General features: G+C 61.6%; 104 protein-coding genes (2 of these 104 running past the window's edge). 51 read left to right on the top strand and 53 right to left on the bottom strand.

All coding sequences use genetic code 11. From position 1 onward, the window contains the following. On the bottom strand, window positions 1–481 hold the beginning of the coding sequence (coaBC, locus tag MLC59_RS00740) for a bifunctional phosphopantothenoylcysteine decarboxylase/phosphopantothenate--cysteine ligase CoaBC (RefSeq protein WP_248230094.1). Its footprint begins 728 nt before the window's first position; only the first 481 of its 1,209 coding nucleotides appear in the window; its start codon is at window positions 479–481; its stop codon lies off the left edge, out of view. Window positions 482–656: 175 nt separating this feature from the next. On the opposite strand from coaBC, the gene radC reads away from it, so the two are divergent. The 3 genes from radC to rpmG all read left to right on the top strand — a co-directional run bounded on the left by radC (window position 657) and on the right by rpmG (window position 1,986). Then, window positions 657–1,340 carry a RadC family protein gene (gene radC / locus MLC59_RS00735; RefSeq protein ID WP_248230093.1) on the top strand — a complete coding sequence of 228 codons (684 nt, stop codon included), beginning with the start codon at window positions 657–659 and terminating at the stop codon, window positions 1,338–1,340. A gap of 242 nt (window positions 1,341–1,582) precedes the next feature. After that, complete coding sequence (rpmB, locus tag MLC59_RS00730) at window positions 1,583–1,819, top strand: 50S ribosomal protein L28 (RefSeq protein WP_091853210.1); 237 nt, start codon at window positions 1,583–1,585, stop codon at window positions 1,817–1,819. Between the two features lie 11 nt (window positions 1,820–1,830). Beyond that, window positions 1,831–1,986 carry a 50S ribosomal protein L33 gene (rpmG, locus tag MLC59_RS00725; RefSeq protein ID WP_091853212.1) on the top strand — a complete coding sequence of 52 codons (156 nt, stop codon included), beginning with the start codon at window positions 1,831–1,833 and terminating at the stop codon, window positions 1,984–1,986. 77 nt (window positions 1,987–2,063) lie between these two features. On the opposite strand, the gene MLC59_RS00720 is transcribed toward rpmG, so the two are convergent. The 3 genes from MLC59_RS00720 to MLC59_RS00710 all read right to left on the bottom strand — a co-directional run bounded on the left by MLC59_RS00720 (window position 2,064) and on the right by MLC59_RS00710 (window position 4,440). Further along, entirely contained in the window at window positions 2,064–2,924 is an 861-nt protein-coding gene (locus MLC59_RS00720; protein ID WP_248230091.1) for an endonuclease/exonuclease/phosphatase family protein, read from the bottom strand. 65 nt (window positions 2,925–2,989) lie between these two features. Then, window positions 2,990–3,628, bottom strand: coding sequence for a thiol:disulfide interchange protein DsbA/DsbL (locus MLC59_RS00715; RefSeq protein WP_248230090.1), 639 nt, complete (start codon window positions 3,626–3,628; stop codon window positions 2,990–2,992). A gap of 206 nt (window positions 3,629–3,834) precedes the next feature. After that, the gene (locus MLC59_RS00710) at window positions 3,835–4,440 is read right to left on the bottom strand and encodes a c-type cytochrome (RefSeq protein ID WP_248230089.1); all 606 of its coding nucleotides are present in this window, start codon (window positions 4,438–4,440) and stop codon (window positions 3,835–3,837) included. Between the two features lie 236 nt (window positions 4,441–4,676). Here MLC59_RS00710 and yihA point away from each other — a divergent pair, with 236 nt between their 5' ends. From yihA to coaD, 3 genes are all read left to right on the top strand, one after another. Next, window positions 4,677–5,309, top strand: a complete 633-nt coding sequence (yihA, locus tag MLC59_RS00705) for a ribosome biogenesis GTP-binding protein YihA/YsxC (protein ID WP_248230088.1) — start codon at window positions 4,677–4,679, stop codon at window positions 5,307–5,309. Between the two features lie 155 nt (window positions 5,310–5,464). Continuing rightward, on the top strand, window positions 5,465–6,910 hold the full coding sequence (locus MLC59_RS00700) for a coniferyl aldehyde dehydrogenase (RefSeq protein WP_248230087.1): 1,446 nt from the start codon (window positions 5,465–5,467) through the stop codon (window positions 6,908–6,910). Between the two features lie 72 nt (window positions 6,911–6,982). After that, window positions 6,983–7,462: a pantetheine-phosphate adenylyltransferase gene (gene coaD / locus MLC59_RS00695; RefSeq protein WP_248230085.1), complete on the top strand. Its 480-nt coding sequence runs from the start codon at window positions 6,983–6,985 to the stop codon at window positions 7,460–7,462. A gap of 79 nt (window positions 7,463–7,541) precedes the next feature. Here the strand turns inward: coaD and MLC59_RS00690 are convergent, their stop codons facing one another. From MLC59_RS00690 to MLC59_RS00675, 4 genes are all read right to left on the bottom strand, one after another. Continuing rightward, window positions 7,542–8,855, bottom strand: coding sequence for a DUF945 family protein (locus MLC59_RS00690; RefSeq protein WP_248230083.1), 1,314 nt, complete (start codon window positions 8,853–8,855; stop codon window positions 7,542–7,544). A 138-nt stretch (window positions 8,856–8,993) separates the two neighbouring features. Continuing rightward, entirely contained in the window at window positions 8,994–11,123 is a 2,130-nt protein-coding gene (gene ppk1, locus MLC59_RS00685) for a polyphosphate kinase 1 (RefSeq protein WP_248230195.1), read from the bottom strand. A gap of 7 nt (window positions 11,124–11,130) precedes the next feature. After that, the gene (hemB, locus tag MLC59_RS00680) at window positions 11,131–12,141 is read right to left on the bottom strand and encodes a porphobilinogen synthase (RefSeq protein WP_248230082.1); all 1,011 of its coding nucleotides are present in this window, start codon (window positions 12,139–12,141) and stop codon (window positions 11,131–11,133) included. 230 nt (window positions 12,142–12,371) lie between these two features. Beyond that, window positions 12,372–12,593: a hypothetical protein gene (locus tag MLC59_RS00675; protein ID WP_248230080.1), complete on the bottom strand. Its 222-nt coding sequence runs from the start codon at window positions 12,591–12,593 to the stop codon at window positions 12,372–12,374. A 281-nt stretch (window positions 12,594–12,874) separates the two neighbouring features. Between MLC59_RS00675 and MLC59_RS00670 the strand changes: the two genes are divergently transcribed. The 3 genes from MLC59_RS00670 to panP all read left to right on the top strand — a co-directional run bounded on the left by MLC59_RS00670 (window position 12,875) and on the right by panP (window position 16,794). Beyond that, complete coding sequence (locus MLC59_RS00670; RefSeq protein ID WP_248230079.1) at window positions 12,875–14,581, top strand: isovaleryl-CoA dehydrogenase; 1,707 nt, start codon at window positions 12,875–12,877, stop codon at window positions 14,579–14,581. Further along, window positions 14,574–14,915: a DUF503 domain-containing protein gene (locus tag MLC59_RS00665; protein ID WP_248230078.1), complete on the top strand. Its 342-nt coding sequence runs from the start codon at window positions 14,574–14,576 to the stop codon at window positions 14,913–14,915. Before MLC59_RS00670 ends, MLC59_RS00665 begins: the two co-directional genes overlap by 8 nt. Window positions 14,916–15,123: 208 nt before the next feature. Next, complete coding sequence (gene panP, locus MLC59_RS00660) at window positions 15,124–16,794, top strand: pyridoxal-dependent aspartate 1-decarboxylase PanP (RefSeq protein WP_248230077.1); 1,671 nt, start codon at window positions 15,124–15,126, stop codon at window positions 16,792–16,794. Between the two features lie 234 nt (window positions 16,795–17,028). Here the strand turns inward: panP and MLC59_RS00655 are convergent, their stop codons facing one another. Together MLC59_RS00655 and MLC59_RS00650 are read right to left on the bottom strand one after the other, a co-directional pair. Continuing rightward, window positions 17,029–17,295 carry a hypothetical protein gene (locus tag MLC59_RS00655; RefSeq protein WP_248230076.1) on the bottom strand — a complete coding sequence of 89 codons (267 nt, stop codon included), beginning with the start codon at window positions 17,293–17,295 and terminating at the stop codon, window positions 17,029–17,031. Between the two features lie 115 nt (window positions 17,296–17,410). After that, entirely contained in the window at window positions 17,411–18,973 is a 1,563-nt protein-coding gene (locus MLC59_RS00650; protein WP_248230075.1) for an inorganic phosphate transporter, read from the bottom strand. A 200-nt stretch (window positions 18,974–19,173) separates the two neighbouring features. On the opposite strand from MLC59_RS00650, the gene MLC59_RS00645 reads away from it, so the two are divergent. The 3 genes from MLC59_RS00645 to MLC59_RS00635 all read left to right on the top strand — a co-directional run bounded on the left by MLC59_RS00645 (window position 19,174) and on the right by MLC59_RS00635 (window position 22,343). Next, complete coding sequence (locus MLC59_RS00645) at window positions 19,174–19,635, top strand: flavodoxin domain-containing protein (protein WP_248230074.1); 462 nt, start codon at window positions 19,174–19,176, stop codon at window positions 19,633–19,635. Window positions 19,636–19,800: 165 nt separating this feature from the next. After that, on the top strand, window positions 19,801–20,805 hold the full coding sequence (locus MLC59_RS00640) for a 7TMR-DISM family protein (RefSeq protein WP_345799737.1): 1,005 nt from the start codon (window positions 19,801–19,803) through the stop codon (window positions 20,803–20,805). Beyond that, on the top strand, window positions 20,736–22,343 hold the full coding sequence (locus MLC59_RS00635; RefSeq protein ID WP_345799736.1) for an EAL domain-containing protein: 1,608 nt from the start codon (window positions 20,736–20,738) through the stop codon (window positions 22,341–22,343). Before MLC59_RS00640 ends, MLC59_RS00635 begins: the two co-directional genes overlap by 70 nt. 59 nt (window positions 22,344–22,402) lie before the next feature. Here the strand turns inward: MLC59_RS00635 and MLC59_RS00630 are convergent, their stop codons facing one another. From MLC59_RS00630 to MLC59_RS00620, 3 genes are all read right to left on the bottom strand, one after another. Continuing rightward, window positions 22,403–23,272, bottom strand: coding sequence for an acyl-CoA thioesterase (locus MLC59_RS00630; protein ID WP_248230073.1), 870 nt, complete (start codon window positions 23,270–23,272; stop codon window positions 22,403–22,405). Between the two features lie 191 nt (window positions 23,273–23,463). Then, window positions 23,464–24,633: an FAD-dependent oxidoreductase gene (locus tag MLC59_RS00625; protein ID WP_248230192.1), complete on the bottom strand. Its 1,170-nt coding sequence runs from the start codon at window positions 24,631–24,633 to the stop codon at window positions 23,464–23,466. Window positions 24,634–24,658: 25 nt separating this feature from the next. Further along, the gene (locus MLC59_RS00620) at window positions 24,659–24,826 is read right to left on the bottom strand and encodes a rubredoxin (RefSeq protein WP_248230072.1); all 168 of its coding nucleotides are present in this window, start codon (window positions 24,824–24,826) and stop codon (window positions 24,659–24,661) included. A gap of 231 nt (window positions 24,827–25,057) precedes the next feature. On the opposite strand from MLC59_RS00620, the gene MLC59_RS00615 reads away from it, so the two are divergent. From MLC59_RS00615 to phoR, 5 genes are all read left to right on the top strand, one after another. Beyond that, the gene (locus MLC59_RS00615) at window positions 25,058–25,615 is read left to right on the top strand and encodes a hypoxanthine-guanine phosphoribosyltransferase (RefSeq protein ID WP_248230071.1); all 558 of its coding nucleotides are present in this window, start codon (window positions 25,058–25,060) and stop codon (window positions 25,613–25,615) included. After that, window positions 25,596–26,171, top strand: a complete 576-nt coding sequence (locus MLC59_RS00610) for a chorismate--pyruvate lyase family protein (protein WP_427901681.1) — start codon at window positions 25,596–25,598, stop codon at window positions 26,169–26,171. Before MLC59_RS00615 ends, MLC59_RS00610 begins: the two co-directional genes overlap by 20 nt. A 73-nt stretch (window positions 26,172–26,244) precedes the next feature. Continuing rightward, on the top strand, window positions 26,245–27,132 hold the full coding sequence (gene ubiA, locus MLC59_RS00605) for a 4-hydroxybenzoate octaprenyltransferase (RefSeq protein WP_248230068.1): 888 nt from the start codon (window positions 26,245–26,247) through the stop codon (window positions 27,130–27,132). 139 nt (window positions 27,133–27,271) lie between these two features. Beyond that, complete coding sequence (phoB, locus tag MLC59_RS00600; protein WP_248230067.1) at window positions 27,272–27,961, top strand: phosphate regulon transcriptional regulator PhoB; 690 nt, start codon at window positions 27,272–27,274, stop codon at window positions 27,959–27,961. A 37-nt stretch (window positions 27,962–27,998) separates the two neighbouring features. Then, the gene (phoR, locus tag MLC59_RS00595; RefSeq protein ID WP_248230065.1) at window positions 27,999–29,339 is read left to right on the top strand and encodes a phosphate regulon sensor histidine kinase PhoR; all 1,341 of its coding nucleotides are present in this window, start codon (window positions 27,999–28,001) and stop codon (window positions 29,337–29,339) included. On the opposite strand, the gene MLC59_RS00590 is transcribed toward phoR, so the two are convergent. Then, window positions 29,310–30,134: a response regulator gene (locus tag MLC59_RS00590; protein WP_248230064.1), complete on the bottom strand. Its 825-nt coding sequence runs from the start codon at window positions 30,132–30,134 to the stop codon at window positions 29,310–29,312. The genes phoR and MLC59_RS00590 overlap by 30 nt on opposite strands. A 143-nt stretch (window positions 30,135–30,277) precedes the next feature. Between MLC59_RS00590 and MLC59_RS00585 the strand changes: the two genes are divergently transcribed. From MLC59_RS00585 to MLC59_RS00575, 3 genes are read left to right on the top strand one after another with little or no spacing between them, the layout of a single operon-like run. Continuing rightward, complete coding sequence (locus MLC59_RS00585; protein WP_248230191.1) at window positions 30,278–31,537, top strand: lytic murein transglycosylase; 1,260 nt, start codon at window positions 30,278–30,280, stop codon at window positions 31,535–31,537. Window positions 31,538–31,572: 35 nt separating this feature from the next. Next, window positions 31,573–32,607, top strand: coding sequence for a metal-dependent hydrolase (locus MLC59_RS00580; RefSeq protein WP_248230063.1), 1,035 nt, complete (start codon window positions 31,573–31,575; stop codon window positions 32,605–32,607). Window position 32,608: 1 nt separating this feature from the next. Beyond that, window positions 32,609–33,301: a pseudouridine synthase gene (locus MLC59_RS00575; protein WP_248230062.1), complete on the top strand. Its 693-nt coding sequence runs from the start codon at window positions 32,609–32,611 to the stop codon at window positions 33,299–33,301. A 33-nt stretch (window positions 33,302–33,334) separates the two neighbouring features. Here the strand turns inward: MLC59_RS00575 and MLC59_RS00570 are convergent, their stop codons facing one another. Continuing rightward, the gene (locus MLC59_RS00570) at window positions 33,335–33,817 is read right to left on the bottom strand and encodes an asparaginase domain-containing protein (protein ID WP_248230060.1); all 483 of its coding nucleotides are present in this window, start codon (window positions 33,815–33,817) and stop codon (window positions 33,335–33,337) included. 241 nt (window positions 33,818–34,058) lie between these two features. Between MLC59_RS00570 and MLC59_RS00565 the strand changes: the two genes are divergently transcribed. From MLC59_RS00565 to MLC59_RS00550, 4 genes are all read left to right on the top strand, one after another. Then, window positions 34,059–36,473, top strand: a complete 2,415-nt coding sequence (locus MLC59_RS00565; protein ID WP_248230059.1) for a phosphoketolase family protein — start codon at window positions 34,059–34,061, stop codon at window positions 36,471–36,473. A gap of 199 nt (window positions 36,474–36,672) precedes the next feature. Next, window positions 36,673–37,668, top strand: a complete 996-nt coding sequence (locus MLC59_RS00560; protein WP_248230056.1) for an LLM class flavin-dependent oxidoreductase — start codon at window positions 36,673–36,675, stop codon at window positions 37,666–37,668. Window positions 37,669–37,832: 164 nt separating this feature from the next. Beyond that, the gene (locus MLC59_RS00555) at window positions 37,833–38,633 is read left to right on the top strand and encodes a dienelactone hydrolase family protein (protein ID WP_248230055.1); all 801 of its coding nucleotides are present in this window, start codon (window positions 37,833–37,835) and stop codon (window positions 38,631–38,633) included. Window positions 38,634–38,923: 290 nt separating this feature from the next. After that, a complete protein-coding gene (locus tag MLC59_RS00550; protein ID WP_091853271.1) occupies window positions 38,924–39,130 on the top strand; it encodes a cold-shock protein in 207 nt (68 codons plus the stop codon). Between the two features lie 133 nt (window positions 39,131–39,263). On the opposite strand, the gene crcB is transcribed toward MLC59_RS00550, so the two are convergent. The 4 genes from crcB to cysZ form a co-directional block, all read right to left on the bottom strand. After that, window positions 39,264–39,647 (bottom strand): fluoride efflux transporter CrcB, encoded by a 384-nt coding sequence (gene crcB / locus MLC59_RS00545; protein WP_248230054.1) that lies wholly within the window; start codon window positions 39,645–39,647, stop codon window positions 39,264–39,266. Further along, window positions 39,644–42,088 carry an acyl-CoA dehydrogenase gene (locus MLC59_RS00540; RefSeq protein ID WP_248230190.1) on the bottom strand — a complete coding sequence of 815 codons (2,445 nt, stop codon included), beginning with the start codon at window positions 42,086–42,088 and terminating at the stop codon, window positions 39,644–39,646. Before MLC59_RS00540 ends, crcB begins: the two co-directional genes overlap by 4 nt. A 247-nt stretch (window positions 42,089–42,335) precedes the next feature. Further along, a complete protein-coding gene (rapA, locus tag MLC59_RS00535; RefSeq protein WP_282450788.1) occupies window positions 42,336–45,185 on the bottom strand; it encodes an RNA polymerase-associated protein RapA in 2,850 nt (949 codons plus the stop codon). A gap of 34 nt (window positions 45,186–45,219) precedes the next feature. Further along, window positions 45,220–45,978, bottom strand: a complete 759-nt coding sequence (gene cysZ / locus MLC59_RS00530) for a sulfate transporter CysZ (protein ID WP_248230053.1) — start codon at window positions 45,976–45,978, stop codon at window positions 45,220–45,222. A 79-nt stretch (window positions 45,979–46,057) separates the two neighbouring features. Between cysZ and MLC59_RS00525 the strand changes: the two genes are divergently transcribed. Then, a complete protein-coding gene (locus tag MLC59_RS00525; protein ID WP_248230052.1) occupies window positions 46,058–46,444 on the top strand; it encodes a VanZ family protein in 387 nt (128 codons plus the stop codon). A gap of 554 nt (window positions 46,445–46,998) precedes the next feature. Here MLC59_RS00525 and MLC59_RS00520 read toward each other — a convergent pair. Continuing rightward, window positions 46,999–47,670 carry a 50S ribosomal protein L11 methyltransferase gene (locus MLC59_RS00520; protein ID WP_248230051.1) on the bottom strand — a complete coding sequence of 224 codons (672 nt, stop codon included), beginning with the start codon at window positions 47,668–47,670 and terminating at the stop codon, window positions 46,999–47,001. Between the two features lie 130 nt (window positions 47,671–47,800). Here MLC59_RS00520 and mnmH point away from each other — a divergent pair, with 130 nt between their 5' ends. The 6 genes from mnmH (at window position 47,801) to MLC59_RS00490 (ending at window position 54,044) form a co-directional block, all read left to right on the top strand. After that, window positions 47,801–48,901 carry a tRNA 2-selenouridine(34) synthase MnmH gene (gene mnmH, locus MLC59_RS00515; protein ID WP_248230050.1) on the top strand — a complete coding sequence of 367 codons (1,101 nt, stop codon included), beginning with the start codon at window positions 47,801–47,803 and terminating at the stop codon, window positions 48,899–48,901. A gap of 93 nt (window positions 48,902–48,994) precedes the next feature. Further along, window positions 48,995–49,843: a mechanosensitive ion channel family protein gene (locus MLC59_RS00510; protein ID WP_248230049.1), complete on the top strand. Its 849-nt coding sequence runs from the start codon at window positions 48,995–48,997 to the stop codon at window positions 49,841–49,843. A gap of 184 nt (window positions 49,844–50,027) precedes the next feature. After that, on the top strand, window positions 50,028–50,591 hold the full coding sequence (locus MLC59_RS00505; RefSeq protein ID WP_248230048.1) for an aminoacyl-tRNA deacylase: 564 nt from the start codon (window positions 50,028–50,030) through the stop codon (window positions 50,589–50,591). A 114-nt stretch (window positions 50,592–50,705) separates the two neighbouring features. After that, window positions 50,706–52,007, top strand: coding sequence for an FAD-dependent monooxygenase (locus MLC59_RS00500; protein WP_248230046.1), 1,302 nt, complete (start codon window positions 50,706–50,708; stop codon window positions 52,005–52,007). 72 nt (window positions 52,008–52,079) lie between these two features. Further along, the gene (locus MLC59_RS00495; protein WP_248230044.1) at window positions 52,080–52,445 is read left to right on the top strand and encodes a histidine triad nucleotide-binding protein; all 366 of its coding nucleotides are present in this window, start codon (window positions 52,080–52,082) and stop codon (window positions 52,443–52,445) included. 144 nt (window positions 52,446–52,589) lie between these two features. Beyond that, complete coding sequence (locus MLC59_RS00490; protein ID WP_248230043.1) at window positions 52,590–54,044, top strand: DUF4013 domain-containing protein; 1,455 nt, start codon at window positions 52,590–52,592, stop codon at window positions 54,042–54,044. Window positions 54,045–54,151: 107 nt separating this feature from the next. Here MLC59_RS00490 and MLC59_RS00485 read toward each other — a convergent pair whose 3' ends face one another. The 3 genes from MLC59_RS00485 to MLC59_RS00475 form a co-directional block, all read right to left on the bottom strand. Beyond that, the gene (locus tag MLC59_RS00485) at window positions 54,152–55,291 is read right to left on the bottom strand and encodes an acyl-CoA dehydrogenase family protein (RefSeq protein ID WP_248230042.1); all 1,140 of its coding nucleotides are present in this window, start codon (window positions 55,289–55,291) and stop codon (window positions 54,152–54,154) included. A 14-nt stretch (window positions 55,292–55,305) separates the two neighbouring features. After that, on the bottom strand, window positions 55,306–56,484 hold the full coding sequence (locus MLC59_RS00480; RefSeq protein WP_248230041.1) for an acyl-CoA dehydrogenase family protein: 1,179 nt from the start codon (window positions 56,482–56,484) through the stop codon (window positions 55,306–55,308). 286 nt (window positions 56,485–56,770) lie between these two features. Beyond that, a complete protein-coding gene (locus tag MLC59_RS00475) occupies window positions 56,771–58,216 on the bottom strand; it encodes a rhomboid family intramembrane serine protease (protein WP_248230040.1) in 1,446 nt (481 codons plus the stop codon). A 295-nt stretch (window positions 58,217–58,511) separates the two neighbouring features. Between MLC59_RS00475 and MLC59_RS00470 the strand changes: the two genes are divergently transcribed. Further along, complete coding sequence (locus MLC59_RS00470; RefSeq protein ID WP_248230039.1) at window positions 58,512–58,718, top strand: hypothetical protein; 207 nt, start codon at window positions 58,512–58,514, stop codon at window positions 58,716–58,718. A 79-nt stretch (window positions 58,719–58,797) separates the two neighbouring features. On the opposite strand, the gene MLC59_RS00465 is transcribed toward MLC59_RS00470, so the two are convergent. The 4 genes from MLC59_RS00465 to MLC59_RS00450 all read right to left on the bottom strand — a co-directional run bounded on the left by MLC59_RS00465 (window position 58,798) and on the right by MLC59_RS00450 (window position 62,322). After that, on the bottom strand, window positions 58,798–59,199 hold the full coding sequence (locus MLC59_RS00465; protein ID WP_248230038.1) for an MAPEG family protein: 402 nt from the start codon (window positions 59,197–59,199) through the stop codon (window positions 58,798–58,800). A 3-nt stretch (window positions 59,200–59,202) separates the two neighbouring features. Beyond that, on the bottom strand, window positions 59,203–59,445 hold the full coding sequence (locus tag MLC59_RS00460) for a GlsB/YeaQ/YmgE family stress response membrane protein (RefSeq protein WP_248230037.1): 243 nt from the start codon (window positions 59,443–59,445) through the stop codon (window positions 59,203–59,205). Window positions 59,446–59,608: 163 nt separating this feature from the next. Then, a complete protein-coding gene (locus MLC59_RS00455; protein ID WP_248230036.1) occupies window positions 59,609–60,205 on the bottom strand; it encodes a class GN sortase in 597 nt (198 codons plus the stop codon). Between the two features lie 2 nt (window positions 60,206–60,207). Further along, window positions 60,208–62,322, bottom strand: a complete 2,115-nt coding sequence (locus MLC59_RS00450; protein ID WP_248230035.1) for a marine proteobacterial sortase target protein — start codon at window positions 62,320–62,322, stop codon at window positions 60,208–60,210. Window positions 62,323–62,529: 207 nt separating this feature from the next. On the opposite strand from MLC59_RS00450, the gene pdsR reads away from it, so the two are divergent. Next, window positions 62,530–63,231 (top strand): proteobacterial dedicated sortase system response regulator, encoded by a 702-nt coding sequence (gene pdsR, locus MLC59_RS00445; protein ID WP_248230034.1) that lies wholly within the window; start codon window positions 62,530–62,532, stop codon window positions 63,229–63,231. A 3-nt stretch (window positions 63,232–63,234) separates the two neighbouring features. Further along, on the top strand, window positions 63,235–65,226 hold the full coding sequence (locus MLC59_RS00440) for an ATP-binding protein (protein ID WP_248230032.1): 1,992 nt from the start codon (window positions 63,235–63,237) through the stop codon (window positions 65,224–65,226). A gap of 20 nt (window positions 65,227–65,246) precedes the next feature. Here MLC59_RS00440 and MLC59_RS00435 read toward each other — a convergent pair whose 3' ends face one another. Beyond that, on the bottom strand, window positions 65,247–66,023 hold the full coding sequence (locus MLC59_RS00435; RefSeq protein WP_248230030.1) for an ATP-binding protein: 777 nt from the start codon (window positions 66,021–66,023) through the stop codon (window positions 65,247–65,249). Continuing rightward, entirely contained in the window at window positions 66,016–66,753 is a 738-nt protein-coding gene (locus MLC59_RS00430) for a spermidine synthase (RefSeq protein ID WP_248230028.1), read from the bottom strand. The genes MLC59_RS00435 and MLC59_RS00430 overlap by 8 nt, the downstream gene beginning before the upstream one ends. A 130-nt stretch (window positions 66,754–66,883) precedes the next feature. Here MLC59_RS00430 and trxC point away from each other — a divergent pair, with 130 nt between their 5' ends. After that, a complete protein-coding gene (gene trxC / locus MLC59_RS00425; protein WP_248230026.1) occupies window positions 66,884–67,318 on the top strand; it encodes a thioredoxin TrxC in 435 nt (144 codons plus the stop codon). Between the two features lie 37 nt (window positions 67,319–67,355). Here trxC and MLC59_RS00420 read toward each other — a convergent pair whose 3' ends face one another. Then, window positions 67,356–69,089 (bottom strand): methyl-accepting chemotaxis protein, encoded by a 1,734-nt coding sequence (locus MLC59_RS00420; RefSeq protein ID WP_248230025.1) that lies wholly within the window; start codon window positions 69,087–69,089, stop codon window positions 67,356–67,358. A gap of 172 nt (window positions 69,090–69,261) precedes the next feature. Further along, window positions 69,262–69,702 carry a lactoylglutathione lyase gene (gene gloA / locus MLC59_RS00415; protein ID WP_248230023.1) on the bottom strand — a complete coding sequence of 147 codons (441 nt, stop codon included), beginning with the start codon at window positions 69,700–69,702 and terminating at the stop codon, window positions 69,262–69,264. A gap of 261 nt (window positions 69,703–69,963) precedes the next feature. Between gloA and wrbA the strand changes: the two genes are divergently transcribed. Beyond that, a complete protein-coding gene (gene wrbA / locus MLC59_RS00410) occupies window positions 69,964–70,563 on the top strand; it encodes an NAD(P)H:quinone oxidoreductase (RefSeq protein ID WP_248230022.1) in 600 nt (199 codons plus the stop codon). A gap of 48 nt (window positions 70,564–70,611) precedes the next feature. Here wrbA and MLC59_RS00405 read toward each other — a convergent pair whose 3' ends face one another. Beyond that, window positions 70,612–71,214 carry a methyltransferase family protein gene (locus MLC59_RS00405; RefSeq protein ID WP_248230020.1) on the bottom strand — a complete coding sequence of 201 codons (603 nt, stop codon included), beginning with the start codon at window positions 71,212–71,214 and terminating at the stop codon, window positions 70,612–70,614. A gap of 108 nt (window positions 71,215–71,322) precedes the next feature. After that, window positions 71,323–72,642, bottom strand: coding sequence for a glycerophosphodiester phosphodiesterase family protein (locus MLC59_RS00400; RefSeq protein ID WP_248230018.1), 1,320 nt, complete (start codon window positions 72,640–72,642; stop codon window positions 71,323–71,325). Between the two features lie 245 nt (window positions 72,643–72,887). Here MLC59_RS00400 and MLC59_RS00395 point away from each other — a divergent pair, with 245 nt between their 5' ends. Continuing rightward, window positions 72,888–73,301 (top strand): MliC family protein, encoded by a 414-nt coding sequence (locus tag MLC59_RS00395; protein WP_248230017.1) that lies wholly within the window; start codon window positions 72,888–72,890, stop codon window positions 73,299–73,301. A 16-nt stretch (window positions 73,302–73,317) separates the two neighbouring features. Here MLC59_RS00395 and MLC59_RS00390 read toward each other — a convergent pair whose 3' ends face one another. The 6 genes from MLC59_RS00390 to MLC59_RS00365 form a co-directional block, all read right to left on the bottom strand. Next, window positions 73,318–73,569, bottom strand: coding sequence for a thiamine-binding protein (locus tag MLC59_RS00390; protein WP_091853023.1), 252 nt, complete (start codon window positions 73,567–73,569; stop codon window positions 73,318–73,320). 55 nt (window positions 73,570–73,624) lie between these two features. After that, window positions 73,625–75,070 carry a sucrose phosphorylase gene (gtfA, locus tag MLC59_RS00385; RefSeq protein WP_248230016.1) on the bottom strand — a complete coding sequence of 482 codons (1,446 nt, stop codon included), beginning with the start codon at window positions 75,068–75,070 and terminating at the stop codon, window positions 73,625–73,627. A gap of 34 nt (window positions 75,071–75,104) precedes the next feature. Next, entirely contained in the window at window positions 75,105–77,387 is a 2,283-nt protein-coding gene (gene ggpS / locus MLC59_RS00380) for a glucosylglycerol-phosphate synthase (protein WP_248230015.1), read from the bottom strand. Window positions 77,388–77,555: 168 nt separating this feature from the next. Continuing rightward, on the bottom strand, window positions 77,556–78,437 hold the full coding sequence (locus tag MLC59_RS00375) for a DUF1853 family protein (protein ID WP_248230014.1): 882 nt from the start codon (window positions 78,435–78,437) through the stop codon (window positions 77,556–77,558). Between the two features lie 18 nt (window positions 78,438–78,455). Beyond that, complete coding sequence (locus MLC59_RS00370; protein WP_248230013.1) at window positions 78,456–81,731, bottom strand: efflux RND transporter permease subunit; 3,276 nt, start codon at window positions 81,729–81,731, stop codon at window positions 78,456–78,458. After that, entirely contained in the window at window positions 81,728–82,762 is a 1,035-nt protein-coding gene (locus MLC59_RS00365; protein ID WP_248230012.1) for an efflux RND transporter periplasmic adaptor subunit, read from the bottom strand. The genes MLC59_RS00370 and MLC59_RS00365 overlap by 4 nt, the downstream gene beginning before the upstream one ends. A 140-nt stretch (window positions 82,763–82,902) precedes the next feature. On the opposite strand from MLC59_RS00365, the gene MLC59_RS00360 reads away from it, so the two are divergent. Together MLC59_RS00360 and MLC59_RS00355 are read left to right on the top strand one after the other, a co-directional pair. Next, window positions 82,903–84,201: a sensor histidine kinase gene (locus tag MLC59_RS00360; RefSeq protein WP_248230010.1), complete on the top strand. Its 1,299-nt coding sequence runs from the start codon at window positions 82,903–82,905 to the stop codon at window positions 84,199–84,201. Continuing rightward, window positions 84,194–84,724 (top strand): response regulator transcription factor, encoded by a 531-nt coding sequence (locus MLC59_RS00355; RefSeq protein ID WP_248230009.1) that lies wholly within the window; start codon window positions 84,194–84,196, stop codon window positions 84,722–84,724. Before MLC59_RS00360 ends, MLC59_RS00355 begins: the two co-directional genes overlap by 8 nt. A gap of 59 nt (window positions 84,725–84,783) precedes the next feature. Here the strand turns inward: MLC59_RS00355 and MLC59_RS00350 are convergent, their stop codons facing one another. Further along, entirely contained in the window at window positions 84,784–85,839 is a 1,056-nt protein-coding gene (locus MLC59_RS00350; protein WP_248230008.1) for an NAD(P)-dependent alcohol dehydrogenase, read from the bottom strand. Window positions 85,840–86,018: 179 nt separating this feature from the next. Here MLC59_RS00350 and MLC59_RS00345 point away from each other — a divergent pair, with 179 nt between their 5' ends. Beyond that, window positions 86,019–88,121 carry a putative bifunctional diguanylate cyclase/phosphodiesterase gene (locus MLC59_RS00345; protein ID WP_248230007.1) on the top strand — a complete coding sequence of 701 codons (2,103 nt, stop codon included), beginning with the start codon at window positions 86,019–86,021 and terminating at the stop codon, window positions 88,119–88,121. Here the strand turns inward: MLC59_RS00345 and MLC59_RS00340 are convergent. Further along, window positions 88,086–88,745, bottom strand: coding sequence for an energy-coupling factor ABC transporter permease (locus MLC59_RS00340; RefSeq protein WP_248230006.1), 660 nt, complete (start codon window positions 88,743–88,745; stop codon window positions 88,086–88,088). The genes MLC59_RS00345 and MLC59_RS00340 overlap by 36 nt on opposite strands. Window positions 88,746–88,932: 187 nt before the next feature. Here MLC59_RS00340 and gdhA point away from each other — a divergent pair, with 187 nt between their 5' ends. Next, a complete protein-coding gene (gene gdhA, locus MLC59_RS00335) occupies window positions 88,933–90,282 on the top strand; it encodes an NADP-specific glutamate dehydrogenase (protein WP_248230005.1) in 1,350 nt (449 codons plus the stop codon). A gap of 2 nt (window positions 90,283–90,284) precedes the next feature. Further along, window positions 90,285–92,891, top strand: a complete 2,607-nt coding sequence (locus MLC59_RS00330) for a PEP/pyruvate-binding domain-containing protein (protein WP_248230003.1) — start codon at window positions 90,285–90,287, stop codon at window positions 92,889–92,891. On the opposite strand, the gene MLC59_RS00325 is transcribed toward MLC59_RS00330, so the two are convergent. From MLC59_RS00325 to MLC59_RS00290, 8 genes are all read right to left on the bottom strand, one after another. Next, window positions 92,832–94,595: a SulP family inorganic anion transporter gene (locus MLC59_RS00325; protein ID WP_248230002.1), complete on the bottom strand. Its 1,764-nt coding sequence runs from the start codon at window positions 94,593–94,595 to the stop codon at window positions 92,832–92,834. The genes MLC59_RS00330 and MLC59_RS00325 overlap by 60 nt on opposite strands. An 11-nt stretch (window positions 94,596–94,606) precedes the next feature. Continuing rightward, entirely contained in the window at window positions 94,607–95,473 is an 867-nt protein-coding gene (locus MLC59_RS00320; RefSeq protein WP_248230001.1) for an MBL fold metallo-hydrolase, read from the bottom strand. A gap of 76 nt (window positions 95,474–95,549) precedes the next feature. Next, window positions 95,550–97,064, bottom strand: coding sequence for a sensor domain-containing diguanylate cyclase (locus tag MLC59_RS00315; RefSeq protein WP_248230000.1), 1,515 nt, complete (start codon window positions 97,062–97,064; stop codon window positions 95,550–95,552). A gap of 139 nt (window positions 97,065–97,203) precedes the next feature. After that, a complete protein-coding gene (gene phoU / locus MLC59_RS00310; RefSeq protein ID WP_248229999.1) occupies window positions 97,204–97,926 on the bottom strand; it encodes a phosphate signaling complex protein PhoU in 723 nt (240 codons plus the stop codon). Window positions 97,927–97,958: 32 nt separating this feature from the next. Next, window positions 97,959–98,858, bottom strand: a complete 900-nt coding sequence (gene pstB, locus MLC59_RS00305) for a phosphate ABC transporter ATP-binding protein PstB (protein ID WP_248229998.1) — start codon at window positions 98,856–98,858, stop codon at window positions 97,959–97,961. Window positions 98,859–98,866: 8 nt separating this feature from the next. Then, complete coding sequence (gene pstA / locus MLC59_RS00300; protein WP_248229996.1) at window positions 98,867–100,144, bottom strand: phosphate ABC transporter permease PstA; 1,278 nt, start codon at window positions 100,142–100,144, stop codon at window positions 98,867–98,869. Continuing rightward, window positions 100,137–101,525 (bottom strand): phosphate ABC transporter permease subunit PstC, encoded by a 1,389-nt coding sequence (pstC, locus tag MLC59_RS00295; protein ID WP_248229994.1) that lies wholly within the window; start codon window positions 101,523–101,525, stop codon window positions 100,137–100,139. The genes pstA and pstC overlap by 8 nt, the downstream gene beginning before the upstream one ends. 150 nt (window positions 101,526–101,675) lie before the next feature. After that, complete coding sequence (locus tag MLC59_RS00290; RefSeq protein ID WP_248229992.1) at window positions 101,676–102,734, bottom strand: substrate-binding domain-containing protein; 1,059 nt, start codon at window positions 102,732–102,734, stop codon at window positions 101,676–101,678. Between the two features lie 189 nt (window positions 102,735–102,923). Between MLC59_RS00290 and MLC59_RS00285 the strand changes: the two genes are divergently transcribed. The 6 genes from MLC59_RS00285 (at window position 102,924) to MLC59_RS00260 (ending at window position 107,844) form a co-directional block, all read left to right on the top strand. After that, window positions 102,924–103,322, top strand: coding sequence for an acyl-CoA thioesterase (locus MLC59_RS00285; RefSeq protein ID WP_248229991.1), 399 nt, complete (start codon window positions 102,924–102,926; stop codon window positions 103,320–103,322). A gap of 183 nt (window positions 103,323–103,505) precedes the next feature. Continuing rightward, on the top strand, window positions 103,506–104,453 hold the full coding sequence (gene phnD, locus MLC59_RS00280) for a phosphate/phosphite/phosphonate ABC transporter substrate-binding protein (RefSeq protein WP_248229988.1): 948 nt from the start codon (window positions 103,506–103,508) through the stop codon (window positions 104,451–104,453). Between the two features lie 16 nt (window positions 104,454–104,469). Next, window positions 104,470–105,285 carry a phosphonate ABC transporter ATP-binding protein gene (phnC, locus tag MLC59_RS00275; protein ID WP_248229986.1) on the top strand — a complete coding sequence of 272 codons (816 nt, stop codon included), beginning with the start codon at window positions 104,470–104,472 and terminating at the stop codon, window positions 105,283–105,285. Then, window positions 105,286–106,092 (top strand): phosphonate ABC transporter, permease protein PhnE, encoded by an 807-nt coding sequence (gene phnE / locus MLC59_RS00270; RefSeq protein WP_248229985.1) that lies wholly within the window; start codon window positions 105,286–105,288, stop codon window positions 106,090–106,092. It begins immediately after the preceding gene. Then, the gene (gene phnE / locus MLC59_RS00265; protein WP_248229984.1) at window positions 106,089–106,895 is read left to right on the top strand and encodes a phosphonate ABC transporter, permease protein PhnE; all 807 of its coding nucleotides are present in this window, start codon (window positions 106,089–106,091) and stop codon (window positions 106,893–106,895) included. The genes phnE (MLC59_RS00270) and phnE (MLC59_RS00265) overlap by 4 nt, the downstream gene beginning before the upstream one ends. Window positions 106,896–106,899: 4 nt before the next feature. Next, entirely contained in the window at window positions 106,900–107,844 is a 945-nt protein-coding gene (locus MLC59_RS00260) for an HAD-IIA family hydrolase (protein WP_248229983.1), read from the top strand. Between the two features lie 6 nt (window positions 107,845–107,850). Here the strand turns inward: MLC59_RS00260 and MLC59_RS00255 are convergent, their stop codons facing one another. From MLC59_RS00255 to MLC59_RS00240, 4 genes are all read right to left on the bottom strand, one after another. Next, window positions 107,851–108,522 (bottom strand): SDR family oxidoreductase, encoded by a 672-nt coding sequence (locus MLC59_RS00255; RefSeq protein WP_248229980.1) that lies wholly within the window; start codon window positions 108,520–108,522, stop codon window positions 107,851–107,853. 81 nt (window positions 108,523–108,603) lie between these two features. Continuing rightward, complete coding sequence (gene arsJ / locus MLC59_RS00250; RefSeq protein WP_248229978.1) at window positions 108,604–109,809, bottom strand: organoarsenical effux MFS transporter ArsJ; 1,206 nt, start codon at window positions 109,807–109,809, stop codon at window positions 108,604–108,606. A 1-nt stretch (window position 109,810) separates the two neighbouring features. Continuing rightward, the gene (locus MLC59_RS00245; protein ID WP_248229977.1) at window positions 109,811–110,815 is read right to left on the bottom strand and encodes an ArsJ-associated glyceraldehyde-3-phosphate dehydrogenase; all 1,005 of its coding nucleotides are present in this window, start codon (window positions 110,813–110,815) and stop codon (window positions 109,811–109,813) included. Window positions 110,816–110,863: 48 nt separating this feature from the next. Beyond that, window positions 110,864–111,628, bottom strand: coding sequence for a metalloregulator ArsR/SmtB family transcription factor (locus MLC59_RS00240; protein WP_248229976.1), 765 nt, complete (start codon window positions 111,626–111,628; stop codon window positions 110,864–110,866). A gap of 83 nt (window positions 111,629–111,711) precedes the next feature. Here MLC59_RS00240 and arsH point away from each other — a divergent pair, with 83 nt between their 5' ends. From arsH to corA, 3 genes are all read left to right on the top strand, one after another. After that, complete coding sequence (gene arsH / locus MLC59_RS00235) at window positions 111,712–112,431, top strand: arsenical resistance protein ArsH (RefSeq protein ID WP_427901680.1); 720 nt, start codon at window positions 111,712–111,714, stop codon at window positions 112,429–112,431. Window positions 112,432–112,441: 10 nt separating this feature from the next. Then, window positions 112,442–113,512, top strand: a complete 1,071-nt coding sequence (gene arsB, locus MLC59_RS00230; RefSeq protein ID WP_282450786.1) for an ACR3 family arsenite efflux transporter — start codon at window positions 112,442–112,444, stop codon at window positions 113,510–113,512. A gap of 76 nt (window positions 113,513–113,588) precedes the next feature. Further along, window positions 113,589–114,090, top strand: the 5' portion of a protein-coding gene (gene corA / locus MLC59_RS00225) for a magnesium/cobalt transporter CorA (RefSeq protein ID WP_248229975.1). Its footprint extends 452 nt past the window's final position; only the first 502 of its 954 coding nucleotides appear in the window; it begins with the start codon at window positions 113,589–113,591; its stop codon lies off the right edge, out of view.

The raw sequence follows: 114,090 nt of genomic DNA, 5'->3' as shown, positions 1-114,090 counted from the left end.
CGGTGTCACCACAGGCCTGGCTGCCCTGGTCAGGGCCCCAGAGGGTAATCTGTGGGTCTTCTTCGAGCAGGCGGACATTGCGCTGTGAACGATGGTTGCCCCACATGGCCTGGTTCATCGCCGGAGCCAGGGCTATGGGGGCCTCTGTGGCACAGCACACAGTAGCCAGCAGGTCATCGGCCAGGCCGTGGGCCAGCCGTGCCATGAAATCCGCCGACGCCGGTGCCACCACCACCAGGTCTGCCCACTTGGCCAGCTCGATATGCCCCATGCCGGCCTCTGCTTCAGGGTCCAGCAGGGAGCTACGCACCGGCTCACCACTGAGGGCCTGGAAGGTCATCGGGGCAACGAAGGCCTCGGCACCCCGTGTCATGACCACCCGTACCGGGTAGTCGGCTTTCCTGAGCAACCGCACCAGCTCTGCACTTTTATAGGCAGCAATACCGCCGGTGATACCCAGCAGGATGTTCGGTCTGGCCATGGTGTCTCCGTTTTACCCGTGTCCGTTCAAAGGGCTATAAGATAGCATTGCCGACACTTCCCCGACAGTGGGTCGGTCATGCTAAGATTCCTGTCGCTGTCGTCGCGGACGGTCCGACCGGGTCAGTCCTCGCCGCGGCACCCATGAACGCAAGGAGCACCCACAAGGATCCGGGATGGATACATCAGCACACCCACACTGGCCCCGGGACGAGCGCCCCCGGGAGCGATTGCTCGCCCACGGCGCTGAGAGCCTGTCTGATACCGAGTTGCTTGCCATATTCCTGCGCACCGGAACAGCCGGCATGCCAGTGATGGCCATGGCCAGGCACCTGCTGGATGAGTTTGGCAGTCTGCGGGGCCTGATGACGGCTTCCCACAACGGCTTTTGCCGGGTTCGCGGGCTCGGTACAGCCAAGTACGCCCAGGTGCAGGCTGCCATGGAAATGGCCCGCCGGGTCATGGACGAGCCCGTTCGTCAGGGTGACCCGCTGACATCTCCTGAAGACACCCGGCGCTACCTGGCAGCCAGGCTGGGTACCCAGCCCCATGAGGTGTTTGCCGGCCTATTCCTGGACAACCGGCATCGGGTGATCCGTTACCGGGAACTGTTCCGGGGTACCATTGACGGTGCGGCGGTCTACCCCCGGGAGGTCGTACGCCAGGCGCTGGACTATAATGCGGCGGCGGTTATCTTTGCCCACAACCACCCATCAGGGATTGCCGAACCCAGCCAGGCAGACATTTCCCTGACCCGCCGCCTCAAGGATGCCCTTGGGCTGGTGGACATTCGGGTCCTGGATCATATGGTTGTCGGGCATGGCGAGACGATCTCCCTCGCTGAACGCGGCCTGATGTAGTTTACCGCTGGTCCAGGCCGTCGGCCTGGACGCTGCACAATTTCCCAACAATTTTTTGCGTTAGGTGCCCCGTTCTGGTATAAAAGCGTCCCTTTCTGGCGGCGTCTGGCGAGCACCGTGCGCACTGCAGACACGTAAAGCAACCAGAGACCCGATGTCAGGAACCTCTGCGAAGGATCAGCTTCAGAGGCTCCCTTAAAACGAATTCGTATTCAGGACCCAAGCTCAGGTCGGAGGCAAACATGTCCAGAGTCTGTCAGGTAACCGGTAAGCGGCCGGTAACCGGTAATAACGTTTCTCACGCTATGAACCACAACAAGCGTCGTTTTCTGCCCAACCTGCAGAGCCATCGCTTCTGGGTCGAGTCCGAGAAACGCTTCGTGAAGCTGCGCGTATCCACCAAGGGTATGCGCATCATCGACAAAAAAGGCATTGACGCTGTGCTGGCCGATCTTCGTGCCCGCGGCGAGAAAGTATAAGGAGCCGCATCATGCGCGAGAAAATCAAGCTGGTTTCATCAGCAGGTACTGGTCACTACTACACGACCAAGAAGAACAAGCGTAACACTCCGGAAAAGATCGAGATCAAGAAGTACGATCCGGTTGTCCGCAAGCACGTTGCGTACAAGGAAGCGAAGATCAAATAAGATCGCCGCTTACAAAAAAACCCGGCCATGGCCGGGTTTTTTTGTGCCTGCTTTTATCCGACGCCCAGCCTTTCCAGTCAGAACGTTTCCAGGTAACCCTTCGGCAGGGCGATATCCATGGCAATGGGCAGGTGATCGGACAGCGGGTAGCTCACCACTTCCGAGTTGCGGATCTCCAGGCTGGGGCTGACCAGGATATGGTCCAGCGCCCGCTCCGGGCGCCAGCTGGGAAAGCTGTGCGCGGTTGCCGGCAGCGGCACCAGGTCAGCGTCCCTGAGCGGCGTATTGGTCAGCAACTCTTCGGCATGGTTGTTGAGATCCCCCATCAGCACCACGTGGCGATAGTTCGCTATCAGTTCATGGATATAGGCCAGCTGCCGGACCTGCCCCGCCTTGCTCAGGGACAGGTGCATGATCACCAGCACCAGGGGGTCGTCTGCGTCACCGTAACGGGCAATAATGGCGCCGCGCCCCGGCAGCAGACCCGGTAGCCGGTGCTCGGTGACATCGAGGGGGCGGAATCGGCTCAGCAGCCCATTGCTGTGCTGGGCCACGGGTCCAAGGTTGCGATTGAGCTGCTGATGCCAGTAGGGAATGCCTGCAGCCTCAGCCAGGTATTGCACCTGGTTGATGTAGCCACTGCGCAGACTGCCGCCATCACACTCCTGCAGGGCGACTACATCATAGTTGCGCAACAAGGTCGCAATACGATCCAGGTTTTCAATCCGCCCCCGGTGTGGCAGCACGTGCTGCCAGCTCCGGGTCAGGTAGTGGTGGTAGGAGGCGGTATTGATACCCACCTGGATATTGAAGGTCAGCAGGCGGATATGATGATGCGGCTCGAAATCCGGCACATGGTCGACCCCCGAACAGGACCCCCTTGACGGCGCAGCCCTGCCGGTACGATCGGCAAACCCCTGTTTCAGCCTTCGATACATCTCAACCTTCTGCACATGCGGATGGCAGGCTCCGGACAAAGCGCCCGGGGCCGGTCGCTGCCTTCTTACTCAGCGCTTTCACCACGCTCCATCTCAACAAGGTAGTCAACGACGGCGAGGGCTTCCTCATAGCCGCCGGCCATGCTCGGCGAGGTACGATACTTACCGGCCACCAGCATGGTAGGCGTACCCTGGACCTGGGCTCCGCGCAGAACGGACATGGCCCGCTGGGTCTGCGCCTTCACGCCGAAGCCATTGAAGGCCTTGAGAAAGGCTTCACGGTCAACCCCCTGCTCAGCGACAAAGTCGGCCAGGTCGGAGGCGCTGGCCAGGTTCTGGCGCTCGGCGGCCAGCGCCTGGTAGAACGCATCATGGGTCTGCTCGCGGGCATCCAGGGCCTCACTGGCATAGAACGCCTTGGCATGCTCTGCCGCGGCACGGTTCATGGGAGCCGGCAGGTAAACGAAGTTGATGTCCTCTGCCATGTCTTCTTTCCAGGCCTGCACGTAGGGCTCAAACTCCATGCAATAACCACAGCCGTACCAGAAAACCTCGGCCACCTCGATGCCCTCGCCAGAGGACGCACTCACCTCACTGGAAAGGCGCTGGTAATGCGTGCCCTCTTCCCACTGCCCCTCGGCGGAGGCGGAGAACGCGAGGGTGGCGACAATAGCGCCGGTGATCAGTTGTCTGAGAATTCCCATGGATATACCTCTGGATTCAGTCTGGTTTTATGTCGGTCGTTACCCGGAAAAGACAGGGCCACCGGAAAAAGGTTCACCCGGGATTATGTCCCAGGCCAGCCTGCCGTATCCAGTCATACCGGGGTTACCACCCTGACAGGAAGCCAGAAAAAGCAAAAGCCCGCACATGGCGGGCTTTTATCAGGGCTTTGCCGATACGGCTGCAATCAGTGCAGGCCGGAAATATAGCTGGCAACGGCCTCGATTTCTTCATCGGTCAGGCGGGAGGCAATGTCCACCATGATCTGGGACTTGTAACCGCCACGGGACGCGTCACGGTAATCGTTGAGGGTCTTGGCCACGTACTCAGCGCTCTGCCCGCCAAGATGAGGGTAACCGGCAGGCTCATTACCCTTGCCTTGAGGGTTATGGCATGCGGCGCAGGCCGGTACACCGGAGGCAAGGTTGCCACCACGGTACAGGGCCTCACCCTGATCAGCCAGCTCTGGATTCGCCTGCCCCAGGGGCATTTCTTGCTGGTTGAAGTAGGCGGCCAGGTCTCTCAGGTCCTCATCGGACTTGCCGTCCAGCTGCCCGGTCATCTCCGGGATCTCACGGTCGCCATCACGAATAGCAACCAACTGGTTGTAGAAATAGGTTTCGCCGAGACCGGCCAGCTTGGGGTATACCCCCATTACCGGAGCGGTACCTGCCTGTCCATGACAGGCCGCGCACGCAGCGGCCTGGGTCTCACCAGCTTCAGGATCTCCCGCGCCATGGGCCGTCATAGAGAGGCCCACGCCGAGAACCACACCTGCGATCAGTTTCTTCATGCTCGCTCCGCTTATTCTCTCATCTGAAACGTTATTCTTTGTGACGCTGGCAGCACTGGAAAGGCACGATTATCGGGCCGTTGGCAGTAGTAACCTGCGCACTGTCCGGAAATTGGTGTAGCATTATACATTAAGGAGCCAATGAATAAATGCCATGGGCCTGTCTCAGGTCAACCCGCTAGCCATCGGCTCTCGCCCGGACCACCAAACCGACACCTCGCACTCAGGAATACTCCGTGACATCCGAAGCTCCGAAACCAATTTCCTTCAACAGCGCCCGCTTCCTGGTCAGTGCAGCACAGCTGCAGGACTGCCCGCCGGATGCGGGGCGAGAGGTTGCCTTTGCAGGCCGGTCAAATGCCGGCAAGTCCAGCGCCATCAACTGTATCACCACCAATGGTAAGCTGGCCCGCACCAGCAAGACACCGGGGCGCACCCGGCTGATCAACTTTTTTTCACTGAACCGGGAAAACTGCCGGCTGGTGGACCTGCCCGGCTATGGCTACGCCAGGGTTTCCCGGGACATGAAGGACGACTGGCAACAACACCTGAGCCACTACCTCACAGAACGCCGCAGCCTCGCCGGGCTGGTACTCGTCATGGACATTCGCCACCCGTTGACCGACTTTGACCAGATGATGGTGGAATGGTGCGAACATAACAAGCTGCCGCTGATGATTCTTGCCACCAAGGCTGACAAACTGAAGTTCGGCCAGGCAAAGACCGCCATGCTGGGTATTCGCAAGGCCCTGAAAGACAGTCAGTGCCTGGAACACCTGGTCATGTTTTCAGCCACCAGCAAGACCGGTCTGGAAGAATGCCGCAAGGGGCTGTCAGACTGGCTGGAATCCGGCCAGGCAGAAGGCTGACGCCGAGCATTAAAAAACCCGACCGGTCATCCCGGTCGGGAATCGTCAGGGTTTGCGACGTACTGAGACCTGAGTCTCACCGGCGAGTCCGTTGGCACCGGTATTGACTGTGATCAAACTTTCACCAGGAAGTTCCCTTAACCGAGGAAATCCACATGACCGCCACCGTTGTTCCGCTGAACGAAAGCAAGCAGCAGATCCAGCTGACCGCCCGCGTAATGGCAGAGCAAAAACAGGCTTTCACCCGCAACCCGTTGCCAACCGCCAGCGAGCGCCTGGATAACCTGCAGCGTCTGAAGAAAGCCTTGCTAGCCCACCAGGAGCAGTTCTGCGAAGCGATCGACAGGGATTTCAACGGTCGCTCCCGGGACGAAACCCTGATCGCCGAGGTGATCCCGTCTGTGGAAGGCATCAACTACGCGATGAAAAACCTCAAGGGCTGGATGCAGCCGGAGCGGCGCAGCGTATCCATGCTGTTCCAGCCGGCCAGTAACAAGGTGTACTACCAGCCCAAGGGCGTGGTCGGCATCATCGTTCCCTGGAACTACCCTCTGTACCTGGCGATCGGGCCACTGGTGGCCGCACTGGCGGCGGGTAACCGGGCAATGATCAAGATGTCAGAGTTCACCCCCCATACCTCTGCCCTGCTGGCGAACCTGGTCGAAGCCACCTTTCCCCGGGACCTGGTAGCAGTGATCAATGGCGAAGCCGATGTGGCCGCCGACTTCTCTGCCCGCCCCTTTGACCACCTGCTGTTCACCGGATCCACCACGGTGGGACGCCTGGTCATGAAAGCCGCCTCGGAAAACCTCACCCCTGTGACGCTGGAGCTGGGCGGAAAGTCACCGGCCATCGTTTCCTCGGATGTGCCCGTGGAAGATGCCGCAGAGCGCATCGCATTCGGCAAGGCGCTGAACGCGGGCCAGACCTGCGTGGCACCGGATTACGTGCTGTGTCCATCGGACCGCATCAACGCCTTTGTGGACGCATTCCAGGATGCCATGGCGCGGATGTACCCTACACTGAGGGACAACTCCGATTACACAGCCATCATCAATGACCGTCAGTACCAGCGCCTGCAGGAGTACCTGGCCGACGCCCGCAGCAAGGGCGCCCAGGTTATCGAGGTCAACCCGGCGGGGGAGCATTTCGAGGAGGGCTGCCGCAAGATGCCCGTCACCCTGCTGCTCAACCCCACGGAAGACATGAAAGTCACGCAGGACGAAATCTTCGGCCCGCTGTTGCCGGTGGTGGCGAGCAAGGGACTGGAAGATGCAATGACCTTCATCAACAGCCGCCCGCGACCGCTCGCACTCTACTACTTTGGCTACGGCCGGGACGAACAGAAACGCCTGCTGGCAGGCACCCACTCCGGCGGTGTCTGCATCAACGATGCGCTGATGCATGTGGCCCAGGATGACCTGCCCTTCGGCGGCATTGGCGATTCCGGCATGGGGCACTACCATGGCAAGGAAGGTTTTCTCACCTTCTCCCACGCAAGGGCCGTTTTCAGCAAGCAGAAGATCAACAGCGGCAAGCTCGTCTACCCACCGTACGGCGGAGCCTTGCACAAACTGGTCTATCGCTTCTTTATTCGATAGTGTATTGCGTCGACTTCCTTGACGCGCTAGACCACAAAGACCAGCCCCAGATACCAGTAAGGAGTAATGCGAATGACAACGGTTATATACCCGGGCACCTTCGACCCCATCACCAATGGCCATATCGACCTGGTGGAACGGGCCAGGCGCCTGTTTGATGAGGTGGTAATTGCCGTTGCCTACAGCTCCAAGAAGAACCCCCTGTTCAGCCTGGAAGAGCGGGTCAAACTGGCGGAGCAGTCTACCGCCCACCTGGACAGCATCCGGGTCGTGGGCTTTGACAACCTGCTGGCCGACTTTGTCCGACAGCAGAACGCCACCGTATTGTTGCGGGGGCTGCGGGCGGTATCCGACTTCGAGTATGAATTCCAGCTGGCAGACATGAACCGTCACCTGGCGCCGGAAGTGGAGAGCGTATTTCTCACGCCATCGAACCACCTGTCCTATATCTCGTCATCGCTGATCCGGGAAATCGCCTCCCTCGGTGGGGACGTGTCAGAGTTTGTGACACCCGTGGTACAGGATGCCCTGAAAGCCAAGTTCGCCCGCTAAGCACGGGCAATACCCTGTGCCAATCCTGAAAAAGCCGGGCCCTGAGGACCCGGCTTTTTTGGTATTACAGCAGGCCCGGTTACATCTGTGGCGACAAACCGCCGCCCATGCCGGGAACTGGCAAGGGCATCTCGTTGCCGTTCAGGTTGATCATCATGTTCTCGAGGGTAGCGTCCATCACGTAGAAATCACCCTCCTCTACCAACACGCCCTGGATCAGCAGCGGCATCAGCTCCTCCCCCAGCTCCGGGTATCGATCAGCCAGGGCCTTTGGCAGCTTCACTGACATCTCGCCCTCAATGGTCTGGGCGATCATCATCAACGGAACCGGCTCGCCACCTTCCTGCTCGGGATGGGAGATCAACAGGCGACCAGTCACCGGACCTTCCGCGGAGCCCAGGTCCAGGTCGGCAGCGGCAGTCAGGCCATCAGCCATCATTGACTCAACGCTGCCGGTTAGCGCCATGGTGGCCTGCATCTGCTGCTCAAAGGCCTGCTGGGGATCGTTGCCCGCGTCAGCATTGGTTGCCTGGAGCTGACTGACTGCTTCGAGCAGGTCATTCCAGGCCGCCACACTGACACCATCAAGATTGAATTCAAGGCTATGGGGCCCCTGGCTTTCATCGCCGTAACCCACGCTATCCAGGGTCAGGGTGGTACTTACCCCAAACTGTTCACCCGCGCTGTCCGCACTGGAATCACTTACCATTTTCAGGCTTTCCAGGATCAGTTCCGGCTCGTCCCGACTGACCACTGACACCTTGTCGAGGGTTACCGTAGCATCGCCGGTCCACAGCTTGCCGGTCAGCAGGCTGGCATGCTGGTCCAGGTTGAGGTTTTCCATGGATAACCGCACATCCGGCGCACGCAGTACCAGGCCGGGCAATTGCATCTTCGTGTCCAGGGTTTCGCCGTCATCACTGACGTCCAGGGTGGCATAGCTCGCAGAAACATTGAGGGATTCACCGCTGCTGTCATCCGTGTAGTCGATCGCCGGGACATTCAGCTCCACCAGCGAAGATCCCCAGGCGCTGGTGGTCACGGTAACGGTGGGCTTCTGGTCAGGAAAAACCGCTTCCATGCCAGCGTCATCGGCGAAGTCAAAGTCGAAATCGATCGTGCTGCTGGTGACGCCGTGGGTGATATCGCCAGTCCAGCCCACGGGATAGCGCTCGCCGGTATCCGGGTCAACGGCGAACAGCTGTCCGCGGGCCTCGGAGCCCAGGTAGCCCCGCTCGTAGGCCTCGGTTTCCATGACGAAATAGGGCTGGGCGGCGTTGAATTGCTCAGTGGCAGACTGCCAGTGCTGTTCCGTCAGCTTTCCCACGGCCCATGGGGCTGCAACCGCTGCCACCACGACCACGCCGCCGGCGATGATCCATACTTTTTTCATGTCCTTGCTCCAACTCAGGGAGCCGGTAACACGCGTGATTGCGATTGGCACCGACATCCCTGTCAACTGATCCTGTCCGTCTTTCCCGGCAATGATTCGAGCACCCGGCGAAAGCAGACGCTTGAGCGCCGGCGAGGATTACTTGGCCGTCAACCGTTCCAGCAGGACCAGTTGGGATGCGAAGCGCTCTTCATCCGGTGCCGGCTGATTTTGCAGGTAACGGCCATCAGGCTGCAAGACCCAGCTCTGACAGTTGTCACGTAAACAGGCATCCAGGTCGTCCTTCAGTCGCGCGACAAGGTCCCTGTCCTCCACCGGGAAGGCGACTTCAACCCGGTTCACGAGGTTGCGCACCATGCCATCGGCACTGGAGCAGTAGACTTCCGGCTTGCCGTTGTTGCCGAACCAGTAAACCCGGGTGTGCTCCAGGAAGCGTCCGATAATGGAGCGAACCTGGATGTTCTCTGACAGGCCTGGCACACCGGGGCGCAGGCAGCAGATACCGCGAATGACCAGGTCGATCTTCACACCGGCCTGGGAGGCCCGGTACAGGGCCAGCATGACGCCGGGGTCGGTCAGGGCATTGAACTTGAAGATAATATGTCCCTTGTCACCGTACTCGGCCTCCCGGTCGATCAGTTCAATGATGCGACGGTGCAGGGTAAAGGGGGCATGGAAGAGTTTCTTGATCTTCAGGGCCTTACCCATGCCGGTGAGCTGCTGGAACAGCTTGTTGACGTCATCGCCAAGGGCGTCGTCAGCCGACAGGAAGCTGTAATCGGTGTACAGGCGGGCATTACCGGCGTGGTAGTTACCGGTACCCAGATGCACATAGCGCTTCAGGCGACCTTCTTCCCGGCGCACGATCAGGATCATCTTGGCGTGGGTCTTGTACCCCACCACGCCGTAAACCACCACAACCCCCGCTTCCTGCAGGCGGCTGGCCAGCTCCAGGTTCTCGGCCTCGTCAAAGCGGGCCCTCAGCTCGATGACCGCGGTGACTTCCTTGCCCCGGCGGGCGGCGTCCATCAGAGCCTCGACAATCTCGGAATCCGCGCCGGTGCGGTACAGGGTCTGGCGGATCGCCAGCACCTGGGGGTCCTTGGCGGCCTGGCGCAGGAAGTCGATCACCGGCGTGAAGCTTTCATAGGGGTGCAGCATCAGGATCGGCTGCTTGCGAATGGCGTCGAAGATCACTTCCTTGTTGCGAATCTGCTTCGGCAACGCCGGCGAGAAGCCCGGGTAGGTCAGGTCTGGCCGGTTCACCAGGCCACTCACCGCCATCAGCCGGGTCAGGTTCACCGGGCCGTGCACCTTGTAGAGGTCCCGCTCGGTGAGGCCAAACTGGTGCAACAGGAACTGCACCAGTTCCTCCGGGCAGTTGTCTGCCACTTCCAGACGCACGCCGTCGCCAAAGCGCCGGCTGAGCAGCTCGCCCCGCAAGGCCGAGGCCAGGTCTTCCAGGTCATCTTCCAGCTCGAGGTCCGCATTCCGGGTCAGCCGGAACTGGTAGCAGCCCTTGACCTCCATGCCCGGAAACAGCTCGTCAGCGTGGGCGTGGATCATGGAGGACAGGAACACCAGGTTATCGCCACCGTCGCATACGTCGTCCGGCAGCCTGACCAGTCGTGGCAGCGAGCGGGGCGCCGGCACAATGGCCATACCGGTCTCGCGACCGAAGGCATCCTTGCCGTCCAGCTCGACGATAAAGTTCAGGCTCTTGTTCACCAGGCGGGGGAACGGGTGGGACGGGTCCAGTCCGATGGGATTGACCACCGGCAGGATCTCGTCCTCGAAGTACTGGCGCACCCACTCTGCCTGGGCCGGGGTCCAGTCCCGGCGCCGGACAAAGTGGATGTTCTGCTGCTCCATCTCCGGAATCAGCACCTTGTTGAGGATGTCGTACTGTTCGCTGATGTAATCGTGGGCCACCTGGCTGATTTCCGCCAGCACCTGCTCGGGCAGCATGCCGTCCGGCCCCACCATTTCCCGCCCGTATTTCATCTGCTGGCGCAGGCCGGCCACCCGTATCTCAAAGAACTCGTCCATGTTGGAGCTGAAGATACACAGGAAGATCAGCCGGTTGATCAGCGGGTGGTGTTCATCCAGCGCCTGCTGCAGCACCCGGTAGTTGAACTGCAGGTGACTGAGCTCACGATTGAAGTAGTTTTCCCGGGCGGTGAGGTCCAGCACCTGGTCCGGCACCTCCACCGGCTCGGGTACGGCAGCCACCTCGCCTACCTTGCTCACTTCCGGAACCGGATTCATGGCCATGTCAGCCCCCCTTCAGCAGTCGTGCCGCGCGCACCGCGAAATAGGTCAGGATGCCGTCCGCCCCGGCGCGGCGCATGGCCACCAGGCTTTCCATCATGACCTTGTCGCCATCCAGCCAGCCGTTTTCAGCGGCGGCCATGTGCATGGCGTATTCACCACTGACCTGGTACACGAACGTGGGCACCTGCAGCTCGGCTTTCACCCGGTGAACGATGTCCAGGTACGGCATGCCCGGCTTGATCATCACCATGTCCGCCCCTTCGGCCAGGTCCATGGCCACCTCGTGCAGGGCCTCATCACTATTGGCGGGGTCCATCTGGTAGGTTTCCTTGCTGCCCTTGCCCAGGTTACCGGCGGAACCGACGGCATCCCGGAACGGGCCATAGTAGGAAGAGGCGTACTTCGCGGAGTAGGCCATGATGCGGGTGTTCACGTAACCGGCAGCCTCGAGTGCATCACGCAGCGCTGCAATACGGCCATCCATCATATCCGATGGCGCCACCATGTCCGCGCCTGCCTCGGCGTGTGACACGGCCTGTTTCACCAGGGCCTCGACGGTGCGGTCGTTCAGCACGTAGCCGTTGTCGTCGATGATGCCGTCCTGGCCATGGGTGGTGAAAGGGTCCAGGGCGACATCGGTGATCACTCCCAGCTCCGGGAAACGCGCCTTCAGCGCCCGCGTGGCACGCTGTGCCAGGCCCTGGGGATCCCAGGCACCCGACCCTTCCAGGTCCTTGTTCTCCACCGGCACCACCGGGAACAGGGCCAGCGCAGGGATACCCAGGGATACCACCTCCTCCGCCTGCTCCAGCAGCAGATCGATACTCAGGCGTTCAACGCCGGGCATGGAGGGCACCGCCTCCCGCTGGCCTTCACCTTCCAGCACAAAGACCGGATAGATCAGGTTATCGGCACTGAGCTGGCTCTCTCGCATCAGGCGGCGGGAAAAGTTGTCCGCACGGTTCCTGCGAAGGCGGGTCCGGGGGTACTGGCGGTTCGGGAGTGAAAACACGGAATGCCTCCATAACTGGGTGGTTTAACCTTCTATCATACACGTCAGGATGTTACCGGGGGATGAACCGGAACATAAGAGGGCAGGTTACGGTGATGAAGGAAGCCATCAGGCCGGGCCGTTTGCCCGGACAAACGGGAAGCCCGCCCGAAAGGGGAGACTTCCCGGAATGGATCAGCGCGCCGAGGTCAGGAAGCATTCACCACCGGACCAGGGAGGGGGTGAGGCCTCTATGAAAGGCTGCGATTTTTGAAACCAACGTCCACCTTACGGGGCGCATCTGCCCGGAAACTGGTGTCCACTTCCTGGATCTGGCCGCCCTGGGTCAGGAAGGCCTGGATATCAGCCGCCAGCTGGGCGCGGATTCGTGCCCGCCCGGCGATCGAATGGTTGTCTTCTGCGTCATTCCAGCTGCTGGCGGATTCCAGGCTGGTTTCATCGAATTCACTCATGGTTGCTCTCCATCAGCGAAGACCCGGGGGCCGGTAGCAACGACCGGTGACTCAGGCCCCCTGCTCAATGAAACGCGCACCGGCATAACCGAATACCGTTTCCTGTTCGGCACCTGAGGCATTGCGTGCATGGGCGCCTTGGCGTCTTTATAATCGTGTTTGTGAGACAGCGCTATCTTGCTGCAACGACTTTTTTGTAACTTTTTGTAAGCAACCGTTGCAATACACGCAAGCCATTATTTTTAAAAATAAATAAAACAGATTCAGCGATGAGGCCCGACATGAATGCCAAGCAGCCAAACACCCCCGAATCCTCGTTTGAGGCAGATCCCTGGCTGGCCCAGACCCATGAAGTGCTGAACCAGCCCCCGGCACTGGAAAACTACAACCTGTTCCTCCAGGACACCGCATTGCAGGAGGCCGTTGAGCGGGAAGGTGCCGGCTGGGCCCGGCAGGAACTGGAAGCCTTCGGAGAACTGGCCGGGCGCCGGGAGACCATCGAACTGGGGTTCCTGGCCAACGACAACAAGCCGTCCTTTCATACCCACGATCGCTTTGGCCATCGCATTGATGAGGTCCGGTTCCATCCGGCCTACCATGAACTGATGCGACTGGCGATGGAGCACGGGCTGCATAGCAGTCCGTGGCAACAGCCTGGTGCCGGGGCCCATGTGGCCCGGGCTGCCAAGTATTACCTGCACACCCAGGTGGAGGCGGCCCATGGCTGCCCCATCACCATGACCTTCGCTGCCATGCCGTCCATTATGAAGCAGCCGGAACTGGCGGAGCTCTGGGCGCCGAAAATCCTGCGCCGGGACTACGACCCCCGCAATATCCCCGATAGCGAGAAACAGTCCGTCACCATTGGCATGGCGATGACAGAGAAGCAGGGGGGCAGTGATGTGCGCGCCAACACGACCCGCGCCTACCCAACTGGCAGGGAGGGCCCTGGCCAGGCCTACGAACTGGTCGGACACAAGTGGTTTGTATCGGCCCCCATGTGTGACGCCTTCCTGGTACTGGCCCAGACCGCCGGCGGCCTTTCCTGTTTCCTGATGCCCCGCTGGCGCCCGGATGGCAGCAAGAACCCGTGGCAGATCCAGCGCCTGAAAAACAAGATGGGCAACGTGGCCAACGCTTCCAGCGAGGCGGAACTGCGCGGCGCCCTGGGCTGGATGGTCGGTGAAGAAGGCCGCGGGGTACCAACGATTATCGAGATGGTCGCCATGACCCGTTTCGACTGTATGGTGGGCAGCTCCTCCGGCATGCGCCAGGCCACGGCCCAGGCCCTGCACCACTGCCATCACCGCAGTGCGTTTGGCGCCCGCCTGAGCGAGCAACCACTGATGCAGAACGTACTGGCAGACCTGGCGGTGGAAAGCGAGGCGGCCATGGCCCTGACCATGCGCGTCGGCCGGGCCCTGGACGCCCCAGACGACGAACAGGAAAAACTGTTCCTCCGGCTGGCCACCCCGGTGGGCAAGTACTGGATCTGCAAACGCTCCCCCAACCTGGCCTATGAGGCCATGGAGTGCATCGGCGGCAGCGGCGTGATGGAAGACTGCATCATGCCACGGCTGTTCCGGGAATCACCGGTTAACGCCATCTGGGAGGGCTCTGGCAATGTTCAGTGCCTGGACACCCTGAGGGCCCTGCAGAAATCTCCGGCGAGCCTGGATGCCTTCATGGCAGAAGTGAACCTGGCCCGGGGCAGTGACCAGCGCTTTGATGGCTTCGTCGACCAGTTACAGCGGGATTTCGGTGCCGCGGTGCAAGCCCCCCAGGAAATAGCCTTCCAGGCAAGGGACCTGGTAGACCGGCTCGCGGTATCCCTGCAGGCCTCCTTGCTGATCCGCAATGCCCCGGCGGCGGTGGCCGACGCTTACTGTGGCTCGCGGATTGCTGGCCAGGGGATGCATAATATCGGCACCCTGCCCAGGGGAGTGGACGCCCGCGCCATTATTGAACGAGCCACACCGCATGTCTGAGAAATTCCGGCAACTGCTGGCAGCGCGGGAAACCGCGCCTGCCACCATCACACCCCATATCGGCATTGTGACCCTGCAGTTCCAGTTGTACGGGATCGAGGACCTGAAAGCCAAGCGCAAGGCCTTTACGCCCATGCGAGCCATCTGGGGCAAGGAGCCGGACCTGGCGGTGGCTGAAACCGGCGACTTCGAGGCCCTGGACAGCGCTGTCTGGAGCGTAGTCGCCATCGGAGGTACCTCTCAGCAGTTGACGGCCCGCCTGGACCAGGTGGAGAAAGCCATTGAGCAGCGTATCGACGCCCCGGTTCTGGAGGTGCACCGGGAGCTGCTCTGAACCAACTAATCGAGCAGGCGCTCGCTTGGCAATACAGCGTGTGACGCCGTATACTACGCGGCCCTGACCACGGACTGACAGCCCCACGCCGTCAGGCGAGGAGCCTGTCCCCCACAGAGGTTAAGGACCGCAACCTCTGTTGATTGTTCCGCTGAATTCGCCGGGCACCAGGAACCGCCCCGGGGATACCACTGACTGTGTGGCGCGTATGACCGGTAAGAAAAAGTCAGCCCAGGCGTCGGTTGAGGCCATGTACCGGGTATTTACTGTACCCGAGGCCCCCGAATCAACCCTGAGCCGGATTGACCAGGACATCTCGGGCAACCTCACCGGTTTCCTGCAGGAACATATTGTTGCGGTTGAACGCGACCTCAGCGAAGTCGAGAAGAACTTCTCCGACTCCGCCATCCCTGAAAAACCAATCTTCGTATCCGAGCAGGCCCAGTTCCTGCTGGACAAGCTGGTGGCCAACTCGGTTCATACGGCCTCCCCCAGCTTTATCGGGCATATGACCTCGGCGCTGCCCTACTTCATGCTGCCGCTGTCAAAGATCATGATTGCCCTCAACCAGAACCTGGTGAAGACAGAAACCTCCAAGGCCTTTACGCCCATGGAGCGCCAGGTGCTGGGCATGATTCACCGCCTGGTGTATCAACAGGACGGCGCCTACTATCGCAAGTGGATGCACGACCCCCGCCATGCCCTGGGGGCCATGTGTTCCGGCGGCACCGTGGCCAACCTGACCGCCCTCTGGGTGGCCCGCAACCGGGCCTTCCCGGCGGAAGGCAGCTTCCGGGGCCTGCACCAGGAAGGCCTGTTCCGTGCACTCAAATACTATGGCCACGAGGGCATCGCTATCCTGGTGTCCCGGCGGGGCCATTACTCCCTGCGCAAGGCCGCGGACGTACTTGGGTTGGGCCGCGACGCTCTTATTCCCATCGACACCGATGACGAGAACCGCATCCAGATCGACGCCCTGCGAGACAAGTGCCTGGAACTGCAGCGTCAGAAGGTCAAGATCATGGCCATCTGCGGCATCGCCGGCACCACCGAGACCGGCAACGTGGACCCGCTGGATGCCATGTCAGACGTAGCCCGGGAATTCGGCGCCCACTTCCACGTGGACGCGGCCTGGGGCGGCCCGACCCTGTTCTCCCGTCAGCACTCGCACCTGATGCGGGGCATAGAGAAGGCTGACTCGGTCACCTTCGATGCCCATAAGCAGCTTTATGTGCCCATGGGCGTAGGGCTGGTGGTGTTCCGCGACCCCACCATGGTCAGCGCCGTGGAACACCACGCCCAGTACATCATCCGAAAGGGCTCCAGGGACCTGGGCAGCACCACGCTGGAAGGCTCCCGTCCCGGCATGGCGATGCTGATCCACTCCGGGCTGAAAATCCTGGCCCGGGAAGGCTATGAGATTCTGATCAACCAGGGTATCGAGAAGGCACGCACGTTTGCAGAGATGATCCGGGAGGAGCCGGACTTCGAGCTGGTAACCGAACCGGAACTGAACATCCTCACCTACCGCTTTGCCCCTGCGCGGGTGCAACAGGCACTGGCAGCAGCCAATGCGGAGCAGGCCGAGCGCATCAATATGAGCCTGAACCGGGTAACCAAGTTTATCCAGAAAACCCAGCGGGAGCGGGGCAAGGCGTTTGTTTCCCGGACCCGCCTGGAACCGGCCCGTTATGGCCACTTCCCCTGCATTGTATTCCGGGTGGTCCTGGCTAATCCGCTGACCACGAAGGAGATCCTTCGCGATATCCTGGACGAGCAGAAGGAGCTGGCTGATGTACCGGGACTGAAGGATGAGATGGACATTCTTTATCAGCACACTGAGGCTGTGCTGGGTGGGCCCGTGGCGAAAAGGGCGTAGACAAGAAGTAAATCAGGACAGAACTTACCAGACCCCGCCTGCACAATAAGGTGAAGGCGACCGGGCAGGTGGGAGAGGCTTTTTCCGCCGCAATTCAGGGGCCATCCCTGGCACCCGCCTTGCTCCGCACCATCCATGGCGCTGCTCCAAAAGCCTCTCCCACCCACCCGATCACCCGTAGATGAGAGTGGACTGCCTGAACTCTGTCTTTTCGATAGCGATCACAGGCCCAAATCAGTACAACGCTTCCTCGTCATCCAGCACGTCGTCCAGAATCTCCAGGAACATCCTGTCCGCCTCACTCCAGTTCTCGGGGATGCGCACCGTGGTTGAGGCGCTGATCTCGTCAGCAATCAGTTGCTGGGCATCCGGCTTGCCCCGGTGTTTGCGGGCTACCTCGACACATTTTACGGCCACGGTGGGATCACTCAACACTTTCCTGATAAACGCCCGCAGCTCGTCAATCACCTTCGCCTGACGGCTTTCATTTGCTGTGCTCATAGACATCTCCGGAAAAATTCAGGGAAAGGACAGACAAGAGTATGACGCAAACGCCACGGCAACGACCAGTGGCAGCTCACCGGCAGGGGCCATAACGGCCCTGCCGGTTGCACGGTCAGACCATCAGGCCACGGATGGTGAAGTACAGGATAGCCGCGAGGATTGCGGATACCGGCACTGTGATCACCCAGGCGGCCGCGATACGGATCAGGTGGGAGCGCTTGACCAGCTCCTCCCGGTAGATCTTCTTGAGCCGCTTGCGCTCCTTCTTGGACAAGGGAATGTCCTGCTTGTGCTTGCGCGCCTCTTTCAGCAGGGCTTCCATTTCCTCCACGGTGGCGTTGCGGAAATCGTCCAGGAACGGCTGTAACCGGGCCCGGTCTTCTTCGTCATGGCGCTCAAGCATGGTGTGGATCTGGCTGGCATAGCTTCGCTTGAGGTATTCCCGCAGGAAGCCCACGCCAAACACACCGCCGATGGCAATGTGAGTGGAACTGACCGGCAGCCCCAGCTGGGACGCCAGGATCACCGTTAACGCAGCGGACAAGGCGACACAGAAGGCGCGGGTCTTGTCCAGCTCAGTGATCTCCGAACCCACTACCTTGATCACCCGGGGACCGAACAGCAGCAGCCCCACAGACAGGCCCAGGGCGCCCACCATCATCACCCAGAGCGGTATGGACGCGTCAGAGACGATACTGGAAGCCGCCAGGGCGTCATTGATGGCTGCCAGTGGGCCGATGGCGTTAGCCACGTCGTTGGCACCATGGGCGAAACTGAGCAGGCCAGCAGCGAAAATCAGAGGCCACACGAACAGGGCATTTACGCCATCAGTGTTGTTTTCCATGGTCGCCGCCCGCCGGCCTACCCGTATCCTTACCAGCAGGAAAACAACCGCGGCTACCGCAAGGCCTACCAGGGTGGCGCCGAGGAAGTCGACGGCAATGACTTTCTTGACGCCCTTGATCATCAGGTAGGTGCCGAACGCCCACGCCATGATTGCTACCAGCCAGGGTACGAACCGGCGGGCACTGGCCACCAGGTCCTCCTGGTAGAGAATGGTTTTCTTGATGGCATAGAGGAAGAACGCAGCGATCAAACCACCGAGGGCAGGGGAAATCACCCAGCTGGCGGCAATCTTGGCCATGACTGACCAGTCAGCAATACCCCAGCCGCCAGCGGCGATACCGGCACCCAGGACACCACCAACAATGGAGTGGGTGGTAGAGACCGGCGCCCCCATCCAGGTGGCGATATTGAGCCACAGCGCACCAGCCAGCAGGGCGGCGGTCATCAGCCAGACAAAGGTATTGACGTCGTCCAGGTTCTCGGGGGCGATAATGCCCCCCTTAATCGTGGAAACCACGTCACCACCGGCGACGATGGCGCCGGCCGCCTCGAATACCGCCGCCAGTATGACCGCTGCGAACAGCGAGATGGCGCCGGAGCCCACCGCCGGCCCGACATTGTTGGCTACGTCGTTGGCGCCGATATTGATAGCCATGTAACCCGCAATCACCGCCGCGGCAACCAACAGCGGCTTGCCGGTCATATCACCGCCGATCTGGGTTACCACCAGCCCGACGATTGCGAGGAAAATAAGGCTGATGCCAATGCGATAGCGCTCCGTCGCGTGGCTTGTCAGCACCTGGTCCATGAATCCGGATGGTTTCGCCATAACGGGTGTCTCATGCAGCATGATTGGTGGGCGGCACTATAAAATTTCTGACACCAAAATGAAATAAAACCGCCCCGGATTTGCACGGGAGTATAGACGCCCTGACCTGCCAGCGCCTTGCCGGGCAGGCAGCCGCGGTTGAGAGGCAAGGCGAGCGTCGCTAAGATGTCGCCTCCCCAGCCGAGTACCGAGGAAACCCCATGACCGATGTCCAGATCCTGGTAGGCAGTGTTTACGGCGGCGCCCTGATGACCGCCCGCAAGATCCGCGACGAGCTGTCCAGCGACCAGACCCGGATTACCGTGCACGAGAAACCCACACTCGCCAGCCTGACCGGGACGACAGGGCCGATCCTGGTATGCACCTCAACGACTGGACAGGGCGAAGTACCCGACAACCTCCTGCCATTCTATGTGGAACTGAGGGACACCCTGCCCATGCAGGACGGTCGCCCCTTCGGCATTATCGTTCTGGGTGACAGCTCCTACGGCGATACATTCTGTGGAGCAGGCGACCAGATGGAGGAAGCGCTTCTGGAAGTCGCGGCCCGCAAGGTAAGTGACACCCTTCGCATCGACGCCATGGAAACCATGGAACCGGAAGCCGAAGCACTGCCATGGGCAAAGGACTGGCTGGAACAGGTTGTTACCGAAGCCAGCTGAACCGCACCACGCTCACAGCGAGAACCCTGTCACACAACATCCCGTTACATACTGGCACCATCCTGCGACACTTGGTGCCAACATGACGCTTGTGTATGCGCTTTGTAATGTTGATACTCTTTCAAACAACGATATTTACGACCAATAAACAAGAACAGGGTTACTGTGCAGCGAACCGCAATCGTCACTTCTTTGCTGGTTATTCTCTGCCTGTGCTCTCCGGCTAGCTGGGGCACCAGCACCGAAGCAGCTCCCCCACTGCCTGTCGAATACCTGAGACTTCCCCCTGGACAGGCTACCCTGGCCCCGGAAGAAGCGCTTTCCAGCAGTGACTGGCAACCCCTGCCAGGGACCACACCTAACTTTGGCTACGAAACAGATACCTTCTGGTACCGCATCGACCTGCCGCCGGGAGACAGTCGGCAAATCCTGGAGATTGCCTACCCGCACCTGGACGATATCCGCTTCTGGCTGGTGACGGACGGCGAACCCGGAGAGGCTGAACATACCGGAGACCGCCTTCCGTTCTCCGAGCGGCCCCTGACACACCCCAATTTCCTGTTCCCGGTCATTCGGCAACCCGGCACCGAGCAGCAGATCCTGCTCAGGGTCCAGACCGGGGGTGCACACCACGTACCCCTGCAACTGCTCGCTCCCCGGGAACTGTTCCTCAAGCTGTCCCGGGAAGACCAGCTGCATTCCCTGTATTACGGCACCCTGGTCACCATTACCCTGTTCAGCCTGCTGGTGTTCATCTCACTGCGTGAAAAGATCTACCTGTATTACCTGGCGACCACAGCAAGCTTCCTGTTGCTGCTTGCCGCCCTGAGGGGCATCACCTACCCGGTGCTCTGGCCCGCCAGCCCCCTCCTCCAGAACTACAGCATCCTTATTGCCATCCCCCTGGCACTGATCTCCATTGTCCTGTTCTCCCGTACCTTCCTGCGTCTGAAACAGGTGGGGGGCTGGATATACCGGGCCGTGCAGATCGCCCTGTACGCAAACCTGCTGGCCCTGACGGGGGTAGTGGTACTGGACTACAACCTGTCTATCTGGTTCTCGGTATCGGTGGGACTGGCAACCTGCCTCCTGCTGGCCCTGTGTGGTCCCATACTCTGGCTACGCGGCCACTCGCATCCGGCATCTACACCCTGGCCTGGGGCGCGCTGACCCTGGGGTGCCTGGTAACCGGCGCCAATATGTACGGCCTGCTGCCTACCAGCTTTATAACCACCTATGGCCTACAGCTCGGCTCGACTCTGCAGGCGGTGGTACTCACCATGGCCCTGGCCAACCGCATCTACCAGGAGCGCGAGTCCCGCACCCGCTCCCGGGAAGCCGAGCTGGCCGCCCTCTCGGCACAGCGTCGTGCAGAACAGCGGGTGATGGACCAGGCCATGCGGGACCCCCTGACCCAGCTGCCAAACCGGGCCTGCTTCGAACTCAACGCCAGCCAAAAGCTGCACCTGCGCCCCGGCCGGCGCTGGGCGGTCTGTGTGGCCAGACTCGATAACCTGGCAGCGGTGACCAAGACCCTGGGCCACCACAATTCGGATCGCCTGCTGGAAGTGGTCAGCCTGCGCCTGCACCAGATTGCCCGGGACCTGCCCGGCATCGAGCCCATTGGCGCCAATGATGAGGACTGCCTGGCCGTGCTGGAACCCTCCACCTTCGCTTACCTGATGGATGCAGGCACTGCGTCAGCCAACCCGCGCCAGATGGCCCGCAGTATGGAGCAGTTGAGGGAACCAATCGATTACCTGGGTATGCAGGTGCCCCTGGACTGCTGCATCGGCGTCGCGCTGTTCCCGGACCATGGCAAGGACCTCAACACCCTGGTGAGACAGGCCTACGTAGCCCAGGAAACCCCCATCGCGCGGGAAAAAGGCCAGGCCTACTACGACCCCGCCCGGGACCCCTACAGCCCCGAACGCCTGACACTGGTCACGGAACTGCGCCGCGCCATCGACGAAAATCAGCTGGCCCTGTGGTTCCAGCCCAAGCGGTGCCTGAAGCGTAACGAGATTGTCGGGGTGGAAGCCCTGATTCGCTGGCCCGACCGCCAGCCAGCGGTGTTTGCGGACCAGATCATTGCGGTGGCGGAACAAAGCGGCCTTATCCGTCCCCTGACCCGCTGGGTCATGGAGCAGGCCCTGGGCGCCCGCAAGGTGCTGCTGGAAGCCGGGCTGGACTTGGCGGTATCCATCAATATCTCCCCCAATAACCTGAGGGAGCGGGACTTCCCGCTCTTCGTACAGCGCCTGATGACCAGTCATCACCAGCACCGGGGCCGGCTGATCCTGGAGGTGACGGAAACCTCGATGATGCAGGACCCGACCAACTCCATGCGCACCCTTCGCTCCCTGGACCATGCCGGGATTCCGCTGGCGATCGACGACTTTGGCTCCGGCTACTCGTCCCTGTCCTACATCAAGCAGCTGCCTGCCTGTGAGGTAAAGATCGACCGGTCACTGATCACCGACCTGCTGTCCCACACGGATGACCGCATTATCGTGAAAACCACCATCGATATGTGTCATAGCCTGGGCTACCAGGTGGTGGCTGAAGGGGTCGAGGATGAGGAAACCACGGAATTGCTGAGGGAAATGGGCTGCGACATGATTCAGGGCTACGTGCTGGCGAGGCCCCAGCCGCTGGCGGACCTGATCCGCCAGTTACGACCCGAGGCCCAAGCCTTCAGGTCATAGTCACTCGCCTGCCTGCGGAGGCGTTGCCAGCTGCCACCAGCGGCAGCTGGCTGCGAGCATCACTTCTTCGAAGGTTTGCGCTGGCGAATCAGGGCTTCCTGCGCCGTGGAGGCCACCAGAACACCATCCTGGTTGAAGACACTGCCACGATTAAAACCACGGCCTCCCGCCCCGCTGGGGCTGTCCTTGTCGTACAACAGCCAGTCATCCATGCGCAGGTCCCGGTGGAACCAGATGGCGTGGTCAAGGCTCGCCACCTGCATGCTCGGCGTCATGAAAGTCACCCCGTGGGGGTTCAGCGACGTCCCCAGGAATGCAAAGTCCGAGGCATAGGCCAGCAGGCAGCAATGCAGGATCGGATCATCCGGCAGGTCGCCCTGGGCGCGGAACCAGCTTTGCTTGTGCGGCGGACGCTTGTCCGGGTCCAGCGGATTGATGGGATCAATGGGCCGGATTTCGATGGGCCGGTTGCGGGTGAGCTGGCTGTGAAATTTCTCCGGAATCCGGTCCAGCAACTCCCCGTTCAGCTCCTGCTCGGTTTTCAGTGACTGGGGATCCGGCACATCGGGCATGTCGATCTGGTGGTCAAACCCGTCTTCCTCCACCTGGAAGGATACTGACCCGGTCAGGATTTCCTTGCCATCCTGGCGGGCAATCACCCGGCGCACGGAGAAGCTGCCGCCGTCGCGGACCCGCTGCACTTCGTAGTCAATGGGCGCGCGGGCATTACCCGGGCGCAGGAAATACGCGTGCATGGAGTGGGGCATGCGATCTTCGATGGTGCGCGTGGTCGCCATCAGTGCCTGGCCCAGCACGTGCCCACCGAAGAGGTTGGGAAAACCCAGGTCTTCAGCCTGTCCCTGGAAATGATCATCGCCAATCGGCGCCAGATCCATCAATTCAACCAGCTCTCTGGTAACGTCCAGCATGCCTGCTCCTGAAAATTCGTCTGGCCGGCGTGTTCGCCAGGCCTTCGTTCTGTCTGCTGCACCCGGGTATCCGGGCCGGAACACCGGGTCGCAAGCCGGCCAACTGTGGCGACCGCCCGGATCCGGTCACGGGACCCTTAGCTTACGAAGCGGTAATTTCTACCGGATACCCGGGCCCTGTGCAAGCACCCTCACCGGGCAACTGACGGCGTCAGTACCGGCGGCACCTCCCTTGCCAGCGCCTGTTTTTCGATTACCCGGTCACCGGTCAGGGCGAAGCCGAGCAGTGCGCCGGTGCCGCTGCGATACACCGCGCGGACATTGTTGCCCTCGCGCTCTGCCTCCCAAACCCCGTCTTCCGTCAGTTCGGGAGGCACCACCGCCACCGGGCAGCAGGGCGTCTTGACCACTACCGGCATGGCGCCCCACTGGACCGGCGTGGGCTCACCGGTCAGGGTGGCCGCCAGGGCGCGGGCCGAAGCCATCAGGGGCATGACATACATCAGCACATGGCCTTCCACTTCGGCACAGTCGCCCAGCGCGTAGACATCGGGCACACTGGTGGCCATCAGCCGATCGGTGAGGATACCCTGGTTGACTGCCAGGCTTGCGTCCGCTGCCAGGCGGGTTCGCGGGCGCAGTCCTACGGCAGATACGACCACGTCTCCCTGCAGCATAGCACCATCATTCAGGTGCACCTGCACGGCCTCACCTTCCTCCCGGACCGCTTCCGCAGCAACACCCAGGTGGAAGGTCACACCTTCTGCTTCCAGTGCCGCCTGAACCGCTGAGGCTGCAACCTCGGGCAACAAGCCGGGCATTACCTGTTCGGAGGGGGCGACCACGGTGACGTCATAGCCACCATTGCGCAGGTCATTGGCGTATTCACAACCGATCAGGCCGGCACCCAGCAGGATGACCCGACGGTGTCCACCCAGGCGCTGACGGAAGCGCCGATAATCTTCAAGATCATTAATCGAGCTGACCGCGAGGCTGCCGCTTACTGCATCCGGCAGGCGAATTACATCCGCCCCCCAGGCCAGCACCAGCTGACGATAGTGCAGGCGCTCGTCACCGATCAGCACGTTATGGGCTCCCGGGTCAATTCCGGTCACCCGGGTATGGGTGCGTATTTCCATATTCAGCTGCTCAGCCATTGCACCGGCATCGGCCTGGACCAGTTCGTCCGCCGTCTTGCCCTTGGTAAAGCCGGTAGACAGCATCGGCTTGGAGTAGCTGGCGCCATCATCCGCTGTAATCATCATCAGGGGCTGGCTGGCATCCCGCTTGCGGATTTCCCGGGCCAGGGTGTACCCCGCCAGCCCGCTACCAATGATCACTACCGGAGCCTGGTCAGTCACCGCTTCCGCCATGGCTTTTGCTCCCTCAGCTGATCTCGATCATTTCGAAGTCTTCCTTACCAACGCCGCAGTCCGGGCACTCCCAGTCTTCCGGCACATCTTCCCAGGCCGTTCCGGGGGCAATCCCGTCCTCCGGCCAGCCTTCTGCCTCATCATAGATAAAGCCGCACACTACACACTGCCACTTTTTCACGCGTCTCCTCCTGAAAAATCCCGGTATATTTCCCCGGACCGACACCGGGAACCAAAGTTCGCGTCCATAATACGCACTGCACGGGTGCCACCAAAGAAATACTGTTGCCTCTGAAAGATTCCGTAATGCCCGGCACTCCCGGTTTATGCGTACGGGGCAGATAAGCTGCGCCCCTCCCGCATGACCATCAACTTCGCTATAATTGCGCGTTTTACGACAGGACCGACGACTATGACCGACACCGTCGACGAGCTGAACCAGGTAATGGCAGAGGCCGACTGCCTGGTTCCGGAACAGCAGGTCTACCAGGCCATCGACACCATGGCCGGGCAGATCACCGACGCCCTGAAGGACAGCAACCCGCTACTGTTCTGCGTGATGAATGGCGGACTGATCCTTACTGGCCAGCTGCTGCCCCGCCTGAAATTCCCGGTACAGGCGGAATACCTGCACGCCACCCGGTATCGCCAGGAAACCACCGGCGGCATCCTCGAGTGGAAGCTGCGCCCGGAGGCAGACATGAACGGCCGCACGGTCCTGATCGTCGATGACATCCTCGACGAGGGCACCACCCTCAACGCCATCGCCGATTACTGTTCAGCCCATGGTGCCAGCCAGGTGCTGACCGCCGTGCTGGTGGACAAGCAGCATGACCGCAAGGCCCGCCCCGGCCTGAAGGCCGACTTTACCGGGCTGGAAGTGGAAGACCGTTTCCTGTTCGGCTTTGGCATGGACTACAAGGGCTACTGGCGCAACGCGCCGGGTATCTATGCCGTCAAGGGACTCTGATCCGGCGCGGGCACCCCATCCCGGAGCATCCATCGTGCCGCCTACCCGCTGGTACGACGGTTTCCCTCAGGCTTGCCTGCAACAGCCGGACTTGCGAGGTACTGCATCGTTCTGGCTGCAGGCTGAGGGGTCGCTTACCCGCCATCTGCAACTGCGCTGTCGGCATAGCTTCCATGTGGAGGTCGCCAACGAAGGCTTTGCCACCCCGAGCCTGGAAGAAGCCCTGACCCTGGGCATTCCCCAGCGCCGCCAGGCCTGGGTTCGCGAAGTCCGCCTGTGTGGCGATGGCACCCCCTGGGTCCTGGCCCGCACCATTATCCCCCTCGCCACGCTGGCAGGACGAGGACGACGCCTGCGCCACCTGGGGCGGACACCCCTGGGCGCCTGGTTGTTCAGCCACCGGGGATGGTCGAGGGGCCCTCTTCAGACAGGACTTTGCCGCCCTCCCTCCCCCGAACAGCCCTGGTGTGCACGGCGATCGGTGTTTGCCAGCAAGGACCATCGCCTGCTGGTAGGCGAATACTTTTTGCCGCCGCTGCTGGGCCGCCCACTGTGATCCGGTAAATCCTCCCCTCAGATAATGCTAAACTCCCCGGGTCAGATCACCAGCCCATGGAGTAGCTTGCCCGATGACAATGGCCGCCCTTTCCCCGAGCCTGCGCAACCGCCTGGCGGACTATGCCCGCTTGCTGCGTATCGACCGGCCCATTGGCTCGCTGCTGTTACTCTGGCCCACCTGGTGGGCCCTTTGGCTGGCGGCTGATGGTGCCATGCCGTCTGTCGGTAACCTCATAGTGTTCACCCTGGGCGTTTTCTTCATGCGGGCGGCGGGCTGCGCCATCAACGACTTTGCCGATCGCAAGGTGGACAGGCACGTCAAGCGCACCAGGGACCGACCGCTGACGTCCGGACGCATCCAGCCCAAAGAAGCCGTCGGTCTGTTCCTGGGCCTGGTGCTGGCGTCCTTCCTGCTGGTGGTACTGTTTACCAACACGCTCACCTTTTATCTGTCCTTTGGCGGCCTGGTACTGGCGTTCATCTATCCGTTCATGAAGCGCTACACCCACCTGCCCCAACTGTTTCTCGGAGCCGCCTTCTCCTGGGCGATCCCCATGGCCTGGGCGGCAGAGGCCGGGGAACTGAGCCGCCTGACGTGGCTGCTGTTTACCGCAAACGTCCTGTGGACTGTCGCCTACGATACCCTCTACGCCATGGTGGACCGGGACGACGACCTGAAAATCGGGGTCAAGTCCACCGCCATCCTGTTCGGCGATGCCGACCGTCTGATCATTGGCTGCCTGCAGGCCCTGGTGGTGATTACACTGCTGATGGTGGGGGCCCAGGCAGAGCTGGGGTTCTTCTGGTACCTGGGGGTTGCTTCCATGGCAGGCCTGTTCGGCTGGCAGCAGTACCTGGCGCGCCACAGGCTTCGGGAGGACTGTTTCGAGGCATTCCTGAACAATAACTGGGCGGGCTTCGTGGTGTTCGCCGGCCTGGCGCTGGACAAGGTTTTCTGAGGACGGCCAGCCCGCCTGGTCAGCCGTTGAGGTCGGGTTGGTATTTTTTCGTATATCCGCACTGCAATGTCATAAACTTGTAACAGTTCCCCGTTGTAATGATGCAGCAACAAACAAATGGAACACAGGTACAAGCCCGATGTCCAAGACCGTTCTGATCGTTGACGATGAAGCGCCCATCCGCGAGATGATTGCCGTGGCCCTGGAAATGGCAGATTACAATTACCTGGAGGCAGCGGATGCCCGGGAAGCCCACACCCTGATCGTGGACCGCCAGCCAGACCTGATCCTGCTGGACTGGATGCTACCCGGCACCAGTGGCGTGGAACTGGCCCGCCGCCTGAAAAAGGATGAAACCACGGCGGAAATCCCCATCATCATGCTCACCGCCAAGGTTGAAGAAGACAACAAGATCCAGGGCCTGGAAGTCGGGGCAGACGACTACATCACCAAGCCCTTCTCACCCAGGGAGTTGGTAGCCCGCCTGAAGGCCGTACTGCGGCGCACCACCCCCGCCGGCGTCGAGTCTCCCATCGAAGTGGATGGCCTCACCCTGGACCCGGTGGGCCACCGGGTGACAGGCCCCGAAGGCGCCATCAGCATGGGCCCCACTGAATACCGGTTGTTACAGTTCTTCATGACACACCAGGAGCGCGTCTATACCCGCTCACAACTGCTGGACCAGGTCTGGGGCGGTAACGTCTATGTCGAAGAGCGCACCGTAGACGTTCATATCCGCCGCTTGCGCAAGGCGCTCGGTGACCAATATGATCACCTGATCCAGACCGTACGCGGCACCGGTTACCGGTTCTCCACAAAGGCCGCGTAAGTCCCGGTATCACGCCCCCGGAACAGGTCAGACACTGATGAATTACAAGTGGTCCCGCTACCTGCGGTTAATTCTTGCTTTTCTGGCCCTTACCACCGGCGCCGGCCTGGCCTTTGGTTACCCCCTCGAAGGCCTGCTTCTGGGCCTGCTGCTCTATTTGACCTGGACGCTTGCGCAGTCCCGCAAGCTCTACCAGTGGCTCGCCAATCCCGGTGCGGGTGAAGAAGCGCCAGAAAGCATCGGGCTCTGGGGCGACATCTTCGACGGCCTGCACAAGCTGCACCGGGGGCACCTGGCCACCCAGGATCGGCTGCTGGCCCAGTTCAACCGCATCCAGGAGTCCACCAATGCCATGCGCGACGGCGTGGTGATGACCGACGCCCGCGGCGTACTGGAGTGGTGGAACGGCTCCGCGGAATACCTGCTCGGCCTCAAGCGCCAGACCGACCGGGGTGAGCCCATCCACAACCTGCTGCGGGCGCCGGCCTTCGAGGCCTACTTTGAGCGGCGGGACTACCGGGAACCGCTGGAACTCAATTCGCCCGCCCGACCCCACCTGCACCTGCAGATCCAGATCAGCCTGTTCGGCGAAGACGACCGGCTGATCGTCGTGAAAGACGTAACCCGCCTGTTCCAGCTGGAGCAGATGCGCCGGGACTTCGTCAGCAACGTATCCCACGAGATGCGCACCCCGCTGACCGTCATCAGCGGCTACCTGGAAACCATGGTGGATAACAGCGATGACCTGCCGGCACGATGGCACCGGGCACTGCGAACCATGGCCCAGCAGTCCAGCCGCATGGAGGCACTGATCACCGACCTGTTACTGCTGTCCAAGCTGGAGACCGGCGAACACCATGGTGCTGAGGTTGTGGTGGACATTCACGCCCTGTGCCGGCAGATCTGCCAGGACGCCCGCGCCCTCAGCGGCGAGGCCGGCCACCAGTTCCAACTCGATATTGGCGAGCGACATTTTCTGAGGGGTGATGAGGACCAGCTACGCAGCGCGTTTTCCAACCTGGTATTCAATGCCGTCAAGTACACGCCGGAAGGGGGCCGCATCTTTGTTCACTGGCAAACCGACCGGGAAGGGGCCCACCTGGCCGTCAAGGATACCGGTATGGGCATAGACCCGGTGCACATACCCCGCCTGACAGAGCGTTTTTACCGGGCTGACCCCAGCCGGCACAAGGAGACCGGGGGTACAGGCCTGGGCCTGGCCATCGTCAAACACGTGCTGCTCAACCACGATGGCAACCTCGAGATTCTCAGCCGCATCGGCGAAGGCAGTGAGTTCATCTGCCACTTCCCCCGGGAGCGGCTGGCAGAGCCGGAAACCACCCGGGAATCAGCGACGGAAGCTGGCGATAAAGTGTGACAGGTCCTCAAGTTTCTTTGGATCATCGTCGACGAAGCGCACCGTCACACTGACAAAGTCGGTATCCTGGCGTTTGTCCACCGCCTGCAACTGGTGCACATAGCCATTGAGCCGGGCTACCCGGCCATCGGCCACTTCCATATCAACCACCGCCTGGTCGAGGATACCCGGGAATGCCTGGTCCCGCTTTGCGATCACCCGGACCTCGGACAGGGTGATGTCCTTGATGACGCACTTAAGGGTGCTGTCCGCAAAGCGTATCGCCGCCACCACCAGCTTGCCTCCCCGCTCCTGGCGACTTGCCGAACCCGGAGCCGCGGCGTTCTGGGCCGGCTTGCGGGTAAGCAGGTCAGCGGACTCCCGGAAGACATTCGCTCCCGGGGGAGTAGCGCCACTTCCCGCCATGGCATCCTGGAGCGTACGCCCCATGACCTTCATGACTTTCTTGCTGAGGCCCTCCGGGCTGAAGGGCTTGCCGAGATATTCCGAGACGCCTTCCTGCACCGCTTCCACCACGTGACTCTTGTCGCCGCGACTGGTGATCATGATGAACGGGACCTTGCGGTAATGGTCATCAGCCCGCATCCATTGCAACAGTTCAAGGCCCGACATCTCCGGCATCTCCCAGTCACAGAGGACCAGGTCGAACCGGTTGCGGGACATGAGGGACTGGGCCCTGCGTCCGTTCTGTGCCTCGGTCATTTCCATGACCGGAAAGCGCTGCCGAAGGGTGCGCTTGACCAGGTCCCTTACAAAGCTGGCATCATCGACCACCAGCGCGTTGAGTACCGCCATAAAACCGCCCTTTACTGTACTGCTGCCCGGTGCCACTGAAGCCGGCATGGGCTGTTTATCATTACCCCAATCAGGCTACTATAAAGCCTGATTCACCCAACGGAGAGGATTACGTGGTCAACATTTTCAAGAACCGACAGTGGATGTCGATTTCCCCTAACCCGCAACGCCTGCGTTCAGGTCGTATCAGTGCCCGCCTGGGGCTGGTTACGGCAGGCGTACTCATAGCCTCGGCGGCTGCCGCCGAGACTCCGGCAGTGCCTCAGGAACCCGACAATTTCGGGCAGTGCCTGCAGGATATCGAACAGCGCGCCGTGGCCGAAGGTGTGTCCCCGGCCACCGCCAGCAAGGTTCTCGCTGACGTGGAATTCCTGCCTCGCGTGATTGAACTGGACCGCCGCCAGCCCGAGTTCACCACCACCTTTGCCGACTACCTTGGTCGTCGCGTGAGCGAAACCCGTATCGAGAAGGGCCGCGAGATGCTGGAACAGCACCGCGACCTGCTTGACCGGGTCAGCGGCCAGACCGGCGTACCACCTGCCTACCTGGTGGCCTTCTGGGGCCTTGAAACCAACTATGGCAGCTATTTCGGAAAAATGCCCGTCCCCAGTGCGCTGGCAACCCTGGCCTGCGACCAGCGACGCGGCAGGTATTTCTCCGGCGAACTGGTATCGGCACTGAAAATACTGGACGAAGGCGCCATTGAACCGGAGCGTATGGAAGGCTCCTGGGCTGGTGCCATGGGCCATGTACAGTTCATGCCCTCGGTTTTCCTGCGGCATGCTACGGATGCCGACGGGGATGGCCGCCGGGACCTGTGGGACAGCGTACCGGACGCCATGATGTCCGCCGGCCGGTTCCTCGAAAGCATGGGCTGGGATCCCGGATACCGCTGGGGCCGGGAAGTCATACTGCCAGACAACTTCGATTACGCACTGGCGGGCCAGGGCCGACGCTCCCTGGGCCAGTGGAGCAACCTGGGCATTACCGACGTACACGGCCAGCCCCTTGCCGATGAACCCATTAAAGCCAAACTCGTGGTCCCGGCCGGGCACCGTGGGCCGGCATTCCTGGCCTATGACAATTTCCGGGTCATCATGGGCTGGAACCGCTCGGAATACTACGCCATCGCGGTGGGCCACCTGGCAGATCGCATCGCCGGTGCCGGCGACCTGAGCAATCCTCCCCCCGAAGACGCGCCAACACTGTCCCGGGACGATGTGTTGCAACTGCAGGCAGCCCTCAACGAGCGCGGCTTCGAGGCCGGCACTCCGGACGGTATCATCGGACCCAAGACCCGCTCGGCAATCCGCCGCTACCAGGTTAGCGCAGGACTGGTAGCCGACGGCTTCCCCGGCCCGGAACTGCTGGACAGCCTCGGCGTCATACCTTCAGCATCGTGATGCCCCCTGGCAGGTAAGACCCGGAGAAGGTCACTATGGATTCAATAACCCAGGCCGCCCTTGGCGCCTGCATTGGCGGGGCCGTGGCCGGTCGCACCCTTGGTCGTACCGCCCTGGTTACCGGAGCGGTACTGGGCACCCTGCCAGACCTTGACGTGGTGATCGATTACGGCACCGCTATCGCCAATTTCACCCAACACCGGGGCTTCAGCCACTCCCTGTTCGTGCTGGCACCCGTGGCAGTCGTAATCGCGCTGGCCTTGCACCGCTGGAAGCCACGGCTGTCGATGGAGCGATGGCTCGCCTTCACGTTACTGATACTGGTAACCCACCCGCTGCTGGATACACTGACGACCTATGGTACCCAGCTGTTCTGGCCCATTGGCCCGCCCCTGGCCACCACCAGCATTTTCATTATTGACCCGCTGTACACGCTGCCGTTACTGGTGGCCGTCATAGCCGGACTGATCAGGCCTCCGGCGTTCAGGAGCCAGACAATCGCACTGGCCCTGTCTTCCCTTTACCTGGTCTGGGCCCTCAGCGCCCAGACCCTGGTGGATCGCCATGTCGAGCAGGAGCTCACCGGGGAGGCGTTGCAAGATGCCCCGCGGATGGTGCAACCCATGCCCTTCACCACCCTGCTATGGCGGGTAACGGTGCTGGCCGGTGACGAACGCCTGGAGATTGTCACCGGACCACTGGAGACTGACCGGCCGCTGAGTGTTGAACGGTTCCCCGTCAACCGGTCACTGATGGACCAGCTGGCCACTCTCCCGGAAGGTCAGCGGCTGCTGTGGTTTACCGGTGGTTTCCTGGACGTGGCACTCCAGGATGGCAGCCTGATGGCTACGGATATCCGGCTGGGCGTGCCCGGTGCACACCCGTTTACCTTTGAGCTCGCCCGGCAGGAGGCTGACGGCGCATTCTCGCCAACACCGAGTCGACAGCTGCCCCGCCCCACCATGCGCGAAGACGCACTCAGCGCCTTCTGGTCACGGCTCAGCGGCAAGGCTGGGGTGCTGTGCCTGGCTACCTTTCAGGCACTGCCCGCCGGGGAGCATTGTTCCTGAGATGCGACTGGACGCCTACCTCGCCCGCTGCACCCGCCTGTCTCGCAAGGAAGCACGCCGGGCCGTTACGGCCGGGCGCGTCACCGTTGCCGGCCAGCTGGCCAGAAAGGCCTCGGAGCCAGTTCCGGAAAACACGGCTGTCGCCCTTGACGGCGAACCCGTGGCGATCCCGGGACACCTCTACCTGATGCTCAACAAGCCCGCCGGGGTGCTCAGTGCCACCACGGATGCCAGCCAGCCCGTGGTCACTGACCTGCTGCCGGATGACCTGGCGGCCAGGGTTCATCCGGTCGGCCGGCTCGACCTGGATACCACCGGGCTGTTGTTGCTGACATCCGACGGCCAGTGGTCCCACCGGATAACCTCACCCCGGCACCACTGCCCGAAGACCTACCGGGTTACCCTGAAAGAACCCCTGACTGACGACGCCCGACACCGGCTGGAGAGTGGGGGCCTGCGGCTGCGTAACGACGACCAGGTGCTCAGGCCCGCCAGCGTCGCAACCGTCAGCGACCGGGTTGTTGACCTGACCATTACCGAAGGCCGCTACCACCAGGTGAAACGCATGCTCGCAGCCGTAGGTAACCATGTGGAAACCCTGCACCGCCACCACATCGGCGACCTGGGCCTGGACCCGGACCTTCCCCCGGGAGAGTTCCGGCACCTGGACGACAGCGAGATCGACAGCCTCTGAGCAGACACAAGGCTGACCCACTGCACCTGCTGGTCACTCCCAGCGTTCAAACTTGCCGGCTTGCAGGTTCTTGCGCACCTTGCCCGCCTCAAACACTTCCCCGTTCATGGCGATATAAACGCCTGGTTCCAGCAAGGTCACGGCCGCCATCGCATAGCCCAGGTTAAACACCGCATCACTGCGACGCATCCGTGCCGGTTGCATGGCACCGAAAAGCACAATGACCTTGTCGCCGATATCGCTGAGGGCAGCGGCTGTCAAAGGCATGGTGTCGGTGCCATGGGTAACGATTACCCGCTGTTCGGAACAAGCGGCAACCGCAGCGCAAACATCGGCGCGGTCAGTATCGGTCAACTCCAGGCTGTCCTTGCGGCACAGTTCCGTGATTCGCCAGGGAACGGTTACGTTAGCCTCCACCAGCAGCTCCGGAAGCAGGCTGTCGCCTACGGCAAACTCGCTGTTGGCGTCGTGGTAGATCTTGTCGATGGTGCCGCCGGTAGTGAACAGGTGGATCATGGTGTCGAACTCTCCTGATAGTCGGGAGGGTCGCCCATTCAACCTCCCCTTGATGCCTGACAAGGACATAATAACCAAAAAGCCGGCCGCGCCTCCTCCCTGACTCAGGTCAACATGCCGCCACGGCCGGGGGGCTACACTGCGCCCTCACTGGACAAACTTTAGCCAGGAAGCCCGTACGGTATCGATCTCACCTGGCACGACTAGCACTGCGCAGACTCCCGGCGCACCGGAGGCTCCCATGAGTAAACCCTTTGCCGATCTTCATACGCTGGACCAGGTCGCGGCCCGGGAGCCGGCGTTCGATCACTGGCGGCGAGGCTACGGTGTAATCCACCACCTGCCCGATACCCAGCAGCAGGTCCTGGGACTGGCCGAGCAATTGGTGGCCGAGGGACTGCAGCCGGATACAGCATCGGTGTACCAGCTACTGGCTGCCCTCGACCGCCTGGCCAGTGCAGGCTTGTGGCTGGTTGTCCACATGACCTACGCCGCACGGGTTCGCACCGACGGTGCGCCCCTGCAAACCTGCGACTTCAAGTGCCACCCTGAAGGCCACACCGGCGGCGCCCTCAACATGGTTCCCGGCTATGCCGCCTACATGGCCCTGAACGCTATCACCGGCGATACCCGGAGCTGGCTGATGGGGCAGGGCCACTGTGTGGCCGCCATCGATGCCATCAACGTACTGCTGGGAAACCTGAACCCGGAACAGGCTGCCCGTTATGGCGGTGCGGACGGGCTGGACAACCTGGTCACAGATTTCTACAGCTATCGGCAGCAGGCGGATGGTCGTACCGAGGCGCCCCTGGGCAGCCATGTGAATCCCTACACGGCCGGTGGCATTATCGAGGGTGGCTACCTGGGCTTTGCAGAGCTGCAGTACGTTCATATGCCCCTGCCCGGTGAGTCACTGGTCGCCTTTCTGTCCGACGGCGCGGCCGAGGAGCAGCGGGGCAGCGACTGGGCCCCCCGGTGGTGGCGCGCAGAGGACAGCGGCCTGCCGCTGCCGGTAATGATCGCCAACGGCCGTCGCATCGAGCAGCGCACAGAGCTGGGCACCCGGGAGGGCCTTGACGGGTTCATTACCCATTTAAGCCGCTGTGGCTTTGACCCCATCCGCTTCGATGGCCGTGACCCGGCGGCCTTTGTCTGTACCTTATTCACCATGGAGCGCAGGCTGAAGAAAGCCAGCCGTGAGCACAGCCAGGGCCGCCTCCAGTACCCCCTGCCGGTACCCTACGGCATCGCCGAAACCGTTAAGGGCTATGGCTTCTACGGGGCCGGAAGCAACGCTTCCCATAACCTGCCGTTACCGGGCAACCCGCGACTGGACGCCCGCGCCCGGGACCTGTTCAATGAGCACGCTGACCTGCTTCATGTCCCTGAGGCAGACCTGCAGGCATCCATCACCCTGTTGAGCAACCACCAGCGCCAGCAGCGACCCCGGGAAAAGGATCACCCACTGGCCGTGCGCGATCCGGCGGCGCCGGCCCTGCCGGAACTGCCCTCACGAAGTGATACCTGCTCTCCGATGCTGGCGGTGGACGACTACTTCCAGGCCCTGGTGGCCGCCAACCCGAAACTCCGGCCACGGGTAGGCAACCCGGACGAACTGGCCAGCAACAAACTCAGCGGCGTTCTCCATGCCCTGCGTCACCGGGTGGACGACCCCGAAAACGAGACCGAGGCAGTTCACGGCAGCATCATCACCGCCCTTAACGAAGAAGCGGTCATCTCCGCCTGCCTCGCCAACAAGGGCGGACTCAACCTGGTGGCCAGCTACGAAGCCTTCTGCGTCAAGATGCTGGGCGCCATTCGGCAGGAGATCATATTTGCCCGCCATCAGAAAGAACTGGACCGACCCGCCCGCTGGCTTGGCTTTCCCGTCATTGCCACCTCCCACAGCTGGGAAAACGGCAAGAACGAACAGTCTCACCAGGACACCACTTTCTGCGAAGCCCTTCTGGGAGAAATGAACGACATGGTGCGGGTGGTATTTCCCGCCGACTACAACAGCACCCAGGCGCTGTTGCCGGACATCTACGGCAGTCGGGGACAGTTTGCCTGCATGGTGATCCCCAAGCGTGACCGCCCCTGCGTTTTTACCGCTGAAGAAGCCCGCAGCCTGGCCCGCACCGGTGCCCAGGTAGTCGACGAAGATTTCTCTGAAGGCACCCCCCTGCTGCTGATCGCCAATGGCGCCTATCAGCTGTCAGAACTGATTCACGCCTGCGAACGGCTACGGGATACCAATACCCCGTTCCGGCTGGTTTATGTGCAGGAACCAGGCCGGTTCCGCCGGCCCCGGGACCGTTTCGAGGCGGCCCAGTGCCTGCCCGAAATCGATCGTGAGCGGCTGATGCCCGGGCATTACCATCACCGGGTCGTGCTGACCCACATGCGACCGGAGGTTTTCCGGGGCCATGCCAGCACCCTGTGCGGTGACCCTCGCCACAGCCGGGTACTGGGTTACATCAACCGGGGCGGCACCCTGAACGAAGCCGGCATGCTGTTCGCCAACCAGTGCACCTGGGCCCACGCCCTGTATCAGGGAGCGGAGCTGTTGGGACTGGCTCCGGCCACCTTCCTCACTGATGTGGAAATTGCCGCCGTGGAAGGTCGGGGGGCGCCCGGGGCCCTGCTTAACCAATAGCGCCAGGCTACCCCGGGCCAAAAAACAGTACAGCAAAGGAGCACCCAATACAGACCAGCCCTTGAAAGTCCGGGCCTTCAGCAGCATGTCCTGATGCTGGGTAAGGGCACAGCTTGTACCCGGTTAGTTCATATCCGGAAAACCCGGGCGCCTGCGTGCTAAGCTGCCTGCTATCTTTCAAACCAATGCCGGAGTGCTCATGTCGTCCACAAAACCGTTTTCCCTGCTGGAGCTCGCTTCCGTCCGGGAGGGTGACTCCGTCGCGCAGACGCTTGCCAACAGCGTCGCCTATGCGCGCCATGCCGAAAGCCTGGACTTCCAGCGCTTCTGGCTGGCCGAACACCACAACATGGAAGGCATCACCAGTTCTGCCACCTCGGTACTGGTGGGGCATATTGCTGGCAAGACCGAACGCATCCGTGTGGGGTCCGGTGGCGTCATGCTGCCAAACCACCCACCCCTGGTGATCGCCGAGCAGTTCGGCACCCTGGAGTGCCTCTACCCCGACCGCATCGACCTTGGCCTGGGGCGGGCACCGGGTACCGACCCGATAACCAGCCGGGCCCTGCGCCGTGACGGCATAGGTGCCGAGCAGTTCCCGGACGATGTACAACGGTTGCAGGAACTGCTGGGGCCCCTCGAACCCGGCCAGCAGGTCAAGGCCATTCCCGGCGCTGGCACCAACGTGCCCATCTGGCTACTGGGCTCATCACTCTACAGCGCCCAGCTGGCTGCCCTGCGTGGGCTGCCCTACGCCTTCGCCGGCCACTTTGCCCCCAGGCTCTACCGCGAGGCCCTGACAGTCTATCGGGAGCACTTCCGGCCGTCGCCTCAGCTCGAACGCCCCTACGCCATGCTCTGCCTGCCGGCGGTACCGGCAGATACCGTCGACGAAGCAAGGCACCTGAGCACCACCAGCTATCAGCGCATCCTGTCCCTGTTCCGGGGGCAGCCATTGTGGATGAAGCCACCGGTGGACACCATGGACGGGCTCTGGAGCCCGGCGGAAGAAGCCGGGGTGAAGGATTTCCTGGGCCTTCAGGTACTGGGCGATGAAGCAGCCGTTGGTGACCGGCTGCAACAGATCCTGGCAACGGTTGAGGTTGACGAGCTGATGTTCACGGTGGATCTCTACGATCCCGCCAAGCGCCGCCACGCCCTGGATATCCTGGCCCGGGTGCGGGACAGCCTCTGAGCCGACTGGCGACCGGGTTATACCCCTCCTCCCGCTGGCGCTGGCAATCCTTGCTCAGCGCCAGCCCGATCCGCCACACCGTTCGCCACGTAGAACAGAAGTGTTCTATGATCTTGAAGGATGTTCTCGCAAACCGAAGTCACCCACGTTAAAAGGACTGACCCATGACGTCGAAACTGACCCCGCTGGCTGCCGGCATCGCCCTGTCCGTGAGCGCCGGAGCGGCCCTCGCCGAGTTGCAGACCAAGACCGTGGACTACACCGTCGACGGTAAAACCTTCACCGGATACATGGCCTGGAACGATGCCTACGAAGGCAAGCGCCCGGGCGTACTGGTGGTCCATGAATGGTGGGGCCACAACGAGTTCGTCCGTGACCAGGCCGAGAAGCTGGCGGCAGCGGGTTATACCGCCTTCGCTCTGGATATGTACGGTGAGGGCAAGGTGACTGACCACCCCGCTGAGGCCCAGGCCTTCATGAAGCAAGCCACTGGAGACCTGGACGCCCTGCAGGCCCGGTTTGCTGCCGCCATGGACCAACTGCGCCAGCACGACACCGTGGACAGCAGCCGGATTGCCGCCCAGGGCTATTGCTTCGGCGGCGCGGTGGTCCTGAACATGGCCCGGCTTGGCATGGACCTCGACGGTGTCGTGAGCTACCACGGCGCCCTGGGCAGCCCTGTCGAGCCAGGGCCAGGTGATATCAAGGCACGCATCCAGGTATACACCGGCGGTGCGGACCAGATGGTGCCCGCGGACCAGGTCGCCGGCTTCGTGGCCAGCATGCAGAATGCCCAGGCCGACTTCTCGGTCACCAGCTTCCCGGGAGTGAAGCACTCCTTCATGAACCCCGGTGCCGATGCAGTTGCCGAGGAACACGGCATGCCCATTGGCTACGATGAGGATGCCGCTGAGCGCTCCTGGGAAGGCACCATGCGGTTTTACCAGGATATTTTCAGCCAGTGAGTGATGTCGGGGCGGGGCCGTCACAGGCTACCGCCCTGTAAGTATAACTACGTGACTTTTTGTATCTGAGGGGCTGGTATTCCGGAAAAAGCAGGAGTACAGTCGGAAATCAGGAAAGATCAGTAAAGCATTTCATAAACCAAGACGTATCTCTCTCCTGCAGTAGTGCATCCGTCCTGTTTTTGAATCCGCAGTTCTGTATTTCCTCCCAAAGGTCCTTTGCGGCAACCGGATTCCGGGGCTGTTGAAAGGGCAATCAAGTAAGTGTTTTGAATACAGGAATTTCGAGTATGTCTACTGTTACCGGTACTGTTAAGTTCTTCAACGAAGCGAAAGGCTTTGGCTTCATCACCCGTGAGTCCGGCCCGGACGTTTTCGTTCACTACAGTGCCATCCAGGGCAGCGGCTTCAAGACCCTGGCCGAAGGCCAGCAGGTTGAGTTCACCGTCACCCAGGGCCAGAAAGGTCCCCAGGCGGAGAACGTTGTAGCCCTGTAAATCAGGCTTCAGCGCAGGTGGCGTCTGACCTTCGGGGATGACGCTCCTGAAAATAAAAAGGCAGCCCCCGGGCTGCCTTTTTTATGTCTTCGATGTTTGCATGGTTTTCACCTGCAGTCCCAGTGCCCCTCCATCAGACCGGTCGCCAGAGCCCGAATAACCACATGCCAACCGCCACCATGGCCAGGGAACCCACCACATGAACGGCGACACTGGCCAGCGCCACTAGCCACTTCCCTGCCTGCAGGGCGCCCATGAGCTCCAGTGAGAAGGTCGAAAAGGTGGTCAGCGCCCCGCATAGCCCGGTAATAACCAGTAACCGCCACTCCGGCGACAGGGAGCTGTGACTGAACCAGCTGAGAAAAAAGCCAGCCAGGCCGGCACCCACCAGGTTAGCCAGCAGGGTGCCGCCTTGCAGTCCATGACCCGGACCATTGAGCCAGAGGCTCAGGCCCCAACGGAGATTGGCGCCGATCACGGCGCCAATACTCACGGCCAGGAACGCCCAGCCGGTCATGCCGGGTTATGGTCAACCAGGGTCGACTTGTCCATGGCCAGGGCGTCAAACGGGAAGTCATCCACCGTCAGCATATCAAGCACGTTTTTCTCGTACTCCCGCATGAAGGTGATTTCGTCCTCGTTGAGAATCTCCGCCTTGTATGCCGCTTCAAACTGTTCTTCCGGATGCAGGGCTTCACCCGGCAGGTCTCCCTTGGCAGCGGCCTTGCCCACCTTGCGATAAATGCCTTCAGCCCGGTCGTAATCCTTCAGCAGGGAGTTATAGCGTGCCACCGGGTTTTCCTTGTCGTCACTCACGGTATGCCAGACCGGCATCAGCAGCTTGGCACGCACCGGGGTATCCGTGGAGATGGCCCGTGCCACCCGGCGAGTCAGGTCGTCATGGGGTTTATCCCAGCGACGCCCCAGGGGCAAGGTAGCCATGCGCAGGGCCACCGCCACTGCCCGGTTGGGCAGATTCTGAAGCAGTTCGTCCAGGGCGTTTTCCGTGCGATGCAGCAACAGGCTCATGCTGTACTCCAGCAGGTCCGCCTCGCCCTCTACCGGCTGGGCCTCGTGCCAGTGCTTGAGCACCATGGAAGCCATGTAGAGGTTGGCCAGCATGTCACCGAGGCGGGCCGAGATCAGCTCACGCATTTTAAGCTGGGAACCCAGGGTGGTCATGGCGGCATCGGAACACAGGCCGAAAGCCGCGCTGAACCGGGCTACGCCCTGGGCGTAGCGGCGGGCGGTACTGTCGAACGGCACTTCCGCCTTGCCCAGCCCCAGTGCCTGGGTAAACGCCCGGGCCGCGTTTCCGAAGACCAGGCCGGCGTGGCTGAAGAAAGCCTCGTCAAAGGCCCTTTCATCGTCCTTGTCCTTGGCTGCCAGCTCCTTGAGCACGTAGGGATGGCAGCGGATGGCCCCCTGACCAAAGATCATCAGGCTGCGGGTCATGATGTTGGCACCCTCGACGGTGATGGATACCGCCGACCCGGAAAACCCGATCCCCAGATAGTTGCGAGGCCCAAGCGTTACCGTCTTGCCACCATGGACGTCCATGGCATCGGTCAGTACCGCCCGCTGCATTTCTGTCAGCTGGTACTTGAGAATGGCCGATGGCACTGCCGGCTTCTCGCCGTTATCCACCATGTTGGCGGTCTGCAGCACCGAGGACTGGGCGATATAACACTGGCCGGCAATGCGCGCGAGGGCTTCCTGCACCCCTTCCATATCGGCCACCGGGGTATTGAACTGGCGACGTACCCGGGTGAACCCGCCGGCTACGCCCACTGCGGTGGCGGCAGAACCTGCGGCACCGGAAGGCAGGGTGATGCAGCGGCCCACGGACAGGCATTCCACCAGCATACGCCAGCCTTCACCGGCCATTTCCGGACCACCGATAATAAAGTCCAGGGGAATGAAGACGTCCTTGCCGACAATCGGCCCGTTCATGAACGGACTGCCAACGGGCCAGTGGCGACGACCGATTTCCATGCCGTCTGTATCCCGGGGAATCAGTGCACAGGTGATGCCCAGGTCTTTCTCTTCGCCCAGCAGTCCGTCCGGGTCAAACATGCGGAACGCCAGCCCTACTACCGTGGCGATGGGCGCCAGGGTGATCCAGCGCTTTTCGAAGTTGAGCTTCAGGCCCAGCACTTCCTTGCCGTTGTATTCGCCCTTGCAGACGATACCGGTGTCCGGCAATGAGGTGGCATCAGAACCGGCACGGGGGCCGGTGAGGCCGAAGCAGGGAATTTCACGGCCATCCGCCAGGCGCGGCAGGTAGTGGTCTTTCTGCTCGTCGGTGCCATATTTAACCAGCAGTTCGCCGGGCCCCAGGGAGTTGGGTACCCCGACGGACACCATCAGCACCTCGTTGGCGGCCAGCTTCTGCAGCACCGCAGACTGGGCCTTGGCGGAAAATCCGAGGCCGCCGTATTCCTTCGGGATAATCATCCCCAGGAATTTTTCCTTCTTGATGTAATCCCAAAGCTCCGCAGGCAGGTCGGCACGCTCGACCGCCACGTCCCAGGCGTTACACATGGATACGGCCTTTACGCACTGGTTATCCACGAAGGCCTGTTCTTCCTCGGTCAGCCCGGTGTTCCGGTTGATCAGCAGGTTGTGCCAGTCCGGGCGCCCGGTGAAGATTTCTCCGTCCCAGCCCACGGTACCGGCATCCAGGGCCACCTGCTCGGTTTCAGAAACCTTGGGTGCCACCTTCTTGAACAACGCAAACGCCCGTGGCGTCAGCCAGCTACGACGGAACCGGGGCAAGCCCGCAGCGGCCGTCACCGCAGCGCCGACGAACAGCAACAGGGTCAGCCATCCCGAGGCAAAGATCCACGACAGCAAGCCAAACACCACCATAACGATAATGGCCGGTTTGGCGCCGGCTTCACGGCGCATCACCATCAGTAACGCGGCCAGGGCCAGTAAAAACAGTATCAGGGTCATCATAGGCGCTCTCTTTCGTCCTCTGGAACGGGAGCCGGCGCAGGGTGCTACGCACGGACTCCGTGGTTCAAATTGAGTGTGAGGCCGGGTCGGCCATCCTTGCGTTCTTCGTCGAGTACCTTCTGCATGTTACAGGTGTTCAGACTGAAAGCACTGCCGGGGCTGCAAACGTGGCCAGCACGAAAGCCCCGGACCTGCATGATCTTACGACCAAATTACCGGAACGGATGGTAGCTGACCAGCCCCGTCAGGCAGTCACCACGACCCGGATCCCCTCCAGCGCCAGATCAGCACGGGCAATGGCGGTCTCCGCCGCCTCCAGCTGATCCCGGAAGAAGGCAACTTCCTCCTCACGGATGGCCGGGTTATGCCGACGCAGCGCTTCGAGGCGTTGAATCTCCGGCTGCAGTACCGCCCTGACCCGACTCAGGGCAGCGTCCCGGCCCGGCTCGAACTGCGGCTCCGCCAGTACCCGGGCGTGGTCCACCATGGTTTCTACCTCCGCCCGGATTCGGGGCACCACGGATTGTGCTGTTCGGCGGGGGATGTTCGAACACAGGCCATTGAGCCGGTCATGGGGCAGCACCGCAGAGAGATCCCGGCCATTCACGTCCACCAGCACCCGCACCGGCGACAGCGGCAGATACCGGGACAGCTGCAGTCGTTCCGGCGCCGGGCAGTGCACCACGAACACCGCCTCCAGCATCACCGTGCCAGGCTGGAGGCCTTTCACCGACATGGTAGCCAGCGCTGCCTTGCCCAGTCCGGAGCCCAGTACAGAATCCATCACCCCGGTTACCAGCGGGTGCTCCCAGCTCATAAAGGCCATGTCCTCACGGTGCAGGGCTTTTTCCCGGCTGTAGGTCACGGTCACACCTTCATCGGGCACCAGTTCCAGCTGACCGGAATGGCGCTGTTCGCTGGGTTTGAGGATTTCTGCATCCGCAGAATGCTCTTCCACATCAACGCCAAAAATATCACAGGCCGTGTGCACGTAGCCCTGCAGGCGATCGTCCGCCTCTTCCGCTTCTATCGCTTCTATCAGCGTGTCTGCATGGTCACGGCGACAGGAGTTGAGCTCAATCAGCGCGTCCCGGCCCTGTTCCAGGCGTTCGCGCAGATCCGCCGCCAGCCCTGCCGTGCGGGCGACCAGGTCAGGCAGTCCTGCGGTGTCACCGGCCATGACTGCCTGCCACTGTTCACGGACGTCCTCAAACACGGCCACGCCGATGGCACAACTCTGTTCAAAGGCGTTGAGCCCTTCGTGGAACCACCGGCATTGCACATCGCCACTGGTGCCTTCCAGGTACGGCACATGGATATCAATTGACTCGCCCTGGCCGATCCGGTCGAGGCGTCCGATACGCTGCTCCAGCAGGTCAGGGTTGGCAGGCAGGTCCAGCAGTACCAGGTGACGGGCGAACTGGAAGTTGCGGCCTTCGCTGCCGATTTCGGAACAGATCAGCGCCTGGGCACCCTGCTCGTCCTCGGCAAAGTAGGCAGCGGCCCGGTCGCGCTCGATCAGGCTCAGATGCTCATGGAAGGCCGCGCTGCGGATGCCCGCCCGCAACTGGAGGTATTCCTCAAGGGCCATGGCGGTTTCGGCGTGGGCACAGATCACCACGACTTTCTCCCGCTTCAGGCCCTTGAGTGTCTGCTCCAGCCAGGCAACCCGCGGATCCTCTGCCAGCCAGCGCTCGTCAGTAAAGCGAACCTCGGGGGTCAGCCCGGCCTCACCGGCGGTATCCCCCTCCTGCTGGTACAGGTCCGGACACGGCAGCGGATAGGTATGCAGTTGCCGCCGGGGGAACCCTTTCACCGAAGCACGGGTGTTGCGGAACAGCACCCGCCCGGTGCCATGGCGGTCCAGCAGCGCGTCCACAATGGCCTGCACCGGATCGCTTGCCTTCAGCAATTCGTCCAGGTCATCCCCCAGCCATTGCCGCAATATCGCCTGCCGGTCCGAACCGGGAGCTTCCCTTGAATCGAGCAGCGCCCGCACTACGTCGTTGATTTGCTGATAACCGGATTCCTGCTTGCGAAAGGCTTCCAGGTCATGGAAGCGCGCGGGGTCCAGCAGCCTGAGGCGGGCAAAGTGACTTTCTTCACCAGCCTGCTCCGGTGTGGCGGTGAGCAGCAACAGGCCCCGGGTTTCCTCGGCAATGCTTTCCACCGTGGAGTACTCCCGGCTCGCATTGCCCGGCTGCCAGTCGAGGTGATGGGCCTCATCAACCACCACCAGGTCCCAGCCTGCCGCCAGTGCGTCCCGCTGGGCCAGGGTGTGGCTGGTGAGGAAGTCCAGGGAACACAGCACCAGCTGGCTCTCTTCAAACGGGTTGGCCTGGGGCACCTCTTCTTCCAGTTCCGGGTCCGGCTCGGACAAGGCTTCGTAGCGGGAGTGATCGACAATGGAGAAGCGCAGGTTGAAACGGCGCAACATCTCCACCAGCCACTGATGAATAAGCGAGTCAGGCACCACAATCAGTACCCTGCTGGCCAGGCCGGTATGCAGCTGGTAATGCAGGATCAGGCCGGCCTCGATGGTCTTGCCCAGCCCCACCTCGTCCGCCAGCAGTACCCTGGGCGCAAACCGGCGGGCTACCTCATGGGCAATGTAGAGCTGGTGGGGCAGGTGCTGGGTACGAGCTCCGAGCAGCCCCTGCACCGGTGAACGGGACAGGCGATCCTGGTGTTCCAGTGTGGCCAGGCGCAGCCGGAACGCGCCGTTTCGGTCGAACTGACCGGCAAACAGGCGCTGATGGGGCGCCGAAAAGCTGACCTGGCTGGCCAGCCGGACCTCGGAGATTTCCTGCAGGTCGCCATCGTCACCAGCGGCATGGTAAACCAGCACACCGCCCACCTCTTCCACCGCCTGGACGGTCAGCACCTGGCCATCAAAGGTCTCAATCTCTTCCCCCATCTGGAAGGCAATACGGGACAGGGGGGCACTGTCGATAGCGTAGGTACGCTCTTCATCCGCCGCCGGAAAACCCAGCGTGACGGTACGACCAGCCACGTCGGTAACAATTCCCATGCCCAGTGACGCATCGGAGTGGCTGACCCATCGTTGGCCAACAGCAAAAGCAGGTGCTTCCAAGAATCCTCCCAAACTTTCGGTTTTGAATAATCAGTTATCTACGGGTAATGCCCGTGGGGTCCGGTTCACGGATCCAGAATGCCGTGGCGCCACAGACCGCAGCAGGCACCACAAACAGGTTGACCACCGGCACCATGGCCAGCAATGCCACCGGCAGCCCGAAGCCAAGGGCACTCAGGCGACGGGCCGCCAGGCGCTGGCGCAGCGCACCGAAGCTGACCCGGTGATTGTCTGCTGGATAGTCCACGTACTGCAGCGACATCATCCAGGCGTTGAAGGCAAACCAGAGCACCGCTGCAACCAGGTTCACCACCGGAATCAGCCCGATAATGAACAGTAGCAGCGCCCGTGGCAGGTAATAGACGATCTTGTGAATTTCCCGTCCCAGCGCCCGTGGCACATCCTTGAGAATCTGTACCCAGCCACCATCCTCACTGACCGTCTGGCCAGTGAGGTATTTCTCGGTCTGCTCCGAGAGGAAGCCATAGAACGGGGAACCAATCAGGTTCGCCATGATCACAAAGCCATAGGCAAACATCAGCAAGATGACAATGGCGTACAACAGCCAGAACAACCAGTCGATGGCCTGCAGCCAGCTCCAGTCCGGCAGCCAGGCCATGACCGCGGCAATCATGACCGCAAAACCCTCGGCCATCAGCCAGACCAGCGCCACGAAGAGCAACAGGTTCAGAATGAGCGGAACAATGACGAAAAGCCTCAGCCCCGGTTGCCGGATAAGGCCAAAACCCTCGCCCAGATAGCCCAGGCCCCGGAAAAAATTACCTTGCAACATGCTTGCAGCCTCATGACACATGGCAGTTAAGGGGCGCAAAGCATATCATGATGCCAGTGACACCACAGCCGGGCCCGGTATGCGACTTAGACACCCCTTTCACAAACTCCTTGCGCTGCAACCCCTCTGGCGGGCGCTTTTCTGCCTGTCACTCATTGCCATCACCTGGCTGGGTTTTACCAGTGAGCCCTACCCCATCCCCTCCGCCGCCAGCGATAAGGTCAACCACCTGATGGCCTTTATGGAACTCTCGATCCTGGCCCGACTCGGGTGGCCTGCCATCGGTTACCTGGTCCCCCTGGCCGTGCTTGCCAGTTACGGTATTGCCCTGGAACTGGGACAGGCGTTCACTCCCTGGCGGGACTTTGCAGTACTGGATGTGATGGCAGATGTCGCCGGCATACTGATCGGTTATGCCTCGCTGGCCCTGCTGCTCAGGCTCACCGGCACCCGCCTGGCAAGCTGAGCCGCGACGGCGACCTCCAGCCCCCCGGACAGGCCAGGTCCAACTGAAACGATTCGACGTTTGTCAGGGAGCGGTTTTGCGATATCGCCCTGGAAGCGTGTGAGATATTTCCTACATTGCCGTAGGAAAGCGCCGGAATTTTCGGTGGGCAAAACATCACGACCAGATTAAAAAGGCCGCAACCCACTGTTTAAAAAGACCATAATATTTCTGATACAACCTTGTGACAGAACCATCATGGTTTCGTCATACGCCGTAAATTTTCAGGTTGGTATAGTGGGAACCGTCAAGGATGACAAGGACGAGGAAGACCCACTGGATGTCCCTCATACGGATCTTGAGGGGAAGCAAGGATTCAAAGGATAGCAGGCTTAAGGGATAACCCAACACGGATCGCTGGCTCGGAAGCCGGCGCCATGGAATTGGCCAGGGAAAGACTTGCAACCGGATCGTTGCGAAAGAGCATGGATGCCACGACCTGTTCCGACGAGGGCAACCCAATTGGGTTGCCCTTTTCTTTTGTCGTTTCCACGCCGGGCCCGCCAGCTGGCAGGCTACCACTCACCGGAGCGGTACAATCGCACCCGGTTGAATTCCTCGAATTCATTCAGGTCCGGCCAGGTGGTTGCCGCCACCATATCCAACACCTCATAAGCGGGTTCCATCAGGTCTTTCACCCGCGAATCCGCCAGCAACACGCCCCTTGCCGCGTTACGGAACATCTGCAGGAACGGACGATTTTCCCGGTCATAAAGCACATCCGCCGCTGTGACCAGGTCCAGTTCCACGGGACGCCTTTGCCAGTCGTCACAAAGCGTAATCCGGACCCCGTTAAGGGCGGCGTTGGCATCGGCTGCTGCCAGGGCATCCGGATCCAGGTCACAGGCGATGGCCTCGGCGGCACCCACCCTGGCCGCTGCCACCGCAACGATGCCTGAGCCGGAACCGAAATCCAGAACCCGGCGCCCCCGGACAAGCTCCGGGTGATCCAGGATCCACTGGGCCAGCACCTGGCCGCTGGCCCAGCAGAATGACCAGTAAGCCGGTTCGGCCACGACCGCCTGCGCTTCATCGTGGCTCAGGGGCCCCTCCAGCACCTGCGGATCAAACAGGTACAACGGCAGTGACGGGCAGCCTGCCGGGCTTGATACCGCCAGCCGGCCCCTGGGCAGGGTACGGCGAATGGCCCGGGTGAGGTTTTCAGGAATGGCAGGGGCAGCAGTCATATCAGGTCCTTTAGCGGCGAAGCGGGCATTTTACACAGAGATTGCACCATTGCAGCCGCTGCCACGACATTGCCCGGCCCCATCCGTTATACTGGCGCCGTTTCCAACAAACGGACAACGTCTTCCAGGCATGAGTACCCGACCCGACACTGACCAGTACCGCCAGCTGTTCCTCGCGGACACACCACTGATGGATGTCCGCGCCCCTGTGGAATTCACCAAGGGCAGCTTCCCCAATACCGTGAATGCGCCCCTGATGAATGACGACGAGCGTCATCGGGTGGGTATCTGCTACAAGGAAAAGGGGCAGGAAGAAGCCATTCGGCTGGGGCACCAGCTGGTTTCCGGTGACATCAAGGCACAGCGGATTGCCGCCTGGAAGCGCTTTGCCCTGGAGCACCCGAACGGCTATCTGTTCTGTTTTAGGGGTGGACTGCGCTCACGCCTGACCCAGCAGTGGCTGCGTGAGGCCGGCATCGAATACCCCCTGGTCACGGGCGGTTACAAGGCCCTGCGCCGGTTCCTTATTGACACCCTGGACGATATCGTCCGCTCCGGTACCTTCCATATCATCAGCGGTCGGACCGGTACCGGCAAGACACGGGTTCTCCAGAAGATGCCCAACCCGGTCGACCTGGAAGGCCTGGCCAACCACCGGGGCTCCAGCTTCGGTCGCCAGGTAACTCCCCAGCCCAGCCAGATTGATTTCGAGAATGCCCTGGCCACAGCCATGCTGAAAGCATCCGATAAAGGTGGCCCCATCTACCTCGAAGACGAGGGTCGCCTGGTGGGGCGCTGCGCCCTGCCCCTGGATCTGCGCGAACGCATGGCCTCTGCCCCCCTGCTGATCCTTGAACGCCCGCTGGACGAACGTATCGACATCATCCGCGAGGACTACGTGGAGGATATGGTGCAGGCCTTCCAGGAGCGGGACGGAGAAGTCGCAGGCTGGGAAAATTTCCGGGATTACCTGCTCAGCGCCCTGGACCGCATCCACAAGCGTCTGGGCGGCGACCGTCATCAACGCCTGCGCCAGTTTATGGAAGCTGCCCTTGCTGACCAGGCGACGACAGGAAGCACAACGGCACATAACGATTGGATAAAATCGCTACTGACCGACTATTATGATCCTATGTATGATTATCAGCTCAGCCAGAAATCCGGCCGCGTGGTAACCACTGGTAACCCGGAGGAGCTGCTGCACTGGGCTGCGCTGGCCAGAACTTCGTAGGGCTTTGAGACGAAGCAACCCGGCCCGTTATTAATGGATTCAGTGCTGGATCCTGTCCCACACTCAAACACACAGAAAGACCTGGAGACACTAATGGAAGATCTGTTCGGTGAAAACGGCAGGGCCAGTGAATGGCTCGATACGGCGATAGAGATGATCATGCTGTATGCCCCCAAGGTAGTGCTTGCAATTGTTACCTTGCTGGTGGGCATGTGGCTGATCAATCGCCTGGTCAGCCTGATGGACAAGAAGCTCCACGCCAAAGACCCCAGTCTCAGCAAATTCCTGTGTGGGCTGGCCAGCATTATCCTCAAGATTCTGCTGCTGATTTCCGTTGCCTCCATGATCGGTATTGCCACCACATCCTTCGTCGCCATTATCGGTGCCGCCGGCCTGGCTGTAGGCCTGGCCCTGCAGGGCAGCCTGGCAAACTTCGCGGGCGGCGTACTGATCCTGATCTTCAAGCCGTTCAAGGTAGGCGACACCATCGAGGCCCAGGGGTTCCTCGGTGCGGTCGACGAGATCAATATTCTCTACACCATCATCAATACCTTTGATAACCGCCGCATCATTGTGCCCAATGGCTCGTTGTCAAACGCATCGCTGGTGAATGTCAGCTACTACGACACCCGTCGCTGCGACATGACGTTCGGCATCGGCTACGGGGACGATATCGACAAGGCCAAGTCCATCATCAAGCGCTGCCTAGATGAAGACGACCGCGTTCTCAAGGACCCGGAGCCTCGCATCGCTGTCGGCTCACTCGGAGACAACTCGGTTAACTTCATTGTTCGCCCCTGGACCAAGACGGATGACCTGTGGCCGGTCTACTGGGACATGCATGAGAAGATCAAGAAAGCCTTCGATGTGGAAGGCATCACCATCCCCTTCCCCCAGCGGGATGTGCACGTATACCAGCACAACGCCAACAGCGCGGAGTAATCCGCCCGAGAACCGGACCGCCCTGCCCGGGGCGGTCCGTTCACGCCACACCGGCGCAGTCCATCACACTCCGTAGATTCCGTAGCTCGCAATCCCGGCATACTCGACTAAGCTAGCGAATAACGAAGCTGGTCGGAACCTCATGGTACCCGACCAAAACCGTCGCTCTGGCAGGAGGTCCGTAATGCCGGGAAAACAGTTGAAAGCCTTCCTTGACCAATCCGGGGCCGATTACATCGCCCTCAACCATCCCCCAGCCTTTACCGCCCAGCAACTTGCCCATCACGGCCACATTGCCGGCGATCGCGTGGCCAAGACCGTCATCATCGAGCTGGATGGAAAAATGGCCATGCTGGTCATGCCCGCCACCTGGCGCATTCACTGGGAGCGCCTAAGTAACGTCCTGGAAACCGACTTCGTCGAACTGGCGGACGAAATGGAGTTCAAGGACCGCTTTCCCGACTGCGAAGTGGGTGCCATGCCCCCCTTCGGCCACCTGTTCGACATGCCGGTCTACTGTAGCGAAGCCCTCACCCGACAGCCGGATATCGCCTTTGCCGCTGGCTCCCACGAGGAGTCCCTGCATATGAAAACGTCGGACTTCCTGGCCCTGGTGAACCCGGTGGTGATCGAGAAAGGCTTTATTCGCCCGGGTGCCCGCAAGCCAGCCTGGATGCAGCGCCGTCAGCAAGCCCGGCCGGTTCCTTCCGCCGACCAGATCGAACAGTGGGAGCTGGCCGGCTACTGACCCCGAACAGCCCCGGCGCGCAACAGGTCAGTGAATTAACCCGGCGGGACACTGCCATCGCTTGCCAGTACCGTTAAGGTCCGTAAACTGGGGGGTCTGACCAGGGACTTCTATATGACTCAGACCTTCGACTTCATCGTGGTGGGCGCCGGTATGGTAGGCGCCGCCATTGCCAATGGCCTGGCCGCCCGGGGCCATCACATCGCCCTGATCGATCAGGGCACGGCCCCGCAGTTCTCGGCACAGGACGACCCGGATATCCGGGTATCTGCCCTCAGTGCAGGCAGTGAGCGCTACCTCCGGGAGCTGGGCGCCTGGGGTGACATCCTGGCCATGGCAGCCACCCCCTATCGTCGACTGGCCGTGTGGGAAGCGCCCGAACACCCGGTTGCGCAGTTGCTACCAGCCCGCCCCCCCAGAACCACGTTTTCCGCAAGCGACCTGAAAACGCCCCATCTCGGCCATATCGTGGAAAACCGGGTAACCCAGAAGGCACTCTGGGACCTGGCCAGCCGCCAGCCGACGGTCACGCTATACAGCGGTGCCGGCATTCAGTCCCAGGCTGATACCGGCGATCAGATTACTGCAACCCTGGAGAACGGGCAGACCGTCACCGGGCGCCTGCTGATTGGTGCAGACGGGGCTGGCTCCCGGGTGCGACAGCTAGCGGGCATCGGCGTCAGTCGCGACCAGTACCAGCAGCAGGCCCTGGTGGCCAGCGTGCGCTACCAGGGCACACCCGCGGATATTACCTGGCAAGCCTTCCACAGCAGCGGCCCCCGCGCTTTCCTGCCCTTGCACAGCGCAGGCCAGGCACATGCCGGGGAAAGCTGGGCATCGCTGGTCTGGTACGACGACCCGGCCGTACTCCGTGAACTCAAGGCACTCAGCGAACAGGATTTTATGGCCCGGGTTCGCGCCGGGTTCCCGGAGGAACTCCCCGACCTGACGGCGGTTGCCGCCAGGGCCAGCTTCCCTATCGCCCGCCAGCACGCCCATCACTATTTCCAGGGCCGGGTGGTGCTCGTGGGTGATGCTGCCCACACCATCAACCCGCTGGCCGGTCAGGGGGTCAACCTTGGCTTCCAGGATGCCCGCTGCCTGCAGCTGCTGCTGGATGATGCTCGCCGCCAGGGCCTGGACCCTGCTGAACCGCAGCTACTGGCCCAGTACGAAGCCCAGCGTCGCCCGGCCAACCGGCGAATGATGCTGACCATGGATGCCTTCTACCACCTGTTCAGCAACCACCGGACACCTCTGTGGGCCCTGCGCAACCTGGGGCTCGGCCTGGCGCAAGGCCTGCCGTTTGCCCGCAACCAGGTAGCCCGGTACGCCATGGGCATCGACGAAAGCCTGCCTGTACCGGTACAGGCGCTACTCAGGCGCTTACCCTCGCGCTGGCGTGAAGCCGGGTAAGGTATCCACCGCCCTACCCACAACCGTGATCATTGTCCACGAACCATCACACTGAACAAAAAGGATCCAGACATGGCAGAAACCATCTTCAGCAAGATCATCAAACGGGAGATTCCCGCCGATATTGTCTACGAGGACGATATCAGCCTTGCTTTCCGGGACATCAATCCGCAAGCGCCGGTGCACCTGCTGATCATCCCGAAGAAGGAAATCGCAACCATCAATGACATCGGCAAGGACGACCGAGAGCTGGTGGGTCACCTGTACTGGGTGGCGGGGGAGCTGGCCCGGGAAATGGGCTTTGCCGATGACGGCTACCGCACGGTAATGAACTGCGGGGAGAACTCCGGTCAGACGGTCTTCCACATTCACTTGCACCTGCTGGCCGGCAAGCCCCTGGGCTGGCCACCCTATACAGACAAGATGAAGCAGGCCTGATTGCCAATGGGGGCGGTTACTCGCCCCCGTACCCTGGCCATATCCTCCAGTCCACCGGTACTCTGCCACGAAAAATCAGCACAAGCTTGGTTCCTGGCTCGCCAATCTGCAATCATTGGAGGCTGTACTGCAGGGAACAACGCTGTGAAAAACGACTGTCATTACCACCCACTGGAGCCTGCCAAGTGGGTGTGCGGTGAGTGCCTGATCCACTATTGCCCCGGCTGTATGCCGGATGCCGATCCTGGACGCCACCACGGGCTCTGCCCCCACTGTGGCCGCACCCTGCGTTACCTCGGCGCCGCTACAGAAGCCGTGCCATTCTGGCAGCGGCTGTCGGCTTTCTTCCGCTACCCGTTCCACTGGGACCCTCTCCTGGTGGTCGCCTTCTGTACCCTGGTACCCATCTTCCTCGGCCAGGGGATTCTGGGCTGGGTCACCTACGTTGTACTCGCCCTGGTTCTGTTCAAGTATACCTATGCGGTTATTCGCTATACCGCTGAAGGCCACATGAAGCCACCACCGGTGGCCGCCGCCTGGTCCGGGGACGGGTTTGCGATCGGCATACAGCAGATGGTGGTGTTTATCGCCATGGTGTTGCTGGTGGGCTTCGCCATGGCGCTGCTGGGCCCGATTCCGGGGCTGGTGGTGGGTGCACTGGTGGTACTCGCCCTGCCGGCGTCCATCATGGTGCTGGCCATGGAAAACTCGGTATTCGCTGCCCTGAACCCGCTCAATCTCACCACCCTGATTACCGCCATCGGATGGCCCTATTTCCTGCTTTACGGATTCCTGATCCTGATGACCATGGCGTCGGGCGCCGCCCAGGATTTTGCCGTCAGCCACCTGGACCCGGAGATTGCTCAGCCGCTCTCCGGTTTTCTCAGCAGTACCTATATGCTCATCCTGTTCCACATGCTCGGGTACCTGCTGTTCCAGTACCAACAGGAGCTGGGGTTTGCCAGTGACTACCAGGATGATGAGGCGCCGGCAGATCCACAACGGGACCGAAGCCGCCGCATCGATGCGGATATCGACATGAATCTCAAGGAAGGGAACTACGATCGCGTGGCCGGCATTCTGGAGGAATCCCTCATACGGGACCCGGCCAACCCGACTCGCCTCGAACAACTCTACCGACTTTCCCTGGCCCGCAACGACCGGGAGGCGCTAAAGCGCCACCATGGCAAGCTGCTGCACTGGATGGTGGCCCTGCGCCGGCACCGTGAGATGAAAAGCCTGCTGGCACTGCTGCGTCAGCAGGATGCGGAGTTCCAGCCGGCGGACCCGGAACTTGTCGTGGCCTGCGCCGACCTGCTGTTCCTGCAAAGTGAGCCGAAACCGGCCCTGCAACTACTGAAGGACTTCCACAAACGCTTCCCCGAGAGTGACCAGGTGGCACCCGCCTGCATCCTGGTAGCCCGCATACTGGCCAACGACTTCAGACAGTGGCACAAGGCAGCGAGATTTCTCCGCTTTGCCAGGCAACACACCCGGGACCCCGGACTGACGAAAACCATCGACCATTACCTGGGCCTGGCGCAGCGTGAGGAACCCCTCAGGGCTCCCAGGGCCAGCTTTGCCCCGATGGCCGAGTAACCCGGCTATCAACAAAAAGGCGACCAGGCCGCAAAGCCCCGTCGCCTTTCATAACCGGCACCTGCACCACGATTTCTGGTGCAGGTTGAGTGTGAGCTGATCCGGGATCAGAAACCCTTGAAGCTCGCCACCCGGTCCGCGTGATAGCGGAAGTCGCCCAGCATCAGCTGTACCGGACGGGCACGTTTCATGAACAGGCCGATATCGAATTCATCGGTCATGCCCATACCACCGTGCAGCTGAACGCCTTCGTTGGTGACCAGTTCGGCCACCTGGCTCGCCTTGGCCTTGGCGGCACTGGCCAGCATGGAGGCCTGGTCGTCATTGGCATCAAGGGCCATGAAGGCCTTGAGCACCATGGACTTCAGCTGTTCCAGCTCACTCCACATATGGGCAGCGCGGTGCTGCAGGGCCTGGAAGGAGGAGATGTATACACCGAACTGCTTGCGCTCCTTCATGTAGGCCACGGCACGATCGAATGCTTCGCTGGACAGCCCCAGCAGCTCCGCGGCCAGGTGGGCACTACCGATATCCAGCAACTTCTGGAGCGGGCTGGCAGCCTGGTCCTTGTTTCCCAGTACCGCATCGGCACTGACGGCGACGTTTTCCAGGGTCACCTTCGCGTAGTTGCGACCGTCCGGGAAGGTGGTGCGCTCAACGCTCACACCTTCCGCTTTCGGGTCCACCAGGAACAGGGTGATACCGGATTCGTCCCGCTCTCCGCCGCTGGTGCGGGCTGAGACGATCAGTGTGTTGGCGATATGGCCATCCACCACAAAGGTCTTGCGGCCGTTAAGCACAAAGCCTTCGCCCTGGACCTCGGCTTTCGTCGCTACCCGGAAAGGCTGGTGGCGACCGGCTTCGTCAATAGCCAGGGCTACCAGGTGGCTGCCATCGGCGATGCCCTTGAGGATGTCTTTCTGGCTGTCGTTACCGGCCAGCATCAGGGCGCAGGCGCCCAGCACACCGGAGGCAAACAACGGCGATGCGGCCAGGGTGCGACCACCTTCTTCCATCACCTGTCCCATGCCCACGTGGCCAAACTCGGAACCGCCGTGGCTTTCCGGGATCAGGGTGCCCGCCAGGCCCAGTTCAACCGCCTGGTTCCAGAACTCCGGTACGTAGCCGAGGGCGTCTTTCTCGTCCCGCAGTTTGCGCAACTGGGACACCGGGGCCTGCTCGCTGAACAGGCCTCGGGCGGCGTCCTTCAGCATCTGTTGTTCTTCAGTCAGTACAAGCTTTTGCATGATTATCTCCGCCCTTAGCCCAGTCCGAGAATGTTTTTGGCGATAATATTGAGCTGAACCTCGGTGGTGCCCCCTTCAATGGAGTTCCCCTTGGTGCGCAGCCACTGTTGCGGCAGTGCACCGGCCGGCCGGTCGTCGCCTTCCCACAACAGGCCTTCACTGCCGTAGGCGGCCACCAGCAGCTCGTAGCGGCGTTTGTTCAGCTCGGTGCCAGCGTACTTGAGCATGGCTGATACGTTGCCCACGCCCTGACCCGACTTGGCTTCATCACGGGCCCGCTCGGCGGTCAGCTCGTAGCCGATGGAGTCAATTACCCAGGAGGCAACTTCCGTACGGAGCATCGGGTCAGCAAGCTTGCCATCTTCCAGGCCAACGCCATCTACCGCCAGTTCCGCGAGGGTCTTCTGGCCGGCAGCCGTGCTGCCCATATTGCCGATCATGCTGCGCTCGTGGGTCAGCAGGTACTTGGCAATGGTCCAGCCCTTGTCCACGTCGCCTACGACCTGGTCTTTCTCCACACGGACGTTGTCCAGGAAGGTTTCACAGAACGGGGATTCGCCGGAGATCAGCTTGATGGGACGAGTGGATACCCCCGGGGTTTCCATATCGAACAGGACCAGGCTGATACCTTCCTGTTTTTTCACGTCCGGATTGGTGCGCACCAGGGCGAACATCCAGTCCGCCTTGTCGGCGTAGGAGGTCCAGATCTTCTGGCCGTTAACGATGAAATGGTCGCCCTTGTCCTCGGCCTTGGTCTGCAGGCCTGCCAGGTCGGAACCCGCGCCTGGCTCGGAATAACCCTGGCACCAGCGGATCTCACCGCGCACGATGGGCGGCAGGTGCTGTTGCTTGAGGGCCTCGGAACCGAACTTGAGAATGGCGGGGCCAATCATCCAGATACCAAAGCTGTTCAGGGGTGGCCGTGCCTGGATACGGGACATCTCTTCCAGCAGGACCTTGTGTTCGTCACGGCTCAGGCCACCACCGCCGTACTCCGTGGGCCAGTCAGGCGCAGTCCAGCCTTTCTCGGCCATGCGCTCCAGCCACAGGCGCTGGTCGTCGCTCTGGAACTGGAAGTTACGACCACCCCAGCAAGCGTCCTTGTCGCTCTTGAAGGGGGACCGCATGCTCTGGGGGCAGTTTTCTTCAAGCCATGCCCGGGTTTCCTGACGGAAGGTTTCCAGATCAGTCATGCTTGCTCTCCTTGGGGCAGCACAGGTCGGCCACGGGTCGGGCCGGTTGGTGTTTTGGTAACGGTGCTGCCGGTGTCACATTGGAATTCTGTTCCGCCCAGCAAAAACGGAGGGCGGATAACCGACCGAATAATGCCTTATCCGAAGCCGGCCTGTCATGCCCCTGAATGGAAAGATTTTCGAGAAATCACACAAAAACCTTAAAAACCAATACGTTATGTTAGCCACCTTCAATACACAACTGTACGGTTCGCGAAACCGACGCATGCCCGGGACAAGCCGGCGCTCAGAGGGACCTGACCAGCTCGCGGTATTCATTGGCCCTGGACGCCATCTGGCGCTTGCCGAACTCGGCAGCCAGTAACTGGCCCGCCTCACGGACCTGCTCCTGCGACCCGGATTCACGCAACCTGGCAAATGCCCTTTCCGCCACCCCGAGGTCATCCCCACGAAGGGCGGCAAACAACACGCGGTTATGCTCCTCCGGATCCAGCGGCTGGTGACTTTCGGCCAGGTCCAGGTACTCCTGCCAGGTCTTCACCAGGTTCTCCGTTTGCTGCAAGCGCAGGTAGGTGTGTAGTAACTCGACAGTACGCTCACGGTAATCAGGCAGGTCCGGACGCAGCCTGGCCAACAGGTAGAGGTGCTCCAGCGCGACGGGCCGCTCCGGGTTGGCCTGCCACAGGGCCTCGAAGCGCTTGCGCGCGGTGCCGAAATCCATACGGGCGACAGCCTCCAGGGCGCGGGCATAGTCTGCGGAAAAGGCCTCATCCTGGTCGTCCTGCTCCGGCTCGTAGAATGCCTCCCTGGCCTGGAACCAGCCCTTGCCCAGCAGGAGCACCAGTGCCGCCCCGGCCAACAGCCCACCGGCGTGTGCCAGGTAGGCAACCCCGGTGGCGCCGGCCATGACGTAGTCGTAGATTTCCTTGGCCAGCCAGACCGGAAGAATCACCAGCGCCGGTGCCCGGAAGTAGTTGAAATATACCCCCAGGAAGTAAAAAAAGCGGATTCGCTGCAGGCCGTAGAAAGCCACGTACATGCCCATCAGCCCGGAAATGGAGCCGGAGGCTCCCACCAGCGCCACGGGCTCGTTCCAGTGAAACAGCCCGTGCACAGCCCCGGCAACGACGCCACACAGCAGGTAGGCCAGCAGATAACGACCCGGCCCAAGGGCTTTCTCCACGGTGTAACCCAACAGGAACAGGAAAACCAGGTTGCCGACCAGGTGCCCCCAGCCGCCGTGAAGGAACTGGTAGGTGATAAACCTGTACAGGGACGGCTCCGCGGGAATCAACCCGGCCTCGTTGGCGCTCAGGCGGTTAATGAACCGTTCCTGGATGGGGGCCCTGTGCTCGGCCCAGTACGCACGCTCGGCGCTGTTCATGACCAGCTCCCGGTTGTCCACCAGGTAAGCCATGAACGCCCGGTCGCTCAGGATACCGGCCGCCAGGCCGACCCGTTCACCCCCTCGCTGGAGCAACCGAAGGTAGTCCAGGCGTTCTTGCGCCCCCGACTCTCCCCGCAGCTGCTGCCGTTCCAGGTAATCCAGGTAAAGGGGCAGTTCAAGCTCGTCGAGGTTCGCATCCAGGTAGGTGCTGATGGCCTGGCCCATAAGGCGGGGATCCTTCGCCTGGTAGAAAAGGAATACCAGCAGGCAGGCCAGCATCAGCGCCAGCGTCATCCACGGCGGGTTCTTCCAGTCCAGTTTCCGTTCAGCGGGCAGGATGATCATCGGCGGCCACTTTTCAGCACAATCGGTCGTTGGTCAGAACGGTTTCTACCACAGCGGCGCCAGCATTTCGCGGTGTAATAGCACGACATGGCAACAAACCGGACGAAACCTCAGCGTCCACCGTCCACCCCAGCAGCAGGAGTTACCCATGTCATACCCATGTCACAACAATGTCATTCAATTGGATCAAACGAACCGGGTGAATGGTCACAAGGTATTGCCAAGCCCCCGGATACCAACGATAGTATGTGGGAATAAAAACAATAGCCTGACCCAATGAGATAAGGAATACGACATGACCGTACTCGTACTGGATAGCCCGGAGCTGATCGCACGCGCCGCTGCTCTTGAAGCAGCCCAGACCAGAACACAGGTCCCGGCGGAGAGTGCCAGGGTTGTCAATGGGGAGGCAGATACGCGACCGCAAGGCTTGCCGTTCTACGCCCGGCAGGAAGAGAAACCGGGCGGGCAACAGCCAGATGCGCTGGCACTCGTCGTCTGAAACAGACTCAGGGCCCGGATTCCTGTGGATTACGGGCCTCTACAGATCCTTTTCCTGTCAGCCTGTCAGCCCGCAAACCTCAGGGCTGAACCTGCACCACGTTCCAGATCAGCAGTAGCGCCATCACCACCATACTGAGCCAGGTCAGCAAGATACCGACCAGGCGAGCCTTGTGGGGGCCACCATGGCCATTAAGCATCCCGAAGGCATGCAAAATACGCCCGCCAACGAATGCCATACCCACCCAGTAGATCCACTGGGCACTGACGCCATTAAGCTCACCGATCCCCATGAGGATCAGCGCAACCGGGGCGTACTCAACGAGGTTGCCCTGGGCCCGGTCCGCAGCCTGGAACTGGACGTCTTCATTGACGCCCAGACCCTGGCGGTACCTGAGTCGGTATTTCGAAACCTGGAAAGACAGGAACAACAGCAGCAAGGCTGTCACTGCCGCATAGACAGCCGTTACAGGCATCAGCATAGATCAGGCCTTCTTGATTGCGCTGACCACCGCCAGCAATAACACAGCACCGACGGTGGCAGTGACCAGCTCACCGATTCGACCTTCCGGCGCCAGTTGCAGCATCCGGAACAGGAAACCGCCGACAAAGGAGCCAACGATACCAATACCGATATTGGCCAGCACACCGAAGCCACGCCCTTTCATGATCAGGCCCGCCAGCCAGCCGGCCACACCACCGATTATCAAAAACAGAATCAGGTTCATCCGTGCCACTCCCCCGGTTAAGGAACCCCTGGATACGCCCGTCAGGGACGATTGGACTCCATCGGAATTCCATTGCACAACGAAGACAGCCCACCTGGTTACAGGCAGGCTGTCCGGTTTTTAGTGCATCGAGATTGCCCTGATTTTCAAACGCATGCAAGCTTCAGGCACCGGCTGGCAAGGCGCTCACCGGGTGGGACAGATCCCGGGTCGCTTCCACCACGAACCGCAGGGGACCGCTGGCATCAACGGAGTCGAAAGGATAGCAGGTGACCAGTACCAGGGAGTTCTGGTCATACCGGCCCAGTTCAATCTGCTCCTGGCGACTGTCGACGACCCGCACCGACGCTACCCGGTACCGCCGCCAGTCGCCATCCGCAAATTGCAGGCGCACAGGGTCCTCCGGGCGAATAGCCTCCAGGGGGCGGAAATGAGTGTCCCGATGCCCGGCAATCACCACGGGGGCAGACGGCTGGACACCGGGTTCAGGCCCCACCACCTGGCCAGGACCAAAGGCCAGGCTTTCACCGTGCCCGCCCGACAACACCACCAGTGCCGACGACTCACCGGGCAGTTGCAACTGCGCCACTGGCCAGGTATCGGCCCAGGGCCAGGGCGGGCTCTGCTGCTGGGCCGCCTGGGTGCGGGCCCAGGCCAGGGTAAGCAGCTCCTGGGCCATAACCGCCTTGAGCGGGATCCAGAGGCCCGCCAGCAGCAAGCCGGCAGACAGGGTGACAAGTATCAACAGCATCCGCCCCATGGTCACACCCTCCATAAACGACGAATAAAGGCCAGCACACCGGCCAGCATCAACCCGATCAATCCAGCGGTCATCAGCAGGGGCGCCGGGGTTGCCGTTTGCGGGTAGGCTATACGCTGCGCGGCGCTACCCGCCGGCATCAACGATGGCACTGCTGCAGGCTCCAGCGGATCCTCAACGGGCCTCGATGGGGTGCTGTCGATGGCCACAAAGCTGGTAAACGGGGTCACCAGGTGATGTTCCAGGGCCAGGGCCAGCACCGGTTCCCGGATCGAAGTTCCGGGCTCACCGGTCCGTTGCTGGTCAAGCAACCGGTCCACCTGACCCCGGGCCCACAGCCTGTGCCCCCCCTCTCCCGGTGCCGCCTGGCCCAGGGCCAGCGACCGTTGCCAGGACCGATCACCAGGCAGCGCCCCACTGACGACGAGCTCGCCGTTCGGCTTGGCGCCACGGGCTACCAGCACCATAGGCTCCCCCAGATAAAGGTCACCCACCCTGTCGGGAACCTGCGTGCCGGCATCAAAGCCATCCGGCCAGCTCACCCGGATGTCCGTCAGCGCCGGCGACTGCATCTTCCGGAACAGGGTGGCAAGCCGCGTAGCGACCTCCGACAGATCACCGATCGCCGTATAGGTGCCCCGACCGAAGCGGGCCGCCTGTCGCATGAAATGCCGGTTGGGGGCCGATCCGATGGCTACGGTGAACAGCCGACTTGTACCCAGTTGCCGGTGAATCTGGCTGAACAGCGCCTGCTCGTTGCCTACCGCCCCATCGGTGACAAAAACCACCTGCCGCAGGTCGGTACCCGGAGATAAGTCTCCCCCGTTCAATGCCGCCTGGATAGCGGGAGCCATCTCGGTTCCGCCATTGGCCGCAAGCCCCCGGATATAGCGACGGGCCCGGCCCAGGTTGTCTGCCGTAGCCGAAACAGAGGTCGGGAAGAGCCGGCGGGTCTGACTGCTGAACTGGATGACATTGAAGGCATCCCCGGGCGCCAGGGTATCCAGCGCCGCCAACAAGGCCTCCCTTGCCTGCCGGATGGAATCTCCCGCCATGGAACCGGACGTATCGATCACCAGGACCAGCTCCCTCGTCAGCGACTCCTGATCCTGCTCGCCGGGCACCAGCATGGCCATCACATAGTCCTCACCCTGCCACTGTTCGTGGAACACCGCGGCCGTCGGCTCACGTCCTCGCTCGGGTCGCCAGGTCAGCCGGAAATCCCGATCCATGGCTATGGCTTGAGCGGAGGGCGTGACGATGATGGTATTACCGTTCCGCTCCTCTGTAATGTCATGGCTGGCACTGTCCACTCGCCCCACCGGTACCCCCGTTCGCAACTCAACGGCGATCGTCGCCTGGTGGCTACCCGTGGCAACATCATTTACACCCACCTGCAGTGGCGTAATCCGGTTAGCGTCCGCCACCTCACTGGTGGGCATAGCCCAGCCGCCGGCCCACTCTCTCTGCCCTGCTGCTTCCGGGTGCCCCGGGATATAGCGGGGGGTTAGCGTGGTCGGCAGACTCAGCTGGAACTCGCCGCTGTCGTATAGAATCTGCTGCTGAAAACGCAGCTCTACGGTGACGGACTCACCGGGGGGAATATTCGCCAGCCGGGTAGTAAACAGATTGGGACGCTGCTGGTCCACCCGGGCGGCTTGCCGCCCCTGCTCCCTGGCGGCCTCGTACTCCCGCTTTGCTTGCTCCCGTTCGCGAATTTCACCCACGATAACCCGCTCACCGGCGGTCATCGTCATGGCGTGGACCGATGCGTTTTCCGGCAGCGGAAAGGTATAGACTCCCTCCTGCCACTGATCGGAGTCATTCCCGAATCGCTGCCTCAGCCTGGTTTCCGCCAGCAGGCCAGTGACCGTTACCTGGTAGTCGGTGGTCAGCACGGGCGCCGCCTGGCGTTCCTGTCCATGGAGGAAGTGAAACTGACCGCTGCCATGGGCTACCTGCTGTTCGGACGCTTCCACAAACAGCGGCTGCACGAACAGCAGCATCAACAGGGCCAGCCACAGACTGGCGCCTTCCATACGCCGCAGTTGTTTGCGGGTCAGGCGACGATGGCGGACTGGGCGGCGGTAACCGGGCAAGGGTTGCACGGGTAGCATGGCAGGGCTCCTTCTGTGTTGTCATTGACGTTGTGCTGAACCCATTAAAACGCCGGCAAACGACGAACCCGTGCTGCAATCTGGCAGCGAAGCGTGCAGAAAATGATGAATTGTGGCAATCCGTCCCCGGGCGACACCCGCAAGCTTGTCCGCCCTGGGCGGGACCGTTACATTTGGACCACGCTTACAGAGAAGTGACCGGATCCCATGAAAAAACAGATCGTGCTGGTAGAGGATGAGCCCGCTATCCGGGAAAACTACCGGGATGCCTTCGAACGACGGGGCTATCAGGTGGCCCTGTACGGCGACCGGGGCAGTGCCTGGCAGGCACTGAAAACCCGGCTGCCGGACCTGGCCGTCATCGACGTGGGGCTCGGGGACGAGCCGGAGGGCGGCTTCGATCTTTGCCAGGACCTGCGCCGGTTGTCCGCCACGGTGCCGATCATCTTCCTGACCGCCCGTGACAGCGACATCGACTCGGTGCACGGCCTCCGCCTTGGCGCGGACGACTATGTCACCAAGGACATGAGCCTGGACCACCTGCTGGCGCGCATTACTGCCCTGCTGCGTCGGGCTGATGCCTGGGCCGAGGCCCTTCAACAGCCTGACGAAGTATTACAGCGAGGCCGCCTGGCCATCAACGTGGACCGCATGACCGTAGCGTGGAATGGCCGGCCGGTAGACCTGACCGTGACCGAGTTCTGGATGCTGCACGCCCTCGCCCGCCACCCCGGCCATGTGCGCAACCGGGACCAGCTGATGCAGGCCGCCAGCACGGTACTGGACGACAACACCGTGACCTCCCATATCAAACGCATTCGCCGCAAGTTCCAGCAGGCAGACCCGGATTTCGATAGCATCCAGACCGCCTATGGCATGGGTTATCGCTGGCATGCCCGTGAGGTGTAAGGCTTGACCCTGAAACGGCAACTCTTCCTGGCCAGCCTGCTGATGCTGGTCATCCCCTGGGCAGGGCTACAGTTTGTACTGGAACTGGACCAGGCCCTGCGGGCCCAGGCCCAGGAACAATTGCTGGGTCAGGCCCGGCGAATGGCTGATGTGGTCGCAGCCGAACTCAGCGGCCAGCCACCGCTGACAGAGCTGGAGCATGCCATATTCATGCACCGGGCGGACCGCCCGATTCACCTGGATGGCTACGGCGATGAATGGCCGGGGTTCCAGGACGGCAACCAGTCCTGGCAAAGCCTGGCGGGACAACCGGATATCCGCTGGCAGGCGGCCTCCCACGGCGGCTATTCCTATTTGCTGATCAATGTCCGCCACCCGGCACCGGCCTACCTGGACCCCGGAAACCCTGACAAACCCCATGAATTCCTGCGCCTGCGCTGGCGCACGGATACCCTTGTCACCGAGCGCATCATCCATACCCCGACCCAGGGCCAGGTGGTGGGTCGCTACCCCTATAACCTCTCACGCAGGGATCACCGGGTATCCGGACAGTGGCATACCGTCAGTGGTGGTTACCAGGTGGAGCTGCGCCTGCCCCGGCTCTCCCCCGGGGACCAGTTGGGGCTGGAAGTGGCCTGGCCGGACCCCGCACAGCCGGGCATGTACCTTACCTCCGGAACGCAGCTGGATCCGATCCCCCTTGTCACCGGGCGGGATCCGTCGCTGGAAGCCCGGCTGGCTACCCTGCTGTCTCCAGGCCAGCAGGTTCTTGTCAGCGAACCCGCCGGCTGGCTGATCGCCCGGGACGAAGCTCCCATGCCGGACAAGGGGCGCAGCTTCGGGCAACTTTCGCCCCTGGAGATTATCGAACAGATCACCCTTACCGGCCTGCGAGCCCTCGTGAGGGTCTACCAGCCGGAGCCTCGCCCTTTCCCGACAGACCGGCTCCAGGCCCTGGAACCGGGCACGGGCGGGCTGGTACAGCAGGATGACCGGATTCACCTGATGGCCGTGGCTGCCACGGACGACGAACGCAGGCTGGTGCTGACCCAGTCCCTTGACCAGATCCTGGCCTTGTCGGGCAATACGCTGGGCTCGGTGATCGCCCGCAGTGTGTTGTTGATTATCGGCCTGATGCTGGTGTTGCTGGGTTATGCCAGCTGGCTCTCCTGGCGGATTGCCCGGTTACAGCGGGCGGTCAATGCCAGTGTCGATCCGGATGGCCGGATTCTGGGGCGCATTCCACCCAGCCGCGCCCCTGATGAGCTGGGCGAACTCAACCGGCACTTCGGCCATATGGTGGACCGGCTGCAGGGTTATACAGACTACCTTGAAAGCTTTTCCCGACGCCTGTCCCATGAGCTGAAAACACCGGTGGCCGTGATTCGCTCCTCCCTGGACAACCTGGAACATGCCGATAATGACAAGGAACGCGCCGGCTACCAGAGCCGGGCCCGCCAGGCCACCGACCGCCTCAGCCAGATTTTGCAGGGCATGAGCGAAGCCGCCCGGCTGGAGCAGAGTTTTGACCAGGCGGATCGAGAGCCCTTTGACCTGGCGGAGGTCCTCGCAGAAGCCACCGCCGCCTACCAGTCCCTGGATACGGATCACCGGCTTGCCTATGAAGGCCCGGCGACGGAGTGCCGGATGACCGGCTCACCGGAGCTGATGGTGCAGTTACTGGACAAGCTGGTGGACAACGCCCGGGACTTCACACCAGCCGGGGGCCTGGTACTGGTCACCCTGGCCCGGTCGGGCGATCAACTGCGACTATCGGTATTCAACGAAGGATCAAGCCTGCCCCGGGATCTCACCGGGGAGATTTTCAACCCGTTCGTATCCGTGCGGGAAGGTAGTGGCGAAGGCCATCTGGGACAGGGGCTGCTCATCGTGCGGCTGATAGCCGAACACCATGACGGGCAGGTTCAGGCGAGCAACCAGGTGCACAACGGCGTGCCCGGGGTGCGTTTTGACGTGGACCTGCCGGCGCTTTGAGGTCACGCCGGCGGGCAGGTTCAGTCAAAGTCACCGCTGAACTGGCGATAGAATTGCTGGGCCGTGCGCCCGCTGCGGCCACCCCGGCTGGTGGCGAAGCGCATCGCATGACTGTGCAGGGTTTCCCGGTCAGCGACATCCGGGAACAGGGCGTCCACCGCCTGCAGGTAGATATCTTTCGGGAACGGATAGAACGACAACTGCAGCCCGAACCGGTCTGCCAGCGACACCTGCTCTTCGATGGCCTCCGCCGGATGCAGTTCGCCGCCTTTGACCTCACTCTGCAGGTTATCCGCCATGAACTCCGGCATCAGGTGGCGCCGGTTGGAGGTGGCGTAGACCCGCACATTCTCCGGCGGTAACTCGAGGGAGCCTTCCAGCACACTCTTGAGCGCCTTGTAGCCGGACTCCCCCGCCTCGAAGGACAGGTCATCACAGTAGATGACAAAGCGCCAGGGCTGCTCGGCGATGTCATCGACAATCTCTGTCAGATTCACCAGGTCGTCCTTGTCCACCTCGATCATCCGCAGGCCCCGGTCCCCGTAGCGGTTCAGGGTGGCCTTGATCAGGGAGGACTTGCCGGTGCCCCGGGAACCCCAGAGCAGGGCGTTGTTGGACGGCTCTCCGGCCAGGAAACGCTCGGTGTTACGGGCCAGGGCATCCTGCTGGCGCTCAATCCCCTGCAACTGGCCCCACCCTATCGGGTCCAGTCGTGTGATCGGCCGCAAGCCCTGCCGGTGCCGGCGCCAGACTGCTGCCAGGTGGCGGGACCAGTCAACCGGTTGTGGCTCAGTCATTGCCAGGCTCTCCCACCGCCCGGGCCAAGTAGACGGTATTGGTGGCCTCGCGATTCTGGAACGGGTTGAAGAAAGACACCACACGGGCCTCGGGGGCCACGAAGACGGCCTCCAGTACCGCCAGGAAGTCATCATCCGGCGGCTCGTTGGACCACATACCGAACATGCCACCCGGCTTGAGCTGTCGGGCCATGCGCCCCAGGGAATCGGCGTTGTAGAAGGTGGCGTTGGACTCGTTCAGCAGCGCCCTGGGGGAGTGGTCGATATCCAGCAGGATGGCATCGAACCGGCGCCCCGGATGCTGCGGGTCGAACCCCCGCCCCGGGTCGGCCAGGTCGAAGAAGCTGCCGTGGATATAACGACAGCGGGGATCCTCGTTGAGCACCTGGCCGAGCGGAACCTTTTCCTGCTCATGCCAGTGAATGACCGTACCCAGGGCGTCCACCACCAGCAGCTCGCCCACCCGGTCGTTGCGCAGCGCCGCGTCGGCGGTGTAGCCAAGCCCAAGGCCACCAACCACCACCGCCAGGTCTTCCCCCTTGGTAATCTCCAGGGTCAGGTCCGCCAGGGCCACTTCCGCATCCACGAACATGCTGGACATGAGGAACTCCTCACCCAGCTTGACCTCGTAGATATCCCGGTCGCCCAATGCCGGAATCCGGCGGCGGCGCAGGGTGATTTCCCCCAGGGGGGATGGCTGGCTGTCGATCTGTTCAAACAGAAGGCCCATGGTCCGGCTCCGAGTTAAAAACCCGCATCTTACCACTTGCGACAAATCACCACATGATCACCGCACGCCGTGGCTTGAATCAGGGGCCACTACACCCCATCTTTTTGCAAATACCGACGGAGATTGAACCATGAGTGACATCAAGCATGTGGTCTGCCCCCACTGCCAGAAAGCCAACCGTGTGCCGGCTGACCGCCTGCAGGACCGGCCCAACTGCGGCGCCTGCAAGAAGCCGCTGGTGAGCGGTGACATCGCGGAACTGACAGATACCGGCATGGCCGGCTTCACAGGCAAGTCTGACCTGCCAGTGCTGGTGGATTTCTGGGCCAGCTGGTGCGGCCCCTGCAAGGCCATGGCGCCAGGCTTTGAGGCTGCTGCACGGCAGTGGGCCGGCAAGGTGGCCTTCGCCAAGCTCAACACGGAGCAGGCCCAGCAGGCTGCAGCGCACTATGGCATCCGCAGCATCCCTACCGTGATCCTGTTCCGGGGTGGCCGGGAAGTCGCCCGCCAGAGCGGGGCCATGCAGGCCAGTCAGATTGACGCCTGGCTTCAGCAGCAGGTGTAGAGATTCCAGCCCCCTTCCGGGGCCTGGAACAGCGTGGTCAGAGATCGACGCCAAGCGCCTTCGGAACGATACCCGAGGTCATAATGCCCCAGCGTTTGCCATCCACCTGGATAGGAACGTAGATAACCAGCACCACGTTGTTGGTACCTGGCAAAACGAAGGTGCCCATGCCCAGGAAAGTACATTTCCTCAGGTTCTCGAGCTCCTGGCCGCTGGCAGTAAATCGCTTGTGGACACTGCGGGCGGCATCCACCCGCGGATCCCCGGTCATGGGCTGGGCACTGGCACTGCGGGCGATAGGCAGGTAACCGTTCTGGTCCGTCGGCAGGGTGTAGATGATGCCATCCTTTCCGCCCAGGTCCCACTCATCCAGTAACGGCTGGATACGCTTCCCCAGGGCATCGGCCCAGCTGTTGTCGAACTTCTGGCCGCCGGTGTCCGGAATTTCCCTGTAATTATAGTCGAACAAGTTATAGCCCTGCTGGCGCAGGTCTTCCATGATGTCCTCAAGCTGGTCGCGACGGGCAAAGAGCTTGTTGATCATGGCCTCCAGGGGGCCTTCCCCCAGGTTGAAGCGGCACAGGGCCTGGAGAACCAGGTTGGTGTTGTCCCTCAGGGCATCGGTCTGGGTGAAGATCTCGGCCATGCCGTCGCGGATCTGTTCACTGCGATCGCGGATTTCCGCCGCGTGGCCGTGGGTTTCAGTGTTTGTGGCAGTGAGTTCTTCCAGCGAGCTGCTCACCATCAACAGGTCTTCGTGGGCCTGGGTGAAGTCAGACACCATGGTGCCGAACTGATCCGCCGCCGAACGCACAGACTCACCGGCAGTGGCGCTCTGGGTCATGATGGACTGAGCCTGGTTGCCGGCGCCCGACATGGCGTTAATCATCTCTTCCAGCAGGCTGCCAATCTGGTTGGCCGCCTCGCCTACCCGCACTGACAGGTTGCGTACCTCGTCGGCCACCACCGCAAAACCACGACCCTGTTCACCGGCCCGGGCGGCCTCGATGGCGGCATTCAGTGCCAGCATGTTGGTCTGCTCGGAAAAATCCTGAACCGTACCCAGGATTGTCCGGATCTGCCCCGAGGACTCCTCCAGCCGGGTAATATTGCCCTGGAACTCCCCCATCGCATTGTTGATGCTTTCTACCTGGAAGCGGGCCTCTCCCAGTTGCTGGCTGGACTCCCGGGCCACCTCCAGATTGCGGGTGTTCATCTCGGTAATGGTAGAAGTGCGACCGGAAATGTCCTGCAAGGCACTGGTGGTTTCATCACTGGCCTGGAAGATCTGCTCGGACAACCCCAGCTGACCGGAAGCCTGGCGATTGGCCTGCTCGGCCAGCAGTCGGCTCCTTGCCGACGAGAGGGAGATGGTGATGCTCTGGTGCTGGAAGTCCAGGATCATATCCCGCAGTCGCTTGGTAAAAGCTCCGTAGGCTCGCAGGTCGTCACTATCTGCATCCTCGGTCAGGGCCGGGGAGATATTAATCTGGTCGCCCCTGGATTTCTCCAGGACCTGGCCAATACCCTGCCGATCCCGGGAGCGAAGGCCCATATACCAACCCAGCGCCAGGACTGCACCGCCAAGCACCAGCGCCGCGGTCGTGGCCACCCCGCCAGCCGTGACAGCAACAGTCACGATCAACATCAGCTGCAGAACAACCAGCAGCATGGCTGAAGGGGCTGGCAGCCAGCGACTGGACCGGGCAGGCCGGGGCGACTCGGAGGACTGGAGATCCGGGGAAATACCCGCACTGGAAGAAAACTGCATGACGATTCCCTGAAGCGATATCAACTCGCCTGTTCTCGTTGTAATGACCCCTTACAACGGGGCAAACCTGAGAGCAGTATAAAGCCGAATCCCTCGCCAGACTGTGCGGTCAAACAGACGTTTGGATACTTTTTGTAACCGGACTGTCAATCCGGTTGGCAGAAGACCACACCTACCAGCTGCCGGAATTCTCCATACTGGCCCACGGTTCCCTTATCGGCAGGGATTCGCCTTTCTGAAGGAGTTCGACGGAGATACCATCCGGTGAGCGCACAAATGCCATCCGGCCATCCCGGGGCGGACGGTTGATGGTTACACCATGATCCTGCAGGTGCTGGCACAGGCGGTAGATATCATCCACTTCATAGGCCAGGTGCCCGAAGTTGCGACCGCCGGTGTAATCCTCCGGGTCCCAGTTCCAGGTCAGCTCGACCATCGGGGCCTGCTCGGCCTCCGCCCGTTGCTCATCCTCCGGTGCGGCCAGGAAGACCAGGGTAAAGCGACCCTTTTCCACGTCCTTGCGACGAACCTGCTTAAGGCCCAGAAGGTTACAGTAAAAATGCAGGGATTCGTCCAGGTCCCTGACCCGGACCATGGTGTGCAGGTATTTCATGGCAGGCTCCATTGATTTTTCAGGGCCAACAGTTTAGCCGGCCCGGAAGGGAGCAGGAAGCCCCCGGGCGGGCAGCAAGTCCCTGTCTGGTACCCGACAGGGAGATTGGGGACCCGCCGGTATTCAATGGCCGTTTCGGATCATCAATGGATTTGATGGTCGGTGTCGAAATATTCCGATTTCAGCCCCCGGTCGGCTGAACTAGGATAAAAAACGTATTAACGACACCACCACACAGATCACACTGAAAGGAGATCCCCCATGGCAAAGGTACTGGTGCTTTACTATTCAATGTACGGACATATGGAAACCATGGCCAAGGCCGTGGCCGAAGGCGCGCAAGGTGTTTCCGGCGCGGAAGTCACCGTCAAGCGGATTCCCGAGACCATGGACGCCGAGGCCTTCGCTAACGCCGGCGGCAAGGTGGACCAGCCGTACGAGGAAGCCTCGCCGGGCGAGCTGGCGGACTACGATGCCATCCTGGTGGGCACGCCGACCCGCTTCGGCAATATGTCCGGCCAGGTACGCACTTTCTTTGACCAGACCGGCGGCCTCTGGGCCCAGGGCAAGCTGTTCGGCAAGCTGGCCAGCGTGTTCACTTCCACCGGTACCGGTGGCGGCGAGGAACAGACCATCACCACTACCTGGGTGACCCTGGCCCACCATGGCATGACCCTGGTACCGATTGGCTATGGCACCCCGGAACTCTTCGATATCTCGAAGGTCAGTGGTGGTACGCCCTACGGTGCCTCCACCTACGCCGGGGGTGACGGCTCCCGCCAGCCGGACGACCGCGAACTGGCCATTGCCCGCTTCCAGGGCAAGCATGTGGCGGAGCTGGCGGTGAAACTGTTCAGCTGATTCGATACCTGGCTGCCAGCAACCTCTGGCTGCCACCACGCCGTTCACTCAAAGCCAACGCGGCACCTGTTGGCGGTAATGGGTGTAGGGCTCGCCATAGAGTTCCGCGAGGGCCGCTTCCTCCGCCAATGCCTGGCGACGGATAACCCAGGCGCCCACCAGCAGGCAGACCAGTGAGAACAGGCTCGGCAGCGCCAGGAAGAAACCCAGCTGACCCAGAATGACCGCCAGGAACAGCGGGTTGCGGGTACGGGCGTAGGGGCCGGAGGTGATCAGCACCGGTTTCTGATCCCGGTCGATACCCGATCGCCAGTCCGAAAGCATATAGGCCTGAAGGTAACTGGCCACGCCGAAGGACGCCAGCAGCACCAGCACACCCGTCAGCAACACCGGTGGCTGGTACAGCCAGCCGATTACCCCAAGCCAGGGATCAATGGGCCACACCATGCGCGCCAGACACACCAGCAGGATAGCCGCCCGGAAGACATTGAACAGGTGCCGGTTCCACCAGGTGGCCGTGCCGGACTGACCGTAATTGATATGGCTGAACCCCAGCCGGGCGTAGAGCCCGAGGGCGCGGCAGGCAAACAGGATACCGATCAGCAGGAAGAAACTGCCCAGGAAGTGTCGTGTAAAGAGATCTACTGCCATGAAAGCCGCAAGGTCCGGTCGCACTCGGAAAGAACCCAAGGGTACCGGACCGCTGCCCTGCGGAAAAGTCCGTCAGTCGGCTATTGACGGACCCGGGCGCCTGCTTGCTCAGCGCAGTCCCATACAGTTGGCGTAGTAGGTGGTGGTGGCGGGCCAGTCAGAGAACACACCGATCACACCCACGTCCTGCGCCAGCACATCCAGCGCGGTCAGCATGTCGCCGTCGTTGTTGATGGCGTCATTCACGGTCTGGTAGTACCAGCCACCGCCGTTAGCCAGCGGGCCGCTGCGCTCCAGGCTCCAGGCAATCAGGTCGAGGCCGGCAGCGCGGGCATTCTCTGCGTACTCGGACGGCACGATTTCCTGGTGGCCGTTGAGGGTCAGCATCTTCCAGATTGCCGGCGCCAGCACGTTCACGCCCTGGGCACGGAGGTTTTCCATATAGGCCAGGGAGGACGTTTCCGGTGTGATGGGCTCCTGGTCCAGGAATACCGCCTGGCGTCCAAAGCGCGGCGTCTCGTTGACCCAGAACAATACGTCCTCCAGCTGGAACGACTGGGGCCAGACGTCTTTCGGGTTAACACCCGCGTCGACATAGTCCTGGATCATCTGGCGGGCGTAGTCCTGCTGGGTGTAATCCCCTTCATAGGGCATGTCCACAACCGGGGTTTTCAGCTCCGGCGTCATCTTCACACCCAGGGCCTTGAACAACTCGATGCTTTCCCGGTGGCTGAGCAGGGTGCCCCGGCTCGCATAGAGATCCGTGCGCCAGTCAGCGGTGCCGCCGACGTATTCTTCCGGCGTGGTCGCCATGGGGTCGAATGCGTCCATCTTGCCCTCGAGGGACTTGAACTCTTCAAGGGTGATGTCGCTGGTACGGCATTCGGCCTGGGCCGGTGTGCCGCTGGCTGGATCCGCCGGCACAAAAGGCTGGGTACACTTGGCGTTCAGTTCCGGAATGGTGACAATATTGGTGGTGGTATGCAGGTCATTCTGAGCGTGGCGGCACACCAGCTCCCGGTCCGCGGTAAAGGCCACGTCACACTCCAGGATGCCGGCACCCATCTTCGCGGCTGCCACGTAGGATTCCATGGTGTGCTCCGGGAACTGCAGGGGCGCACCCCGGTGACCGATCGAAAAGTCCGTGCGGCCCATGGGCCTGTTTTCACACTGCTGCAGGCGATCCCTGAGGGGGCCGTCATCCATGTCATCCACCAGCCAGTAGGGACGCGGGCCCACCTGGATACCGGCATGGCGATGCTTCATGTCCTTCTTGAGCTTGTCGAATCTGTCCTGCAGCCTTTCCAGCCCGGGTGGCAATGCCTCCCCATGCTGCCACCCCTTGGCGGATGCCGTATCAGGCAGGTTGAAAGCCGCTACCATCAGCGACACGGCCAGTGTCATTGAACCTGTTACTGTGCGTTTCATAACCACTCCTTAGTCAGCGTCAGACCAGTACTACAGTGCCCTCCTGGTCACAGATAAATCGGTCAGAAAGAAGCCGGGCACGCGATGAGTCTCTATGGATACGGTGACAGTGGTTTGACGTTCCGGTGACACTGTCCACCCCCCCCCCTTGCGGAACCTCCGTGACTCGATGGCACAGCTGGCCCAAAGCACGCTATGCTGTAGCCGCTCCACCAATGGCTTTCAAATGATTTCAGGAGTTATCCATGCCAGTCAGGTTCCGGCACAGCATTTGTCTCACTAGCCTGATTCTCGCCGGATGTGCCTCATCCCCGACACAGGAGCCGCCTGCCAACGCGCAACCAACGGCGGACAGCCGTACCCTGCCCTGGCCGATGGAAACGCTGCGCTATACCTGTGCGGATGGGGTGGAGTTGCAGGTGGCCTACTACCAGCCGGCGGAAGGGGATGACCTGGCAGCCATGCTCTATGACGGTACGCTTCACCTGCTGCGACCCTGGCCGGCGGCCTCCGGCTCCCGCTATATCTCCTTTGACGAACAGGTGGGGCTGCGCTGGCACATAAAGGGGCGCGAAGGCATCCTGCAGCGGCTGGCACCGGACCATACCGCCGAGGTGGAGGTGCTGCTCGACAACTGCATCGGCCGGCCAGGACCGTAACGCCCTGGCCCGACAATCAGCCTTCGGGGCGGCGATCGCCGTTGACAAAGTTTGCCACGAACACGGCCTGGCCATACTGCTCGAACGCCCACTTCATGGTGTCGGACAGTACCCGCATGACCTGGTCGTACTCGCCGAAGACCTGGGTGCTCATACGGTTGGCGTAGACGTCGAGGCCGCTGCGCTGCAGGCGATCAATCACATCCTTGATGGGCGGCTTATGGTTGTCGGTGAAGGGGTAGAAGCTGAGTTGCACAGACAGTTCCATGGCAGTCTCCTTCAGTAAGGGACGTGTGCGTCACCTTTGAGCCTAACACAGACCCTCAGCATTCCAAGGTACGCTCCCGGAAGCCGTCATCCGGGTCCAGGAAACGCACCCGGGCGGTGTTGAAGTTGAGATCAACGAACAGGTGGCAGTAATAATCCCCGTGGCGCCAGGCCATGGCCACACTGGAATTGTTGGAGTAGTTCAGCTCGAACCGGCCATCGAACGCGGGATACTGGCTTCTGAACCGCATCAGGGTGAGCAGCCGCCGTACAACCGGTTGCGCCATGGCCTCGTCGGCTTCTTCCAGGGAGTAGAAGTGGCGGTTGATGTCCCGCAGCTCCCCGGTCTGCTCCATCAGTTGCTGGTCATTACACCCGGCCATCAGCCCCACGTAATAAACCTGGGGAATACCCGGCGTGAAGAACTGGATAGCCCGGGCGGCAATGTAGGCATCATCGTTCTGCATCAGCGCGTCATAGAAGGTACAGGTGAGCTGATAGATGGAGCCCACGCTGTGTACATTCGCGGCTGAGCGTCGCAGGATGGGATCGGCACTGCGGGCCTCGATGTTGTCAATCAGGTCCTGGATGGCCTGGTCCGGCAGCACCCCCTCCACATCCGGAATGCAGATGCCGTCGTGGGTATCCAGGACCGTCACCTGGTTGCGGGGGCACATGCGCAACCAGTGCTTGAGGTGAACGCTGTTCGCCGCCAGCAGGGAATAGAGCACCAGTGGCGGCAGTGCAAAGCCATAGGGATGCATATTCCGCCTCGCGATGGCGTACTGGTAACTGGTGTGATCATGCACCTCCGGCAGGCACTCGGCCCCGTAGCGATGGGCCACCTCGTTGACCCACTCGAGGATACGGTAGACTTCCGGCTCCACCAGGAAACAGCTGGTGCCGATGCGCTTGGTGGTGTAGCCAAAAGCATCCAGCCGCAGCAGCTTGATGCCCTTGCCGGTGAGGAACCGGATGTAGTGCTCCATCAGCGCAAAGGTCTTGTCGGACTCGTAGTTCAGGTCGACCTGCCGTTCGGTGAAGGTGCACCAGACCTGGCCTTTCGTGTCGTCGGCAAAGGTCACCTCCCGGAACGGCTCTTTCTCCTTGCGAATGTGGATCTTTGCCAGGTCATCCGGGCTGATATCGCCAAACCGGTGCACATGCACAAACAGGTCGGCGTACCCGGACTGATAGCCGTGGCGAACGAAATCCCGGAACTCCGGCGACTCGTCGGAAATATGGTTCACCGTGAGGTCGGCGCAGATATCGTAGCGACTCGCCAGCCGCTCGATATCCGCCCAGGTGCCCACGGCCGGATCCACCTCGGTATGGGTCATGGGCGAGAAGCCACCATCTGCATTGGACGGATAGAAGGGCAGGATATGGACGCCACCAATAGCATCCGCAAGGTGTCGGTCGATAAACGTCCCAAGATCCGCCAGGTTGTGGCCGATGCGGTTGGGGTAGCACATCAGCTGGACGGCATTACGAAGTCCCATGGTCACTCCCTGATGAATGCTGGTTCAGTGGGTATTAGGCTACCGAGGTCAGTGGCTTCAACCGCTTCCCGGCGCGGGCAAGCCTCTGCTTTCGGCGGTGGCCGACTGCCTCCAGGAACTCCCTGCCCCAGGCATCAATGTCATGGTAGCTGACCACCTCGTAGCCCTTCTGTAGCCGGTCAATGGCTTCTTCCCGGGTCATGGCCAGCGCCAGGTAACAGGTTCTGGCCATTTCGCCGGGGTCGTGGGGATTGGTCAGCAGTGCGCCCCGTAACTCCGCTGCCGCGCCGGCGAACTCGGACAGCACCAGCACGCCGCGCCCGTCGGTCATACCCTGGGTGGCCACATACTCCTTGGCCACCAGGTTAAGACCATCCCGCAACGGGGTAATCCACATGACGTCCGCCATGGCGTACCAGGCCACCAGCTCCTCAAACGGAAAGCCCCGGAAGAAGAACTGGATGGGCGCCCAGCCAACCGTCGCATACTGGCCGTTGATCCGGCCCACCGCCTGCTCGATATCCTGCTGCAACTGCTGGTAGACGGTCATTTCCCGGGCGGCCGGTACGCAAACCACCATCAGGGTGACCTTGCCCACCAGCTCCGGGTGCTCCGCCAGCAACTGCTCGAAAGCCTCCAGTTTTTGCAGGATACCCTTGGTATAGTCGAGTCGCTCCACAGACAGCACCAGGCGCGTAGTACCCAGCTCGCTACGCAGCTCCTCCATCCGCTGCCGGACATCCTGCTGCTCCAGCGCGGCGGCCACCCGGTTGAGATCCAGCCCCACCGGGTGGGCACCTAGCCCGATCTGCCGGTCGTTGACGCAAATGGTGGTGGTCATCTCATCCAGCCCCACGGCACAGCCATAGGTGAGGAATCTCGGTGCGCAGCCGGTGCGGTCCACAACCTCCAGCGGGGTAACACCCCGGGCCACGTCCACAAAGTTCTCTGCCTGGCGGGGGATATGGAAACCGATGTAGTCGCACTGCAGCAGGCTGCCCACAATCTCCCGGCGCCAGGGCAGCACGTTGAACACATCCGCCGACGGGAAATAGGTATGGTGGAAGAAGGCGATAGTCAGGTCCGGGCGCAGCTCCCGCAGGAAGGCGGGTACCATCCACAGGTTGTAGTCGTGGATCCATACCACCGCATTCTCAGCCGCCTCCGCGGCGGTGCGCTCGGCGAAGAGCCGGTTTACCTTCAGGAAAACCTGCCAGTGATCCTCCCGGAACGACGCCCGCTCCCAGAAGGTATGCAGGGTTGGCCAGAAGGCCTCCTTGGAAAACCGCTTGTAGAAGATATCCACATCGTGCTTTGTCAGCTGGACCCTCGCCGCCCGCAGCCGCGCGTAGCGGCTGGTATCCACCTCAGTATGGGTCTCAAAGTCCCCAAGGGCGGGGTCATGCACCGACCAGGCCACCCAGGAACCGGCTTTGCCATCGGCAAAGAAGCTCAGCAGGGTGGGAATGATGCCGTTGGGGGAGGTGGGGCGACGGCGCACAAGCTGGCCGTTCTCCACCGCCTCCTCGTAGGGTAGCCGGTGATAGACGATGACCAGGTCCGATTTGCCCGGCTTGAGGATATCCCGGGCCTCGGCTTCCATCCCGTTGGGGCCGAGAAACCCGAAATGGCCGATGGCCTCCAGGATACCGCCACAACCGGAAAGGGTGGCATGGTAGACCCGGGCGCGGCTTTCGGTGGCGTCCAGCAGGCCGGGCTCGGACTCACCGACACAAACCCCGATAAACCCCTGTTCGAACATGGACAGGTCGTTCAGGGTATCGCCGGCGACCAGCACATTCTCCGCATCGGTTTCCAGGTACTCCACCAGGTCCCTCAGGGTACGGCCCTTGTTAACGCCTGGCGGCAGCACATCCAGGTACTGGCCGGCGGAATACAGCAGGTCACAGGCGAGGCTGTCCACCGCCGCCACCAGGTCATCGGTCACTGCCTCGGGTTCGCACAGGAAGGAGCAGCGACGCTCCTGGGGCACTTCCTGGCGGCGCAGGTTGGCGAAGGCCGACAGGGCATCCTCCACCACATGCTCCCCGGGCCAGCGCTGCTCGACCTCGGCCTGGATGTCGCTGATCGGCTGCCGGGTGCGACCGTCCACCACCGTGCAGCCCACATCACAGATAATATAGTCCGGCTGCGGCAGCGTAGGGTCGGACAGCAGGGGCAGCACTGACTCCAGGCCGCGGCCGGTGACGAAGACCAGGGTCATGTCGGGGTGGGTGGATATCAGCTGGTAGAGTTTCAGGCGATTCTCCGGATCGCCGGCGAGGAAGGTTCCATCAAGGTCGGTGGCAAGTATCACGGTCACTCCTGGCCCGGGGCCTCAGGTGCATGGTGCTTGCAAAGGTCGGTGCAGGTTCTGTGCCGGCGGGTGCTTTTCTGACCGGAAATCAGGGGGCTCGGGTTTATTACCCAGGATCCGGAGAGGCGTTTCAGCGAGGCAAACGTTATTTTGCACCATTACGGTGCATCAAAATCCCTGCCGGGGCCAGTTCTCAGGGACGACGAAGACCCGTTCCACCTCGATCCACTGACCGGAGGCCTCGTCCTCGCTGAGGACAGCGAACAGTCGGGGGCGGGCATGCTCAGCTACGGCGTCCATTGCCCGCGCAGCCAGCTCGGGATCCGGTCTGTCTGGCTGGGACCATGGGCCCAGCCAGTGAGGCTTGTGCAGGGGTACCCAGGCAGCCATATCCTGGTCAGCAAGATCATGATGGTACAGCCACGTTCCCCTGAGGTGATCCGCCGGTACGAAATCCGGCACGGTCACCGGGGTATCCGGCGGGTAGAAAAGGTAGCCAGGCATGAAGATCCTGGAGGTCACGGGGCCGGGAATACCCAAGTCTGTCATGGCCTTCCGGGCCTCTGGCCGCTCGGTCAGGCGACTCTGGTGTTCCAGCAACCGCCGCACCTTCCGGTCCAGCCGGTCCCGGCTGTTGGGGCCGTACCACAGGGTGTCGCTCTCACCCTGTTGATAGCCCAAGTAGAACTTTACGGCTATCTCATGGTGCTCGACCTCACCGGTTTCCGGGTTCCGCAACAGGAAATCCAGCTCGCCCAGGGTGCGCCCCGATCCGTCCCGGACCTGCAGGTTCTTCGCCAGCAACGGCCATCCCAGCAGGTGCGTCATAACACATTCATAGAGGCGTTCGAAGTAATAGCCCAGGCGGGGATGGGCAGGCTCATTCAGGGCGGACGGGCGACTGGCCGGGTCTGCATCCCATCGGGCCAGCCGGTCAGCCAGGTCAGCGGGCAAATGGTCCCGCAGTGCAAAGGACTGCTCGCAGCGAAGTAACTGCGGGGACCGGCACAGCCAGTCCAGATGTCCTGCCGTTCGCCACCGGTATGGCATGGCTATCGCTCCTTAATCCTACTCAGGCCTCTTTCCCTCGGCCGCAGGCCCCAGCCAGCCGCAGCGGGCAAAGGTGTAATACAGCAGCGGCACAACCACCACAGTCAGCAGGGTTGAAAGCGCCAGCCCAAACACAAGCGAGATAGCCAGGCCATTGAAGATCGGGTCACTGAGAATGAACCAGGCCCCTACCATGGCCGAAATCGCCGTCAACGCAATCGGCTTGATACGCACCGCGCCGGCGGCCACGACCGCCTCTTCAAGTGCCATGCCTTCATCCAGCAACTGGCGAATAAACACCACCAGCAGGATGGAGTTGCGCACGATGATGCCCGCCAGGGCGATCATCCCGATCATGCTGGTGGCGGTAAACTCCCGCCCCAGCAGCGCGTGGCCCGGCATGATACCAATCAACGTCAGGGGAATCGGGGCCATCACCACCAGCGGCAGCAGGTAGGACCGGAACTGGGCCACCAGCAGCACGAAAATGGCAAACACACCCACGCTGTAGGCCGCCCCCATGTCCCGGAAGGTTTCATAGGTAATCTGCCACTCCCCATCCCATTTCAGGGTACTCCGCTCGGGCAGGTCCGGCTGGCGGATATAATACTGTTCCGGCGCATCGTCCTGCTCTTCCAGCCAGCTGACCATGCGGAACATACCATACAGGGGCGAGTCGGTATCGCCGGCCATATCTGCCGTCACATAGGTAACCGGCAGCAGGTCCTTCTGATAACGCGCCCCGGCCCAGTCCGCCTCATGGATTTCGGCAATGCTGGCCAGGGGCACCAGCTCGCCATCACGGCTGCGCACCGCAAGCGACAACAGGGTGGCCTGCTGGGATTTGTCACCTTCATCCAGAATCACCCGGATGGGCACCGGGTACTTGGCGTTCTCGTCATGCAGGTAACTGACCCCGGCACCCCCCAGGGCAGTCTGCAGCATGGTAACCACCTGTGCCTGGGAAACCCCGAGCCGGGCAGCACGGTCCCGGTCCACTTCCACTTCCCACTGCCGTGTGGGTGCCTCGATGGTGGTATCGATATCCACCAGTCCGTCGACCTCCTTCATACCGGCCACCAGCCGTTCCGCCAGCTCCCGCCGGCGCCACTCATCCGCAGCATAGACTTCTGCCACCACCGGGGAGAGGACCGGGGGGCCGGGGGGCACTTCAACGATTTTGACACTGGCGCCGTGGCGCTCGCCGATAGCCCGAAGGGGCTCCCTCAGGGACAGTGCAATATCGTGGGACTGGCGGCTGCGATGCTCTTCATCCGCCAGGTTGACCTGCAGGTCCCCCTGCCAGGGTTCGCTGCGCAGGTAGTACTGGCGCACCAGTCCGTTGAAGTTGATCGGAGATGCGGTGCCCGCATAGGCCTGCCAGTTCGCCACCTCGTCCACGGTTTCCAGGTACCGGCCCATTTCCGTCAACACCCGCCGCGCCTGCTCCATGGGTGTACGCTCTGGCATGTCCACCACCACCTGCAGTTCCGACTTGTTGTCGAAGGGCAGCATTTTGAGGATCACCAGCATGAACACCGGCAGTGAGGCCACTGCAACCGTCAGCCCCACCACGCCCAGGCCCAGGAACCGGCGGCGCCAGGGGTGTTCGCCAAGAAACGGGCCCAGAATCGTACGAAAGACCTTCATCGACACGGGGCTGACGCCATCGGCAGAGCTGCCCTGCTCCTCGTTGTTCTCACGGTCGCCGCCTGACAGGTCCTCACCGTGCTTGCGCTTGAGCAACCGCATGGCCAGCCAGGGCGCGACCACAAAGGCAACGATCTGGGACAACACCATACCGGCGGAGGCGTTGATGGGAATCGGGCTCATATAGGGGCCCATCAGGCCAGTGACAAAGGCCATGGGGAGCAGCGCGGCCATGATGGTCAGGCTCGCCATAATGGTCGGCGTACCCACCTCGTCCACCGCAACCGGGATAATGTCTTTCAGCGGCCAGTGGGAGTTGCGGATGCGTCGGTTGATGTTCTCGGTGATGACAATGCCATCATCCACCAGGATGCCGATGGAGAAGATCAGGGCGAACAGCGAGACCCGGTTGAGGGTGAAGCCCCAGGCCCAGGAAAACACCAGGGTCAGCAGCAGCGTCACCAGCACGGCAATCCCGACGATGGTGGCCTGGCGCCAGCCCATGGCTGCCAGTACCAGCAGCACGACACACAGCGTGGCAGATACCAGGTCGGTAATCAGCTTGCGGGCCTTGTCAGAGGCGGTCACGCCGTAATCCCGGGTGACGACCACTTCGATATCCTCCGGCAGGGCCCGGTTGCGCAGCAATTCCAGCCGGTGTTCGATGGCCCGGGTGATATCGATAGCGTTCTCACCGGGCTTCTTGGCAATGGCCAGGGTCACCGCCGGGTAGAGTGTTCCGATTTCGCCCCGGCGATCGTCGGCGCTCGCCGGCCCCAGGCCCATGGTGACGCTCTGGTCCGGCACGGTTCCGCCGCGGGAGACCTCCGCCACGTCGGCCAGGAAAATCGGTGCACCATCCTGCATGCCAACCACCAGGCGCCTTACGCTGTCCACCGTTTCCAGCAGGGTGCCCGACTGCACCGGGATCGACAGGTTATCACGGGTTACCCGGGCTTCCTGGCTACTGGTGTTGGCGGCCGCCAGGGCCTGCTGAAGGTCGTCCACCGTGAGGTTGAAGCCCTTGAGCAGGGCCGGATCAAAGCGCACATCCACCCGGTCCGGTATGCCACCAACGGTATAGATATCCCGGGTTCCGGGTACCCGCTTCAGGGCCACTTCCAGGGTATGGGCCAGGCGGGTGAGTTCCTCGCCGGTATGACGGTTGGTCGGGTCATACAGCGTAAGCGTCATGATGGGCACATCATCGATGGAGCGGGGCTTGATCACCGGCTGGCTGGCACCAAGGTCCGGCGGCAGCCAGTCCTGGTTGGAATACACCTGGTTATAGAGACGGACCAGGGCATCCTGGCGGCTGATGCCCACCGCGAACTCCACCGTGATCACCGCCTGCCCCTGGCGGGACACGGAGTAAACGTGCTCTACACCAGCGATTTCGCTCATGACCTGCTCGGCCGGCGTGGCGATAACGTTTTCCACTTCCCGGGTGCTGGCACCGGGTAGCGCCACCATGATATCCGCCATGGTGACGTCGATCTGCGGCTCTTCCTCCTTGGGCGTGACCACCACCGCCATAACACCGAGGAGGATAGCCAGTACGGTGAGCAAAGGAGTCAGGCGGGAATCCTGGAAGACCCGGGCAATCGCTCCGGAGGGGCCTGTCGGCGGCAGCTCGCGACTCACTCCTCACCTCCTGCCCGGGGTGCCAGTTGCTCCGTACCCACCAACGATTGCGGGTTTACCACCAGGCGTTCACCCTCAGAGAGGCCGGCAAGGATCTCGACCTGGCCACCCTGGCGCCCCCCGGTGCGCACCTGGCGCAACCGAGGGCGGCCTTCACCCTCGCCTTCCATCACAAACACAGCACGCAGTTCACTGCGGTGAATCACACTGCTTTCCGGTACCAGGATCACCTGGCGCTCACTGACCGGCACGGACACTTTCACCAGCATGCCCGGAAACAGGGTGCCGTTGGGCTCGGTAAGGCTCATACGGACACGGAAGGTATGGGTGCCGGGGTTGGCGTAGGGATAGAAAGTCATCTCGCCGGTGGCTATGGCGCGGCCGTCATCCAGGGTGACCCGGGCCCGGCGCTGGTCCCTAGCCACGCCGGCGTATTTCTGGGGCAGGTCCACCACCACCCGCAGCTGCTCCAGGGAAAGGCCGCTGATCAGGGGCTGGCCGGGGCTGACGGCTTCCCCGATCTCCACATGGCGCTCGGTTACGATACCACCATAGGGCGCCTCGACCCGGGTGTAGGACAACTGTTTCTCCGCTTCCTCAACCACATTGCGGGCCCGTTCTACCCGGGCACTGGCGGAAGCGAGGTTGTTATTGGCCTGGTCGTATTCCTGCCGTGATACCAGCCCCCGATCGTAGAGTTCATCGATGCGCCGAAAGCGCTGACGGGCATCGGACAGGCCAGAGCGGGCCTCCTCCAGCCCAGCCTGCGCCTGGGCCAGGCGGGACTGCTGCTCGCTGTCTTCCAGGCGCACAATCAGGGCCCCCGCAGGCACCGAATCATCCACATCAAAGGGCAGCTCCATGACCTTGCCGCTGGTCTGGGCGGACACGGTGCTTTGCTGGACCGCCTCTACCAGGCCATCCAGCTGGACCACTTCTTCAAAGGTGCCCCGCTCCACCTCGCTGACCTGCACTTCAGCCAGGGCTGAACCTGCCAGCAGCACCATCCCCAACAAAGACCAACGCAGCATTACCATCACCCAGGCTCCCCGGCGCACTCATTCGTTTACGTTATAACCTTATGACATATATGCTGACATATCAGTATAGTCCGGTATACAGCCTCCTTGCTGACAACGGTCAACTAAACCGGGACGCAAGCTGAGACAGAATGTCGCGGCAAGCCATCACAGGAGCGAACTATAATCTCGCCATGAAACTGCACACCATTTCCCAGGCGGGGTTCCGCCAGTCTGCCCGCTACCTGTTGCTGATGCGCCTGTCCATGGTGACCATGGAGTGGCTGGCACTGGCGACCCTCTGGTTCCTGGCCCCACCCCTGGCCGGGCCGGCACCCCTGCTGGTGACTGTTGCCCACGCCCTGTTTGCCGCAGCGAGCTGGCTCTGGATGACCCGGCATCCGCCACGACTGGCGCTGCCGGTCACCTTCTCACTGGCGGCCGACCTGGTCGCACTGGGCATCTGGCTGGCCCTGACCGGTGGCTTCACCAATCCGCTGGTTTCCCAGTTACTGCTGCCGCTGGCCACCGGCCTGGTACTGATTCCCCTGCGCCAGAGCCTGTTCATCACCCTGCTGGCCATCGTGGTGTACACCGTGCTGATGCTATTCCCGGTTCCACCGCCAGCCAACCTCACCCACTCGGACTACATGCACCTGCACCTGATGGGCATGTGGGGTACCTTTGCCCTGACGGCGGCCATCATGCTGGTGGTGGTGGGCTCCCTGGCCGGACGGCTGCGGGAACAGCAGCAGGCCCTGGCCCGCAGTCGCGAGGAACGCCTGCGGGATGAACAGATCATTGCCCTGGGGCTGTCCGCAGCCAACGTGGCCCACCGGCTGGGCACACCACTGAATACCATGACCCTGGTGGTGGATGACCTGAAGCTCACTCCGGAGAGTGCGCCCTTCCGCGAGGACCTTGACCTGTTGAACCAGCAGCTGGGACTCTGCCGGGAACAGCTGCAGACGATGACCGAAGCCGCCGTCAGGGCCCGGGAAGCCGCCACCGAGACCCTCCCGGTTGACCGCTGGCTGCACCGCCTGCGGGAATCAGCCACCCTGCTGTGGCCAGGGGCTCGTATCCAGTGGGCGAAACATCCGCCCACTGCGGCCGTGCAGGTGGATGCGACCCTGGACCAGGCGGTGCTGAACCTGGTCGGAAATGCCCTGCGGGCGAGCCCCGACGGCATCGAAATAGCCACCAGCTACCACAACGACCGGATGCAGCTGAGTATTATTGACCAGGGCGCCGGCATCGAGGACACCCTGCCCGGCCAGCGTCCGGTTCATTCGGAACAGGGGCTCGGGGTTGGGCTGTTCCTCTCCAACGCCACGATCCAGCGCCTGGGGGGTCGGCTCAGTGCCGAAGCCCGCACAGCAGGCCCTGACAGAGGCACTACCATGACCATTGAACTGCCGGCTGTTTCCGAGGAGGCCGCCCATGACTGACACCCCCTGGCTGCTCGTCGACGACGACGAAACCTTTGCCGCCACCCTGGCCCGGTCCCTGGGCCGCCGGGGCATCGATTGTGTACAGGCCCATGACCCGGAATCGGCGCTGCTCCAGCTTAACGCCAGTGGCGCCCGCCACTGTGTGCTGGACCTGAACCTGGCCGGGGGAAGTGGCCTGCAGCTGTTGCCGGAACTGCTGGCCAGGCAGCCGGACCTGGAAGTGCTGATCCTCACCGGCTACGGCAGTATTGCCACCGCCGTGGAGGCTATGAGAAAGGGCGCGGTGAACTACCTGTGCAAACCGGTAACGGCGGACCAGATCATCGACGGGTTCGAGCCGGACCACCATGAGCCCGGGCTCCGAAGCCAGCCTCCATCCGTGGAGGAACTGGAATGGGAGCATATCCAGCGGGTGCTGGCGGAAAATGACGGCAACATATCGGCTACAGCCCGCGCCCTGAACATGCACCGCAGAACCCTGCAACGCAAACTGGGCAAGCACTCCCGCTGGCGGGAATAAACAGCATCTGGACGGCAGCCAGTCCTTTCACTGCGATCCAGACCCTGAAACCCCGTCGGTCAGGCGTCCTTGAGGGATTTCATGTCAATCACGAAGCGGTACTTCACGTCGCCTTTTTTCATGCGCTCGTAGGCTTCGTTGATATTGTGGATGTCCAGCATCTCGATATCGCAGCTGATATCGTGCTCTGCGCAGAAATCCAGTACTTCCTGGGTCTCCGGCATGCCTCCGATGAGTGAGCCGGTGAGAATACGGCGCTTGCCGATCAGGTTGCGGGAATGCACCGTGGGCTCAATAGGCTCGATCATGCCCACCAGGATGTGAGTGCCGTTCACCTTCAGGGTGGACAGGTACGGGTTCAGGTCATGGTGAACCGGAATGGTATCCAGCAGGAAGTCAAAGCTCTCGGTGGCGGCGGCCATCTGCTCCGGATCCGTGGAAATGATGACGTGGTCGGCCCCCTGCTTCTTCGCCTCGGCGACCTTGGCTTCGGAGCGGGTGAAGATGGTGACTTCGGCCCCCAGGGCCCGGGCAAACTTGACGCCCATATGACCAAGGCCACCCATGCCAAGGACGCCAACCTTGTGGCCCTTGCCCACGCCGAAGTGTTTCAGGGGCGAGTAGGTGGTAATGCCGGCACACAGGATGGGCGCTGCTGCGGCCGGGTCCAGTTTGTCCGGTACACGCACCACGAAGCGCTCGCTGACCACGATACGCTCGGAGTAGCCACCGTAGGTGCGCAGGCGGTCAATGCGGTCTTCACCGTTATAGGTGGGGGTCATGCCTTCACGGCAATATTGCTCCAGTCCCTGTTCGCAGGACGGACAGGAACGGCAGGAATCCACCATACAGCCAACACCGACCAACTCTCCGACTGTGAATTGATTCACATCATTTCCAACCGCGGTTACCCGGCCGATAATCTCGTGCCCTGGAACCACCGGGTAATTGGTGCGCCCCCAGTCGTTCTCGGCGAAGTGGATATCGGTGTGGCAGACACCGCAATAGAGAATCTCGATGGAAACATCATCGGCACGGGGCGTGCGGCGTTGAAAACTGAAGGGGGCGAGCCCGGAGAGCTCCGAGGTAGCAGCATAGCCCTTTACGTCTGACATGGTCTTTTTACCTCTTTGTATTATCTGTCGTTGTTTTGGTTTTGCACCTTAATCATAATCAGCTAACTATTCGTTACGCTAGGGAAGTCTATACTGGGAGTCTGTATTGCACAGATTGCGCAAGCTCCCGACCGCAGGGCAGCACTTCTTTTCATTGTTATACAGCCCGAGCCCGGAGTATGGACGACACATCTTCCAAGCACCAGATAGACGAACTGACGGCCCTACTGGCGGAAGTCGCCCACCAGACAAGCAACGGCGTGGTCATTACCGATACGCAGCGACGGGTCCGCTGGGTCAACCGCGCTTTCGAACGGTTGACCGGTTTCCGACTGGACGAAATCCGGGGGCACCGCACCGGTGAACTCCTGACCGGCCCCGATACCGACACCGCCACGAAAAACGCCATCCGAGAAGCGGTGAAGTCCGGCCAGGGCTTCGACAAGGACATTCTCACTTATCGCAGGAACGGCAGCACCCTCTGGCTGCGGGCCATATGCAACCCCGTCGCGCCGGGATCCCCGGGCGATGGCGGCTTCATGGCCGTACTGATCGATGTCACCCAGCGCAAGGAGCTCGAGCGCCGTCTCAAGATCACGTCCAGCGTATTCGAGCGTAGCCAGGACGCCATTATCATCTCCGATGCCGATAACCGGATTATCGACGTCAACCCGGCCTTTACCAGCATCACCGGCTACACCCGGGAAGAGGCCATCGGCAACAACCCCAGCATGCTCAGCTCGGGGCGACAGGGGCCGGAATTCTACAGCTCACTGTGGCGCTCCCTCCAGGAACAGAACTTCTGGCGGGGGGAGATCTGGAACCGGCGCAAGAATGGCGAGGAATACCCGGAGTTTCTGACCATTACCCGGGTACAACTGGACGAGCCCGGGGAGCACTATTATGTTGCCAGTTTCTCGGACATCACTGCCCTCAAGAACCACGCCGAGGAACTGGAGCGGGCGGCCCACTATGACGACCTCACCGGCCTCCCCAACCGGCAACTGATGGTCACCCGGCTGGAACGGGAAATGAACCACTGCGACCTGAACCAGCAACCACTTGCCGTCTGTTACCTGGACCTGGACGGCTTCAAGACTATCAACGACCAGGTCGGCCAGGGCCTGGGGGACCGGGCCCTGGTGACCATTGCCAACCGCCTGCGCCTGGCGATTCGTAGCGACGACACCGTCGCCCGTGTTGGCGGCGACGAATTCGTGCTGCTGTTGCGCAATGTGGATGACGAGCGGGTCTACCAGCGAATCCTGGATGCCGTTCGCCAGCCCCTGTCTATCGGCCCCACCACGGCCAACATCACCGGGAGCATGGGCATCACGGTGTACCCCCATGACAGCTCTGATGGCGAGCGCCTGGTACGGCACGCAGACCAGGCCATGTACTCCGCCAAGGAGAAAGGCCGTAACAACCACCACTTTTTCGACCCCACCCTGGACGAAAACCTCCAGCAACGTCGTCAGCAGATTACCGAGCTGTTGCAGGCCATCCAGAAGGACGAGTTCGAACTCTACTATCAGCCACAGATCCAGCTCCGTGACTCGGCGGTCATCGGGGTCGAGGCCCTGGTACGATGGCAGCACCCTGACCGCGGCCTGCTGGCACCGGGCCAGTTCCTGCCTTCTATCGAGGGCAGCCACCTGGAAGAGCGATTTGGCCAGTGGGTACTGAAGCACGCCCTGGCCCAGCAGGCAGACTGGTCCAGGGCAGGGCTGAAGCTGGCGGTAAGCATCAACATCAGTGCCGCACACCTGTTGGCACCCGGGTTTTCACGGTTCCTCAGCCGGTACCTGGCGGATCACCCGGACCAGGACCCTTCCCTGATCACCCTGGAAATCCTCGAGTCCACGGCCCTTGACGATATGCACCGGGCCAGCCAGGTGATCAACGAATGCCGTGACCTGGGCGTGCAAATCGCGCTGGACGATTTTGGTACCGGTTTCTCTTCCCTGAGCTATTTCCGCAGCCTGCCCGTAGACGTTATCAAGATCGACAAGAGTTTCATCTTCCGTATGCTGGAAGATGACAGCGACCGGGCCATCGTGGAAAGCGTGATCTACATGGCCCAGCGCTTTAATCGAACAGTACTGGCGGAGGGCGTGGAGACCGATCGGCACGGGGAAGTACTCGCTACCCTCGGCTGCGACCAGATCCAGGGGTTCGGGGTAGCACGCCCCATGCCGGCCGGCGACATCGGAGAGTGGGTGCGTCAGTGGCAGGCCAGGCATCCGCTAACGGTAGCGGCGTTCGTCCAGGGTGGACAGTAGTTCCGGGTGGAAAACCATCAACCCGGTTACCACTGCGCCGTTAACGAACCCTTCCGGCAGCACGAACAGCGGCAAGTAGCGGACATAGTCATGTTGCAGGTGGTACCAGTCGTACACGCCAGTCAGCCAGAGCAGGATCACCATGGTCATGCCAGCCGCCAGCACTGAGGCACCCGCCCCGAAGAATCCGCAAAAGAAAATATAGGCAAAGAAGTTCCGGAAATTGCGCCGGCGTTCCCAGCACATGATGGCATGGGTCACCAATGCCGGCACCATGACCGTTATCAGGCCATTAACGGCAAACAGGGTGGCTGGCTCCCGCCCGGTGATCACAACGATTACCAGTGCCAGCAGGCCACTGAAGACTGCCAGCCGCCAGCCCAGCATCAGGGTCACGGCGGTCATGCCGAAGATATGAATGCTCAGCCCCGGCGACAAGCCAGCCCGCAATTGCCAGAGGAAGCCAAGCACCACGGCCGCACCAAACAGGCAATGGTGAAGACGCTGCTCGGAGCGCAGCCACTGCCAGTCGGTCTGACGGATCGCCCGCACCAGGATGCCCACGAACAGCACCGCTGTAACGATCAACAGCCAGACCGGAAAAAGGTTATCTGTCAGTCCCATAGACAGGTCTCACATGGGTGGACGCAGGTATCCGGAAAGCCGGCAAAATGCTGTCACGACCGGCCGGACAAAGAAAGCAAACGCTGACTTGAATCAATCATTGATTGCCAAAATGGCCCTAACATGGTGCAATAGCTGGTTCCCATAAGTATTACCCACCATTAAATCCCACTATCAGGAGAAATCTATGCCGGCACGCCTGGACGAAAAACTTGAGCCCATTTTTCAGGATGTCCTGCACCGGAACCCCGGCGAGTCCGAGTTCCACCAGGCCGTACACGAAGTCCTGGAAACCCTCGGACCGGTTCTGGTGAAGTACCCGGAGTTTGTCGAGAAGAAAGTCATCCAGCGTATCTGTGAGCCTGAGCGCCAGATTATCTTCCGGGTACCCTGGCAGGATGACAAGGGCGAGATCCATATCAACCGGGCATTCCGCGTTGAGTTCAACAGTGCCCTTGGCCCCTACAAGGGCGGCATGCGTTTCCATCCATCCGTTTACCTGGGCATCATCAAGTTCCTCGGTTTCGAGCAGATCTTCAAGAACGCCCTGACCGGTTTACCCATCGGTGGCGGCAAGGGTGGCAGTGACTTCGACCCCAAGGGCAAGTCTGACGACGAAATCATGCGTTTCTGCCAGAGCCTGATGACCGAGCTGTACCGTCACCTGGGCGAGTACACCGACGTACCCGCCGGCGACATCGGCGTTGGTGGCCGCGAAATCGGCTACCTGTTCGGCCAGTACAAGCGCATCACTAACCGCTACGAGTCCGGCGTGCTGACCGGCAAGGGCCTGGACTGGGGCGGCAGCCGCGCCCGTACCGAAGCCACCGGCTACGGCACCGTGTTCTTCACCCAGGAAATGCTGAAGGCCCGCGGTGACTCCCTGGACGGTAAGACCGTCGTCGTTTCCGGTTCCGGTAACGTCGCCATCTACGCCATCGAGAAAGCCCACCAGCTCGGTGCCAAGGTTATCGCCTGCTCCGATTCCAGTGGCATCATCGTTGACGAAAAGGGCATCGATCTGGCAGTGGTCAAGCGCCTCAAGGAAGTGGAACGTCGCCGCATCAGCGCCTACACAGACGTCCACAAGCACGCCAAGTACGTGGAAGATGGCAACATCTGGAGCGTACCCTGTGACGTAGCACTGCCCTGCGCCACCCAGAACGAACTCAACGGCAGCGACGCCAAGACCCTGGTAGAGAACGGCTGTATTGCCGTGGCGGAAGGCGCCAACATGCCGACCACGCCGGAAGGCGTGCAGATCTTCCAGGAAGCCAGCCTGGCCTACGGCCCCGGCAAGGCCGCCAACGCCGGCGGCGTGGCTACCAGTGCCCTGGAAATGCAGCAGAATGCCAGCCGTGATTCCTGGACCTTTGCCTACACCGAGAAGCGCCTGGAAGACATCATGATCGAGATCCACAAGAGCTCCTTTGAAACCGCTGAAGAGTTTGGCTCCCCGGGCAACTATGTACTCGGTGCCAACATCACCGGCTTTATCAAGGTCGCCCGCGCCATGGACGCCATGGGCCTGATCTGATCATGGCTGATGTCACTGACACTCAGGCCACCCCGGTGATCTCCACCGGCCTGCCAGGGCTGGACCAGGTCCTGGACGGCCTGAGAATTGGTGACAACGTGGTCTGGCGGGTCACCGACCTGGACGACTACCGGCGGTTTGTGACGCCCTTTGTGGCATCTGCCACTGCCGCCGGCCGCCAGATCATCTATCTGCGTTTTGGCCAGCATGAACCCTTGCTGGCACCCGCTCCGGGTATCCGCATCATCGAAGTGGATGCCCGGGACGGTTTCGAATCCTTCACCGCCCGTATCTGGGAGCTGGTGGAAACCTGGGGCCGCGGCGCGTTCTACGTGTGCGACTGCCTCAGCGACCTTCTCAATGCCTGGGCCACCGATACCATGGTGGGCTATTTCTTCCGGGTGATCTGCCCCTTCCTGTTCGAGCTCGATACCGTTGCCTGGTTCGCCCTGCTGCCCCAACGGCACTCGCGGCAGACCCTCGACCGCATCCGCGCCACCACCCAGGTGATGATCGACGTACACCGGGCCGATGACGACATGCAGCTGCAACCGGTCAAGGTGTGGCAGCGCCAGTCACCCACCATGTTCCTGCCCCACCGCTACCGGGACGGCGAGTTCATTCCGGTGACCGACAGCAGTAACGCCACCCGCCTGCAGGCCGCCATCGAACAGCAGGCCCATGCCTCCCAGCAGCTACTGGACGGCTGGGACCGGTTGTTCCTGGAAGCCGAGGAGTGTGAGGCACCGGATAGCGATCGCGCCCGGGCGCTGGTACAGCGCATCCTCCAGGTGCTGGTGAGCCGCGACCCGCGCATCCTGGCGCTGGCAGAGGACTATCTGTCGCTGGACGACCTCACGGGCATACACAACCGCACCATCGGCAGCGGGTATATCGGTGGCAAGGCCGTCGGCATGCTGCTGGCCCGGGCGATACTGACCAGGGAAGATCCGGACACCTGGGGGAGCGCACTGGATCCCCACGACTCCATGTTCCTGGCGTCGGACGTCTGGTACGCCTTCCTGGTCCACAACGGCCTGTGGCCTGCGATCATGAAACACCGCACCCGGGAAGGTTTCTTCGACGAGGCCCCTGCCCTGCGCGAGGCCATCCTCCAAGGGGAATTCCCGCCGGAGGTACGCCCGGAGCTGATCCGCACCCTGGACCACTTCGGCCAGTACCCGATCCTGGTGCGCTCCAGCAGCCTGCTGGAAGACGGCTTCGGTAACGCCTTTGCGGGCAAGTACGAGAGCGTGTTCCTGATCAACCAGGGCGACCCGGAGCAGCGGCTGGCCGCACTGGAAAACGCCATACGCCAGGTATATGCCTCCACCATGAGCGAGGACGCCCTCAGCTACCGCCGGGGCCGCGACCTGGAGGACCTGGAAGAACCCATGGCCCTGCTGATCCAGCGGGTCAATGGCCGCTTCCATGACCACTGGTACCTGCCCGACGCCGCCGCAGTGGGCGTGTCCCGAAACACCTTTGTGTGGGCGCCGGATATGGACCCGAAAGCCGGTATGCTGCGACTGGTGATGGGGCTGGGCACCCGTGCGGTGGACCGGATACAGGGGGACCACGCCTGGGTCATCGCCCTCGACCAGCCCCTCAAGCAGCCGTTCCGCAACCTGGAAGAGAACTACCGCTTCAGCCAGCACCTGGTGGACACCCTGGACGTTACCGGACCGGGCCTGACCACCACCGACCTGACCACCCTGGTGCGGGAAGCCCCGTCCCTGCCCCTGGAGCGCCTGGGGGAAACCGACAGGGCGGCGTCACAGAGAGCGCGGGAGCTGGGCCTGGACGCGCCGGTATGGCGACTGACGTTCCGGCCATTGATCCGCCAGGGGGAGTTTATCGAGCTGGCCGGCCGCATGCTGAAAACCCTTGAAAGGGCCTACCAGCATCCGGTGGATGTGGAATTTACGGTACACCTGGATAACAGCGAGGTGCCGGTTCGACTCAACCTGGTCCAGTGTCGCCCCCTCGCCACCATCGGTGACAGCCAGCCGGCTTCCCTGCCGGAACGGCCGGATCCGAGGCGCTTGCTGATGGCCAGTGAGGGGCGTTTCATGGGCGGCAACATCAACCTGGCCATCCATCGCATCATCCTGGTCAGGGCGGCGGAATACAGTGCCCTCGACCTCAATGGCAAACACCAGGTAGCGAAACTGGTGGGCCGCCTGGCCCGGCAGACACCGGAGCATTTCAACCTGATGCTGGCAGGGCCCGGCCGCTGGGGTACCAGCAGCCCGGAACTGGGGGTTCCGGTGGGCTTTGCCGACATCAGCCGGGTGTCATTGCTGGTGGAAATCGCCGATATGGGCAACGGCATGGTGCCGGACCTGTCCTTCGGCTCCCATTTCTTCCAGGACCTGGTGGAATCCGGTATCGCCTATGTGGCCATCTTCCCCGACCAGCAGGACTCCACCTGGAATCCGGACTGGCTGAAGCATCATGCCCAGCAGCGGCACATTGACAGCCTGCTGCAGCAGGACCTTCCACCGGCCGCCATCCAGGACTGCGTCACCGTCCTGGAATGCGAAGGCTCACCCCTGCGCGTGCTGGCCGATGTCACCCGCCAGCGCCTCGTCGCCGGCCACTTCTGACGGCGTCAGGGCCTGCCAGGCCTGGAAGGTGGTGAGATACACCTTGCCCGTCAGGCTCTCCAGGAACGAGGTTCGCCGCAGGCGGTCCATCACCGGACCCTTTACCTCCGACAGGTGCAGCCTTACCCCGCTGTCGTGAAGTCGCTCATTGATCGCCTCCAGGCTTTCCAGCGCCGAGGCGTCAACCAGGTTGACCGCCGGGCAGACCAGTACCACGTCTTTCAATTCGGGACGACTGCTCACCAGGTCCAGCACACAGTCCTCCAGGAAGCGGGCATTGGCGAAATACAGGCTTTCATCCACTCGCAGCATGGCCAGTTCCGGGCGGGTTTCCACCTGGTGGCGGCGCACGTTACGGAAATGCTCGGTACCGGGCACTCGCCCGACAATGGCACTGTGGGGCCGGCTGGTGCGATAGAGGAATAACCAGAGGGACAGAACCACGCCAGCGACGATACCGGCCTCCACACTGTGCCCCAGGGTCAGCACGATGGTGGCGAGCATGGCCATGAAGTCGGCACGGGAATAGCGCCAGGTCCGGACAATCGCGGGAAAATCAATCAGGGTTGCCACCGCAACGATAATGGTGGCCGCCAGTGTGGCTACCGGCAACATGGCAATGGCGGGGGTCAGCAGCAAGGTGGCCAGGGCAATACCCACGCCGGTATAGACGCCTGCAGCCGGGGTTTCCGCCCCGGCGTCGAAGTTCACCACCGAGCGGGAAAACCCGCCGGTCACCGGCATGCCGCCGGAGAAACCGGCGGCCAGGTTGGCAGCGCCGAGGCCCACCAGTTCCTGGTCCGGGTCGATGCGCTGCCGGCGCTTGGCCGCCAGGGTCTGGCCCACGGATACGGATTCCACGAAACCGACGATACTGATCAGCAGGGCACTCACCGCCAGCTGCTGCCACAGGGACAGGTTCAGGCTGGGCATGACCAGGCCCGGCAGGCCTCCGGGAACATCTCCGACCACCGCCACACCGCTCTGATCCAGGCGCAGCAGCCAGGTTACCAGGGTGGTCACCACCACGGCCAGGATCGGCGCGGTCTTGGTCAGCATGCCCGCGGCCGCCCGGGACAGCCCCACCTTCATCAGCAAGGGCTGCAGGTAGCGACGGGCGGCCACCAGGAACAGCAGGGCACCGAACCCGATGACCAGGGTGGGCCAGTGGATATTCCCCAATTGCCCAACCAGCCCGGTCAGCAATTCCAGCAGGTTATGGCCGTCGAAGCTCACCCCGAACAGGTGCTTGAGCTGGCTGGCGGCAATCACCAGGCCGGACGCGGTAATAAAGCCGGAGATCACCGGGTGGCTGAGAAAGTTGGCCAGGAAACCCAGCCGGAACACGCCCATCAGCACCAGCATCAGCCCGGACATGACCGCCAGCAGGATCGCACCCGCCAAGTATTCACCTGAGCCTGGCTCGAACAACTTGCCCAGGGCTGCCGCGGTCATCAGTGAAGCGACCGCCACTGGCCCCACCGACAGCGTCCGGCTGGAACCGAACACGGCATAGAGCACCAGCGGCAGGATGCTGGCATAAAGGCCCACCTGGGGTGGCAGGCCCGCCAGCATGGCATAGGCCAGCGACTGGGGAATCAGCATGACGGTGACAATCACCGCCGCCAGCAGGTCACTGGCCAGGGTAGACCGGTTGTAGTGCGGCAGCCAGTCCAGTACCGGCAGGAAACGGGTCAGCTTCACGATCGCTGACCTCAGAACCGGTTGATCGGTACTTTCAGGTAAACCTGGCCATTATCCTCCGCCGGCGGCATGTGTCCCGCGCGCATGTTTACCTGCACCGAGGGCAGGATCAGGCGGGGCATATCCAGGGTGGCGTCCCGCTCGGTGCGCATCCTGACGAACTCCTCCTCGCTGACCCCCTCATGCACGTGCACGTTGGCCTCGCGCTGCTCTGCCACCGTGGTCATATGGTGATACTCATCCCGCCCCGGCGCCTTGTAGTCGTGGCAGAGGAAGATCCGGGTCTCAGCCGGCAGGCTCAATACCTTCTGGATGGAGCGGTACAGGGTGCGGGCGTCACCACCGGGGAAATCACAACGGGCGGTACCGTAATCCGGCATGAACAGGGTGTCGCCGACAAACGCCGCATCGCCGATCACATAGGTCAGGCAGGCGGGCGTGTGGCCCGGCGTATGCAACACCCGGCCTTCCAGGCCACCAATGTTGAAGGTATCGCCTTCCCGGAACAGCCGGTCAAACTGGCTGCCGTCACGGGCGAACTCGGTACCGGCGTTGAACGCCTTGCCGAAGATTTCCTGCACATCCATGATGTGGGCGCCGATGCCGGTCTTGCCCCCGAGCCGCTCGTGCAGGTAGGGCGCTGCCGACAGGTGATCGGCATGGACGTGGGTCTCCAGTATCCATTCCACCACCAGGCCTTCCCGTTCAATATAGGCAATGATCTCGTCTGCCGAGCGCACATCGGTACGACCGGCGGCATAGTCAAAGTCGAGTACCGAGTCCAGGATCGCGCAGGCATTGCTGTCAGGGTCACGAACCACGTAGCTGAATGTATTGGTGGGCTCGTCGAAAAAGTGCTGAACGATGGGGTTGGACATAACCTTACCTCCCGGGTAATGCTGATTTAGTTCTAAGCATATACTGGAAGGTAATATAAAGTGAAATACGGTTTTCTTATAGTGGTAATGACCCTGATGCATCAATCAGGCAGTTCCGGCCGGAACGCTTGGCCCGGTATAGCCGACGGTCGGCTTCGGTTATCAGCTCATCCGCACTGGCCGTGGCCGTTTCCAGGTCACTCACATGGACCAGGCCAGCGCTGGCGGTCACGGGTATGTCCTGCCCATGATAGCTGACAGACAGCGCCCGCACTTCATCGATCACCCGCTCCAGGGCCCACCTGGCCCGTTCCGGGGTCACGTCTGCCAACGCCAGTATGAACTCCTCCCCGCCGTAACGGGCCGCCACATCCGTGGCGCGGCACTGCTCCTGCAACAAGCGGGCAAACGCCTGCAACACCTGGTCCCCTGCCAGGTGGCCATAGGTGTCATTAACCAGTTTGAAATGGTCTATATCCAGCATGGCGAGGGCAAAGCCCTCTCCCGAGCGCTGGTACCGGGCCAGCATCTCGTCAAGGCGGGGCTCCAGGTAACGGCGATTATGAATACCGGTCAGTGGATCACGAATGGACTGGTTGAGCAGCTCCTGCTCCAGGCGGAAGCGCTCCAGTGCCTGGGCCAGCAGGTTCGCCACCAGTATCAGTAAATCAGACAGGTCCTGCCGCCAGTGTCTTACCGTAAGGGAGTCCATACCGAAGAACCCGTCTACCGTGCCCCGTGTGACGATGGGGATGCAGAACATGGCGGCCACACCCTGCCCCTCCAGTAACGATTTTTCGGGGCCTGCAGAGGCGGGCAATTTGCTGACATCCTCGATAAACACCACCCGGTTGTTCTGCAACAGATTGCTGCTCTGCTCCTGCCACCACCGAAAGCCGCTGATATCCACTTCCTGCTGCGACATCTTGAGGGCCGGTACACCCGGGCGACACCACTCGTGGGTGTTGGTCATCCGCGTCAGTCCCTCGGAAAACCGGTAGAGGTACACCCGGTCGACGTCAAAAAAGACACCGATGCGGGACAGGAACCGGTCTATCTCCTTGTCGATATCGCCAATTGAGGAGTTGATGAAGTCCGAAGACAGGCTTGCCAGCAACTTGTGGAACTGTAACTGATACGCGGACTCGGCTTCTTTTTGCCGCAGATCCGCCTCCAGTTCCTTGTGGGCCTGGATATCGGTGAACTGCCCGTACCAAAGCGTACTGCCGTCCGCTTCCCGCCGTGGTACCGAGTGAGCCTCGAACCAGTGGTAGGTGCCATCTTTCAGGCGCAACCTGGCCTGGTACTGCCAGGGTTCCAGGCTTTCAGCCGAGGCCTTGACGGAGGGCATTACACCGGGGCGATCATCCGGATGAATGATGGAAAAAACAGCCGAGGCATCCACCTGCAACCTGAGCGGATCAAGATCAAAGAGGTCTTCAACACGGCGGCTGATGAAGGGATAATGGTGGCGGGTTCTGTCTTCGCTGAGCTGATAGCAGAAGAGGACCCCCGGAACGCCGGAGGCCAACTCCGACTGCAAGCTGGGGGAGCCAGGGGAGTCCCCGTCGTAAGCTGGCCTGGAAGCCATAGCCAAATACCCTGTGCTGGCGTTACACCTTCAGACTAGTTGAACAGGCGGCACAAAGCCATACCCGGAGAAGGGGGTCTTTGTGCCGCCTGTAACTACATATAATAACCCGAGTCCAGGGTGCCTGCGACAGCGAAACTTACCGGCCGACCAACTTTTCGGCCTCTTCCACCGGGGTGTGGCGAACATCCTCGCCTTCCACCATGTAGATTACGTTCTCTGCGATATTACAGGCGTGGTCACCGACCCGCTCCAGTGCTCGTAGCACCCACATCACGGCCATACAACGCGAAATGCTGCGGCTGTCTTCCATCATGAAGGTCAGCAGTGTACGAGCCGCCGCCTGGTATTCCTCGTCCACCCGCTTGTCTTCTTTCATGACCCGCAAAGCCTGCTCCGCATCCAGGCGGGAGAAGGCATCCAGCGCGTCGTGCAGCATCGAGGTCACATGGTTCGCGATATGACGAACTTCCACATACCCCCGGGGCGCCTGGCCTTCTTCCGCCAGGGTCAGGCCAAACTTGGCAATTTTCTTGGCCTCGTCCCCTACCCGCTCCAGGTCGGCCACCATCTTGATCACCGAAATCACGAAGCGCAGGTCCCGGGCAGCCGGCTGGCGACGGGCAATGAGACGGATAGCCTCTTCATCCAGGTCCATTTCCATCTTGTCCACCACCTTGTCCCGGGCGCGGATCTCGTCGGCAGCCTGGCCGTCGCCGTCAATCAGGGCATTGACCGCGTCGATGGTTTGCTGTTCCACCAGGCCGCCCATCTTGAGGAAGTCGTTCTTCAGGCTGGACAGGTCATCGTTGAACTGATGGGAAATATGATCCCCATACATGTCGTCTTTTCTGTTTGGCATAGCGTAGGTGCTCCTTGTAATCGTGACCTGAATCAGCCGAAACGACCGGTAATGTAGGACTCGGTAAGTTCATGCTCCGGCGCCGTGAACACCTTGTTGGTCTCGTTGACCTCCACCAGGTGTCCCAGGTGGAAATAGGCCGTGCGATGGGAAACCCGGGCGGCCTGCTGCATGGAGTGGGTCACGATGACGATAGTATAGCTCTCGGACATTTCGGCGATGAGCTCCTCGACCTTGGCGGTAGCGATGGGGTCCAGGGCGGAGCAGGGCTCGTCCATCAGGATCACTTCCGGGCTCACGGCGATGGCCCGGGCAATACACAGCCGCTGCTGCTGGCCGCCCGACATCCCGGTCGCCGTGGCGTCCAGACGGTCTTTTACCTCGTCCCACAGACCGGCCTTGCGCAGGCTGCTCTCAACGATTTCGTCCAGGTCAGACTTGCGGTTGGCCAGGCCGTGGATACGGGGGCCGTAAGCCACGTTCTCGTAGATCGACTTGGGAAACGGGTTGGGCTTCTGGAACACCATGCCTACCCGGGCCCGCAACTCCACCACATCCCGACGCGGATCGTAGATATCGTCGCCATCGAGCATCAACGAGCCCTTCACCCGACAGGTATCGATGCTGTCATTCATGCGGTTCAGGCAACGCAGGAAGGTGGACTTGCCACAGCCGGACGGGCCGATAAAGGCAATGACCTCGTTGCGGGCGATGTCCAGGCTGATATTGCGAATGGCACGGGTATCGCCGTAGGAGACCTCCACATTGCGCAACGCGAATTTCGGATTATCGCTGAACGGGATGCCAACGGTCTTGCCTTCCTCAATCTCGACCGTTTCACGGCGCTCTTCAGTCACCGGATCCTCCACGGCCAGTGGTGCCTTTTCTGGCATGGTTGCATCTCCCGGAATCGTGGAATTGATACTGTTCATAAAATCTCCTACCAGCGACGCTCAAGGCGCTTGCGCAGCCAGATCGCCAGTGCATTCATACTGATCATGAAGGTCAGCAGGACCATGATGCCCGCTGACGCCAGTTCGATGAAGCCCTGCTCGGCGCTGCTCGCCCACAGGTAAATCTGGACCGGGAGCACGGTGGCGGCGTCGAACAGGCCATCAGGCACATCGACGATAAAGGCCACCATGCCGATCAGGAGCAGCGGAGCGGTTTCACCCAGGGCCTGGGCCATACCGATGATCGAGCCGGTCAGCATGCCGGGCATGGCCAGCGGCACCACATGGTGCAGTACCACCTGCATCCTGGACGCGCCAATGCCCTCGGCGGCTTCACGGATAGACGGCGGCACGCTCTTGATGGCCGCCCGGCTCGAGATAATGATGGTCGGCACGGTCATCAGCGCCAGCACCAGGCCACCGACCACCGGTACCGAGCGGGGCATACCGAACAGGCCGATAAACACCGCCAGGCCCAGCAGGCCGAAGATAATGGACGGTACCGCAGCCAGGTTGTTGATATTGACCTCAATGAAGTCCGTGAGCCGGTTCTGGGGGGCAAACTCCTCCAGGTACACCGCCGCCGCAACACCAACCGGGAACGAGATCACCAGGGTCACGAACATGGTCAGCAGGGAGCCTACAATGGCACTCAGGATGCCGGCATTGGCCGGTTCCCGGGAATCCCCCTTGCTGAACAGGATGTCGTTGAAACCGGTCTCGATCACGCCCTTTTCCATCAGCTCATCGACCCACTGCTGCTGCCGCTCGGACAGGCGCACGGTATAGCGGGGGTTGTCGGCGTGTTTGACGTAGACCGATACCGTGTCGTGGGCCAGGAACTCCATGGTCTGGATGGTACCGAGCAAGTCCGGGTTCGCCTCCAGCAGGTCCCGGATATCACTGGCGGCATAGCTACCCACCAGCCGGGCGAGTTCCCGGTTCGCGGCACTGCCCTCAGCCTCGGGGAAATGGGTCTGCAATGCCGCAATGATCGGAGCAGTGAAATCCGCCATCGCGATTTCATCCGGGTTGGTCGGATCCTCCAGGTACATGGTGTCGCCGTCCAGCTCAACCTCCAGGGTGACCGTGGTTTTCAGGAAACCGGTGTAGCCCTTGCCGATGATGTCGGCAAACAGGATGAACAGCGACAAAAGGGCCACGGCGATGGCGGCGATGCCATACATCCGGAAGCGGCGTTCCTTGCGATAGCGACGCCTGAGTGACTGGCGGACAATCTCCACCTGGGACGATGAATTACTCATACTGCTCCCTATATTTCCGCACGATTTTCAGGGCCAACACGTTCAATGCCAGGGTAACAATGAACAGCAGCATGCCCAGGGCGAAGGCCGACAGGGTCTTGGCGCTGTCAAACTCCTGGTCGCCCACCAGCAGCGTGGCAATCTGAACGGTAACGGTGGTCACCGAGTCCAGGGGGTTGGCAGTAAGGTTGGCGGCCAGCCCGGCGGCCATAACCACGATCATGGTTTCGCCGATAGCGCGGGAGGCCGCCAGCAGGATACCGCCCATGATGCCTGGCAGCGCCGCCGGGAAGATCACCTTCTTCATGGTCTCCGACTGGGTCGCCCCCAGGGCCAGGGAGCCATCCCGCAGGCTCTGGGGCACGGCATTGATCACGTCGTCCGACAGGGAGGAGACAAACGGGATGATCATGATGCCCATAACCAGGCCCGCTGCCAGTGCACTCTGGGAGGAGGCCTCCAGGCCAATGCTTTCTGCCAGGTCACGGATAAACGGCGCCACGGTCAGTGCCGCGAAAAAGCCGTAGACCACGGTAGGAATACCCGCCAGCAGCTCCAGCAGTGGTTTGATGGTGGAGCGGACCTTCTTGCCGGCATACTCGGACAGATAAATGGCGGACAGGAGCCCGGTAGGCACCGCCACCAGCAGGGCGATAGCAGAGATCAGCAGGGTACCGGTGAACAACGGAATAACACCGAAGGCGCCGTCAGCACCCACCTGGTCGGCACGCAGGGCGGTCTGGGGACTCCAGCTGGTGCCAAACAGGAAATCGGTAATGGGTACCCGGCCGAAGAACCGGACGGTTTCCAGGATCACCGAGAAGACAATGCCCAGGGTGATCAGCACCGCCAGCGCGGCACAGACAAAGAAGATCCGCCGCAGGGTGGTTTCCACGCTGTTACGGGCATTGATATGGGGCGCAACCCGGAACCAGGCGAAGGCAGCACCGAGCACCGTGATCAGGATGACCAGGATGGTCATGAACAGGCTGCTTTGCTCCCGCAGGGTTTTCAGCAGTGCCGCCGCCTTGGCGATAGGTTCCGAGGCCAGGTCCGGGTCAAGGCTTCCGGACGCCACGTTGCTGATCTGTGAGAGCAGCAGGCTGGCCTTGCCCGGCGAGTCCGGCCACATGTCCTGGGGTAGCGATCCCATCACGATGCCCTGGATGACCTTGCCTTCGAAACCGGTCCACAGGGCCAGTACGATCAGCCCCGGAATCGCACTCCACAGGGCGGCCCGGGCAGCGTAGTGGGTAGGCAGCGCTTTCAGGTGGCGGACACCTCCAAGGGGCGCTGCGACGGCCCTGGATCGCTGGAACGCCAGCCAGTAGGCCACGGCCGCCAGGATCAGTACCAGAGGAAATAGATTTGCCGTCTGCATATCAGTCTCTGAGTTGATGACGCGTTTGGTTATGCAGGCGTTGTCGCCTGTCTGTTCTTGCTTTGTTCTTATGCAACAAAAGGAACGCGGACACCTGGCCCGCGTTCCTTCCTGTTCTGTGATCTTCCGTGATCAGGACCGGCGGCTGTCTTACAGCTCGTTACCAGTCATCGGCTCCAGGTTCTTGGCACGCTTGGCAATTTCCATACGCTCGCTACGCGGGTTCGGAATCAGGCCCACATCCACCAGGTAGCCGTTGTCACCCCAGGCGCCTTCGCTGGTGAACTCAGCCACGTATTCCTGGATGCCGGGTACGACACCAACGTGGGCTTTCTTGATGTAGAAGAACAGCGAGCGAGCGACCGGATAGTCTTCTGCAGAGATGTTCTCCGGAGTCGGCTCAACACCGTTGATGGACGCCGCCTGGATCTGGCCGGTGTTTTCCATCAGGAAGCTGTAACCGAAGATACCCAGGGTTTCAGGGTCACGGCTCAGGCGCTGCACGATCAGGTTGTCGTTCTCACCGGCTTCAACGAATGGCCCGTCTTCACGCATGCTGTGGCAAACGCTCTTGAACTTGTCCTCGTTCTCGTCTTCCATCTTCGCGATCATGTCGAACTGCTTACAGCCGCCTTCCATTGCGATCTCGACGAAGGCGTCACGGGTACCGGAAGTCGGAGGGGGACCCATTACACTGATTTCCATGTCCGGCAGGCTGGAGTCGATGTCGCTCCACTTCTGGTAGGGGTTGGCAACCAGCTCATCACCGCCATCCGGGTTCGGGACTTCCTTGGCCAGGGCCAGGAAGACCTGCTCCAGGGACAGGTCCATCTTCTCGGCGTCCTGGGAGTTGGCGATAACAATGCCGTCGGCACCGATACGAACCTCGGTGATTTCCTCAACACCGTTCTGCTGGCACAGGTCAAACTCGGACTTCTTCATGCGACGTGAGGCGTTGGTGATATCCGGGTGGGAAGTCCCCACACCTTCACAGAACAGCTTCAGGCCGCCGCCAGAACCGGTGGACTCCAGCTTCGGGGTCGGGAAGTCGGTATTACGACCAAAACGCTCGGCAACCACGGTGGCGAACGGGTAAACGGTAGAGGAACCGACAATGCTGATGGTGTCCCGGGCCATGGCGGGGGTGGACACGGCGGCAATGCTGCCTGCCAGGGCCACGCTTGCAAGTGCTGTCTTCAGTTTCATCACGTTGAGTCTCCATCGGGTTATTGGCTTCGGGTTATCCGATGGTTGGCAGATTACGGAGAGTCTATGACAACTTTGTGACACCCGCTGAAATAATTTCCACTTATCTGTCGATTTCACTTGCACGTGTATCTGTGATGAATAACATGCTCACCAATTAATCAGACCTAATAACAACACAGGTAGTACTCAATGACTGACTATGACGACGACAGGCCCACACCCCGCGGCGAACTGATGATTCAGCTGGTCCCCCTGCCCGCAGACACCAATGCCAACGGCGACGTCTATGCCGGCTGGCTGGTACAGCAGATGGACACGGCGGCCGGAACCCTGGCTGGCCGCATTTCCCAGGGCCGCAATGCCACCGTGGCCATGGACCGCATGGAGTTTCTCTCGCCCCTTCGCATCGGCGCCCAGGTGGGCTGTTATTGTGAACTGGTGGACATCGGTCGCAGCTCCATGAAAATCAACGTCGAAGTCTGGACCCGCGACCGCAACAACAAACCGCCCCGCAAGGTCACCGAGGGCCTGTTCGTCTACGTGGCCATTGACGAGAACGGCCGCATTCGCGAAGTACCGGAGCAATAACCGTTTGTTCCCGTCCGGCTCCCGTTAGCGTTGACAGCGACTCGGGGGCCGGGACCATCACTACCCCTCCTCTTTCTTAATCCAGAAAAAGACCTGTCGCCACCCTGACCGGCTGTCATAAAAATATCATCGGTTTTCTATAGGTTCGGAACGGCATTTTCCGAAACCAGAAGGATACCTGTGATGAATAAGCTCAAGCTGCTGGCCTGTATCTCCCTGCTGCTGCCTATGGCAGCCACTGCCGAATTCAAGCTCGATGACCGTTACCAGGACAAGGACGGCGACCTGATTGCCGACATCCCCGCCGATGCCTCACAGCAGGCGAACCCCTCGACCCTGATCTTTGCCTACACCCCGGTAGAAGACCCGGCGGTTTACCGGGAAGTCTGGTCCGAGTTCCTTGATCACCTGGCGGAGACCACCGGCAAGAAGGTGCAGTTCTTCCCGGTTCAGTCCAACGCCGCCCAAATTGAGGCCATGCGTGCTGGCCGCCTGCACATTGCCGGCTTCAATACCGGCTCCAACCCGCTGGCAGTCGCCTGCGCCGGTCTGCGACCGTTCACCATGATGGCTGCGGAAGACGGCTCGTTCGGCTATGAAATGGAAATCATCACCTACCCGGATTCCGGTATTGAGGATGTGGAGGATATTCGCGGCAAGGAACTGGCCTTCACTTCCCAGACGTCCAACTCCGGTTTCAAGGCGCCGTCCGCCATCCTCAAGGCCGATTACAACATGGTCGCCGGCGAAGACTTTGAGCCGGTATTTTCCGGCAAGCACGATAACTCGATCCTGGGCGTTGCCAACCAGGACTACCCGGCCGCAGCGATTGCCAACTCTGTGCTTAACCGGATGCTGAGCCGGGACGTGGTCAGCGATGACCAGATCGTCTCCCTCTACAAGTCCCAGACCTTTCCGACCACCGGTTACGGCATCGCCCACAACCTGAAGCCGGAACTGCAGGAAGCCATCCAGGAAGCGTTCTTCTCCTTTGAATGGGAAGGTACCGCGCTGGAAGAGGAGTTCTCCAAGTCCGGTGAAGCGCAGTTCGTGCCGATTACCTTCCAGGAGCACTGGGAAGTGATCCGCAAGATCGACGACGCCAACGGCGTTGCCTACAACTGCCAATAAGCGGTGAAACGTTTCCGTGCTTGAACTGAACCAACTCTCCAAAACCTACGCCACCGGCGACACCGCCCTGAGCCAGGTCAGCTTCGAGGTACCGGCTGGCCAGGTGGTGGGGCTGATCGGCCCCTCGGGGGCCGGCAAATCCACCCTGATCCGGTGCATCAACCGGCTGGTGGAGCCTTCCGCGGGAAAGGTCATCCTGTCCGGCTCCAACCTGGTGACGCTGCGGGGCAATGCCCTGCGTCGTGCCCGGCGCCGGATTGGTATGATCTTCCAGGAATACGCCCTGGTGGAGCGACTCACGGTGATGGAGAACGTCCTGTCCGGCCGGCTCGGTTACGTGCCGGCCTGGCGGTCGTTTCTGCGCCGATACTCACCGGAAGATGTAACCAAGGCCTTCTCCCTGCTGGACCAGGTGGGACTGTCCGATCACTTCAACAAGCGGGCGGATGCCCTGTCTGGTGGCCAGCGCCAGCGGGTCGGTATCGCCCGGGCGCTGGAGCAGGATCCGGAGCTGTTGCTGGTGGATGAGCCCACGGCCTCGCTGGACCCCAAGACGTCCCGCCAGATCATGCGACTAATTGGCAGCGCTTGCCGTGAGCGCAACCTGCCGGCCATCATCAATATCCACGACGTACTGCTGGCCCAGCAGTTCACTGACCGGATCATCGGCCTGAAAGCCGGCGAGGTGGTCTTCGACGGCAAACCCGAAGCCCTTACTGACCAGGTACTCACCCGCATCTACGGGGATGAAGACTGGACCCGCATGCGCGGGGAGGAGAACACCGGGGAGGCGTCAGAGGCACCCACCGTCGACCTGGCGGAGGGAGTGTAGATGTCCGCACAAAGCTATCCCAACCGCTGGAAACGGCCACCGGTATTGCTGACCAATCCGTTCTGGCGCCGGATGATCTATGCCGGCGCCCTTGTCTACCTGGCACTCGCCCTGCAAAGCGTGGAGATTGACTGGCACCGGGTATGGCTGGGGCTGGACCGGGGCTGGAAGTTCGTCGAAGGCTTCCTGCTGCCAGACTTCACCACCCGCTGGCGGGACATACGCGAAGGGCTCGTGGAAAGCCTGACCATGACGGTGACCTCCACGGTTGCCGGCATCCTGGTCTCCGTGCCCATTGGTATCGGTGCCGCCCGCAACCTGGCACCTGCCCCTGTCTACCTGCTGTGCCGGGGTATCATTACCCTGTCCCGGTCGTTCCAGGAGGTGATCATCGCCATCCTGCTGGTGGCCATGTTCGGCTTTGGTCCCTTTGCCGGCTTCCTGACCCTGTCGTTCGCCACCATCGGCTTCCTGTCCAAGTTACTGGCGGAAGATATCGAAGAATGTGACCGCAGTCAGATCGAAGCCATTCGCGCGACCGGCGCCGGCTGGTGGCAGGTGGTGAACTACGCCGTCCAGCCCCAGGTGATGCCACGCCTGGTGGGACTGTCCCTGTATCGCCTGGACATCAACTTCCGGGAGTCCGCGGTGATCGGTATTGTGGGCGCCGGTGGTATCGGCGCTACCCTCAATACCGCCATCGACCGCTACGAATATGACTCTGCGGGGGCCATCCTGATCATCATCATCGCCATTGTGCTGGTGGTGGAGTATTCCTCATCATGGATTCGCAGGTGGGTACAATGACAAGCACCTCCACACCTGTCTGGCACTACCGCACACCGAAGCAGGCGCTGCTGCGTTGGCTGGGCTGGTTTTCGCTGGTGGCGCTGACGGTATTCAGCTGGCAGCTGATGAACGAGAACACCATCTGGGCCTTTGTCAGCGATGCGCCGGACCAGGCCGCTGACATCGGCGAGCGCATGTTCCCGCCGGCCTGGGGCTACACTGGTCAGCTCTGGGAACCCCTTTGGGACACCATCAACATCGCGACCCTGGGCACCCTGCTGGGCGTCCTGTTTGCCGTGCCAGTGGCGTTCCTGGCGGCCAGCAACACCACGCCCAGCACCCGCTTTGTGCGACCGCTGGCCTTGCTCATTATCGTGGCGTCCCGGTCCATCAACTCCCTGATCTGGGCCTTGCTGCTGGTGGCCATCATCGGTCCGGGACTGCTCGCCGGTATCATTGCCATCGGCCTGCGCTCCATCGGCTTTGTCGCCAAGCTGCTCTATGAGGCCATCGAGGAGATCGATACCAGCCAGGTGGAGGCGGTGCGCGCCACCGGCGCCAGTGGTGCCCAGGTGATCGACTACGCCATTGTGCCGCAGATCCTGCCGGCCTTCTGGGGCATCAGCGTATTCCGCTGGGACATCAATATCCGCGAATCCACCATCCTGGGGCTGGTAGGCGCCGGGGGCCTGGGCATCCAGCTCAACGCCTCACTGGCCACACTGGCCTGGAACCAGGTGGCGATGATCTTCGTGGTGATTCTGTTCACCGTGGTGGTGTCGGAATGGGTTTCCGCGAAGGTACGACAGGCGGTAATCTGACCCCATGGAAGACACACACCCTACCGCCTTCGCCGGGGTAACCCCTGACCCGGCCTGGGCCTTTGACCAGTACCAGCGCCTGCGGAACCAGCTTCCCCCGGCCGATCAAGCGTCTGGAAACAGCGAAACCATCCAGTCGCTGGAGCCGCTACAGGAACGCTTCGACGCCTTCGTATTCGATGCCTTCGGGGTTCTGAATACCGGCATGGCGGTCATCCCCGGCGCCGTGGAAAGGCTTGCCAGCCTGCAGGCCAGCGGCAAGCCGGTACTGGTGCTGTCCAACGCCGCCACCGCCAGCCAGGTGGCACTGACCGCCAAGTACCGAGCCATGGATTTCGACCTGACGGAAAACCAGGTCATCTCCAGCCGCTGGCTGCTGGAAGATGCACTGCGCCGGGAGCCAAGGAATGGACTCTGGGGCGTGATCGCACCACCCACGTCCGACAGCCAGACCCTGCCCGGCATTCGTCAGCAGCCCGTTCGCCCGGGTATCACGGACCGGGAACTGGATGCCTGTGACGGTTTTATCTTTCTCAGCAGTGAAGACTGGAACGAGGTTCTCCATGAGCAACTCACGGCCAGCCTGAAGCGACGGCCTCGCCCGCTGGAGGTTGCCAACCCGGACCTGGTGGCTCCCCGCGGCGATTGCCTGACCCTCGAGCCCGGCTTCTTCGCCCACAAACTGCGGGAAGACACCGGCATCAGCCCACAGTTTTTCGGCAAGCCCTACGCCCCGGCCTTTCAGGCAGCGCTGACACGTCTGGGCGGCATCTCGGCTCACCGGATACTGATGGTGGGCGACACCCTGCACACGGACATCCTGGGCGCCCGCGCGGCCGGCATGGCCACCCTGCTGGTGAGCAGCCACGGTTCGCTGGCGGGCATGGACCTGGACGCCTGTATCGACCAGTGCGGTATCGTGCCGGATTTTATCGCGCCGTCGATCTGACCCTGCTCACCAGGGCAGCTCCTCGCCATTGCTGTGCCAGAAGGAGCCCGTATTTTCCAGGTCCAGCCTGGCAATGCGTTCTGCCAGGCCACGGGCGGATTCCTCCGGGCTGATCAGGCCGCCGAAGTTGACCATGCGGGTCTTCACATAGCCCGGGTGTAACTGGGCCACGGCGATACCTTTCGGCTTGAGGTCCATCGCCAGGGACTTGCCGAAGGCATTGAGAGCGGCTTTCGAGGCCCGGTAGCCGTAACGGCCACCGGAATCGTTGTCGGCAATGGAGCCCATGCGGCTGGTGATATTGGCGATCTTGCCCCCTTCCGGAATCTGCGGCACCAGGGCTTGTGCCACCCGCAACGGCGCATAGGCATTGATTTCCATCTGTACACGAATGGAGTCAAAGTCGATGCTGCCCAGCTGTTCATCCTGCAACAGCCCGGCATTGTTGATCAGCAGGCTGATGGACTTGCCCGCCAGGCCCGCTTTCAGTTTTTCGATGCCGGCATCGGTGGTGACATCCACGCCGTCGATAACCTGCGCGGCCACGTCAACCAGGTCGTCAGAGTACTGGCGACAAACGCCGATCACCTCGCAACCTTCCTGCGCATAGTGTCGGGCCAGTTCCAGCCCGATGCCACGGTTGGCACCGGTAATCACAACCACGTCAGATTCAGCCATAAGACCTCCCCAGGGTTCCGATAAGTTGGTTTCGCCCATCTTCGGCCCGGGGAGCGGGGAGATCAAGGATGTGACGGGCGGTTATCCGTTCCCGGCCACCGCCACCGGGTGCCGATCTGGCAGCATCAGCGACAACAACGACGCCGTCGCCACCAGGGCGGCCGAGATCCACAGGCAGGCCTCCAGCCCCCAGGCCTGGTAGACCCAGCCTGACAGCACGGTGCCCAGAAGCCGCCCGGCGGCGTTGGACATGTAATAGAAGCCCACATCCAGTGACACCCCGTCGCCCCGGGCGTAGCTGACAATCAGGTAGCTGTGCAGGGATGAATTGATGGCAAATAGCAGGCCGAACAACAGCAGCCCGCCGACCACCACAACTTGCGCTGACCAGCCCGCCATCAGCGCGGCCGCAATGGCCGCCGGAATCAGCGCCAGCAATGCAGCCCAGGTAACGGCCCCGGACTTGCCATCCGAATGGCCGGTTATCCTCGGCGCGATGGTCTGGATAAAGCCATAGCCAATGATCCAGCTGGCCATGAAACCGCCCACTTGCCAGTGGTCCCAGCCAAACACCGTGGCCATGTACACCGGCAGGGCCACCACGAACCACACATCACGGGCACCGAACAGGAACATGCGCGCTGCCGACAGCACGTTGATGGCCCGGCTCTTGGAGAGGATCTCACGGAACTTGGGCTTTGCCTTGCTCTTGCCCAGGTCCTGCCCCAGCAGGAACAGACTGGCCAGCCACACCAGCCCTAAAGCCACCGCCATCAGGATAACCGCCCCCTTGAAACCGGCAGCCATCAGCAGCACGCCCCCCAGGAAGAAGCCGACCCCCTTGAGAGTGTTCTTAGAGCCGGTAAGAATCGCCACCCACTTGTACAGGGTACCCTGCTGCTCGTCCGGCACCAGCAACTTGATGCCGCTCTTGGCGGACATCTTGTTCAGGTCCTTGGCGATGCCGGATAGTGCCTGCGCGGCCATTACCCAGGGCACGGTGAGCACAGCCGCCGGGACCGCCAGCATGGCGAGCGCCACAATCTGCAGGAACAGCCCGATATTCATGGTGCGGTTCAGCCCCCAGCGGGCACCCAGATACCCTCCCACCAGGTTGGTCACCACCCCGAAGAATTCATAGAAAATGAACAGCAGGGCGATTTCCAGGGGCGAGTAACCCAGCTGATGGAAGTGCAGCACCACCAGCATCCGCAGGGCCCCGTCCGTCAGGGTGAAGGCCCAGTAGTTGCCGGTTATGACCAGGTACTGGCGGATGGCTGCAGTCATATCAGGCCTGGCCCACCTTGCGCGCCAGCTCGACCGTACGGTTGGCGTAGCCCCATTCGTTGTCGTACCAGGCGTAGATTTTCACCTGGGTGCCATTGATGACCAGGGTGGACAGGGCATCCACAATGGACGAGCGCGGGTCCGTCTTGTAGTCGATGGACACCAGTGGGCGTTCCTCATAGCCCAGGATGCCTTTCAGGTCGCCCTCGGCCGCCTCTTTCAGCAACTGATTGACCGTATCCCGGTCCGTGGGCTGATCCACCTCGAACACACAATCCGTCAGCGACGCATTGGTCAGCGGAATGCGCACCGCATGGCCGTCCAGGCGGCCCTTCAACTCCGGGAAGATCTCGATGATCGCCGTTGCAGAGCCGGTACTGGTGGGAATCAGGGAACTGCCGCAGGCCCGGGCCCGGCGCAGATCCTTGTGGGGCGCATCCAGGATGGTCTGGGTATTGGTGAGACTATGAATGGTGGTTATGGAACCGTGCTTGATGCCCAATTTCTCGTGGATTACCTTCACCACCGGCGCCAGGCAGTTGGTGGTGCAGGAGGCAGCGGTCACGATGCGATCGCTGGCCGGATCAAAGATATCTTCATTAACACCCATGACAATGTTCTTCGCGCCTGCCTCCTTCACCGGCGCGGTGACCACCACACGCTTGACGCCCTGGTCCAGGTAACCCTGCAATACCTCCACGGTCTTGTTGACGCCGCTGGCCTCGATTACCAGGTCACAGCCGGACCAGTCAGTGTCACCGATGGCCTTGTTGCGAGTCACCCGGATGCGCTGGTCCCCAATGACCATATCGCTGCCATCGGCTTCAGCCTGGTGGCTCCAGGTACCGTGCACACTGTCAAAGTTGAGCAGGTGCGCCAGGGTCGCCGCATCGGCCCCCGGGTCATTAATCGCAACGAACTCCAGCTCCGGCCACCCCCAGGCCGCACGCAGGGCAAGCCGCCCGATGCGACCAAATCCGTTAATGCCTACCTTGATCTTGCTCATACTGTGCTCCTGGTAATTCCTGATATCCGAGAAAACGAAGACGCCCACTCACGGGCAGGACACTTCCGGACGGTTCGCCATAGCCTGCAGGCGCGCCTGGGGTGTCTGAATCAGCGCCTGGTTGGCACTGGCGGTTTCATCCAGTACCCGCACCAGCCAGCCCGGTAAGTGAGGGCTAAGGTAATAGTAGACCCACTGGCCATGGCGTTCCGTCTCCACCAGGCCGGTATCGCGAAGGGAGGCAAGGTGGCGGCTGACCTTGGGCTGGGACACGTCCAGCGCTTCGGTCAGCTCACAGACGCACAACTTTTGCTGATCCCGGATCAACAACATTGCCGCCAGGCGCAACTCGTCCGCCAGTGCCTTGAATACCGTCACGGGGTTATAGTCGGTTGCCCTCAGGCCGGTTTCCCTCTGGTGCACGAGGGTGAACAGGCTGATCCGCTCCCGCAGTTCTTTCAGGGTCAGGGCGAACACCGCGTGGCGGTTGCTTTGAGCCGGATCCGGGAAATCCCAGGCGATGCGCTGGGCCGGCTGGCAGACCTCACCACACTCGTTGGCGGCTTTCTCGCACAGGGTGATCACATAGTCCCAGGGCTGATCCTTCAGGCTAGCCAGCCGCTTGCTTCTCAGGCCGTCAGTCGAAATACCGGCCTCCTCCAGCACCCGGAGCGCCATCGGATGGGGGCTTGCCGGCTCGGTTCCGGCACTGGCCACTTCGAACCGGTCACCGGCCATATCCCGGAGCAGGGCTTCCGCCATCAGGGAGCGTGCACTGTTGGCGGTACAGACAAACAGGACCCGGCGCTTCATATGATCACCCATATATTTGATTTAACAGATATCTGTTTTTGTGCATAATAGACACCACCTTATCCCGAGTAAAGGACATTTCTGTGACAACCACCGATGACTTGCCCAACATCGACCCGGAACACTTCAGGACGCCTTCCGGCGGGGCCCTTTCTAACCGCACGCCGTCGGCCCACAAGCCCAGGATCCTGCTGCTCTACGGCTCATTGCGGGAGCGCTCCTTCAGTCGCCTGGTCGTGGAAGAGGCCGCCCGCCTGCTGGAGGCCATAGGCGCCGAACCGCGAATTTTTAATCCCCGGGGGCTGCCCCTGGCAGATGCCGAGGACGCCTCCCACGCCAAGGTTCAGGAGTTACGGGAACTGGCAGAATGGTCGGAAGGCATGGTGTGGTGTTCACCGGAGCGCCACGGCGCCATGACCGGCATCATGAAAACCCAGATCGACTGGATCCCGCTCTCCATTGGAGGCATGCGGCCCACCCAGGGCAAGACCCTGGCGGTGATGCAGGTGTGCGGTGGCTCCCAGTCGTTCAATGCGGTGAATCAGTTGCGGGTACTCGGTCGCTGGATGCGCATGATCACCATCCCTAACCAGTCTTCGGTGCCAAAGGCGTTTACCGAGTTTGATGACAACGACCGGATGTTACCGTCACCCTTCTACAATCGGATTGTGGATGTAATGGAAGAGCTGGTTAAGTTCACCCTGCTGACCCGGGACCGCAGCGACTACCTCACCGACCGCTATTCCGAGCGGGTCGAGAGCGCCGAGGAAGTTTCTAAACGCGTCAATCAGCGATCAATGTGAGAGAAAGCCCATGAGCAAAAGTACCGGAATGGCCGCTGAAACAGATACCAAACAGGGTATGGACCTGTTCGGACGATACCTGTCGGTCTGGGTCGCCCTGGCGATCGTTGCCGGTGTCGCACTGGGCCAACTCGCACCAGCGGTACCTGAGGCCTTGTCCCGGTTTGAATACGCCCAGGTATCCATTCCCATCGCCATCCTGATCTGGGCGATGATCTTTCCCATGATGGCCCAGATCGACTTCAGTGCCATTGTCGGGGTACGCAAGGAGCCCAAAGGCCTGGCAATTACCACCACGGTCAACTGGCTGATCAAGCCTTTCACCATGTTTGCCATTGCCTGGTTCTTCCTGATGGTGGTGTTCGAGCCGTGGATCGCCCCTGACCTGGCCAGCGAATACCTGGCCGGAGCCATCCTGCTCGGGGCCGCGCCCTGTACCGCCATGGTATTTGTCTGGAGCTACCTCACCAAAGGCGATGCCGCCTATACCCTGGTGCAGGTGTCGCTGAACGACATCATCATGCTCTTCGCCTTCGCGCCGATTGTGGTGTTCCTGCTGGGCATTTCCGATATCCAGGTGCCGTGGGACACGGTCCTGTTGTCAGTTGTGCTCTACATCGTGATTCCGCTTACCGCCGGCTACCTGACTCGTCGCACCCTGATTACCCGCCACGGCCAGCACTGGTACGACGAGGTGTTCCTGAAACGCATCGGCCCGGTGACGCCGGCGGCGCTGATTGTCACCCTGGTACTACTGTTCGCCTTCCAGGGCGAAGTGATCCTGGAGAATCCGCTGCACATTGCACTGATTGCGGTGCCGTTGGTTATCCAGACGGTGTTCATCTTCCTGCTGGCCTACGGCTGGGCCAGGCTCTGGAACGTCCGTCACTGCATCGCAGCCCCCGGCGCCATGATCGGTGCCAGCAACTTCTTCGAGCTGGCCGTGGCAGCCGCCATCGCCCTGTTCGGCCTGCAGTCCGGTGCAGCACTGGCCACAGTGGTCGGCGTACTGGTGGAAGTCCCATTGATGCTGGCCCTGGTGAACATCGCGAACAGGACGCGGGACCGGTTTCCCGCGTAAACTAACGGGTGCACAGTGCCCCTTGCGTCAAGGGGCACTAGACTACAGTCAGATTCACCCGCTTCGGAGTTTGCCTATGCTGAGGTTTTTCAGGATTGTCGACGGTCTTATCAGGGAAATGGATAACCGGGAAGAAGATACCGAGGCCCGGTTACGACAAGCGGACTGGATCGACGCCTGTGAACCCGATGAAGAAGAGCGGCAGGTTCTCCAGCGGCTGCTGAAAACCGATATCCCCGAGTTTGACGATGTGGAGGAGATCGAGGCCTCGGCCCGCTACTTTGTGGACCAGGCCGGGGTGCATGTGCACTCGATGTTTCTCAACCTGGCGGAAGGGCGCCATAACACGGTGTCCGTGGCATTCATCCTGCAGAAAAGCCGCCTGATCACCATCCGCGAAACGGAACTGGCGGACTTCCGCCTGTTGCGCATGCGGGCCCGCCGTGGCCAGGTGGAAGCCGGCGATCCCTGCGAAATGATGGTGACAATTCTGGAACAGAAGGTGGAGAACCAGGCGGACGGCCTGGAGGACCTGCATCGCCAGCTGGAAGATGTCAGCTACCTGGTACTGGAAGACG

It is taken from the genome of Marinobacter bryozoorum, from assembly GCF_023156245.1.
Classification (GTDB): Bacteria; Pseudomonadota; Gammaproteobacteria; order Pseudomonadales; family Oleiphilaceae; genus Marinobacter; species Marinobacter bryozoorum.
Note: the sequence above shows the minus strand (reverse complement) of the source record. Positions and strands in the feature narration are given on the sequence as shown.

Excerpts from the sequence above, each read along its gene's own strand:
- MLC59_RS00590 (WP_248230064.1), bottom strand. The coding sequence starts at position 30,134 with ATGGCGGTACTCAACGCGCTGGTGGTCGATGATGCCAGCTTTGTAAGG.
- radC (WP_248230093.1), top strand. The coding sequence starts at position 657 with ATGGATACATCAGCACACCCACACTGGCCCCGGGACGAGCGCCCCCGG.
- MLC59_RS00500 (WP_248230046.1), top strand. The coding sequence starts at position 50,706 with ATGACTCAGACCTTCGACTTCATCGTGGTGGGCGCCGGTATGGTAGGC.
- MLC59_RS00540 (WP_248230190.1), bottom strand. The coding sequence starts at position 42,088 with ATGACCCTGATACTGTTTTTACTGGCCCTGGCCGCGTTACTGATGGTG.
- phoB (WP_248230067.1), top strand. The coding sequence starts at position 27,272 with ATGTCCAAGACCGTTCTGATCGTTGACGATGAAGCGCCCATCCGCGAG.
- phoR (WP_248230065.1), top strand. The coding sequence starts at position 27,999 with ATGAATTACAAGTGGTCCCGCTACCTGCGGTTAATTCTTGCTTTTCTG.
- MLC59_RS00400 (WP_248230018.1), bottom strand. The coding sequence starts at position 72,642 with ATGAAACGCACAGTAACAGGTTCAATGACACTGGCCGTGTCGCTGATG.
- cysZ (WP_248230053.1), bottom strand. The coding sequence starts at position 45,978 with ATGTTGCAAGGTAATTTTTTCCGGGGCCTGGGCTATCTGGGCGAGGGT.
- MLC59_RS00365 (WP_248230012.1), bottom strand. The coding sequence starts at position 82,762 with ATGCTGCGTTGGTCTTTGTTGGGGATGGTGCTGCTGGCAGGTTCAGCC.
- MLC59_RS00475 (WP_248230040.1), bottom strand. The coding sequence starts at position 58,216 with ATGATCATCCTGCCCGCTGAACGGAAACTGGACTGGAAGAACCCGCCG.
- MLC59_RS00340 (WP_248230006.1), bottom strand. The coding sequence starts at position 88,745 with ATGGGACTGACAGATAACCTTTTTCCGGTCTGGCTGTTGATCGTTACA.
- MLC59_RS00585 (WP_248230191.1), top strand. The coding sequence starts at position 30,278 with ATGTCGATTTCCCCTAACCCGCAACGCCTGCGTTCAGGTCGTATCAGT.
- MLC59_RS00465 (WP_248230038.1), bottom strand. The coding sequence starts at position 59,199 with ATGCTGATGCCTGTAACGGCTGTCTATGCGGCAGTGACAGCCTTGCTG.
- rpmB (WP_091853210.1), top strand. The coding sequence starts at position 1,583 with ATGTCCAGAGTCTGTCAGGTAACCGGTAAGCGGCCGGTAACCGGTAAT.
- pstA (WP_248229996.1), bottom strand. The coding sequence starts at position 100,144 with ATGAGTAATTCATCGTCCCAGGTGGAGATTGTCCGCCAGTCACTCAGG.
- MLC59_RS00715 (WP_248230090.1), bottom strand. The coding sequence starts at position 3,628 with ATGGGAATTCTCAGACAACTGATCACCGGCGCTATTGTCGCCACCCTC.
- arsJ (WP_248229978.1), bottom strand. The coding sequence starts at position 109,809 with ATGACTGCAGCCATCCGCCAGTACCTGGTCATAACCGGCAACTACTGG.
- MLC59_RS00485 (WP_248230042.1), bottom strand. The coding sequence starts at position 55,291 with ATGCAAAAGCTTGTACTGACTGAAGAACAACAGATGCTGAAGGACGCC.
- MLC59_RS00455 (WP_248230036.1), bottom strand. The coding sequence starts at position 60,205 with ATGGGGCGGATGCTGTTGATACTTGTCACCCTGTCTGCCGGCTTGCTG.
- MLC59_RS00520 (WP_248230051.1), bottom strand. The coding sequence starts at position 47,670 with ATGACTGCTGCCCCTGCCATTCCTGAAAACCTCACCCGGGCCATTCGC.
- MLC59_RS00655 (WP_248230076.1), bottom strand. The coding sequence starts at position 17,295 with ATGAGCACAGCAAATGAAAGCCGTCAGGCGAAGGTGATTGACGAGCTG.
- MLC59_RS00330 (WP_248230003.1), top strand. The coding sequence starts at position 90,285 with ATGGCTGATGTCACTGACACTCAGGCCACCCCGGTGATCTCCACCGGC.
- MLC59_RS00525 (WP_248230052.1), top strand. The coding sequence starts at position 46,058 with ATGCGACTTAGACACCCCTTTCACAAACTCCTTGCGCTGCAACCCCTC.
- pstC (WP_248229994.1), bottom strand. The coding sequence starts at position 101,525 with ATGCAGACGGCAAATCTATTTCCTCTGGTACTGATCCTGGCGGCCGTG.
- MLC59_RS00610 (WP_427901681.1), top strand. The coding sequence starts at position 25,596 with ATGCCGTCAAGGGACTCTGATCCGGCGCGGGCACCCCATCCCGGAGCA.
- gdhA (WP_248230005.1), top strand. The coding sequence starts at position 88,933 with ATGCCGGCACGCCTGGACGAAAAACTTGAGCCCATTTTTCAGGATGTC.
- phnE (WP_248229985.1), top strand. The coding sequence starts at position 105,286 with ATGTCCGCACAAAGCTATCCCAACCGCTGGAAACGGCCACCGGTATTG.
- MLC59_RS00555 (WP_248230055.1), top strand. The coding sequence starts at position 37,833 with ATGACGTCGAAACTGACCCCGCTGGCTGCCGGCATCGCCCTGTCCGTG.
- MLC59_RS00720 (WP_248230091.1), bottom strand. The coding sequence starts at position 2,924 with ATGTATCGAAGGCTGAAACAGGGGTTTGCCGATCGTACCGGCAGGGCT.
- MLC59_RS00260 (WP_248229983.1), top strand. The coding sequence starts at position 106,900 with ATGGAAGACACACACCCTACCGCCTTCGCCGGGGTAACCCCTGACCCG.
- MLC59_RS00665 (WP_248230078.1), top strand. The coding sequence starts at position 14,574 with ATGTCTGAGAAATTCCGGCAACTGCTGGCAGCGCGGGAAACCGCGCCT.
- ubiA (WP_248230068.1), top strand. The coding sequence starts at position 26,245 with ATGACAATGGCCGCCCTTTCCCCGAGCCTGCGCAACCGCCTGGCGGAC.
- phnE (WP_248229984.1), top strand. The coding sequence starts at position 106,089 with ATGACAAGCACCTCCACACCTGTCTGGCACTACCGCACACCGAAGCAG.
- phoU (WP_248229999.1), bottom strand. The coding sequence starts at position 97,926 with ATGCCAAACAGAAAAGACGACATGTATGGGGATCATATTTCCCATCAG.
- MLC59_RS00255 (WP_248229980.1), bottom strand. The coding sequence starts at position 108,522 with ATGGCTGAATCTGACGTGGTTGTGATTACCGGTGCCAACCGTGGCATC.
- pdsR (WP_248230034.1), top strand. The coding sequence starts at position 62,530 with ATGAAAAAACAGATCGTGCTGGTAGAGGATGAGCCCGCTATCCGGGAA.
- MLC59_RS00345 (WP_248230007.1), top strand. The coding sequence starts at position 86,019 with ATGGACGACACATCTTCCAAGCACCAGATAGACGAACTGACGGCCCTA.
- MLC59_RS00420 (WP_248230025.1), bottom strand. The coding sequence starts at position 69,089 with ATGCAGTTTTCTTCCAGTGCGGGTATTTCCCCGGATCTCCAGTCCTCC.
- MLC59_RS00650 (WP_248230075.1), bottom strand. The coding sequence starts at position 18,973 with ATGGCGAAACCATCCGGATTCATGGACCAGGTGCTGACAAGCCACGCG.
- crcB (WP_248230054.1), bottom strand. The coding sequence starts at position 39,647 with ATGACCGGCTGGGCGTTCCTGGCCGTGAGTATTGGCGCCGTGATCGGC.
- MLC59_RS00690 (WP_248230083.1), bottom strand. The coding sequence starts at position 8,855 with ATGAAAAAAGTATGGATCATCGCCGGCGGCGTGGTCGTGGTGGCAGCG.
- MLC59_RS00510 (WP_248230049.1), top strand. The coding sequence starts at position 48,995 with ATGGAAGATCTGTTCGGTGAAAACGGCAGGGCCAGTGAATGGCTCGAT.
- MLC59_RS00245 (WP_248229977.1), bottom strand. The coding sequence starts at position 110,815 with ATGAGCAAGATCAAGGTAGGCATTAACGGATTTGGTCGCATCGGGCGG.
- gtfA (WP_248230016.1), bottom strand. The coding sequence starts at position 75,070 with ATGGGACTTCGTAATGCCGTCCAGCTGATGTGCTACCCCAACCGCATC.
- MLC59_RS00710 (WP_248230089.1), bottom strand. The coding sequence starts at position 4,440 with ATGAAGAAACTGATCGCAGGTGTGGTTCTCGGCGTGGGCCTCTCTATG.
- MLC59_RS00570 (WP_248230060.1), bottom strand. The coding sequence starts at position 33,817 with ATGATCCACCTGTTCACTACCGGCGGCACCATCGACAAGATCTACCAC.
- MLC59_RS00350 (WP_248230008.1), bottom strand. The coding sequence starts at position 85,839 with ATGTCAGACGTAAAGGGCTATGCTGCTACCTCGGAGCTCTCCGGGCTC.
- MLC59_RS00550 (WP_091853271.1), top strand. The coding sequence starts at position 38,924 with ATGTCTACTGTTACCGGTACTGTTAAGTTCTTCAACGAAGCGAAAGGC.
- phnD (WP_248229988.1), top strand. The coding sequence starts at position 103,506 with ATGAATAAGCTCAAGCTGCTGGCCTGTATCTCCCTGCTGCTGCCTATG.
- MLC59_RS00575 (WP_248230062.1), top strand. The coding sequence starts at position 32,609 with ATGCGACTGGACGCCTACCTCGCCCGCTGCACCCGCCTGTCTCGCAAG.
- MLC59_RS00360 (WP_248230010.1), top strand. The coding sequence starts at position 82,903 with ATGTCGCGGCAAGCCATCACAGGAGCGAACTATAATCTCGCCATGAAA.
- MLC59_RS00700 (WP_248230087.1), top strand. The coding sequence starts at position 5,465 with ATGACCGCCACCGTTGTTCCGCTGAACGAAAGCAAGCAGCAGATCCAG.
- pstB (WP_248229998.1), bottom strand. The coding sequence starts at position 98,858 with ATGAACAGTATCAATTCCACGATTCCGGGAGATGCAACCATGCCAGAA.
- MLC59_RS00240 (WP_248229976.1), bottom strand. The coding sequence starts at position 111,628 with ATGAAGCGCCGGGTCCTGTTTGTCTGTACCGCCAACAGTGCACGCTCC.
- MLC59_RS00430 (WP_248230028.1), bottom strand. The coding sequence starts at position 66,753 with ATGGGCCTTCTGTTTGAACAGATCGACAGCCAGCCATCCCCCCTGGGG.
- MLC59_RS00615 (WP_248230071.1), top strand. The coding sequence starts at position 25,058 with ATGACCGACACCGTCGACGAGCTGAACCAGGTAATGGCAGAGGCCGAC.
- coaD (WP_248230085.1), top strand. The coding sequence starts at position 6,983 with ATGACAACGGTTATATACCCGGGCACCTTCGACCCCATCACCAATGGC.
- MLC59_RS00630 (WP_248230073.1), bottom strand. The coding sequence starts at position 23,272 with ATGCTGGACGTTACCAGAGAGCTGGTTGAATTGATGGATCTGGCGCCG.
- MLC59_RS00390 (WP_091853023.1), bottom strand. The coding sequence starts at position 73,569 with ATGGAACTGTCTGTGCAACTCAGCTTCTACCCCTTCACCGACAACCAT.
- wrbA (WP_248230022.1), top strand. The coding sequence starts at position 69,964 with ATGGCAAAGGTACTGGTGCTTTACTATTCAATGTACGGACATATGGAA.
- MLC59_RS00435 (WP_248230030.1), bottom strand. The coding sequence starts at position 66,023 with ATGACTGAGCCACAACCGGTTGACTGGTCCCGCCACCTGGCAGCAGTC.
- MLC59_RS00355 (WP_248230009.1), top strand. The coding sequence starts at position 84,194 with ATGACTGACACCCCCTGGCTGCTCGTCGACGACGACGAAACCTTTGCC.
- MLC59_RS00560 (WP_248230056.1), top strand. The coding sequence starts at position 36,673 with ATGTCGTCCACAAAACCGTTTTCCCTGCTGGAGCTCGCTTCCGTCCGG.
- MLC59_RS00285 (WP_248229991.1), top strand. The coding sequence starts at position 102,924 with ATGACTGACTATGACGACGACAGGCCCACACCCCGCGGCGAACTGATG.
- MLC59_RS00580 (WP_248230063.1), top strand. The coding sequence starts at position 31,573 with ATGGATTCAATAACCCAGGCCGCCCTTGGCGCCTGCATTGGCGGGGCC.
- MLC59_RS00320 (WP_248230001.1), bottom strand. The coding sequence starts at position 95,473 with ATGTCCAACCCCATCGTTCAGCACTTTTTCGACGAGCCCACCAATACA.
- arsB (WP_282450786.1), top strand. The coding sequence starts at position 112,442 with ATGAGCAAAAGTACCGGAATGGCCGCTGAAACAGATACCAAACAGGGT.
- MLC59_RS00315 (WP_248230000.1), bottom strand. The coding sequence starts at position 97,064 with ATGGCTTCCAGGCCAGCTTACGACGGGGACTCCCCTGGCTCCCCCAGC.
- MLC59_RS00460 (WP_248230037.1), bottom strand. The coding sequence starts at position 59,445 with ATGAACCTGATTCTGTTTTTGATAATCGGTGGTGTGGCCGGCTGGCTG.
- MLC59_RS00395 (WP_248230017.1), top strand. The coding sequence starts at position 72,888 with ATGCCAGTCAGGTTCCGGCACAGCATTTGTCTCACTAGCCTGATTCTC.
- trxC (WP_248230026.1), top strand. The coding sequence starts at position 66,884 with ATGAGTGACATCAAGCATGTGGTCTGCCCCCACTGCCAGAAAGCCAAC.
- MLC59_RS00495 (WP_248230044.1), top strand. The coding sequence starts at position 52,080 with ATGGCAGAAACCATCTTCAGCAAGATCATCAAACGGGAGATTCCCGCC.
- ppk1 (WP_248230195.1), bottom strand. The coding sequence starts at position 11,123 with ATGAATCCGGTTCCGGAAGTGAGCAAGGTAGGCGAGGTGGCTGCCGTA.
- rpmG (WP_091853212.1), top strand. The coding sequence starts at position 1,831 with ATGCGCGAGAAAATCAAGCTGGTTTCATCAGCAGGTACTGGTCACTAC.
- MLC59_RS00675 (WP_248230080.1), bottom strand. The coding sequence starts at position 12,593 with ATGAGTGAATTCGATGAAACCAGCCTGGAATCCGCCAGCAGCTGGAAT.
- panP (WP_248230077.1), top strand. The coding sequence starts at position 15,124 with ATGACCGGTAAGAAAAAGTCAGCCCAGGCGTCGGTTGAGGCCATGTAC.
- MLC59_RS00505 (WP_248230048.1), top strand. The coding sequence starts at position 50,028 with ATGCCGGGAAAACAGTTGAAAGCCTTCCTTGACCAATCCGGGGCCGAT.
- mnmH (WP_248230050.1), top strand. The coding sequence starts at position 47,801 with ATGAGTACCCGACCCGACACTGACCAGTACCGCCAGCTGTTCCTCGCG.
- MLC59_RS00450 (WP_248230035.1), bottom strand. The coding sequence starts at position 62,322 with ATGCTACCCGTGCAACCCTTGCCCGGTTACCGCCGCCCAGTCCGCCAT.
- MLC59_RS00670 (WP_248230079.1), top strand. The coding sequence starts at position 12,875 with ATGAATGCCAAGCAGCCAAACACCCCCGAATCCTCGTTTGAGGCAGAT.
- MLC59_RS00565 (WP_248230059.1), top strand. The coding sequence starts at position 34,059 with ATGAGTAAACCCTTTGCCGATCTTCATACGCTGGACCAGGTCGCGGCC.
- MLC59_RS00470 (WP_248230039.1), top strand. The coding sequence starts at position 58,512 with ATGACCGTACTCGTACTGGATAGCCCGGAGCTGATCGCACGCGCCGCT.
- MLC59_RS00645 (WP_248230074.1), top strand. The coding sequence starts at position 19,174 with ATGACCGATGTCCAGATCCTGGTAGGCAGTGTTTACGGCGGCGCCCTG.
- MLC59_RS00405 (WP_248230020.1), bottom strand. The coding sequence starts at position 71,214 with ATGGCAGTAGATCTCTTTACACGACACTTCCTGGGCAGTTTCTTCCTG.
- MLC59_RS00375 (WP_248230014.1), bottom strand. The coding sequence starts at position 78,437 with ATGCCATACCGGTGGCGAACGGCAGGACATCTGGACTGGCTGTGCCGG.
- MLC59_RS00480 (WP_248230041.1), bottom strand. The coding sequence starts at position 56,484 with ATGACTGATCTGGAAACCTTCCGTCAGGAAACCCGGGCATGGCTTGAA.
- gloA (WP_248230023.1), bottom strand. The coding sequence starts at position 69,702 with ATGAAATACCTGCACACCATGGTCCGGGTCAGGGACCTGGACGAATCC.